98 protein-coding genes, 2 tRNA genes and 1 riboswitch are annotated in these 114,332 nt (G+C 68.1%); of the genes, 44 read left to right on the top strand and 56 right to left on the bottom strand.

Features of this window, described 5'->3' with window-relative positions:
* Positions 1-127: 127 nt before the first annotated feature.
* Positions 128-202 (bottom strand) — tRNA-Gly (locus G495_RS0108315).
* 52 nt (positions 203-254) lie between these two features.
* The gene (locus tag G495_RS20345) at positions 255-1,055 is read right to left on the bottom strand and encodes a Rossmann-like domain-containing protein (protein ID WP_051445198.1); all 801 of its coding nucleotides are present in this window, start codon (positions 1,053-1,055) and stop codon (positions 255-257) included.
* A gap of 169 nt (positions 1,056-1,224) precedes the next feature.
* Here G495_RS20345 and dksA point away from each other — a divergent pair, with 169 nt between their 5' ends.
* The 9 genes from dksA to G495_RS20340 all read left to right on the top strand — a co-directional run bounded on the left by dksA (position 1,225) and on the right by G495_RS20340 (position 12,099).
* A complete protein-coding gene (gene dksA, locus G495_RS0108305) occupies positions 1,225-1,587 on the top strand; it encodes an RNA polymerase-binding protein DksA (protein ID WP_028587435.1) in 363 nt (120 codons plus the stop codon).
* Positions 1,588-1,596: 9 nt separating this feature from the next.
* The gene (locus G495_RS22810; protein ID WP_028587434.1) at positions 1,597-3,162 is read left to right on the top strand and encodes an NFACT RNA binding domain-containing protein; all 1,566 of its coding nucleotides are present in this window, start codon (positions 1,597-1,599) and stop codon (positions 3,160-3,162) included.
* A 155-nt stretch (positions 3,163-3,317) separates the two neighbouring features.
* Positions 3,318-4,301, top strand: a complete 984-nt coding sequence (locus G495_RS0108295; RefSeq protein WP_028587433.1) for a PhoH family protein — start codon at positions 3,318-3,320, stop codon at positions 4,299-4,301.
* Complete coding sequence (locus tag G495_RS18300; protein WP_084458035.1) at positions 4,264-6,690, top strand: HD family phosphohydrolase; 2,427 nt, start codon at positions 4,264-4,266, stop codon at positions 6,688-6,690. Before G495_RS0108295 ends, G495_RS18300 begins: the two co-directional genes overlap by 38 nt.
* Positions 6,687-7,118 carry an rRNA maturation RNase YbeY gene (gene ybeY / locus G495_RS0108285; protein WP_051445197.1) on the top strand — a complete coding sequence of 144 codons (432 nt, stop codon included), beginning with the start codon at positions 6,687-6,689 and terminating at the stop codon, positions 7,116-7,118. Before G495_RS18300 ends, ybeY begins: the two co-directional genes overlap by 4 nt.
* 489 nt (positions 7,119-7,607) lie before the next feature.
* On the top strand, positions 7,608-8,513 hold the full coding sequence (gene argF / locus G495_RS0108280) for an ornithine carbamoyltransferase (RefSeq protein ID WP_028587431.1): 906 nt from the start codon (positions 7,608-7,610) through the stop codon (positions 8,511-8,513).
* A 19-nt stretch (positions 8,514-8,532) separates the two neighbouring features.
* Positions 8,533-9,732: an argininosuccinate synthase gene (locus G495_RS0108275; RefSeq protein ID WP_028587430.1), complete on the top strand. Its 1,200-nt coding sequence runs from the start codon at positions 8,533-8,535 to the stop codon at positions 9,730-9,732.
* A 2-nt stretch (positions 9,733-9,734) separates the two neighbouring features.
* Positions 9,735-11,129 (top strand): argininosuccinate lyase, encoded by a 1,395-nt coding sequence (argH, locus tag G495_RS0108270; RefSeq protein ID WP_028587429.1) that lies wholly within the window; start codon positions 9,735-9,737, stop codon positions 11,127-11,129.
* A 274-nt stretch (positions 11,130-11,403) separates the two neighbouring features.
* Positions 11,404-12,099 carry an outer membrane protein gene (locus tag G495_RS20340; protein ID WP_051445196.1) on the top strand — a complete coding sequence of 232 codons (696 nt, stop codon included), beginning with the start codon at positions 11,404-11,406 and terminating at the stop codon, positions 12,097-12,099.
* Between the two features lie 79 nt (positions 12,100-12,178).
* Here G495_RS20340 and infA read toward each other — a convergent pair whose 3' ends face one another.
* Both infA and G495_RS0108255 read right to left on the bottom strand, forming a co-directional pair.
* The gene (gene infA, locus G495_RS0108260; RefSeq protein WP_028587428.1) at positions 12,179-12,397 is read right to left on the bottom strand and encodes a translation initiation factor IF-1; all 219 of its coding nucleotides are present in this window, start codon (positions 12,395-12,397) and stop codon (positions 12,179-12,181) included.
* A gap of 226 nt (positions 12,398-12,623) precedes the next feature.
* A complete protein-coding gene (locus G495_RS0108255) occupies positions 12,624-14,264 on the bottom strand; it encodes an FmdE family protein (protein WP_028587427.1) in 1,641 nt (546 codons plus the stop codon).
* A gap of 246 nt (positions 14,265-14,510) precedes the next feature.
* On the opposite strand from G495_RS0108255, the gene G495_RS0108250 reads away from it, so the two are divergent.
* The 3 genes from G495_RS0108250 (at position 14,511) to G495_RS0108240 (ending at position 19,078) form a co-directional block, all read left to right on the top strand.
* A complete protein-coding gene (locus G495_RS0108250) occupies positions 14,511-16,982 on the top strand; it encodes a glycogen/starch/alpha-glucan phosphorylase (protein WP_051445195.1) in 2,472 nt (823 codons plus the stop codon).
* A 241-nt stretch (positions 16,983-17,223) separates the two neighbouring features.
* On the top strand, positions 17,224-17,745 hold the full coding sequence (locus tag G495_RS0108245; protein WP_028587425.1) for a TRAP transporter small permease subunit: 522 nt from the start codon (positions 17,224-17,226) through the stop codon (positions 17,743-17,745).
* A 1-nt stretch (position 17,746) separates the two neighbouring features.
* Positions 17,747-19,078, top strand: a complete 1,332-nt coding sequence (locus G495_RS0108240; RefSeq protein ID WP_028587424.1) for a TRAP transporter large permease — start codon at positions 17,747-17,749, stop codon at positions 19,076-19,078.
* Positions 19,079-19,170: 92 nt separating this feature from the next.
* Here G495_RS0108240 and G495_RS0108235 read toward each other — a convergent pair whose 3' ends face one another.
* The 10 genes from G495_RS0108235 to ftsH all read right to left on the bottom strand — a co-directional run bounded on the left by G495_RS0108235 (position 19,171) and on the right by ftsH (position 32,433).
* Positions 19,171-20,253, bottom strand: coding sequence for a TRAP transporter substrate-binding protein (locus G495_RS0108235; protein WP_028587423.1), 1,083 nt, complete (start codon positions 20,251-20,253; stop codon positions 19,171-19,173).
* A 532-nt stretch (positions 20,254-20,785) separates the two neighbouring features.
* A complete protein-coding gene (locus tag G495_RS0108230; protein WP_028587422.1) occupies positions 20,786-22,030 on the bottom strand; it encodes an EAL and HDOD domain-containing protein in 1,245 nt (414 codons plus the stop codon).
* A gap of 80 nt (positions 22,031-22,110) precedes the next feature.
* Positions 22,111-22,608: a DUF2867 domain-containing protein gene (locus G495_RS0108225; protein ID WP_028587421.1), complete on the bottom strand. Its 498-nt coding sequence runs from the start codon at positions 22,606-22,608 to the stop codon at positions 22,111-22,113.
* 108 nt (positions 22,609-22,716) lie between these two features.
* Positions 22,717-25,128 carry a replication restart helicase PriA gene (gene priA, locus G495_RS0108220; RefSeq protein WP_051445194.1) on the bottom strand — a complete coding sequence of 804 codons (2,412 nt, stop codon included), beginning with the start codon at positions 25,126-25,128 and terminating at the stop codon, positions 22,717-22,719.
* 198 nt (positions 25,129-25,326) lie between these two features.
* Positions 25,327-26,196 (bottom strand): UTP--glucose-1-phosphate uridylyltransferase GalU, encoded by an 870-nt coding sequence (gene galU / locus G495_RS0108215; RefSeq protein ID WP_028587419.1) that lies wholly within the window; start codon positions 26,194-26,196, stop codon positions 25,327-25,329.
* A 61-nt stretch (positions 26,197-26,257) separates the two neighbouring features.
* Positions 26,258-27,610, bottom strand: a complete 1,353-nt coding sequence (gene glmM, locus G495_RS0108210; RefSeq protein ID WP_028587418.1) for a phosphoglucosamine mutase — start codon at positions 27,608-27,610, stop codon at positions 26,258-26,260.
* 66 nt (positions 27,611-27,676) lie between these two features.
* Positions 27,677-28,579: a CdaR family protein gene (locus G495_RS0108205; RefSeq protein ID WP_028587417.1), complete on the bottom strand. Its 903-nt coding sequence runs from the start codon at positions 28,577-28,579 to the stop codon at positions 27,677-27,679.
* 3 nt (positions 28,580-28,582) lie between these two features.
* Positions 28,583-29,335 (bottom strand): diadenylate cyclase CdaA, encoded by a 753-nt coding sequence (gene cdaA / locus G495_RS0108200; protein ID WP_028587416.1) that lies wholly within the window; start codon positions 29,333-29,335, stop codon positions 28,583-28,585.
* Positions 29,332-30,243, bottom strand: a complete 912-nt coding sequence (gene folP / locus G495_RS18290; protein WP_051445193.1) for a dihydropteroate synthase — start codon at positions 30,241-30,243, stop codon at positions 29,332-29,334. Before folP ends, cdaA begins: the two co-directional genes overlap by 4 nt.
* Positions 30,244-30,246: 3 nt before the next feature.
* Positions 30,247-32,433 carry an ATP-dependent zinc metalloprotease FtsH gene (ftsH, locus tag G495_RS0108190; protein ID WP_028587415.1) on the bottom strand — a complete coding sequence of 729 codons (2,187 nt, stop codon included), beginning with the start codon at positions 32,431-32,433 and terminating at the stop codon, positions 30,247-30,249.
* A 380-nt stretch (positions 32,434-32,813) separates the two neighbouring features.
* On the opposite strand from ftsH, the gene G495_RS0108185 reads away from it, so the two are divergent.
* The 3 genes from G495_RS0108185 (at position 32,814) to G495_RS0108175 (ending at position 36,090) form a co-directional block, all read left to right on the top strand.
* A tRNA-Sec gene (locus tag G495_RS0108185) sits at positions 32,814-32,907 on the top strand.
* 280 nt (positions 32,908-33,187) lie between these two features.
* The gene (locus G495_RS0108180; protein WP_028587414.1) at positions 33,188-34,663 is read left to right on the top strand and encodes an ATP-binding protein; all 1,476 of its coding nucleotides are present in this window, start codon (positions 33,188-33,190) and stop codon (positions 34,661-34,663) included.
* A complete protein-coding gene (locus G495_RS0108175; RefSeq protein WP_028587413.1) occupies positions 34,648-36,090 on the top strand; it encodes a sigma-54-dependent transcriptional regulator in 1,443 nt (480 codons plus the stop codon). The genes G495_RS0108180 and G495_RS0108175 overlap by 16 nt, the downstream gene beginning before the upstream one ends.
* Positions 36,091-36,251: 161 nt before the next feature.
* On the opposite strand, the gene G495_RS21030 is transcribed toward G495_RS0108175, so the two are convergent.
* Complete coding sequence (locus tag G495_RS21030; protein ID WP_051445192.1) at positions 36,252-37,277, bottom strand: Smr/MutS family protein; 1,026 nt, start codon at positions 37,275-37,277, stop codon at positions 36,252-36,254.
* Positions 37,278-37,583: 306 nt separating this feature from the next.
* Between G495_RS21030 and G495_RS0108165 the strand changes: the two genes are divergently transcribed.
* From G495_RS0108165 to G495_RS18270, 7 genes are all read left to right on the top strand, one after another.
* A complete protein-coding gene (locus G495_RS0108165; protein ID WP_028587412.1) occupies positions 37,584-38,732 on the top strand; it encodes a transporter substrate-binding domain-containing protein in 1,149 nt (382 codons plus the stop codon).
* A gap of 126 nt (positions 38,733-38,858) precedes the next feature.
* Complete coding sequence (locus tag G495_RS0108160) at positions 38,859-39,809, top strand: glucokinase (protein WP_028587411.1); 951 nt, start codon at positions 38,859-38,861, stop codon at positions 39,807-39,809.
* A gap of 198 nt (positions 39,810-40,007) precedes the next feature.
* Positions 40,008-41,303 carry a TolC family protein gene (locus G495_RS0108155; RefSeq protein ID WP_028587410.1) on the top strand — a complete coding sequence of 432 codons (1,296 nt, stop codon included), beginning with the start codon at positions 40,008-40,010 and terminating at the stop codon, positions 41,301-41,303.
* Positions 41,304-41,328: 25 nt separating this feature from the next.
* The gene (locus G495_RS18280) at positions 41,329-43,074 is read left to right on the top strand and encodes an ATP-binding cassette domain-containing protein (RefSeq protein ID WP_051445191.1); all 1,746 of its coding nucleotides are present in this window, start codon (positions 41,329-41,331) and stop codon (positions 43,072-43,074) included.
* A complete protein-coding gene (locus G495_RS0108145) occupies positions 43,071-44,783 on the top strand; it encodes an ATP-binding cassette domain-containing protein (protein WP_028587409.1) in 1,713 nt (570 codons plus the stop codon). The genes G495_RS18280 and G495_RS0108145 overlap by 4 nt, the downstream gene beginning before the upstream one ends.
* Complete coding sequence (locus G495_RS18275) at positions 44,776-46,125, top strand: HlyD family type I secretion periplasmic adaptor subunit (protein WP_156939641.1); 1,350 nt, start codon at positions 44,776-44,778, stop codon at positions 46,123-46,125. Before G495_RS0108145 ends, G495_RS18275 begins: the two co-directional genes overlap by 8 nt.
* Positions 46,126-47,370 (top strand): glycosyltransferase, encoded by a 1,245-nt coding sequence (locus G495_RS18270; RefSeq protein ID WP_035251404.1) that lies wholly within the window; start codon positions 46,126-46,128, stop codon positions 47,368-47,370.
* A 115-nt stretch (positions 47,371-47,485) separates the two neighbouring features.
* Here the strand turns inward: G495_RS18270 and G495_RS0108130 are convergent, their stop codons facing one another.
* From G495_RS0108130 to gpt, 8 genes are all read right to left on the bottom strand, one after another.
* On the bottom strand, positions 47,486-48,229 hold the full coding sequence (locus G495_RS0108130; protein WP_028587408.1) for an amino acid ABC transporter ATP-binding protein: 744 nt from the start codon (positions 48,227-48,229) through the stop codon (positions 47,486-47,488).
* A complete protein-coding gene (locus tag G495_RS0108125) occupies positions 48,213-49,103 on the bottom strand; it encodes an amino acid ABC transporter permease (protein WP_028587407.1) in 891 nt (296 codons plus the stop codon). The genes G495_RS0108130 and G495_RS0108125 overlap by 17 nt, the downstream gene beginning before the upstream one ends.
* Positions 49,104-49,169: 66 nt before the next feature.
* Positions 49,170-49,910, bottom strand: coding sequence for a basic amino acid ABC transporter substrate-binding protein (locus G495_RS0108120; RefSeq protein ID WP_028587406.1), 741 nt, complete (start codon positions 49,908-49,910; stop codon positions 49,170-49,172).
* A gap of 213 nt (positions 49,911-50,123) precedes the next feature.
* Positions 50,124-51,662 carry an ABC transporter ATP-binding protein gene (locus G495_RS18265; protein WP_051445190.1) on the bottom strand — a complete coding sequence of 513 codons (1,539 nt, stop codon included), beginning with the start codon at positions 51,660-51,662 and terminating at the stop codon, positions 50,124-50,126.
* A 4-nt stretch (positions 51,663-51,666) separates the two neighbouring features.
* The gene (locus G495_RS0108110) at positions 51,667-52,596 is read right to left on the bottom strand and encodes an ABC transporter permease (protein ID WP_028587405.1); all 930 of its coding nucleotides are present in this window, start codon (positions 52,594-52,596) and stop codon (positions 51,667-51,669) included.
* A 1-nt stretch (position 52,597) separates the two neighbouring features.
* The gene (locus G495_RS0108105; protein WP_028587404.1) at positions 52,598-53,677 is read right to left on the bottom strand and encodes an ABC transporter permease; all 1,080 of its coding nucleotides are present in this window, start codon (positions 53,675-53,677) and stop codon (positions 52,598-52,600) included.
* Positions 53,678-53,683: 6 nt separating this feature from the next.
* Positions 53,684-54,841 carry a BMP family ABC transporter substrate-binding protein gene (locus tag G495_RS0108100; RefSeq protein ID WP_028587403.1) on the bottom strand — a complete coding sequence of 386 codons (1,158 nt, stop codon included), beginning with the start codon at positions 54,839-54,841 and terminating at the stop codon, positions 53,684-53,686.
* Between the two features lie 101 nt (positions 54,842-54,942).
* Positions 54,943-55,446, bottom strand: coding sequence for a xanthine phosphoribosyltransferase (gene gpt, locus G495_RS0108095; RefSeq protein WP_028587402.1), 504 nt, complete (start codon positions 55,444-55,446; stop codon positions 54,943-54,945).
* Between the two features lie 333 nt (positions 55,447-55,779).
* On the opposite strand from gpt, the gene G495_RS0108090 reads away from it, so the two are divergent.
* From G495_RS0108090 to G495_RS18260, 5 genes are all read left to right on the top strand, one after another.
* Entirely contained in the window at positions 55,780-56,988 is a 1,209-nt protein-coding gene (locus tag G495_RS0108090) for an ammonium transporter (RefSeq protein ID WP_028587401.1), read from the top strand.
* Between the two features lie 76 nt (positions 56,989-57,064).
* On the top strand, positions 57,065-57,403 hold the full coding sequence (locus G495_RS0108085) for a P-II family nitrogen regulator (RefSeq protein WP_028587400.1): 339 nt from the start codon (positions 57,065-57,067) through the stop codon (positions 57,401-57,403).
* Between the two features lie 112 nt (positions 57,404-57,515).
* Positions 57,516-60,158, top strand: a complete 2,643-nt coding sequence (gene glnD, locus G495_RS0108080) for a [protein-PII] uridylyltransferase (protein WP_028587399.1) — start codon at positions 57,516-57,518, stop codon at positions 60,156-60,158.
* Between the two features lie 147 nt (positions 60,159-60,305).
* On the top strand, positions 60,306-62,153 hold the full coding sequence (locus G495_RS0108075) for a methyl-accepting chemotaxis protein (protein ID WP_051445189.1): 1,848 nt from the start codon (positions 60,306-60,308) through the stop codon (positions 62,151-62,153).
* Between the two features lie 150 nt (positions 62,154-62,303).
* Positions 62,304-62,636 carry a TraR/DksA family transcriptional regulator gene (locus G495_RS18260; protein WP_035251402.1) on the top strand — a complete coding sequence of 111 codons (333 nt, stop codon included), beginning with the start codon at positions 62,304-62,306 and terminating at the stop codon, positions 62,634-62,636.
* A 273-nt stretch (positions 62,637-62,909) separates the two neighbouring features.
* On the opposite strand, the gene G495_RS0108065 is transcribed toward G495_RS18260, so the two are convergent.
* Complete coding sequence (locus tag G495_RS0108065) at positions 62,910-63,317, bottom strand: ATP-binding protein (RefSeq protein ID WP_028587397.1); 408 nt, start codon at positions 63,315-63,317, stop codon at positions 62,910-62,912.
* 6 nt (positions 63,318-63,323) lie between these two features.
* Positions 63,324-63,653, bottom strand: coding sequence for an STAS domain-containing protein (locus G495_RS0108060; protein WP_028587396.1), 330 nt, complete (start codon positions 63,651-63,653; stop codon positions 63,324-63,326).
* A 347-nt stretch (positions 63,654-64,000) separates the two neighbouring features.
* Between G495_RS0108060 and G495_RS0108055 the strand changes: the two genes are divergently transcribed.
* On the top strand, positions 64,001-64,981 hold the full coding sequence (locus G495_RS0108055) for a TAXI family TRAP transporter solute-binding subunit (protein WP_051445188.1): 981 nt from the start codon (positions 64,001-64,003) through the stop codon (positions 64,979-64,981).
* A 162-nt stretch (positions 64,982-65,143) separates the two neighbouring features.
* On the opposite strand, the gene lhgO is transcribed toward G495_RS0108055, so the two are convergent.
* On the bottom strand, positions 65,144-66,337 hold the full coding sequence (gene lhgO, locus G495_RS0108050; protein ID WP_028587394.1) for an L-2-hydroxyglutarate oxidase: 1,194 nt from the start codon (positions 66,335-66,337) through the stop codon (positions 65,144-65,146).
* A gap of 182 nt (positions 66,338-66,519) precedes the next feature.
* Between lhgO and G495_RS0108045 the strand changes: the two genes are divergently transcribed.
* The 6 genes from G495_RS0108045 (at position 66,520) to G495_RS21705 (ending at position 75,081) form a co-directional block, all read left to right on the top strand.
* Entirely contained in the window at positions 66,520-67,074 is a 555-nt protein-coding gene (locus tag G495_RS0108045) for an OmpH family outer membrane protein (RefSeq protein ID WP_028587393.1), read from the top strand.
* 186 nt (positions 67,075-67,260) lie between these two features.
* On the top strand, positions 67,261-68,484 hold the full coding sequence (locus G495_RS0108040) for a DNA polymerase IV (protein ID WP_483782836.1): 1,224 nt from the start codon (positions 67,261-67,263) through the stop codon (positions 68,482-68,484).
* Positions 68,485-68,683: 199 nt separating this feature from the next.
* Positions 68,684-70,918, top strand: a complete 2,235-nt coding sequence (locus tag G495_RS0108035; protein ID WP_028587391.1) for a sensor domain-containing diguanylate cyclase — start codon at positions 68,684-68,686, stop codon at positions 70,916-70,918.
* 58 nt (positions 70,919-70,976) lie between these two features.
* Positions 70,977-72,386: a class II fumarate hydratase gene (locus tag G495_RS0108030; RefSeq protein ID WP_028587390.1), complete on the top strand. Its 1,410-nt coding sequence runs from the start codon at positions 70,977-70,979 to the stop codon at positions 72,384-72,386.
* A gap of 102 nt (positions 72,387-72,488) precedes the next feature.
* Entirely contained in the window at positions 72,489-74,300 is a 1,812-nt protein-coding gene (locus G495_RS0108025; RefSeq protein WP_035251399.1) for a DAK2 domain-containing protein, read from the top strand.
* 193 nt (positions 74,301-74,493) lie between these two features.
* Positions 74,494-75,081 carry a hypothetical protein gene (locus G495_RS21705; protein ID WP_156939639.1) on the top strand — a complete coding sequence of 196 codons (588 nt, stop codon included), beginning with the start codon at positions 74,494-74,496 and terminating at the stop codon, positions 75,079-75,081.
* Between the two features lie 137 nt (positions 75,082-75,218).
* Here the strand turns inward: G495_RS21705 and G495_RS0108020 are convergent, their stop codons facing one another.
* The 7 genes from G495_RS0108020 to G495_RS0107990 all read right to left on the bottom strand — a co-directional run bounded on the left by G495_RS0108020 (position 75,219) and on the right by G495_RS0107990 (position 83,136).
* Complete coding sequence (locus G495_RS0108020; RefSeq protein ID WP_028587388.1) at positions 75,219-76,076, bottom strand: glycine betaine ABC transporter substrate-binding protein; 858 nt, start codon at positions 76,074-76,076, stop codon at positions 75,219-75,221.
* Positions 76,077-76,132: 56 nt separating this feature from the next.
* Positions 76,133-76,975 (bottom strand): ABC transporter permease, encoded by an 843-nt coding sequence (locus G495_RS0108015; RefSeq protein WP_035251451.1) that lies wholly within the window; start codon positions 76,973-76,975, stop codon positions 76,133-76,135.
* Positions 76,975-78,171, bottom strand: coding sequence for a quaternary amine ABC transporter ATP-binding protein (locus tag G495_RS0108010; RefSeq protein WP_028587386.1), 1,197 nt, complete (start codon positions 78,169-78,171; stop codon positions 76,975-76,977). The genes G495_RS0108015 and G495_RS0108010 overlap by 1 nt, the downstream gene beginning before the upstream one ends.
* Before the next feature lie 684 nt (positions 78,172-78,855).
* Positions 78,856-80,268 (bottom strand): NAD(P)(+) transhydrogenase (Re/Si-specific) subunit beta, encoded by a 1,413-nt coding sequence (locus tag G495_RS0108005; protein WP_028587385.1) that lies wholly within the window; start codon positions 80,266-80,268, stop codon positions 78,856-78,858.
* 4 nt (positions 80,269-80,272) lie between these two features.
* Positions 80,273-80,554 carry an NAD(P) transhydrogenase subunit alpha part 2 gene (locus tag G495_RS0108000; RefSeq protein WP_028587384.1) on the bottom strand — a complete coding sequence of 94 codons (282 nt, stop codon included), beginning with the start codon at positions 80,552-80,554 and terminating at the stop codon, positions 80,273-80,275.
* A 23-nt stretch (positions 80,555-80,577) separates the two neighbouring features.
* Positions 80,578-81,738 carry a Re/Si-specific NAD(P)(+) transhydrogenase subunit alpha gene (locus tag G495_RS0107995; protein WP_028587383.1) on the bottom strand — a complete coding sequence of 387 codons (1,161 nt, stop codon included), beginning with the start codon at positions 81,736-81,738 and terminating at the stop codon, positions 80,578-80,580.
* Positions 81,739-81,840: 102 nt separating this feature from the next.
* A complete protein-coding gene (locus G495_RS0107990) occupies positions 81,841-83,136 on the bottom strand; it encodes an EAL and HDOD domain-containing protein (RefSeq protein ID WP_084458019.1) in 1,296 nt (431 codons plus the stop codon).
* A gap of 126 nt (positions 83,137-83,262) precedes the next feature.
* Between G495_RS0107990 and G495_RS22955 the strand changes: the two genes are divergently transcribed.
* On the top strand, positions 83,263-86,625 hold the full coding sequence (locus tag G495_RS22955; protein WP_342667796.1) for an L-serine ammonia-lyase, iron-sulfur-dependent, subunit alpha: 3,363 nt from the start codon (positions 83,263-83,265) through the stop codon (positions 86,623-86,625).
* A gap of 119 nt (positions 86,626-86,744) precedes the next feature.
* Here the strand turns inward: G495_RS22955 and G495_RS0107980 are convergent, their stop codons facing one another.
* The 8 genes from G495_RS0107980 to G495_RS18250 all read right to left on the bottom strand — a co-directional run bounded on the left by G495_RS0107980 (position 86,745) and on the right by G495_RS18250 (position 93,273).
* Positions 86,745-87,461, bottom strand: coding sequence for an MBL fold metallo-hydrolase (locus G495_RS0107980; protein WP_051445187.1), 717 nt, complete (start codon positions 87,459-87,461; stop codon positions 86,745-86,747).
* A 109-nt stretch (positions 87,462-87,570) separates the two neighbouring features.
* Positions 87,571-88,344 carry a substrate-binding periplasmic protein gene (locus G495_RS0107975; RefSeq protein WP_028587379.1) on the bottom strand — a complete coding sequence of 258 codons (774 nt, stop codon included), beginning with the start codon at positions 88,342-88,344 and terminating at the stop codon, positions 87,571-87,573.
* A gap of 22 nt (positions 88,345-88,366) precedes the next feature.
* The gene (locus G495_RS0107970; protein WP_028587378.1) at positions 88,367-88,963 is read right to left on the bottom strand and encodes an HD domain-containing protein; all 597 of its coding nucleotides are present in this window, start codon (positions 88,961-88,963) and stop codon (positions 88,367-88,369) included.
* 151 nt (positions 88,964-89,114) lie between these two features.
* A complete protein-coding gene (locus G495_RS0107965; protein ID WP_028587377.1) occupies positions 89,115-90,068 on the bottom strand; it encodes an L-lactate dehydrogenase in 954 nt (317 codons plus the stop codon).
* A 101-nt stretch (positions 90,069-90,169) separates the two neighbouring features.
* On the bottom strand, positions 90,170-90,907 hold the full coding sequence (locus G495_RS0107960) for an ABC transporter permease (RefSeq protein ID WP_028587376.1): 738 nt from the start codon (positions 90,905-90,907) through the stop codon (positions 90,170-90,172).
* Entirely contained in the window at positions 90,904-91,893 is a 990-nt protein-coding gene (locus G495_RS18255) for an ABC transporter ATP-binding protein (RefSeq protein WP_035251395.1), read from the bottom strand. The genes G495_RS0107960 and G495_RS18255 overlap by 4 nt, the downstream gene beginning before the upstream one ends.
* Positions 91,894-91,930: 37 nt before the next feature.
* The gene (locus G495_RS0107950; RefSeq protein WP_028587375.1) at positions 91,931-92,683 is read right to left on the bottom strand and encodes a sulfite exporter TauE/SafE family protein; all 753 of its coding nucleotides are present in this window, start codon (positions 92,681-92,683) and stop codon (positions 91,931-91,933) included.
* 260 nt (positions 92,684-92,943) lie between these two features.
* A complete protein-coding gene (locus tag G495_RS18250; RefSeq protein WP_084458040.1) occupies positions 92,944-93,273 on the bottom strand; it encodes an ArsR/SmtB family transcription factor in 330 nt (109 codons plus the stop codon).
* 477 nt (positions 93,274-93,750) lie between these two features.
* On the opposite strand from G495_RS18250, the gene G495_RS18245 reads away from it, so the two are divergent.
* Both G495_RS18245 and G495_RS0107935 read left to right on the top strand, forming a co-directional pair.
* Positions 93,751-94,128: a PadR family transcriptional regulator gene (locus G495_RS18245; RefSeq protein ID WP_051445186.1), complete on the top strand. Its 378-nt coding sequence runs from the start codon at positions 93,751-93,753 to the stop codon at positions 94,126-94,128.
* A 2-nt stretch (positions 94,129-94,130) separates the two neighbouring features.
* Positions 94,131-94,922 carry a TSUP family transporter gene (locus tag G495_RS0107935; protein ID WP_028587374.1) on the top strand — a complete coding sequence of 264 codons (792 nt, stop codon included), beginning with the start codon at positions 94,131-94,133 and terminating at the stop codon, positions 94,920-94,922.
* Positions 94,923-95,107: 185 nt separating this feature from the next.
* Here G495_RS0107935 and G495_RS22465 read toward each other — a convergent pair whose 3' ends face one another.
* The 6 genes from G495_RS22465 to G495_RS0107920 all read right to left on the bottom strand — a co-directional run bounded on the left by G495_RS22465 (position 95,108) and on the right by G495_RS0107920 (position 98,949).
* Positions 95,108-95,263 (bottom strand): cation transporting ATPase C-terminal domain-containing protein, encoded by a 156-nt coding sequence (locus G495_RS22465; protein ID WP_245588394.1) that lies wholly within the window; start codon positions 95,261-95,263, stop codon positions 95,108-95,110.
* Positions 95,196-95,594 (bottom strand): cation-transporting P-type ATPase, encoded by a 399-nt coding sequence (locus G495_RS21020; protein WP_211234136.1) that lies wholly within the window; start codon positions 95,592-95,594, stop codon positions 95,196-95,198. The genes G495_RS22465 and G495_RS21020 overlap by 68 nt, the downstream gene beginning before the upstream one ends.
* Positions 95,587-96,420, bottom strand: coding sequence for a M48 family metallopeptidase (locus G495_RS18240; RefSeq protein WP_051445185.1), 834 nt, complete (start codon positions 96,418-96,420; stop codon positions 95,587-95,589). The genes G495_RS21020 and G495_RS18240 overlap by 8 nt, the downstream gene beginning before the upstream one ends.
* Positions 96,421-96,431: 11 nt before the next feature.
* On the bottom strand, positions 96,432-96,827 hold the full coding sequence (locus G495_RS21015; protein WP_245588393.1) for a TFIIB-type zinc ribbon-containing protein: 396 nt from the start codon (positions 96,825-96,827) through the stop codon (positions 96,432-96,434).
* Between the two features lie 267 nt (positions 96,828-97,094).
* Positions 97,095-98,216: a metallophosphoesterase gene (locus G495_RS21005; RefSeq protein WP_084458014.1), complete on the bottom strand. Its 1,122-nt coding sequence runs from the start codon at positions 98,214-98,216 to the stop codon at positions 97,095-97,097.
* Between the two features lie 88 nt (positions 98,217-98,304).
* On the bottom strand, positions 98,305-98,949 hold the full coding sequence (locus tag G495_RS0107920) for a TetR/AcrR family transcriptional regulator (protein ID WP_169734368.1): 645 nt from the start codon (positions 98,947-98,949) through the stop codon (positions 98,305-98,307).
* A 219-nt stretch (positions 98,950-99,168) separates the two neighbouring features.
* Here G495_RS0107920 and G495_RS0107915 point away from each other — a divergent pair, with 219 nt between their 5' ends.
* The 6 genes from G495_RS0107915 to G495_RS21695 all read left to right on the top strand — a co-directional run bounded on the left by G495_RS0107915 (position 99,169) and on the right by G495_RS21695 (position 104,715).
* Positions 99,169-101,781, top strand: a complete 2,613-nt coding sequence (locus G495_RS0107915) for a cation-translocating P-type ATPase (RefSeq protein ID WP_245588392.1) — start codon at positions 99,169-99,171, stop codon at positions 101,779-101,781.
* Positions 101,782-101,842: 61 nt separating this feature from the next.
* The gene (locus G495_RS21700) at positions 101,843-102,241 is read left to right on the top strand and encodes a hypothetical protein (protein WP_156939638.1); all 399 of its coding nucleotides are present in this window, start codon (positions 101,843-101,845) and stop codon (positions 102,239-102,241) included.
* 39 nt (positions 102,242-102,280) lie between these two features.
* On the top strand, positions 102,281-102,865 hold the full coding sequence (locus G495_RS21000) for a hypothetical protein (protein WP_084458012.1): 585 nt from the start codon (positions 102,281-102,283) through the stop codon (positions 102,863-102,865).
* 69 nt (positions 102,866-102,934) lie between these two features.
* Positions 102,935-103,501: a diheme cytochrome c gene (locus G495_RS20995; RefSeq protein WP_084458010.1), complete on the top strand. Its 567-nt coding sequence runs from the start codon at positions 102,935-102,937 to the stop codon at positions 103,499-103,501.
* A gap of 67 nt (positions 103,502-103,568) precedes the next feature.
* A complete protein-coding gene (locus G495_RS20990; RefSeq protein ID WP_084458009.1) occupies positions 103,569-103,925 on the top strand; it encodes an NfeD family protein in 357 nt (118 codons plus the stop codon).
* Positions 103,903-104,715, top strand: coding sequence for a hypothetical protein (locus G495_RS21695; protein ID WP_156939637.1), 813 nt, complete (start codon positions 103,903-103,905; stop codon positions 104,713-104,715). The genes G495_RS20990 and G495_RS21695 overlap by 23 nt, the downstream gene beginning before the upstream one ends.
* 108 nt (positions 104,716-104,823) lie before the next feature.
* Here G495_RS21695 and G495_RS22950 read toward each other — a convergent pair whose 3' ends face one another.
* The 9 genes from G495_RS22950 to G495_RS20975 form a co-directional block, all read right to left on the bottom strand.
* Entirely contained in the window at positions 104,824-104,931 is a 108-nt protein-coding gene (locus G495_RS22950) for an ATP-binding cassette domain-containing protein (RefSeq protein ID WP_084458038.1), read from the bottom strand.
* A 242-nt stretch (positions 104,932-105,173) separates the two neighbouring features.
* Positions 105,174-106,313, bottom strand: coding sequence for a sirohydrochlorin cobaltochelatase (locus G495_RS20980; protein ID WP_156939636.1), 1,140 nt, complete (start codon positions 106,311-106,313; stop codon positions 105,174-105,176).
* A riboswitch (cobalamin riboswitch) is annotated at positions 106,297-106,479 on the bottom strand. (Overlaps the previous gene by 17 nt.)
* Positions 106,480-106,533: 54 nt before the next feature.
* A complete protein-coding gene (locus tag G495_RS0107895) occupies positions 106,534-107,304 on the bottom strand; it encodes an energy-coupling factor ABC transporter ATP-binding protein (RefSeq protein WP_028587369.1) in 771 nt (256 codons plus the stop codon).
* Positions 107,301-108,116, bottom strand: coding sequence for a cobalt ECF transporter T component CbiQ (gene cbiQ / locus G495_RS0107890; RefSeq protein WP_028587368.1), 816 nt, complete (start codon positions 108,114-108,116; stop codon positions 107,301-107,303). The genes G495_RS0107895 and cbiQ overlap by 4 nt, the downstream gene beginning before the upstream one ends.
* Positions 108,117-108,322: 206 nt before the next feature.
* A complete protein-coding gene (locus tag G495_RS0107885; RefSeq protein ID WP_028587367.1) occupies positions 108,323-109,360 on the bottom strand; it encodes an energy-coupling factor ABC transporter permease in 1,038 nt (345 codons plus the stop codon).
* 871 nt (positions 109,361-110,231) lie between these two features.
* Entirely contained in the window at positions 110,232-110,963 is a 732-nt protein-coding gene (locus G495_RS20330; RefSeq protein WP_028587366.1) for an HNH endonuclease signature motif containing protein, read from the bottom strand.
* A 6-nt stretch (positions 110,964-110,969) separates the two neighbouring features.
* Positions 110,970-112,124 (bottom strand): restriction endonuclease subunit S domain-containing protein, encoded by a 1,155-nt coding sequence (locus G495_RS21690; protein WP_035251390.1) that lies wholly within the window; start codon positions 112,122-112,124, stop codon positions 110,970-110,972.
* Complete coding sequence (locus G495_RS0107870) at positions 112,121-113,683, bottom strand: class I SAM-dependent DNA methyltransferase (protein ID WP_028587364.1); 1,563 nt, start codon at positions 113,681-113,683, stop codon at positions 112,121-112,123. Before G495_RS0107870 ends, G495_RS21690 begins: the two co-directional genes overlap by 4 nt.
* Before the next feature lie 9 nt (positions 113,684-113,692).
* Positions 113,693-114,031, bottom strand: a complete 339-nt coding sequence (locus tag G495_RS20975; protein ID WP_211234135.1) for a type I restriction-modification enzyme R subunit C-terminal domain-containing protein — start codon at positions 114,029-114,031, stop codon at positions 113,693-113,695.
* Between the two features lie 35 nt (positions 114,032-114,066).
* On the opposite strand from G495_RS20975, the gene G495_RS22990 reads away from it, so the two are divergent.
* Positions 114,067-114,332 (top strand): helix-turn-helix domain-containing protein (locus G495_RS22990; RefSeq protein WP_156939634.1); only part of this gene is annotated, 266 nt, incomplete at its 3' end.

Genomic DNA, 114,332 nt, shown 5'->3' with positions numbered 1-114,332 from the left:
TGGGGGAGGGCCGCAGGCACCCGCCCGGGCTGGCCTTGCTGCCCTCATGCTTTTGCCAACGGTCCGCCCGGGTTGGGCGCACCAAAAAAAGACGCCGCCCGGAGGGGGCGGCGCAGTGGGTGCCTTGTGGAGCGGGAGACGAGATTTGAACTCGCGACTTCAACCTTGGCAAGGTTGCACTCTACCACTGAGTTACTCCCGCTCAGGGGTGCGTCGTGAAGCGAGAGACCTTCTATCCGCGTCGGCTGCCCCTGTCAACTCGAAAGGCCAAAAAAATTCTCCCGGGCCAGGACCACGGCGTCCATGCCCTCCAGGCGGCGCATGGGCAGGCTGCGGGCCACGCCGTCCAGCACGGCGCGCGGGTCGCGGGCCACGGCCCCGGCCAGGGCGTCGATGCCCAGGCCCAGCAGGGCCGGGGCCAGGGGGGCGCTTGGGCCCAGCAGCACCACCCGCGCCCCGGGGCGGCACAGGGCGAGCAGCCCGCCCAGGGTGCCGTTGTGCAGGGTGGTGCCGGTGATGGCCACCACGTCCGCCCCGGGCAGCACCTCGGCGGCGCGCGCCGCAGGCAGGTCGCCCGGGCGCGGGGCCAGCTCCAGCACGGCAAGGGCCGCGAAGGCCCCGCCCAGGCGCTCCACGAAGGGGAAATGGCCGACCACCACCACGCGGGCCCCCCGGCCCAGGGCCAGGAGCAGGTCCTGGCCCTTGCCCGGCGTGGCGCCAGGGGGCACGGGCAGCAGGGCGTTCACGGCGGCCAGCCCGAGGGACGCGGCCCCCGGCGTCAGCGGTGGGGGCGTCGCCAGCCAGGCCGCCAGGGCGTGGGCCGACTCCGGAACCCGGGGCGCCCCGGCGCCGGGGTCGGCGTCGATGCGCGAGGCCACGCCCGCCCGGGGCGCGCCGGGGCCGCCCAGCTCCACGCCAGCCATGGCCGCGCCCAGGGCCGCGCGCAGCACGGGCCGGTCGGGCTCGGCCAGGGCCGCGTCCAGCACGGCGCGCAGCAGCGCGGCCTGGGTCGCGGCGCCCTGGTCCCGCCGCCGGATTGCCGTATCCTCGTCCATGCGCCCTCCCGTGGCCTTCGCCGGAATGGCCCGGCTCCCGGGCCGTAACCGCCGAGCCTGCCACGCTAATACGCAGGGGTTTACTTTTCAAGAGAAGATGAAGTAAGAAGACCCCTTCCCCGACAGCATGCACGCCGCCTCTGGCAGGCACCCACCCGGAGGATCCGCCATGGACGCAAAGGATATCGAATTCTTCCGCAAGTACCTGAATCAGATGCTCGATGAGATCCTGCGCAAGGGCGAGGAAACCATCGAGGATATGGTCGAGTCGCCCGAGGTCTACGCCGATCCCGCCGACCGCGCCACCGCCGAGTCCGACCGCTCCTTCACGCTGCGCCTGCGCGACCGCGAGCGCAAGCTGATCAAGAAGATCCAGCAGACCCTGCACCGCATCGACGACGGTTCCTTCGGCATCTGCGAGGAGTGCGGCGAGGACATCTCGGTGGAACGCCTCAAGGCCCGCCCGGTGACCACGCTGTGCATCAACTGCAAGAGCCGTCAGGAGGAGGAGGAGCAGGTGCGCGGCGAGTAGGCCGCCCGTATGGAAGCCAACCTGTTCCGCTGTCTCGCCGCCGCCCTGGGCCCCACGCTCGTGGGCCGGCGCCTCGAGAAGCTCCACAGCCCCGCCCCCGGCGTCTGGACCCTGACCCTCCAGGCCGCCGGGGGCGCGCCGTATGTGCTGCTGCGCACGGGCGGCGCCGCAGGGCTGCTGCTGGCCTGCACCCACAAGCCCGAGAACCCCGCCGAGCCCTCGGCGCGCTGCATGTGGCTGCGCAAGCGCCTCACGGGCCGCCGCCTGACGGCCTGGACCATGGACTGGCCCGCGCGGCTGCTGGCCCTGGAGCTGTCGCCCGGGCCGGGGCGCTGGCTGGTCCTCGGGCCGGGGGGCGAGCCGGACCTGGCCGACGTGCTGCCCCCGGGCTTCGGCGTCGAACCCTCCTGGCCGGACGCCGCCCAGGTGCGCGACGACCGCGAGGTCTGGCGTGCCCACCCGCAGATCACCCGCGACCTGCGCCGCCTGCTGGCGGCCTCGCCCCCGGGGCGCGACCAGGCCGTGCTGGACGCCGTGCGCCGGGGCGGCTGCGCGCGGTTTTTTGCCTACCTGCCCCAGGCGGACGACGCGGCGGGCGGGGGCGGCGCGGCTGGTGCGGCGCGGCCCCGGCTGCTGGCCTGGCGCCTGCCCCCACAGCTGCGCGCGGGGCTGGCGGAGCACGGGTTCGACGACGTGCTCGACGCCGCCGGGTTCTTCGGGCAGGCGACGCTGTTCCCGCACCTCACGGCCCTGGCCGAGGCCGCCGCGCACAAGCGCCAGGACGCGGCCCTGGCCCGCGCGCGCCGCGCCCTGGGCGCCCTGGAGGCCGACCGCGCGCGCCTGGAGGGTCTGGTGGCCCGCGGCGCCGAGGCCGAGGCCCTGCGCGCGGTGCTCTACCAATTTGACAAGCACGACAAACGCCCTTATCTGGACGCCCCCCAGGCCGACGGCGGCACCCGGCGCATCGCCCTGGACCGGCGGCTGACCCTGCTGGAGAACATGGAGCGCCTGTTCCGGCTGGCGGCCAAGGGGCGGCGGGGGCTGGAATTTCTGACCGGGCGCGAGGGGCAATTGCGCGCGGAGCTGGCCGCAGCAGAGCGCGGGGAGCTGCCCCCGGAGCGCAGGGGCGGCGACGACGCCCCCCGCAAGGCCGAGCGCCACGCCGTGCGCCGCCCCGCCGGGGCCGTGCCGGGGGTGGCGCGTTTTCGCACCAGCGACGGCTTCGTGGTCCTGCGCGGCAAGAGCGCGCGGGCCAACCACGACCTGCGCAAGCTGGCCAGCCCCTTCGACCTGTGGTTCCACGCGGCCCACGGGCCCGGGGCGCACGTCATCCTGCGCCGCGAGTTTCCCGACCAGCCCGTGCCCGAGACGAGCCTGGCCGAGGCCGCCGGGCTGGCGGCCCTGCGCAGCCATGCCGCCGGAGCCCGGGCCGAGGTGCTCTGCGCCCAGGTGCGCCATGTGCGCGCCGTTTCCGGCGGCGGGCCGGGCAAGGTCACGGTGGACCGCCTGGAGCGGACCCTGGCCGTGGACCCCGACCCGGACCTGGAGGCGCGGCTGGCCGAGGACGGGCCGTGAGCCCGCCCCTGGCCCGCAAGGGCGGCTCCAGGCAAGGCCCGGCCCGCAAGGGCAAAACGACAATCCATACGCCCGGCGCGGGTTGCGGCCCCATGGACGCCGCCCGGCACAAGGCGTATGCACAAGGGGCCCGCAAGGGCCAAACCGGGGGTTGCATGGCCAAGGCATCCTGCCACGAACGGTCCCTGGAATTCGAGGACTGCGATCTGGCGCGCGAGCTGTTCGGCGCCCAGGAGGCGAACCTGGCCGCCGTGGCCAGGGGCTGCGGCGTGGGCGTGTCCTCGCGGGGCAACCGCGTGCATCTGCACGGCACCGAAGACGGCGTGAACCGCGCCGCCAACCTGCTGGTGCAGCTCTACGCCCAGGTCAAGGCCGGGCGGCCCGTGTTTCCGCGCGATGTGGACCTGGCCCTGGGCGTGCTCGAGCGCGAGCCCTCGGCGCAGCTCGGCGAGGTCTTCAGCTCCGAGGTCTTCGCGGCCTCGCCCAAGCGCCGCGTGAGCCCCAAGACCCTGGGCCAGCGCGACTACATGCAGGCCATTCGCGAGAACGACCTGACCTTCGGCATCGGCCCGGCAGGCACGGGCAAGACCTACCTCGCCGTGGCCCTGGCCGTGTCGTGCCTGCTGGGGCGCGAGGTCAAGCGCATCGTGCTCACCCGCCCGGCGGTGGAGGCCGGGGAGAAGCTCGGCTTTCTGCCCGGCGACATGGTGGAGAAGGTCAACCCCTACCTGCGCCCGCTCTACGACGCCCTGCACGACATGCTGGACTTCGCCAAGGTCCAGGAGATGCTGGAGACCGGGGTCATCGAGATCGCGCCCCTGGCCTTCATGCGCGGGCGCACGCTTAACGACGCCTTCATCATCCTCGACGAGGCCCAGAACACCACCCCCGAGCAGATGAAAATGTTCCTCACGCGCCTGGGCTTCGGCTCGCGCGCCGTGGTCACCGGCGACGTGACCCAGATCGACCTGCCCGGCAAGTCCGCGTCGGGTCTGGTCCAGGCCGCCAAGGCCCTGGCCGGGGTTGAGGGCATCGCCTTCATCACCTTCGGCGAGAAAGATGTCATTCGCCATCCCCTGGTGGGAAGGATAGTCCAGGCCTATGAACGTTTCGAAGAAGCCGACCCGAAAAAAGCCTAGCGCCCAGCGCACCGCCCGGGACGAACGCGCCCGGGCCAGGGACACGCGGACCCTGGGGGTGGCGCTGTTCCTGCTCGTCCTGCTGGGGTTGTCGGCCCTGGCCGGAGTGCGCATGGAGTCGGGCCCCCCGGCCTACACCGCCGGGGACATCGCCGACACCGACGTGATCGCCCGGCGCGATTTCCTCATCGAGGACATGGCGGCCACCCTGGCCAAGCGCCGCCGTGCCGCCGAGGCCCAGCCCCCGGTGTTCGACCTGTCCCGCGACGCCCTGCGCTCCATTGACGCCGCCGTACACGACGTGTTCGGCACCCTGGACGCGGCGACCCCCGAGGCCATGGAGGACGTGCGCTGGCAGATCGCCGAGGACCTCAACGCCGAGATCGGCAAGGCCACCCTGGCCCTGTGGCAGCGCGAGGACTTCCAGAACCTGGTGCTGGCCCGGGTGCTGCCGTGGGTCGGCGAGGCCCTGGCCCGGGGCGTGGTGGAGGACGCCAGCGAGCTGTCACGCCACGAGCACGGGATCATCCTGCGCGACATGGCCGCCGGGGAGGAGACCATGGTCGCGGACCCCGAGGCGACCATGGACATCACCCGGCTGCGCGCGGCCCTGGCGGCCTTCCTCAAGGACGAGCTGAAGAAGCCGCTGACCGTGCGCAAGGCCGTGTGGACGCTGCTGGCCCCGCTGCTGGAGCCGAGCCTGACCCTGGACCGCGAGGAGACCCGCGCCCGGGCCGACCGGGCCATGGCCGCCGTGCAGCCCGTGTATTTTCACGTCCGCCAGGGCGAGATCCTGGTGCGCCACGGCGAGGCCGTGACCCTGGAGCAGCAGATCAAGCTCCAGGCCATGGCCGCCGAGTCGCCGCGCGGCGTCACCGTGCTGCCCGCCGCGGGCATCTTCGCCCTGGCGGCGCTCATGGGCCTGGGGCTGCTTTTGTGCCGCCGGGCGGGGCTGTGCCCGGCCCTGCAGGGGCGCGACTACGTGCTGTTGTCCGTGCTGGCGGTGGTCTTCTGCGCGGGGGCGAAGTTCCTGGCGCTCATCGGCGGGCCGCTGACCCTGGGCTCGCCGGTGCTGACCAAGGAGATCATCCCCTACAGCCTGCCCCTGGCCGGGGCCTCGGGCGTGGCGGCCATGTTCTTCCCGCTGGTGACCTGCTTCTTCGTGACCCTGCTGCTGGCGTTCTTCTGCGCGCAGATCCTGGGCGGCGGGCTGACGCTGTTCTCCTTCTTCTTCGCCACCGGACTGCTCTACGCCTTCGTCATCAAGCAGGCCGAAAGCCGCAAGGAGCTGCTGGCCTCGGTGCTGCCGCTGCTGGCGGGCCTGTCCCTGGCCTGGGTGGGCGCCAATTTTCTGGACTACCAGGGCCTGGCGCACGCCCTGGCGGGCGGGGCCTACGTGCTGGCCGGGGGCTTCGTGTCCCTGGTGCTGCTGCTGGCCCTGTCGCCCATGGCCGAATACCTGCTGGGCTACGTCTCGCGCTTCCGGCTCATGGAGCTCATGAGCCTGGAGCAGCCGCTGCTCCAGGAGCTGATGGTCAGCGCGCCGGGCTCGTATCACCACTCGCTGGTGCTGTCGAACATGGTCGAGGCCGGGGCGCGGGCCATCGGGGCCAACCCGCTGCTGGCGCGGGTGGCGGCGCTGTACCACGACGTGGGCAAGGTCACCAAGCCCCAGTATTTCGTGGAGAACCAGATGGGCGGCGAGAACCGCCACGACAAGCTGGCCCCGTCCATGAGCGCGCTGATTCTCACCAGCCACGTCAAGCAGGGCGTGGAGCTGGCGCGCACGCACAAGCTCGGCGCGGAGATCGAGGATCTCATCCGCCAGCACCACGGCACCATGCTCATCTCCTTCTTCTACCACAAGGCCTGCGAGCAGGCCGAGGCGCGCGGCGAGGCCCCGCCCCGGGAGGACGAGTTCCGCTACCCGGGCCCCAAGCCGCAAACCAAGGAGGCCGGGCTGCTGCTTCTGGCCGATGCCATCGAGGCCTCCAGCCGGACCCTGGTGGAGCCCACGCCCAGCCGCATCAAGGGCCACATCGAGAAGCTCATCAAGAAGATCTTCTCCGACGGCCAGCTCGACGAATCGGCCCTGACGCTCAAGGATCTGCACGAGCTTTCGGAAGTCTTCTTGCGCATCCTCACGGGCATCTTCCACCAGCGCATCGAGTACCCGGGCGGGGACAACCCGCAGTTGCGCGAGGACGCCCGGGCGCGCACGGAATACCGGCCCGAGTCCGCCTTCGTGGACGCGCCGCCGCCCGAGGCCTGCCCCGAGCCGCGCAGCGGCCACAAGCCCGAGCAGGACCCCACGGGCCAGAGCTGCCCCGCCGATGCCCGCGACGCAGGCACCGTGCTCAAGTTCACCAAGCGCCGGGGGGCCAAATGAGCGTGACGGTGCTCGCCGGCCCGGGGCTGGCCCCCGGGGCTGTGCCGCGCCGCGAGGCCGCCGCCCTGGCCGCGCGCGTGCTGGCGGCCCTGGGTCTGCCCGGGGCCGATGTGGAACTGCTGCTGGTGGACGACCGGCGCATGGCCGGGCTGCACCGCGAGTTCATGGGCCGCCCGGGGCCGACCAACGTCCTGTCCTTCCCCGAGGCCGGGGCCGCTCCCGGCGCCTGCCCCCGCGGCTCCCTGGGCCAGGTGGCCCTGTCGGTGGACACGCTGCTGCGCGAAGCCGACCTCTACGGCCAGCCCGTGGACGCCCACCTGGTGCGCCTGCTGGCCCACGCCTTCCTGCACCTCGCGGGCCACGACCACGGCCCGGAAATGGACGCCCTGACCCAGCAGGCCGTGCAGGCCTTGGCCCCGGCGCGCTGAGGGCGCGCAAGCCGCCGGAGGCGGGGCGCGTTGCTGGCGGGGGCAGGGGGCAGGGCCTTTTCTTGAGAAGAAAAGGCCCTGCCCCTTTCCGTCGCATCTTTATCCTCGTTTTTCCGAGGATTTTTCCTTCGGGGCGGGAACTGACGCGGGACAGGGGCCCCGGGGTGCGCCTGCCAAGGGGTTCCGGGCAGGGTGGTTTGGGTCGCGCCTGCCAGGGAGCTTCTTTTCTGGCGCTCCGTGCCGCGACAGGCCGGATGGCGACGGGCCGCCCGGCCCGCCACGGCGCGCGAGGAGCGGATGCGCGCGGACTGTCGTGCGAGTGCCGGGATGGCCGGGCGCTGGTTCCGGCGGAAGGAGCCTGGTGAACCCGCCGGCTCCGGCGCCCCGGCCCCGGCCCCGGCGCAGGGGTTTACAAACGGTTGGGGCTGGGGTTAACTGATCGTTTCCTTCGCTGCCGCAGAGGCAAGCACCGAAGAGAGAGGACGACCCATGCCCAAGCATTTTTTGAGCATCCTGGACCTGGACGCAACCACGGCCTGGGCGCTGGTGCGCCGGGCCGACGAGATGAAGCGCACGCGCCACCGGGGCGACATCCTGCGCGGCGAGACGGTGATCCTGATTTTCGAGAAGGCCTCCACGCGCACGCGGGTCAGCTTCGAGGTCGGGGTGCGCCAGCTGGGCGGCGATTCGCTGCTGATGACGCCCGCCGAATCGCAACTCGGGCGCAGCGAACCCCTGGCGGACACCGCGCGGGTGCTCTCGCGCTACGCCCGGGGGCTGGTGGTGCGCACCTTCGGCCAGAACAAGCTGGAGGAGCTGGCGCGCCACGCGAGCATCCCGGTCATCAACGCCCTGTCGGACCTCTACCACCCCTGTCAGGTGATGAGCGACATGCTGACCATGTACGAGCGCACGCCGGACCTGGCGTCGCTGTGCGTGGCCTGGGTCGGCGACGGCAACAACATGGCCCATTCGTTCCTCAACGCGGCGGCCCTGTTCGGCTTCGAGCTGCGCCTGGCCTGCCCCGAGGGCTACGACCCCGACCCGGCGGTGCTGGCGGCGGCGCGGGCGCGCGGGGCGCGGGCGACGCTGCTGCGCGACCCGCGCGAGGCCTGCGAGGGCGCGCACTACATCAACACCGACGTGTGGGCCTCCATGGGTCAGGAGCAGGAGCAGAAGCGCCGCGAGCGGGCCTTTGCGGGCTATCAGGTGGACGCCGGGCTGCTCTCGGTGGCCGACCCGCAGGCCTGGGTCATGCACTGCCTGCCCGCCCACCGGGGCGAAGAGGTCAGCGCCGAGGTCCTCGACGGCCCGCGCTCCATCATTTTCGATCAGGCCGAGAACCGTCTGCACATGCAGAAGGCGATCATGGAATGGATTTTCACCGCCGAATAGGGCGAGACGAGGGTTGACCATGAGGGATATCAAGAAGGTCGTGCTGGCCTATTCCGGCGGGCTGGACACGTCGGTGATCCTGGCCTGGCTGAAGAACACCTACCACTGCGAGGTGGTCACGCTCACGGCGGACCTGGGCCAGGGCGAGGAGCTGGACGGCATCGAGGCCAAGGCCCTGCGCACGGGCGCCACCAAGGCCTACGTGGAGGACCTCCAGGAGGAGTTCGCCCGCGACTTCATCTTCCCGATGATGCGCGCGGCGGCGGTGTACGAGGGGCGCTACCTGCTGGGCACCTCCATCGCGCGCCCGCTCATCGCCAAGCGGCTGGTGGACATCGCCCACGCCGAGAACTGCCAAGCCATCGCCCACGGCGCCACGGGCAAGGGCAACGACCAGGTGCGCTTCGAGCTGGCCGCCGCCGCCCTGGACCCCAAGCTGGTGACCATCGCCCCGTGGCGCGAGTGGGACCTGACCTCGCGCTCGGACTGCCTGGCCTACGCGGCGGCCAACGGCATCGACATGCCCATGTCCCACGCCAAGCCCTACAGCTGTGACCGCAACCTGATGCATTGCAGCTTCGAGGGCGGCGAGCTGGAAGACCCGTGGAACGCCCCGGGCGAGTTGTCCTACACCATGAGCGTGCCCGTGGAGCAGGCCCCGGACAAGGCCGAGGAGCTGACCATCGACTTCGAGCAGGGCAACCCCGTGGCCGTGAACGGCCAGGCCCTGAGCCCGGCGGCGCTGATGCACCGCCTGAACGAGCTGGGCGGGCGCCACGGCGTGGGCCGGGTGGACATGGTGGAGAACCGCTTCGTGGGCATGAAGGCGCGCGGGGTGTACGAGACCCCGGGCGGGACCATCCTGTTCACCGCGCGGCGCGACCTGGAAGGCATCACCATGGACCGCGAGGCCATGCACCTGCGCGATTCGCTGGCCGTGCGCTACTCCGAGATGGTCTACAACGGCTTCTGGTTCGCCCCCGAGCGCGAGGCGCTCCAGGCCCTGGTGGACCAGACCCAGCAGCGCGTCACGGGCACGGTGCGCGTGAAGCTCTACAAGGGCAACGTGCTGCCCACGGGCCGCAAGTCGCCGTATTCGCTCTACAGCCACGACCTGGCGACCTTCGAGACCGACCAGGTCTACAACCAGGCCGACGCCGCCGGGTTCATCACCCTGCAGGGCCTGCGCCTGCGCGGCTTCGCCACCAGGAGCAAATAGCCATGGCCGACGGCAAGCTGTGGGGCGGGCGGTTCGCCGAGGGCACCGCCGCCAGCGTGGAAGCCTACACCGAGTCGCAGAGCTTCGACCGTGCGCTGGCCGAGGTGGACGTGCGCGGCTCGCAGGCCCACGCGCGGATGCTGGCCCGCCAGGGCGTGCTCACCGCCGACGAGGCCGAGGCCATCGTGGCCGGGCTGGAGCAGGTGCTGGGCGAGATCGCGCGCGGGGAATTCGTCTGGCGCCGCGAGCGCGAAGACGTGCACATGAACGTCGAGGCGCGGCTGACGGAGCTCATCGGCCCGCTGGGCGGCAAGCTGCACACCGGGCGCAGCCGCAACGACCAGGTGGCCCTGGACTTCCGCCTGCACGTCCGCGCGCGCCTGGCACACTGGCGCGCTCTGGCGGCGCGGCTGGTGGCCGTGCTGGCCGAGCGGGCCCAGGAGCACCGCGAGACGCTTCTGCCCGGCTGCACGCACTTCCAGCCCGCGCAGCCCGTGTCCCTGGCGCAGCATCTGCTGGCCTACGCCCAGATGTTCATGCGCGACCACGCCCGCGCCGGGGACTGCCTGGGCCGGGCCGACGTGTGCCCCCTGGGCGCGGCGGCCCTGGCGGGCACGACCTACCCCCTGGACCCCCGGGCCGTGGCCGACGAGCTGGGCATGGCCGGGGTGTTCGCCAACAGCATGGACGCCGTGAGCGACCGCGATTTCGTCATCGAGGCGGTGTTCACGGCCTCGCTGTGCATGGCGCACCTGTCGCGGCTGTGCGAGGAGCTGATCATCTGGGCCAACCCGCGCTTCGGGTTCGTGACCCTGCCCGACGCCTACAGCACGGGCTCGTCCATCATGCCCCAGAAGAAAAACCCCGACGTGTGCGAGCTCATGCGCGGCAAGACCGGGCGGGTCTACGGCGCGCTGACGGCGCTGCTGACCCTGGTCAAGGGCCTGCCCCTGACCTACAACCGCGACATGCAGGAGGACAAGGAGCCGTTCTTCGACGCCGACCGCACGGTGAGCGCCTCTCTGGCCATCATGGCCGACATGCTGGCGGCCATGCGCTTCAACCCCGGGCCCATGCGCGAGGCGCTGTCCCAGGGCTTCCTGAACGCCACGGAGCTGGCGGACTACCTCGTGGGCAAGGGCCTGCCCTTCCGCGAGGCGCACCACGTCACGGGCGCCTGCGTGGGCTACGCCGAGGCCAAGGGTCTCCGCCTGGAGGACATGAGCCTCGCGGAGTTGCAGGGCTTCTCGCCGCTCATCGGCCAGGACGCCTTCGAGGCCCTGCGCTACGAGACGGCGGTGGCCCGGCGCCAGGCCAGCGGCGGCATCGGCCCCGGGCCCGTGGCCCGGCAGATCGACGACGTGCGCGCCTGGCTTGCGCAGGCGGGGGCGGAGTAAGGCGGGGCTTTTTCCCCCACGATGGACCAGGACGGCCCGGAGCGCTTGCCCCGGGCCGTTTTTTGGGCTACGGTCCGGCCATCCCCTGCACAGAAGCGCCCCGGTGGCGCGCCCGGCCCTGGCCGGAGCGCGGGCTCGGTCGCATCCCGAAAGCGGCGGATGCCGGCTCTTTCCCCGGCGCCCGGCTGGACTGCGCGTCCAGGCGCGCCGCGCCCCGCTGGTTGCGAAAGCGTTTCGCAATCCTCAACGCCTTGCGAAAAACCAGGAGGCCATCGTGAAGAAAGCCCTGCTCATCCTCTGCGCCCTTGCCCTGGGGCTGCCCCTGGCGGGCCCGGCCCGGGCCGACATGTCGGCGGTCTACGGCGCGCTCCGCCTGGGGCCGTCCCTGAGCGCCCTGAGTTCCATCACCGCCCATTCCCAGATCGGCGGCGACGTGAGCAACCAGTACGACAGCCGCAAGACCGACACGGTCTTCGCCGGGGCCGTGGCCCTGGGCTACCGGCTGGACATGCCCGTGCGCGCGGAGATCGAATACACCCATCGCTCCCGGATGGACTTCGACAAGAAGCCGACGAACAACAACCTCCACGACGTGGACCTCAAGGCCCGGGCCAGCACGCTGCTGCTCAACGGCTACTTCGACTTCTACAACGACAGCCAGTTCACGCCCTATGTGCTGGGCGGGATGGGCATGGCCTTCCACCGCACCACCAACGATGTGCGCAGCAGGGGCATCGCCCAGGACTACGAGGGTGATACCAAGGACTATTCGCGCTTCGCCTGGGCCCTGGGCGCGGGCTGCGGGTTCCACGCCTCCCAACGCCTGACCCTCGACGTGCTGTACCGCTACGTGGACCTGGGCAAGGCCAAATGGTCCAACACCCGCGTGGACGGGCTGGACCGGGGCAGCCTCAAGGGCGACCTCGCCAGCCACGAGATATTCTTCGGGCTGCGCTACGACCTGTTCTAGGGCGCGCAGGCGCGCGCCACGCCAAAAAGGGCGGCTCCCCGCATGGGGGGCCGCCCTTTCGCGCCGCGGAAATATATGGCTAGCGGGGGCGGTAGGTGATGCGCCCGCGGGTCAGGTCGTAGGGCGAGAGCTCCACGGTGACCTTGTCACCGGGCAGCACGCGGATGCGGAACTTGCGCATCTTGCCCGAGATGTGGGCCAGAACCTCGTGGCCGTTTTCCAGCATCACGCGGAACGTGGCGTTGGGCAGGGCTTCCTCGACGGTGCCCTGTACTTCAATGGCGTCTTCCTTCGGCATGGGGCCTCCAATTGCGGTGTGCGAAACACCCGCTCCGGACGGTGAGGGCCGGACGCGGGTGCATGTCTTTATAACTTGAACGCATGGTCCGTCAAGTCCGGAAGGGATTTGGCGCGCGCCGCAGCGTCCCGGGCCTGGCTGCGCTATGCGCCTGCGGCCCGGGGCGCTACTGCGTGTTGTATCGGCGCTGCATGAGGGCGGCGGGCGCTCCGCCGCCCCCGCCCGGCTACTTGCCGAAGGGGCACTTGGGGAAGGTGCAGTTCCTGCATTGCAGGCAGAAGCCGCCCTCGCCCAGGCGGGCCAGATCGCCGCGCGTCAGGCGCTTGCCCGCCAAAAGGCGCGGCAGCAGCAGGTCGAAGCCCGTGGTCTTGAAGAACAGCGCGCAGGCCGGGACGCCCAGCACCTGCGCCTGGCCGATGTGCCCCACCAGGGTCATGGTGCCGGGCAGCACCGGCATGCCGTAGAGGGCGTCCTCCAGCCCGCAGTCCTCCAGGGCCGGGCGGGTCACATCGTCGGGGTCCACGCTCATGCCCGCCGTGGTCACGATGAGGTCCGCGCCCAGGGCCAGCAGTTCGCGCACGTGCCCGGCGATGGCCTCGCGGTCGTCGGGGGCGATGCGGCTGGCGATGACCTCGCTGCCCAGGGCCTCGATCTTGTTGGTCACGATGGGCACGAACTTGTCCTCGATGAGCCCCTTGAAGACCTCGGTGCCCGTGACCAGCACGCCCGCGCGCGCCTTGCGCAGCGGCAAGACGGACAAAAGCGGCCCCGGGCCCAGGGCGGCCAGGGCGCGGCTGTAGCTCTCGCGCGAGATGTACAGCGGGATGGCCCGGGTGCCCGCCAGCTCCTTGCCCTCTTCCACGAGCATCCCGGCTTTGCGCGTGGCGCACATCACGTCCGGGGCCATGTTGAAGCGGGTCAGGGTGTCCAGGTCGATGTCCAGCAGGCCGGTGAACTCGGCGCGGAAGTTGACCTTGCCCTCCTTGGCGGGCAGCGAATAGGCCACGCCCGGCCCGGCCATGCGCTTGGCGAAGGCCTCCACGGCCTCGTTTTCGTGGACCCATTCGTCCCCGGGGTGCTCGCCTTCGACGTAGACGCGAAAGCGCCCCATCTGTTGCAGGCGGCACACGTCGCCCGCCGAAAGCTCCTGCCCGGCGTGGAAGGCGGCGTCCTTGGTCTGGCCGGGGATGATCTGGGTCATGTCGTGCAGGGCGCGGCCCCCCACGGCCTGCTCCACGGGCACGGCGGCCAGCGCGGGCCCGGCGGCGCGCGCCGGGGCGGGCGCGTCCTCGGGGCGGCCCTGGGCCGCGTAGGGCGACTCGCCCTGGCAGGCGCGGCAGATGGCGCCGTCCGCCCCCGGGAAGGCCTCGCGGCACACGGGGCAGACCAGGATGGCGCTCATGTGCCCGTGGCCCAGGTACTTGGGCGCCACGGTCACCGGGGCCACGGAGCAGATGTCCGGCCCGGCGGCCTCGATTTCGGCGAAGAGGCGCTCGGTGTCCTGCTCGCGCTTGGGCTTGAGCTTCATGAACCAGTTCCTGATTTCCGGCCAGGCGTCGAGTTTGGCCGGGTCCACCGCCACGCGCCAGCCCTGGCCGGTGTGCTTGTCGTAGAGCGACACGGCGTAGCGGCCCAGGTTCTCGACCTTCATCCAGTTGTTGCCGGTGGAGCACAGGGTCAGCAGCTGTACGGCGTCGGGCAGGCATTTGCCGCTTTCCACCAGCGCCTCGAACAGCGTGCCCTCGGGCAGGCGGCGCTTGGCCTCCTCGACCATGTAGCCGCCGATGAGCAGGCCCGGGGCCGGGTAGCCGTGGAACTTGCGGGCGATTTCCTTGAATTCCTCGAAAGTATATTGGCCGACGTTCATGGGCCCTCCGTGCGGGTGTTGGCGGTGTGGTGAGCCGGAAAATTGACGGATGATGCCCCAAAATGGAGCAGGAGGGAAGGGCAATATGGACTGCGTGCAGTTTGGCACAATGGCGTGGGGCCAGGGCGCAGGAGCGCTGTGGGCCGCCGGGCGAATCGGGCTTGACGAAACCCCCCCGACCTGTGACTTTCGCTGGAGTAGTCCCCCGCAAACCGCTGCGTCGCGCCGTGCGCACGAGGTATCGCCATGCCCGAGAAAAAGAATTCCCGCCCCCGCCTCGAACGCTTCCAGAACGTGGACACCCTGGCCCGGGACATCGAGCGGCACATCGTCTCCAGCCTGGGCAACGACCCCGTGGCCAAGAACAAATACCGCTATTTCCAGGGCCTGGCCTACAGCGTGCGCGACCGGCTCATCGCCCTGTGGATCGAGACCCAGCGCTCCTACTACGACGCCATGGTCAAGCGCGTGTACTACCTGTCCATGGAATTTCTGCCCGGGCGGTTCTTGATGAACTACCTGGTCAACATGCAGATGGACGAGGCCACGCGCCCGGTGGTGGAGGGGCTGGGCTTCTCGCTGGAGGAGCTGGAGGAGGAGGAGTGGGATGCGGGCCTGGGCAACGGCGGCCTGGGGCGGCTGGCCTCGTGCTACATGGACTCCATGGCCACCCTGCGCATCCCGGCCTACGGCTACGGCATCATGTACGACTACGGCATCTTCCACCAGACCATCGTCGGCGGCTGGCAGGAGGAGCACTGCGACAACTGGCGCCGCCACGGCAGCCCGTGGGAGATCGTGCGCCGCGAGAACCTGTTCGACGTGCATTTCTATGGCCGCACCGAAACCTACGAGGACGCGCGCGGCCTGGCGCGCCGCCGCTGGGTGGACACCCAGAAGGTCCGGGCCATGCCCTGCGATATCCTCATCCCCGGCTACGGCGGCGAACACGTGAGCAACATGCGCCTGTGGTCCGCCCAGTCCAGCGAGGACTTCGACCTCACGGACTTCAACCGCGGCGACTACATGGGCGCCATGGAGAGCAAGGTCGTCAGCGAGAACATCACCAAGGTTCTCTACCCCAACGACAAGGTGGAGCAGGGCCGCGAGCTGCGCCTCAAGCAGCAGTATTTCATGGTCGCCGCCACTTTCCAGGACATCATGCGCCGCCACATGAAGCTGCATGGCTCCATGGCCAGCTTCCCGGACTACGTGGCCGTACAGCTCAACGACACCCACCCGGCCATCGCCATCCCCGAGCTGATGCGCCTGCTGCTCGACGAGCACGCCCTGGGCTGGGAGGAGGCCTGGGACATCTGCACCCGCACTTTTGCCTACACCAACCATACCGTGCTGCCCGAGGCCCTGGAAACCTGGCCGGTGGAGCTGCTGGGCCGCCTGCTGCCCCGGCACATGGAGATCATCTTCGAGATCAACCGCCGCTTCCTGGACGAGGTGGCCGCACACTACCCCGGCGACGGCGAACGCCTGGCGCGCATGTCGCTCATCGGCGAGGGCCACACGCGCACCGTGCGCATGGCCAACCTGGCCATCGTCGGCAGCCACACGGTCAACGGCGTGGCCGCGCTGCACTCGGAAATCCTCAAGAGCGGCCTGTTCAACGACTTCCACAGCCACTGGCCGGACAAGCTGACCAACGTGACCAACGGCGTCACGCCCCGGCGCTGGATACTCCAGGCCAACCCGCCTCTGTCGGCGCTGATCACCGACGCCATCGGCCCGGGCTGGGTCACGGACCTGGAGCGGCTGCGCGAGCTGGTGCCCCTGGCCGAGGACGCCGCGTTCCGCGAGCGCTGGGCGCGGGCCAAGCTGGACAACAAGAAGCGCTTCGCGCGCTACGTGCTGCGCAAGGTCAACATGGGCGTGAACCCCAAGACCATGTTCGACGTGCAGGTCAAGCGGATGCACGAGTACAAGCGTCAGCTGCTCAACGTCATGCACGTCGTGGCGCAGTACAACCGCATCCGCGAGGACCCCGGGGCGCATTACACCCCGCGCACGGTGTTCTTCGGCGGCAAGGCCGCCCCCGGCTACCAGCAGGCCAAGCTCATCATCCGGCTCATCAACGCCGTGGCCGACACCGTGAACTCCGACCCGGCCATGCAGGGGCTGTTGCGCGTGGCGTTCTTGCCCAACTACTGCATTTCCCAGGCCGAGAAGATCATCCCCGCCGCCGACCTCTCGGAGCAGATCTCCACGGCGGGCATGGAGGCCTCGGGCACGGGCAACATGAAGTTCGCCATGAACGGCGCCCTGACCATCGGCACCCTGGACGGCGCCAACGTGGAGATCATGGAGGAGGTCGGCGCGCAGAACATCTTCATCTTCGGGCTGTCGGCCCACGAGGTGGAGACCATGCGCCGGGGCGGCTACAACCCCCGCGAATACTACGACCGCGACCCCGAGCTGCGCCGCGTGCTGGACATGATCGGCACCGGGGCCTTTCTGCCCGGCAACCCGCACCTGTTCCGCCCGCTGGTGGACTCGCTTTTGGAGCACGGCGACTGGTACATGCTGCTGGCGGATTTCCGCGACTATGTGGACACCCAGCGCCGGGTGGACCGGCTCTTCGACGACCCCGAGGCCTGGACGCGCAAGTCCATCCTCAACGCGGCCAACATGGGCAAGTTCTCCAGCGACCGCTCGGTGCGCGAGTACGCCGAGCGCATCTGGAACTCGCCGCCCCTGGGCCGCTAGGTGTAAAGTTGCAAGACGCTGTCCACCTTCCGCCCCAACCGGGAGATGGGGGCCTGTCCTGTAACGCAGCGTGATTCCTGTCGCCCGGGGCTCCGCGCCCTGGGCCCGCCCGCGCCCGCTGCCGCCGGACTCCCGGGGCCCGGGCGGGCGCTTTTTCCGTTGCGGTCCCGGGGCGGGGCTGGTAATCGATTGGGCTTTCCCGCGCCGCGTGCGCGCCCATTGCCCGACAAGGATCCTGCCCATGCTCGACGCCCTTCTCCGGGCCATCGACAAGACCACCCAGGCCGCAGGCGGCGCGGCGAAGCTGCTCTCGCTGCTGCTGGTGCTGGTGGTCGCCGCCGACGTGGCCCTGCGCTACTTCTTCAGCTACAGCAACACCGCCCTGCGCGAGCTGGAATGGCACGCCTTTGCCGCCCTGTTCCTGCTGGGCGGGGCCTACACCCTGCTGCACGACGACCACGTGCGCGTGGACGTGTTCTACCAGCGTTTTTCCCGGCGCACCCGGGCGCTGATCAACGTGCTGGGCTGCCTGGTCTTCCTGTTCCCGGGCTGCTGGCTGGTCATCGAGACCTCCATACCCTTCGTGAAGTTCAGCCTGGCCATGCACGAGATCTCGCCGGACCCCGGCGGCCTGCCCGCGCGCTGGGTGCTCAAGGCGCTGATCCCCCTGGGCTTCGGGCTGCTGGCCTTGCAGGGCGTGGCGTTCTTGATGCGCAACCTGTTCGTGCTCACGGGGCGCACCGCGCCCCGGAAGGGGCGCTAGCATGGACCACGCGCTGGCCGGATGGCTCTTCGTCACCGCCACGGGGCTCTTGCTGCTGGGCTTTCCCGTGGCCTTCACGCTGCTGGGCACGTCCCTGATCTTCGGGGTGGCCGGGTTCGGGCTGGATTTCTTCAACCTGCTGCCCCTGCGCATCTGGGGCGTGATGAGCAACTTCACGCTCACTGCCGTGCCGCTGTTCATCTTCATGGGCATGGCCATGGAGCGCTCGGGCATCGCCACGCGGCTCATCGAGTCCATGGGCCTGCTCTTCGGGCGCGTGCGCGGGGGCATGGCCGTGTCGGTGGTCCTGGTGGGCGCGCTGCTTGGGGCCTCCACGGGCATCGTCGGCGCCACGGTGGTGACCATGGGCCTTCTGGCCCTGCCCGCCATGCTGCGCTGCGGCTACGCCCACCCCCTGGCCACAGGCACCATCGCCGCCTCGGGCACCCTGGGGCAGATCATCCCGCCGTCCATCGTGCTCATTTTGCTGGGCGACATCATCGGCGTGCCCGTGGGCGACCTGTTCGTCGGCGCGCTGGTGCCGGGGTTCATGATGGTCGGGCTGTACATCGTCTACATCCTGGCCTACGCGCGGCTGCACCCCGAGCGCGCGCCGTTGGTTTCGGGGCTCTCCGGCGGGGCGGACGCCTGCGCCGCGCCCCAGGCCGGGCCCGGGGCCGCGCAGCTCCTGGCGGCCTTCGGCCCGCCGCTGCTGCTCATCGTGGCCGTGCTGGGCACCATCTTCGCCGGGGTGGCCTCGCCCACCGAGGCCGCCGGGGTGGGCGCCGTGGGCGCCCTGGGGCTGGCGGCGGCCCACGGCCGCCTGACCCGCCGGATGCTGGCCGAGGTCATGGAGTCCACCACGCGGCTGACGAGCATGATCTTCATCATCCTGGTGGGCGCCACGGCCTTCGGGCTGGTGTTCCGCGGCCTGGGCGGCGACCACCTGGTGCGCGACTTCATCGCCGCGCTGCCCTTCGACAAGTGGGGCGTGCTGGCGGTGATCATGGCGCTCATCTTTGTCATGGGCTTTTTCCTGGATTTCATCGAGATCACCTTCATCCAGGTGCCGGTGGTGGCGCCGCTGCTCGTGGAGGCGGGGTTCGACCCCGTGTGGCTGGCGCTCATTTTCGCCGTGAACCTGCAAACCTCGTTTCTGACCCCGCCCTTCGGGTTCTCACTGTTCTACCTCAAGGGCGTGTGCCCGCCGGGGGTGTCCACGGGGGCCATCTACAAGGGCATCATCCCCTTCGTGCTCATCCAGCTCCTGGTGCTTGTGCTGTGCGTGGCCTTTCCGCAGCTGCTGCTGTGGCTGCCCGCCGCCATGCGCTGACCCCGGCCCGGCGCCGGGGCACCCGCGCCCAACGCGAAAGGCCGCCGCTCCCCGGGGAGCGGCGGCCCTTCGGTTTTCGGCCCGGCGCGGGGCTAGACCATCCGCGCGAAGTATTCCTTGTCCGTGACCGCCGTCCAGCTCAGCCACTCGGCCATGAAGGCCTTGTAGTCGTCGTGGATCTTGCGGGCCATGGGGTCCTTTTCGGCCTCCTCTTCGAGCACCTCGGCGGACAGGGTGCGGAAGGTGGCCAGCACCTCGTCGGGGAAGGAGACGATCTCCACCTTGCCCTCGGCGCGGATTTCGGCCAGGGCGCGGGCGCTCTGGATGTCGAACTCGGCGAGCATGACGCTGGTCATCTTGGCGGCGGCGGCGTCGAGCACGGCCTTGAGGTCCGCAGGCAGGGCCTCGTAGGCGGCCTTGTTGAAGACCACCTCGGTGAAGCCCGTGGGCTCCTGCCAGGCGGGGGTGTAGTAGTACTTGGCCACGCGGTTCAGGCCCATGCGCAGGTCGAGCACGGGGCCGACCCAGTCGGTGGCGTCGATGACGCCGCGCTCCAGCGAGGTGTAGACCTCGCCGCCGGGCAGAAGGACCACCGAGGCCCCGGCCTTGGAGTAGACCTTGCCCGCCAGCCCCGGGAAGCGCAGCTTCAGGCCCTTGAGGGCCTCCAGGGAATCGACCTTCTTGTTGAACCAGCCGCCCATCTGGAAGGACGTGGAGCCCAGGGGCCGGGGCACGAGGTTGAAGCGCGCGTACAGCTCCTCCCACAGGGCCAGGCCGTTGCCCGCGTGGAACCAGGCGTTGTACCCGGCGGTGTTCATGCCGAAGGGCACCGAGGTGAACCACTGGGTGCCGGGGTGGTTGCCCGCCCAGTAGTAGGACGCGCTGTGGTAGCACTGGACCATGCCCTGGGACACGGCGTCGAAGGCGCCCATGGGCGGCACCAGCTCGCCCCCCGCGTAGACCTCGATGGTCAGCTCGCCGTCGGACAGCTCGTCCACCAGCTTGGCGAAGCGCTCGGCGCCGGTTTGCAGGATGGGCATCCCGGCGGGCCAGGAGGTGACCATCTTCCAGGAAAAGGACGGCTTGGCCAGGACGGCGGGGGCCGCCACGGCCCCGGCGGCCACGCCAGCGGCCAGGCCGATGCCGGATTTCTTCAGGAACTCGCGACGTTTCATGGGAAATCTACCTCGGATGCAAGGGGTTGGAATAATCTATCGGCAGGGCATAGCGCATTTCGCGGCCCAGGGAAAGGGCGCATGCGGGGCCCGGGGCGCAGGGTGGCGGGTGCGGGGCGGGGTGTGGGCGCGGGGTGGCAGGGGGCGAGGGTTCGGGCTTGGGCCCGGGTGCGGCGGGGGACGGCGCGCAGCGGGCAGGGCCGCGTGGCGGGAAGCCGGGGCGCGAACGCGGCGCTGCGCGCGGCTCAGGAGCGCCGGGCGCGGCGGTCCGGGCCTGCGCAAGGCCCCGGCTGCGGCGCATCCGCATCAGGCCCCATGCGCCGCGCACCAGCGGCAAGGCCGGACGCTTCAGCCAGGCCGGGTTTCGCCAACGGGCCTGCGCCGCCTCGCCTCCCTGCGCGGACGCAAGAGCCAGCGAGTTGCCCCGCTGGCTCCACGAATGCGTTTGTTTCGGGAATCACGCTGCGTCACAAGGCGCGCCACCACTCTCCCGACCGGGGCGGGGCGTGCGCGACGCCTTGCAGCGCCCCGGCTAGTTGCGCGCGGCCAGGAACATGTCCGCCCACTGCACCGCCGAGGCGTAGGCGGCCTTGACCGTTTCCAGGTCGAAGCCCAGGCGGGCGCATTGGGCGCGCAGGCCGTCCCAGTCGCCGTCCTCCAGGGCCTCCATGAGCAGGAACAGGCCTTCGTGGTCGTTGCCCGGGGTGCGGCGCAGTGAGCCCTGGAGCTTGGCGTCCAGGGGCAGCAGCCCGGCCACCTCGGCCATGGGCATGCCCAGGATGGCGTCCAGCAGGGAGAATAGCCCGAGCAGGAACATGGTCCCGGGGTTGAAGTCCCAGTAGTCGTACTCGGTGGTGATGATCTCCAGGAAGCGCCCGCGCTGCATGGACAGGGTGGCCAGCTCCTGGGGCGCCTCGCCCTGCCCGGCCATATCGGCCAGCAGCACGGCTCGCAGCCAGCCCTTGAGCTTGTCCCAGCCCAGCAGGCGCACGGCGTGGTCCACGGACTCCACCTTGTGCAGCAGGCCGAAGGCCGGGCTGTTGAGCAGGGTCAGCAGCCGGAAGCTCACGGCCACATCGCCCTTGACGGCGGCGGCCATGGCGTCCAGGTCGGGGTCGTCGGCTTCCATGAGCCGCAGCATCTTGAGCCGCGAGACCTCGCTGGAGGTCAGCTTGCGCCCGGGCAGCAGCTCGGCTTCCTTGATGAACGGGCCCTGGAACAGGGTGTGGCCGTGGTCGCGGGCGGCCTGGAACTGCTCGATGTTGCGCACGCCCCGGGCCAGGGTCTGGGCCTTCTTGGCGGCCAGCCGCGCCATGGCCGGGGGCAGGGCGCCGGGGCCCTGCTCCATGATGAGCACGTCGGCCAGCCGCGCGGCCCCCAGGGCCGGGGAGCCGGGGGCCACGTCCAGGGCCACGAGGTAGCCCTCGGCGCGCAGGGCCTCCAGGGCCGCCAGCAGCTCGGGCGAGGGCTTGCCCTCCAGGTGCAGGCGCAGGCAGCCGCCCTGGGGCGGCAGGGCCCGGGGCAGCCCGGCCAGCACCCCTGCGGCGTCGAAGGCGACCATGACCTTCTTGCCGCGGTCCAGGGCCTCGCGCAGGCCGAAATAGGTGCTCGACCCCAGGCTGGTGGCGGCCTCCTGCCCGGGGAAGAGGTGGAAGATGCCCTGGCGCACCTCCCCGCCCAGCAGCTCGTAGCCCCAGACCCGGCGCTTGGCGTCGAGCACGGGCTGGCGGGCGAAGAACACGGGGTTGGCCCCTGCGGAACCGATGGCGTCGTGCATGGATTCTCCTGTCATTGTCGGGACGATAGCCCGAATGGCGAGAATCCGTCAATGCTCAAGGGCGATGCTGTGCTGCCTTGCTATCCTTTGGCCCCGGCGCGCATCATGGCCGCGACCACGAGGTGGTGGAACGGGCGGATCAGGGTGAAGTACACGGGGCCGGTCCAATGCAGGTGGCGGACCGAGGTGAAGACATGGAACCGGTTGCGCCCGGGGCCCAGGGCTTCGGCAACCACGCCGACCCAGGCCTCCAGGTGTCTGTCCCTGGGGGCCTGGGCCACCCAGTAGGCGTCCTCCCGCGCGGCGCGGACAACGAAGAACGACACATGCCCTCCGGGCGTGAAAGGCAGTTCCCGGGGCGCCAACGCCGGGCCCGCTCCGCCGTGGCGCTCCAGGCCGAGGGCCGTAGCCAGCAGCCGCCGGACCCGGTAGAGGACCCTCAGCCAGGGCGGGGCATAGCCGAGCATTCCGGCCAGGAATTCCCGCAGGCTCCTGTCGCTGTCCACATGCTTCGTGTCGGTGTGGTCCATGCCCTGGAAGTAGATGTCCAGTTCCCTGTGGCTGTGGATGCCGTCCATGGGGTTCGCTCCTGGCTTGCGGTGGCGCCGTACCTGCCGGGCGTCCGCGATGGTGTGGGAAGGCCCCCCCCTGCGCGGGGGCGGGCCTGGCCTGTCCCGTGCATTGTCCTACAGCATGCTCACCGGGTCCAGGTCCAGGCTGGTGCGGATCTTGGGGTGGGTGGCGAGGTGGCGGCGGGTTTCGGCGTACAAGGTGCGCACGGCGGGCCAGTCCTGGGCCTTGAGCAGGCACTGGTAGCGCTTGCGGCCCCGCAACAGGCCCAGGGGCGAGGGCGCGGGGCCGAGCACGCGCACGCCGCTGCGCAGGCCCAGGCCCGGCAGGGTCCGCGCCAGCTCCATCACCGCCGCATGGCCGGGGGCGTAGTCCGCCGGGAAGTTCATGCGCAAGAGCGCCAGCTTGGTGAAGGGCGGGTAGCCGTACTTGCGGCGCAGCTCCAGCTCCTGGGCGAAGAAGCCCTCGTAGTCGCTGGCGCGCACATGGCTCCAGCAGTAGTGCTCGGGGCTGCGGGTCTGGATGAGCACGCGGCCCGGCTTGTCGCCGCGCCCGGCGCGCCCGGCCACCTGGACCATGAGCTGGAACATGCGCTCGGCGGCGCGGTAGTCGGGCACGTTGAGCCCCAGGTCGCCTTCCACCACGGCCACCAGCGTGACCCCCGGGAAGTGGTGGCCCTTGGAGAGCATCTGCGTGCCCACCAGCACCTGGGCCCGGCCCGCCGCGAAGTCGGCCAGGATTTCCTCCATGCGCCCGGGGCGGCGGGTGCTGTCGCGGTCCAGCCGCAGCACGCCCGCGCCGGGCACCAGATGTTCCAGGGCCTCGGCCAGGTTCTCGGTGCCCTCGCCCATGGGCAGCCAGTTGGAGCTGCCGCAGGCGCAGACCTTGGGGAAGGGCTCGGCGCCGCCGCAGTAGTGGCAGACCAGCCGTTCGCGGGCCTTGTGGTAGGTCAGGCCCACGTCGCACTGGGCGCAGCGCGCGGTCTTGCCGCAGTCCAGGCAGTACATCACCGGCGCGTAGCCCCGGCGGTTGAGCAGGATCACGGCCTGGTCGCCGTCGGCCACGGCGTCGCGCAGGGCCCGGGCCGTCACCGCCGCGAAGGGCCCCTCGGCGGGCGGGCGGGTCCGCAGGTCCACCAGGTCCACGGGCGGCAGGGCGCGCCCGCCCACGCGCGTTCCCAGCACCACCTTGCCCACGGCGCCCTGGGCCGCGGCGTGGAAGGTCTTCACGTCGGGCGTGGCCGAGCCGAGCACCAGCAGCCCCCCGGCGCGCGAGGCCAGGAAGTGCGCCACCTCCTTGGCCTGATAGGGCAGGCGCTCCTCCTGCTTGAAGGACGCGTCGTGCTCCTCGTCGAGCACCACCAGCCCGGGGTCGCGCAGGGGCAGGAACAGGGCCGAGCGCGTGCCCACCACCACCAGCGGCCCGCGCGCCGCCGCCACCTCGGTGAAGGTCCGCTCGCGGCGCGCCGGGCTCTGGTAGCCGTGGTGCAGCAGCACCGTGCGCCCCGGGAAATGCGCCGTGGCCGCGCGGTGCAGGGCGCAGGCCAGGGCCACCTCCGGGGCCAGCAGCAGCACCGCCCGCCCGGCCTCCAGCGCGCGCTCGGCCAGGCGCAGGTAGAGCAGGGTCTTGCCGCTGCCCGTGACGCCGTAGACCAGCCGGGTCTGCCCGCCGGGCTGGCCCAGGGCCAGGGTCAGCTCGTCCAGGGCGCTGTGCTGCTCGGGGGTCAGCTCGGGCGCGCCGCCGCCCGGGGCCTCGTCCGGCTCCAGGGCGCAGGCCTCGGGCTCGTGGAATTCCGGGGCCGGGCCGATGCGCACCAGGCCCATGGCCACCAGGCGGTTCAGGGCCTGGGCCGCGCCTGGGCCCAGGGCCTCGCCCAGCCGGGGCCGGGGCACGGGCCCGGCCTCCCAGAGGTATTCGAGGATGTCCATCTGCCGCTTGGCCGCCGGGCGCACGGGCCAGGGCGGGTCCTGGGCCACGGTGCAGTATTCCTGCTCCTTTTCATGGCGCCGCTCGGCGCATACGCGCATCCGGCCCTGGGCCCACAGTGCGGCCAGGGCCGCCAGGGCTTCGGGCTCGCGGGCGGCCAGGGCCGCCAGGGCCCCGGCCCCCAGGCGCGCGGGAAAGCGCGGGTCGAAGACCCGGAAGCTCACGCGCAGGGCGCGCAGCCCGTGGGGCAGCAGGTTGTCCAGCACGCGGCCCACGGGCTCCATCTGCCGCGCGGCGAGGTTGGCGGCCAGGGCCATGTAGTCCGGCCCCAGCAGCGGTTCGGCCTCCACGGGCCAGAGCAGGTCGCGCAGGCGCACGCCCTCGGGCACGTCGGCGGGCGGGGTGTCCTGGCGGCGCACCAGGGCGCCCAGGCGCGTGGACGCGCCCACGGGCACCAGCACGCGCAGCCCCGCCGCCCAGGTGTCCGGCGGCAGGTGCGGCGGCTCCGCGTAGGTGTAGACGGCAAAGGGCGCGCCCAGCAGGGCCACCTGCCAGTAGCCGCGCGCGGGCTCGCCGGGGGTCGGGGTCGTCGGTCGGGTCATGGTTTCCGGGGCGTGTCGCCTGGGCCGTGTTGCTGGGGAGACGCCTGGGGCATCCTCGCCCCGGGGCCGGGGCGCGTCAAGGCCCGGGGCGGGGCGCGCCATGCGCCGGGCGGGCCCGGCACGGCAAGGCCCCCGGGGGCGGGGCGTCCGCGCCGGGGGCCTGGATGCGCCGGGCCCGGGGGGCCGGGCCGGGGCCGCCTACTTGCAGGACAGCAGTTCCTGGAGGTTGCGCACCAGATCGTCGCGCAATTCCTCGTCCTGCAAGGCGAAATAGATGTTGGCCGTCAGGTATTCGGCCCAGTCGCCCGCGTCGAAGCGCCGCCCGCGCATGCGCACGGCCAGCAGGCGCCCTTCCTTGGCCATGATCTCCAGGGCGTCGGTGAGCTGGATTTCGCCGCCCACCCCGGGCTTCAGGCCGCGCAGGTGGTCGAAGACCTCGGGCATGAGCACGTAGCGGCCGACCACGGCCATGCGCGAGGGCGCGTCGGCCACGGCGGGCTTCTCGACCATCTGGCGCACGCGGAAGATGCCCGGGGCGTACTCCTCGCCCTGGATGATGCCGTAGCGGTCCACCTTGTTGAGCGGCACCTCGACCACGCCGACCACCGAAAGACCCTCGGCCTTGGCCACGTCCACCAGCTGCTTGATGCCCGGCTCCATGCCGAACATCAGGTCATCGCCGACCATGACCGCGAAGGGGTCGTCGTTGATGACGCCCTGGGCGCAGAGCACGGCGTGGCCCAGGCCGAGCTGCTTCTTCTGGCGCACGGAGATGATGCTGGCCATCTCGGCCACGGCGCGGATCTCCTCCAGCAGCTCGGTCTTGCCCTTGCGCTCCAGCAGCTCTTCGAGCACCCAGTTGTGGTCGAAGTGGTCCTCGATGATGGTCTTGGTCTGGTTGTTGATGAAGACCACCTCGGTCAGGCCGGTGTTGATGGCCTCTTCGACCACGTACTGCACCACGGGCTTCTTGTAGATGGGCAGCAGCTCCTTGGGGACGTTCTTGGTGGCCGGCAGGGAGCGCGTGCCCCAGCCCGCGACGGGAATCACGACTTTGCGGATGTTCATGGTCGGTCTCCTTGGTTCTGCGTGCGTGGTGCCTTGGGGGCCAGGATACCGCAAGTGCCCGTTAATTCAAGACCCGGCGGACCACTTCGGCCAGGGCGTCGGCCAGGGCGCGCACCTGGACGGTGTCCTGGCCCTCGACCATGACCCGGGCCTTGGCCTCGGTGCCGGAGTAGCGCAGCAGCACGCGCCCGCGCCCGGCCAGCTCGGCCTCGGCCTGGGCTACGGCGTCCATGAGCTCGGGCAGCTCCTCGAAGGCGCGCTTGCCCGCCACGGGCACGTTGACCAGCACCTGGGGGTAGGGCGTGAGCAGGCCCGCCAGTTCCGACAGGGGCCGCTGGCGCGCGATCATGATGCGCAGCAGTTGCAGCGCGGCCAGGATGCCGTCGCCGGTGGTGGAGTAGTTGGAGAAGATCAGGTGCCCGGACTGCTCGCCGCCCAGCACCGCGCCCTCGCGGCGCATGGCCTCGGCCACGTAGCGGTCGCCCACGGGCGTGCGCAGCAGCCTGCCGCCGTGCTCGCGCATGAAGACCTCCAGGGCCATGTTGCTCATCACCGTGGCCACGAGCAGGTTGCCGCACAGGGCCCCGCGCTCCATCTTGTCCAGGGCGCACAGGGCCATGATCTGGTCGCCGTCGAGCACGGTGCCCTTCTCGTCCACCACGATGAGCCGGTCGCCGTCGCCGTCCAGGGCCAGGCCGATGTCCGCGCCCTCGGCCACCACGCGCGCGGCGACCTTGTCGGGGTGCAGCGAGCCGCAGCCCTCGTTGATGTTGGTGCCGTCGGGCGAGACGCCCATGGCCACCACCTCGGCCCCCAGCTCGCCCAGGACCATGGGCGCCACGCGGTAGGTGGCGCCGTGGGCGCAGTCGAGCACGATCTTCACGCCGTCCAGGGTCCGGTCCGCCGGGAAGGTGTGCTTGAGGGTCACCACGTAGCGGCCCATGCTGTCCACCACGCGGGCGGTCTTGCCCACGCGGTCCTGGGGCGGGTAGTCCCAGTCGGCGCAGGGGTCCAGCACCAGGTCGGCGATCTCGTCCTCCACGGCGTCGGGCAGCTTGTAGCCCTGGCTGTCGAAGAACTTGATGCCGTTGTCGTAGTAGGGGTTGTGCGAGGCGGAGATGACCACGCCCAGGTCGCAGCGCATGCTGCGCGTGAGAAACGAGATGGCCGGGGTGGGCATGGGGCCCACGAGCATCACGTCCATGCCCGCGGCGCACAGCCCCGAGGTCAGGGCCGTCTCGAAGATGTAGCCGGAGATGCGCGTGTCCTTGCCGATGAGCACCTTGTGGCGTTTCTTGCCGTTGCGGAAATACTGCCCGGCGGCCAGGCCCAGGCGCAGGACCGTCTCGGGCAGCATGGGGAACTCGTTGACCCTGCCGCGCAACCCGTCGGTGCCGAAGAAGCGTTTGACCATTGTTCCTCTCGATACGCAAATATGCCGCGCCATTGGCGGGAAGATCGTGAAAAGCGAGGCGCGATGCTACTTCTTTTTGACCCTGACTTCCAGTGTTTCGGGGGCCACCTTTTCCAGGGTGCAGCCGTCGGGCAGCTTGATGCGCACGGGCATCTGGTGCGTGCCTGGCTCCAGGCCCGAGGGCGGCAAAACGTAGGCCATGCACTGCTCGGCGAGGTCCTGCGCGCGCGCCAGCGGCAGCGGCACCAGGGCGCGCACCTGCACGGTGGACGGTGACGCGTCCACGCCTTCCAGGGTTTCGGGCAGCACCCGCACGGGCAGCTTGAGCCAGATGCTCTTGCGCTTGACGGCGAATTCCACCGCCACGCGCACCGCCGAGGGCTCGGCGGACAGGCCCCGGGGCAGGTCCAGCTCGGCGCGCACCACGTGCTCGCCCTGGCCGGTGGCGTTCACGGCCACCTCGCGGGTGGCCAGCTCCTCGAGCTTGGACACCGCGGCCATGGGCCCGCGCACGCGCACCTCCGCGGGCAGCGCGGTGGCCGCCACCAGCTCGTAGTCCTTGCCGGGGGCGCCGGTCCAGACCGGACGCACGGGCAGCTCGCGTTCCATGAGCCGGTCCGCCGTCAGGGTCACGCCCGGGGGGTCGATGGCCACCACTTCCAGGGCCATGGACAGCGGGACGTTCTCGGCCTCGAAGGGAATCGTCGTCTCGCCGGGCTCCAGGCCGGACAGGTCCAGGGAATAGGCCGGGCGCCGTTCTTCGAGGCGGCGCACCAGGGCCCGGGGCCCGCGCACGCGCACGGCGATCTTGTCGGCCATGCCGCCCAGCACGAGCATGTCGGGCCGGGCGCCCACGACCTCCACGGGCATCTCCACCACGGTCTGGACCTTCTCGCGGCCCGTGACGATGTACCAGCAGGCCAGGGCCAGGGCCAGGGCCATCAGCCGGTATTGCCAGTTGCGCAGCATGGCCTACTTCTCCCAGGCCCGTTTGAGGACGCGGCGCAGGCGCACCTCGTCCAGGGCGGCGGTGAGCCGCCCGCCGATGGCTATGGACACCTCGCCGCGCTCCTCGGAGACGACCACGGCCACGGCGTCGGTTTCCTCGGTGATGCCAATGGCCGCGCGGTGGCGCGTGCCGAAGGTCGATTTCTGGCGCACGCCCGAGGCCAGGGGCAGGATGCAGCCCGCCGCCAGCACCCGCCCGGCGCGCAGCAGCACGGCCCCGTCGTGCAGGGGCGTGTCGGTCTGGAAGATGGTCAGCAGCAGGTCGCGCGACAGGCGGGCGTCCAGGGTCACCCCGCGCTCGGTGAGGTCGCCCAGGGGTACGTTCTTCTCGATGACCACCAGGGCGCCGATGTGCCGCCGGGCCATGTCGAGCATGGCGGTGACGAGCTGGTCGAAGACCTCGTCGGCCACGCTGGGCCGCTTGCGCCACAGCCGCCCCGCCCCCACCTGCGACAGGGCGTTGCGGATGTCGCCCTGGAACAGGATGATGACCACCAGGAAGATGGAGCCCAGGAAGTTGGCCAAAAGCCAGTTGAGGGTCAGCAGGCCGAAGACCTCGGAGAGGTAGTAGACCACGGCCACCAGCAACAGCCCCCAGAGCACCGACAGCGCCCGGGTGCCCCGGATGAGCAGGATCAGCCGGTAGAAGATGAAGGCCACCAGCGCGATGTCCACGATCTCGCGCCAGGAGATGCGCAGCCAGCCGAGGTCGATCACGGGAGGAGCCCTCCGGGCCGGGGCGCTGGCCCCTGGCGGTTTCGCAGCGCCTCGGCCACGGTGAGGGTCTGCACCGTGCGGGCCACGTCGTGGACGCGGTGGATGCGCACCCCGCGCGAGGCCAGCACGGCCACGGCGGCCTGGGTGGGCCAGGCGCGCTCCCCCAGGGGCAGGCCGAGCAGGTGCTGGAACATGGACTTGTTGGACAGCCCCACGTACAGCGGCAGGCCCAGCACGCCGAAGGCCTCGATATTGCGCAGGATCTCCAGGTTGTGCTCCAGGGTCTTGCCGAAGCCGATGCCGGGGTCGATGACGATGTTGTCTTCGGGCAGGCCTGCGGCGGTCAGGGCGCGCAGGCGTTCCTCGAAGAAGGCGATGATGTCGTGGACCACGTTGGCGTAGCGCGGGTCCTGCTGCATGGCGTCCGGGCGGCCCAGGCTGTGCATGAGCACGTAGCCGGGCTTGTACTGCCCGAGCACGTCCAGCAGGGCGGGGTCGAAGCGGCAGGCCGAGATGTCGTTGACCACGGCGGCCCCGGCCTCCAGGCAGGCGGCGGCCACCTCGGCCTTGAAGGTGTCCACCGAGACCACGGCGGCGGGCCCGGCGGCGAGGTCCTGGGTCCGGGCGATGTGTGCGGCCAGCTCGCGCACCACGGGCAGCACCCGGGCCAGCTCCTGGCTGGCGGGCACGGCCTGGGCCCCCGGGCGGGTGGATTCGCCGCCCACGTCGAGCACTGCGGCGCCCTCGTCCAGCAGGCGCCTGCCGTGGGCAGCCGCCGAGGTCGGGTCGTCATGGGCCCCGCCGTCGAAGAACGAATCCGGCGTGACGTTGACGATGCCGACCACGAAAAAGGGGGCCGGGCCAAGGACCCGTCCCCCGATCACGTTCCAGAAGATGCGCTCCTGCATGGCCTAGTTTCCGCTCTTGTCCTTCTCCCCGGCGCGGGGCGCGGGGGCGTCGTCGGGCTCCAGGCGGAACTCGCCTCCGTCCTGCTGGGCGGCGGCCACGTCCAGCTCGCCGTCCATGACCTTGCGGAACAGGCTCTTGGGCCTGTCCTGGGGCGGCGGGGGCGTGGCGCCCGCCATGGGCGAGGCGTATTCGCCGGCCATGCGCTCCTGGCCCGCGTCCGCGTCCGGAGCCGAGGCCGAAGCCCCGCCCCCCGGTGCGGCGGGGGCCGCCGGGGCCGCCGGGGCCGCGCCGCCGGGCGCCGCCGGGGCCGCGCCCGATCCGCCCGATCCGCCGCCCGACCCGTCGGGGCCGGGCTGGCCCAGGGCCGGGCCGTCCTGGGCGCCGGGGCCAGCGAGCTTGGGCAGGGCTTGGCCCTGCATGATCAGGTCGATGTCGGCGCCCGAGATGGTCTCGCGCTCCAGCAGGGCCTTGGCGATGGCGTGCAGCGAGTCCAGGTTGTCGCGGATCAGGGTCAGGGCCCGCTCGTTGGCCTCGTCCACCAGGCGGCGGATCTCGGAGTCGATGAGCCGGGCCGTGTCCTCGCTGTGGACCTTGTGGCGGATCATTTCGCGGCCCAGGAACACCGAGTCGTCCTTCTCGGCCAGGGCCAGGGGCCCGATGGCGTCGCTCATGCCCCACTGGGTGACCATCTTGCGGGCGATGCCCGTGGCGCGCTCGATGTCGTTGCTGGCGCCGGTGGTGCGCTGGCCGAAGATCAGCTCCTCGGCGGCGCGCCCGGCCAGAAGGCCCGAGAGCTGGCCTTCGAGGTATTCGCGGCTGTAGTTGTGGCGGTCGTCCACGGGCAGGTGCATGGTCACGCCCAGGGCCATGCCGCGCGGGATGATGGAGACCTTGTGTACCGGGTCGGCGTGGGGCAGCAGCTTGCCGATGAGGGCGTGGCCCGCCTCGTGGTAGGCCGTGGTGCGCTTCTCCTCCTCGGAGAGGATCACGCTGCGCCGCTCCTTGCCCATGAGCACCTTGTCCTTGGCGGTCTCGAAGTCGGCCATGAGCACCTGGTCGCGCCCGAGCTTGGCGGCTTGCAGCGCGGCCTCGTTGACGAGGTTTTCCAGGTCCGCCCCGGAGAAGCCGGGGGTGCCGCGGGCGATGACGTCGGTGTCCACGTCGGCGCCCAGGGGCGTGCGCTTGGTGTGCACGTCCAGGATGCGCTTGCGCCCGCGCACGTCGGGGGTGGGCACCACCACCTGGCGGTCGAAGCGGCCCGGGCGCAACAGCGCCGGGTCGAGCACGTCGGGGCGGTTGGTGGCGGCGATGAGGATGACGCCCTCGTTGGACTCGAAGCCGTCCATTTCCACCAGCAGCTGGTTCAGGGTCTGTTCGCGCTCGTCGTGGCCGCCGCCCAGGCCTGCGCCGCGCTGGCGGCCCACGGCGTCGATTTCGTCGATGAAGATCAGGCAGGGCGCGTTCTTCTTGCCCTGGATGAACAGGTCACGCACGCGCGAGGCGCCCACGCCCACGAACATTTCCACGAAGTCCGAGCCGGAGATGGAGAAGAAGGGCACCCCGGCCTCGCCCGCCACGGCGCGCGCCAGCAGGGTCTTGCCCGTGCCGGGAGGGCCGACGAGCAGCACGCCCTTGGGGATGCGCCCGCCCAGGCGGGTGAACTTGCGCGGGTTGGACAAGAAGTCCACCACCTCGGTCAGCTCCTCCTTGGCCTCGTCCACCCCGGCCACGTCGTCGAAGGTGACCTTGGACTGGTCCTGGGTGATCATCTTGGCCCGCGAGCGCCCGAAGCTCATGGCCTTGCCCCCGCCGGACTGCATCTGGCGCATGAAGAAGATCCACACGCCGATGAGCAGCAACATGGGGAACCAGGAGACGAACACCGTGAGCCAGGGCGAATCCTCTACGGGCTTGGCCTTGACCTGGATGCCCTTGTCCACGAGCTTGCCCACCAGGGCGGGATCGTCGGGGGCGTAGGTGCTGAAGCGCTCGCCCGAGACGGTCTGGCCCAGGATGTCGCGGCCCTGGATGGTGACCTCGGTGATCTGGCTGTTCTCCACGTTCTGCAGGAACTCGGTGTAGCTCATGGTGAGCTGGGCACGCGGCGGCTGGTTGAACATGTTGAACAGGAAGACCATCACCAGCGAGATGGCCAACCAGAGGAAAAGATTCCGGGTGACGTTATTCAAGGCGTCTGCTCCTCGTTGTGCGCTCGTCGGGAGGGGGCGCGGGGCCCCGGTCGGGTGACTATAAGTCCCCGGGCGGGGGCAGGCAATGGCGGGCTGCGCATTTTGCGGCGGCTTCGCGCCAGCCGTGGCGGCCCAGAATTTCAACTACCACAGCGGCCTTGCCCTGTCCACGCAAAGGGTGGGGGCGGGTGCGGCGCGGGCGGGCGGCGGATGGGCGCGGGGTGGTTGGGGCTGGCGCGGCGCGGGGAAGGCAGGGTGAGGCTGGCGCGCGCGGGGAGGGCCGCCGCGCGCTGCATCGCCGCGCCCGGTGCCGGACCGTGCGCAGGCCGCCGCCCCTTGCCCAAGCCCGCCGCACCTGCTAGACAGGCGTTTCCCGGCGTGGAAGCGTTTCGTCACCGGTGTGGCGCCTGGTCTTCAAAACCAGTGTGCGGGCTTACCCCCGCAGGTAGGTTCGACTCCTATACGCTTCCGCCACCTTCTGAAATCATTGTGCACTTCCTGAATGAAACGGCCCTTCCCGCGCAGGCATGGCGGGGAGGGCTTCGTGTTTCCTGCGCCTCGGGGGCCGCTGGTGGCCCGCCCATGCCCCGCCGCCGGTTTGGCCCCCGGGCCCGCCAGGGTCCGGGCGCCCCGGCCCCGCCTTGCTGCGCCGCCCGGCCCCGGCGCGGCGAGATTCCCCTTGCAATGGCCGCCTGTTGCGGGTTTGATGGCCCAGCCCCGGGCCCGACGCCTGGGGCCGGAGGTGCCGCGTCCCATGGCCCGCTTGTCCCTGCGTGTGCATATCTTTTCGCTGCTGGCGGCCATCATGGCCGTGGCCCTGGCCGGTGGGGCCATGGTCCTGTGGTACGCCCACAAGGCCGACTCGCTGCTGTCGGACGTGCTGGACCGCGACTTCGTGGCCTACGAGACCGCCGGGCTGCTGGCCGAGGCCCTGCTGGAGCAGCGCGGCCTGGTCACCTACTATTTCCTGGACGCCGACCCCGAGTGGCTCGCCCAGCTGGAACGCAGCCGCGCCGGGTTCGAGGCCCTGCTGGCCCGGGCCCGGACCCTGGCCCCCGACGCCGAGGCCCAGACGCTGGTGGGCGAGATCGAGTCGCGCTACCTGCACTACGTCCAGGCCCGCGACCAGGTGCTGGACCTCTACCGTGCCGGGCGGCGCGAGGAGGGCACCGCGCTGCACCGCGAGGTGCGCGGCCAGTACGCCCAGGTCCACCTGCTGTGCCGGGAGCACCGCGCGCTGCACGAGGGCCGGATGCGCGAGGCGGCCCACGCCAGCCGCCAGCGCATGGCCGTGGTCCGGGGTGCGGCCCTGGGCTTCATGCCCGTGGCCCTGACCCTGGCGGGCGTGCTGGCCTACGTGCTGGTGTGCCACGTGCTGCGGCCCATCCACAACCTGGCCGAGGCCATGGACCTCACGGCGCGCGGCCAGGGCAACGAGATCACCGCCCTGGGCCGGCGCGTGCGGGCCCTGATCCAGGACGTGGGCACCACGCGGCACAAGCTGGAGGAAAGCCGCGAACACCTGGTGCAGAGCGAGCGGTGGGCGCTGACCGGCAAGCTGGCCGCCAGCGTGGCCCACAGCATCCGCAACCCGCTGACCTCGGTGAAGATCCGCCTGTTCTCCCTGGGCCGCAGCCTGCGCCTGAGCGAGGAGCAGCGCGAGGACTTCGAGGTCATCACCGAGGAGATCGGGCATATCGACGCCATCGCCAGGAATTTCCTGGACTTCTCCCGCCCGGCCAAGCTGCGCAAGCAGCAGGTCAGCCCCGTGGAGATCGTGCACAGCGCCCTGACCCTCATGCGCCACCGCCTGGAGTCCTACGGCGTGGAGGTGGATCTCAAGGCCCCGGCGGACCTGCGCCCGGTCATCGCCGACCCCGAGCAGATCAAGGAGGTGCTGGTGAACCTGCTGGTCAACGCCTGCGAGGCCATGCCCGGGGGCGGGCGCATCGCCATCTCCGTGGAGCCGGGCTACGTGGACCCCATGGGCAGCGTGGTGGTGGTGCGCGTGGCCGACACGGGCCCGGGCATCCCCGCCGCCCTGCGCGACAAGGTCTTCCAGCCCTTTTTCAGCTCCAAGGAGGAGGGTACCGGCCTGGGCCTGGCCATCGCCCGGCGCATCGTCGAGGAGCACGGCGGATGGATCACGGTCAAACCCGGCGAGGGCGGCGGGGCGCAGTTCTCCATCACCCTGCCCGGCAGGGAGGACGCCAAATGGCACAGATCCTGATCGTGGACGACGACGCCCAGCTGCGCGAGAGCTTCCGCCGCCTGCTGGCCCAGGAGGGCCACGACGTGCGCACGGCCAACTCCGCCGAGGCCGGGGTGCGCGCCGTGGGCGAGGCCGTGCCCGATCTGGTCATCATGGACGTGCGCCTGCCGGGCATGAACGGGCTGGAGGGCTTCCGGGCCATGCGCGCCCTGGAGCCCCGGCTCACGGCCATCATCATGACCGCCTACGGCACCACGGACACGGCCATCGAGGCCACCCGCCTGGGCGCCTTCGACTACGTGCTCAAGCCCTTCGACATCCCCGACATCCTGCACCTCATCGCCCAGGCCCTGGAGGCCGGACGCTTCCAGCGCCGGGCCGTGGCCGTGGACGCCGGGCCCGGCGACGAGGGCGGCGACGCCCTGGTGGGCCGCAGCGCGGCCATGCAGGGCCTGTACAAGGCCATCGGCCGCGTGGCGGGCACCGAGGCCACGGTACTGGTGCGCGGCGAGTCGGGCACCGGCAAGGAGCTGGTGGCCCGGCTGGTCTATCAGCACAGCCCGCGCAAGGACGGCCCCTTCGTGGTCATCAACTGCGTGGCCATCCCCGAAACGCTGCTGGAGAGCGAGCTGTTCGGCTACGAGAAGGGCGCCTTCACGGGCGCCACGGCCCGGCGCGTGGGCAAGATCGAGCAGGCCGACGGCGGCACGGTGTTCCTGGACGAGATCGGCGACATGCCCCTGCCCATCCAGGGCAAGCTGTTGCGCCTGCTGGAGGAGCGCAGCGTGGAGCGCCTGGGCGGCTCCGGGCCGCGCCCGGTGGACGTGCGCATCATCGCCGCCACCAACCGCGACCTGGAGGCCGCCGTGGCCGAGGGGCGCTTCCGCGAGGACCTCTACTACCGGCTGCGGGTGGTCACCCTGTGGCTGCCGCCGCTGCGCGAGCGCGAGGGCGACGTGGACCTGCTGGCCGACCATTTCCTGGCCCGCCAGGCCCGCGAGATGGAAGTACCCGCGCCGGGGTTCACCGACGCCGCCCGCCGGGCCCTGGCCGGGCACTCCTGGCCGGGCAACGTGCGCGAGCTGGCCAACGCCGTGCACAAGGCGCTGATCTTCTCGCGCGGGGCGCCCCTGGGGGCCGACGAGGTCCTGGGCGCCATCCACGGCGACCGGCCCGGGGACGCCCCGCCGGGGGACGATTTCGACGAGGCCGTGGGCCGCTTCGTGCGCGCCCGGCTCACGCGCGGCGGCGAGCACGTGCTCGACGAGGTGGTGGACCATTTCGCCGCGCGGACCATCGAGGAGGCCCTGCGCCTGACGGGCGGCAACCGCACCCAGGCCGCGCGGCTGCTGGGCGTCTCGCGGCCCACGCTGCTGGCGCGCATGGACCGTTACGCCATCCGCGTCCAGGCCCTGGTGTCCGGACGAGGCGAGGGCCGGGGCTGAGGCCCGCCGCCTGTCTCGCCGGCTGTCGAAAACGTTCCTTCCGGGGCCGTGCAGGACGGCAGGCTGGTGCTCCGGAACAATGCAAGCCCTCGCGTGTCGGGACACACGCGAGGGCTTGGGTTTTTTGAGCAATGTGGCCGCGTGCCCGTCGGGGCGGTCTGCTAGGCGTCCCAGTCGGCAGGCAGGCGGTCCCATTGGACCTTGCCCAGTGATTTCTTGTGCTTGCGCAAGAGGACGTAGAGCGCGCCCGGGCCGCCGTCGCGCGGCTGGGCCGTGACGAAGGCCAGCACCACGCGGCGCAGGGGCTCGCGGGTCAGCCAGAGCTGGACCTCGTCGCGCAGGATGCCGCGTCCGTCGGGCGAGTTGCGCCCCCGCCCCGTGACCAGCACGAGCGTGCGCCGCCCCAGCAGATAGCTGCGGCGGATGAAGTCCACCGTGGAGTAGAGGGCCTGCTCGGTGTTCAGGCCGTGCAGGTCGTGGTGGGCTTCCACCGAGAAGGCCCCGGCGCGCAGCTTGTTGAATATCTTGGGGTCCAGCCCTGTGACGTGGCCGTGCTGGTACTCCTCGGTGAACTCCAGCTGGAAGTCGATTTCCCCGCGCACCAGGCGGCGCAGCTGCTCGCGGGCCAGGGCCTCGGGGTGGGCGGGCGCCGGGGGGGCGGGCGGCTCGACGGCCTTGGGCACATCGCGCCCGCCGGTGCCGTCCAGCCGGGCCACGTCGCCCATGGCGCCCAGGAACAGGGCCGCGTCCTCGGGGTCGGGGGGCTCGGGGAGCGCGGCAGGGGCGGCGGGGGGCTGCGTCTCGCGGCGGCGCAGGGGCTGCGTCGCGGGCCCGGGGTCCGCCGGGGCGGCGTCCCTGGCGTCGCGCGCGGCCTTGTGGCGCTCGTGCTCCTTGAGCAGGTCGCCGAAGGGGCGCTCGTCCAGGTCCCGCTGGTGCGGCTGGGGCTGCGGCGCGCGGGCCTTGCGGCCCATGGCGCCCATGGCGCGCAGGAAGATGTCGTCCTCGGCCTGCAAGGCGTCCGCAGGCCCGGGCGCGGCGGGAGCGCCGGACGCCTTGGGCGCCGGGGCGGCCTTGGCCGGGCGCGCCTTGGCCCCGGGGGCGTCCTTGCCCTTGGCGTCGGCGTCCTTGAGCTTCAGCCCGGCGCCGCGCAGGGCCTTGAAGGGATTGTTGGCAAAGTCGTCGGTCACGGCGGTCCTCCGGCCAGAACAGTGGCCACCCGCGCGGCGGCTGTCAAGGCGCCAGGGTGCTTCCGCCGCGCCCGGGCCCGTGGTATCCTGGCGCCGCGCGCCCTGGGCGCCGCGAATCTTTTTTCAGGCCGGGCGGGGATGGCGGGCCGCCGGTGCCCTGGCCCCGCCCGGGGGGCGCCGCGCTCACGGCGCCGCAGCATGGTGCCGTTTCGCGGCGCCCCGCTAAAGATTGTGGCCATTGCGCCGACAAGACGAGGAGAACGGGCGCGGGCTGCCTCCGCCGCCCCGCCGCCGCAGGAGCCGATCATGAAACGCATCCCGTCCGTCCTTGTGGCCCTGGCCCTGGTGGCCGCGCTGCTGCCGCTGCCCGGCGCGCGCGGCGCCGAGAAGAAGATCTGCGCCTTCGACCGGGCCTTCATCCCCTTTTCCTTCGTGCGCAACCAGCAGCCCACGGGCTTCGAGGTCGAGGTCCTGGAGGCGGCCCTGGCGGGCACGGGGCTGGGCATCGAGTTCAAGCCCATGCGCAGCTGGGAGCAGGGCCAGGCCGAGCTGGCCAGCGGCGTGGTGCACATCGCCCCGGGCGTCACGCGCTCGGAACTGCGCGACAAGCTCTTCATCTACCCCTCCGTGCCCACGGTGGAGCTGGGGCTCAAGTTCTTCGTCAACCGCGCCTCGCTGATCCGCAGTGTGGACCAGTTGCGCGGGCAGACCATCGCCACTCGCCGCGACTCGGTGACGCAGCTGCTGCTCCAGGAGTTCGGCGGGGTCAAGGTGCGCCTGTACGAGGACGACGAGAAGGCCCTGGCCGCAGTGCAGACCGGCGACGCCCAGGCCTACCTGGGCGCCGACAAGCTCGCCTGGGACATCATCGCCCGCCGGGACATGAAGAATATCGTTGTCGTGGGCCGGACGCTGCACAAGGAGCCGTTGTACTTCGCCCTCTACAAGGGCGAAACGGCCCTGCGCGACATGGTGGACCGGGGCCTGAAGCAGATCATGGCCAACGGCGAGTACGACCGCATCTACCGCAAATGGTTCGTGCCCGAACTGAGCACGCAGGACATGCAGGCCCTGGTGACCAAGGCCGTGGCCGAACTGCCCGTGGCCCACGCCCCGCGCACGGGCGCCCCCCGGGCGGCGGCGGTCTCCACGCGCTCGGGCGCGGTCTACACGGGCGCCTCGGTGGAGGGCCAGCGCGAGGGCATCGGGGTCTCGGCCCTGGAGGCGGCGGTGGCCAAGGCCGTGGGCGCGGGCGACCTGGAGCTGCGCGCCGCCGTGGTGGTGGACGCCAAGGGCCGCGCCGTGCCGCCCACGGCCCCGGAGCGCGACCTGCTCACGGGCTTCGACCGCGGGGTGCTGGTGGTGCTCGAGCCCAACCCCGGCGAGCACGAGGCCTGGATGGCCCCGGCCCTGCTGCCCTTCGCCCCGGGCATGCCCGGGCGCTCCGCCGAATAGTCCGCGCGCCCGGAGAACCTCTCCGCCCCGGGTGCGTCGCACGGCGCGAGGGGCGCGCCAGTCCGCCCGGAGAACCTGCCTCCCGGGGGGCTCCCCGGGCCGTGTTTTTTGTGTTATTCCCCCGCCATGACGACCATCCTTGCCGCCGATATCGGCGCCACCAACGCGCGTTTCGCCGCCTTCGAGCATGGCCCGGGCGGGCTGGCCATGGGCCCTGCCGTCTGGCTGGACTCCGCCGGGGCCGGGTCCTTCGCGGGGTTGCTGGAGGCCCTGCGCGGGGCCGGGGCGCCCGTGGACCCCGGGCGGGCCGACGTGGTGGCCCTGGCCGTGCCCGGCCCGGTGCGCGGCGGCGTGGCCTGCGATCCGCCCAACCTGTCCTGGGGCATCGACGTGTCCGACCCCGGGGCCCTGGGCCTGGGGCGCGTGGTGCTGCTCAACGATTTCGAGGCCCAGGCCTGGGCCTGCCTGACGGGCGTCATGGCCGACGCCCTGCCCGTGCTGGACGGCGCCCTGGGCGCGCAGGGGCCCCTGGCCGTGCTCGGCCCGGGCACGGGCATGGGCCAGGCAGCCCTGTTGCCCGACGGCAGGGGCGGGCATGTGGTCCTGGCCTCCGAGGGCGGGCACGCGCTGTTCCCCTTCCAGGGCCAGGAGGAGTTCGCCTTCCAGCGCTTCCTGCTGGCGCGCACGGGGCGGACCCAGGTCGTCGGCGACATGGTCGTTTCCGGGTCGGGGCTGGCCGCCGTGCATGCCTTTTTGAGCGGCGAGGACCTCGCCCCGGCCCGGGTGGGGGCCGGGCTGGCCGGGCACCCGCGTACCTTGCGCTGGGCGGCGCGCTTCCTGGGCCGGGCCTGCCGCAACCATGTGCTCCAGACGGCGGCCCGGGGCGGGCTGGTGGTCTGCGGCGGGGTGGCGGCGCACAACCCCGCCCTGGCGACCGATCCGGCCTTCGCCGCCGAGTTCCTGGCCAGCGACACCCACGCGGAGTTGCTGGCCGCCGTGCCCGTGCGCCTGAACGCCAGGCAGGACAGCGGGCTGTGGGGCGCGGCCCTGTTCGGGGCCCGAGCTCTCGGCCTGTGAAAATATTCCCGCTGCATGGCCCGGCAAAAGCCCTTCGCGCGCAAGGCGTTTCGGGGGCAAGCCCGCGCCGTTGCATTGGCGCGGGCGGCCTTTTCATGAGAAGGAGTTGACTTTTTCCTGCGGGAACAATAACAATTCTTTAAGTTAATAAGGCGGAGCCGCGTCCGCTGCAACGCTGCTATCATGCCGGGGGTAGCCTTGAAACACATTATCTTGTACGCCGCATGCGCGGCGCTGGTGCTTTCGGTGTTTTCGGCCCGCGCGCAGGCCACCGGCCTGCCGGATCTTTTGCCTGAAATGCTGACCACCCACGAGCGGGCCCAGGCCGCCGTGGAGGCGCAGGACGCCGCCGCCTTCCGCCACCGTCAGGCCGAGTCGGGCTGGTATCCCAAGCTCGACCTCACCGGCGACTTCAGCAAGGAAAACTTCGACACCAACAAGCAGGCCGCCCAGAACAACTACCGCAACATCCAGAAGCTGCGCGGCACCCAGCTGCTCTACGACTTCGGCAGGACCGACAGCATCATCGGCCAGATGGGCGCCACCGCCGAGCAGGCCGAGCAGCAGAAGGTGCTCACCCGCCAGGCCCTGATCCTCGAAGGCGTCACCGCCTACGTGAACCTGCTCAAGTACACCCGCACCCTGGCCTTCGCCATGCAGTCGGTGGAGAGCTTCAAGAAGCAGTCGGGTATCGAGGAAGTGCTGGTGGAGAAGGGCGCGGGCCTGTCCTCCGACGTGCTCCAGGCCAAGTACAAGCTCTCCGGCGCCCTGGGCACCCAGGTGGCCGTGGAAGGGCAGTTGGCCAACGCCAAGAGTCGCTTCCTGGCTGTCTACGGCTTCGAGGTCTCCGACGCCGACGTGCTGGGCTTCGACGCCCCGCTGGTGCCCTACGACAAGATTCCGGCCTCCCTGGACGACGCCGTGGCCGCGGCCCTGCAGGGCAACCCGGAGCTGCTCATCGTCCAGAAGTCCGTGCAGGTGGCCGAGGCCGCCCTGGAGGCCGCCAACGCCCAGTTCTACCCCTCCTTCAACGCCTTCTGGGAATACTGGCGCAAGGAGAACGACGCGGGCAACCGCGACACGGTGCAGCTCGAACAGCGCGTGGGCGTGGAATACACCTACAACCTGCTCAACGGCGGGGGAGACATGGAGGCCGTCAAGGCCGCCTTCCACGACCGCGAGGCCGGGCGGAACTCCCTCAAGGACATGGAGCGCACCATCGAGGAGCGCATCCGCACCGCCTGGCAGAACCTGCTCACCGCCCGGGCCCGGGCCGAGTGGTTCCGCAGCCAGGCGTCCATCCTCGAGGGCTTCCTGGAGCTGGCCCGCAAGGAGCGCACCCTGGGCAACCGCTCGCTGCTCGATGTGCTGGCCGCGGAAACCGATTTCTACACCGCCCAGATCCAGCTCGTGGGCGCCGAGTACGACCAGATGATCGAGGCCTTCAACCTGCTCTACGTCATGGGCCGGCTGGAACTGGAGCTGTTCCTCTAGCGGTCCGCCGGAGGCGTTCCCTCGCGTGAAGCCTTTCTCCATCTCGACCGGCAGGCCCCTGGCGGGCCTGCCGGTCTTCTTCCTCCGGGGGCGGCCCGCCGCGCATGAGCTGACGCGGCGCCTGCGCGCGCACCCCGGCCCGGTCGCGGAACTCTGCGTGGCCACGGCCTGTCTGAACCTGCTGGCCCTGGCCGACACGATCTACACCATGATCCTGCTGCGGCGCTACATCGCCCACGGCTTCGACGGCACCCTCGCGCTGCTGACCCTCGGGGTGCTGGTGGCCGTGGGCTTGCAGTGGCTGCTGGCCTCGGTGCGCCGGGTGCTGGCCCAGGGGCTGGGCCAGGAGCGCGACCAGGCCCTGGCGACGGGGGTGCTGGCGGCCCTGGCCGGGGCCGAGATGAGCGCCCTGCACGGCGTGCCCCGCGAGGAGGCCGCCCTGGCGGCCACGGACCTGGGCGAGGTCCAGGCCTCGTGCGACGCCCAGGCCGTGTGCGCCCTGCTGGATACGCCCTTCGCGCTGCTGTTCGCGGGCTGCATGGTCTTTTTGAGCCCGCTGCTGGCGGGCATCGTGCTGCTGGGCATCGCCGCCACGGCGCTGGCGGGCCGGGCCGGGCTGCGCGGCCTGGCCGGGCAGGGCCGGGCCCTGGGCGCCGCCCGGGGCGAGTCCCGCGCGACGCTGGCCCAGGCCTTCGCCTGCGCGGACACCGTGCGCGCCTTCCGGGGGCTGGAGCTGTGCCGCGCGGCCTTCACGGCGGCCCAGGAGCGGCTTGCCGGGCTGGTGCGCGCCGGGCAGCAGGCGCGCGGCGTCTCCCAGGCCGCAGGCATGGGCGTGGGGGTGCTGGTGCGCGTGGCGCTGTACGCCGTGGGCGCCAAGCTGGTGGTGGATGGCAGCCTGAGCGTGGCCGGACTCATCGGCGCGGCGATCATGGGCTCCTACGCCCTGTCCCGGGCGGCGGGCGGGGTGCATGTGGCCCAGCTCGTGGCCCAGGCCGCCCAGGCCATGGAGCGCCTGGAGGCTTTGGGCGCGCTGCCGCGCGAGGCGGGCGACGGACAGCGCCCCGAGGCCTTCGCGGGCGGCCTGGAGCTGCGCGGGGTGGCGTTCTCCTTTGGCGGGCCCGCCCTGTTTTCGGGGCTGGACCTGGCCCTGCCCCCGGGCGGGGTGCTGGTGGTGCGCGGGCCCAACGGCGCGGGCAAGACCACGCTCCTGCGCCTGCTGGCCGGGCTGCTGCGCCCCACGACGGGCGAGGTGCTGGCCGACGGGCGGCCCCTGGCCGGGCTCGACCCCGGCTGGTGGCGGGCCCAGATCGCCTGGCTGCCCCAGGAGCCGTTCTTCCTGCCCGGCACGGTGCGCCAGAACATCGAGCTGGCCTGCCCGGGCCTGGACCCCGCCGCCCTGCGCGAGGTGGTGCGCCGGGCGCGCCTGGAGCATTTCCTGGACACCAGCGAGCGGGGCGTGGAAACCCCGGTCGTCGCCGCCGGGCGCACGCTGCCCGTGGGCATCCGCAAGCGCCTGGCCCTGGCCAGGGCCCTGGCGGCGCCCGGCAGGCTGGTCCTGCTGGATGAGCCCACGGCGGGCATGGACGCCCGGGGCGCCCAGGCCGTGTACGAGGCCATGAACGCCATGGTCCGCCAGGGCCGGACCCTGGTCGTGGTCAGCGCCGACCCGGACATCGTCAAGGGCGCCACCCTGGTGCTGGACCTGGGCGCCTCCGGCGCCGTGGCCCGGGCCGCGCGGCCCGCCGCGCCCGGCGGGGAGGGCACGCCATGAGGGAGCTGCTGCGCAGGCTGCGGGCCGACCCCTTCGCCACGGCGCGGCTGGTGGCGGCCACGGTCCTGGTCAACCTGCTGGCCTTCGCCTCGCCGCTGTTCGTCATGCTCATCCTCGGGCAGTACGTGGAGTCGGGCTTCGACGGCACGCTGTACACCCTGTCGCTGGGCATGGGCATCGCCCTGCTGCTCCACGTGGGCTTCCAGCAACTGCGCACGCCCCTGGCCGCGCAGCTCTGCGCGGAGCCGGACCGCGCCCTGGGCCGGGCGGTGTTCGAGACCCTGGGCCGGGCCCGGGGCATGGCCCTGGCCCGGGTGCCCGAGGCCCGGCGCCGCGAGCTGGCGGGCATGGTCCACACCGTGCAGGACGCCTTCGCCCCGGCCACGGTCTGCGCCGTGCTCGACGCGCCCTTTGCGCTGCTGTTCATTTTTGTGGTCTTCGCCTTCAGTCTGCCGCTGGGGCTGCTGGGGCTGGGGCTGACCGCTGCGGCCCTGGCCGCCGGTCTGCTCGGCCAGGGCGCGGTGCGGGCCCTGGCGCGCGAGGCCGACGGCTCCGAGGCGCGCTGCCGGGCCCTGGCGGCCCAGGCCGTGGACGGGGCGGAGACCGTGCGCATGCTGCGCGGCGCAGCCTACCTGGGCGAACTGTGGAGCGCGGCCAGCGCCACGCTGCTCGGCCAGCGCCGGGCCCTGGCGGCCCTGCGCGCCCGGGGCGCCACGGCCCAGGCCATCCTGGGCACCCTGGCCCGGGTGCTGGTCTTCGCCGTGGGCGCCTACGAGTGCGTCCACGGGCGCCTGGGGTTCGCCCAGCTCATCGTGGCCAACCTTCTGGTGTCGCACGCCCTGCGCCAGACGGCCCAGCTGCTGGCGGCGGGCGACAGGCTGGGCCACGCCACCCAGGCCATGGCCGAGATCAGGGACTTCCTGCGCCTGCCCCTGGAGCCGGACCGGGGCACGGCCCTCAAGCGTTTTTCGGGCCGCCTGGAACTGCGCGACCTGGCCTTTGCCCACCCCGGCAGCACCGGGCCGCTGTTCGAGTCGCTGTCCCTGCGGCTGGGCCCGGGCAGCCTGACGGTGGTCCACGGCGACAACGGCACGGGCAAGACCACCCTGGCCCGGCTGCTGGCCGGGCTGCTGGAGCCCCTGCGCGGCGAGATCCTGGCCGACGGCATCACCCTGCGCCAGTTGGTGCCGCGCTGGTGGCGCGGGCAGCTGGCCTACCTGCCCCAGGAGCCCGACTTCCTGCGTGGCACGGTGCGCGAGAACGTGCTGTCCGGCGCCGGGGGCGACGAGGCCGCCGACGGCGAGGCCCGGCCTGCGCCGGATTTCGACGCCCTGGCCCGCCGGGCGGACCTGGAGCGCTGCCTGCGCGGCCTGCCCGGCGGGGCCGACGCGCCCCTGGACGAGGCCGGGCGCACGCTGCCCTTGGGCGTGCGCAGGCGCATCGCCCTGGCCCGGGCCCTGGCCACCGGCGGGCGGCTGGCGATCTTCGACGAACCCCTGGAGGGGCTGGACGAGAGCGGCGCCGCGGCGGTACTCTCGGCTCTGGAGGCCATGCGGACCGAGGGCGCCACCGTGGTCGTGCTGACCCACGACCCCGCCCCCTTTGCCCAGGCCAGCGTCTTCGTGGACCTGAACACCAAGCCCGTGCCCGCGATCCGGGCCGGCGCCCCGGCGCCGGCGGCTCCGGGCGGGGAGGACTATCATGGCTGAGCGCGCGGGCATGCCCCGGCCTCCCCTGGACGCCCCCGATCCTGTCGCCCCGCCTGCCCCCGCTGCCCCTGCGGGCCCCGAGGCCACGCGCACCGCGCGGGCGCTGCTGTGGCTTACCGTGGCCTTCATGGCCCTGTTCCTGCTGTGGGCCGCCGTGGGCAGGCTGGACATCGTGAGCACCGCCGCAGGCGAGGTCATCCCCAGCACCAAGGTCAAGAGCGTCCAGCACCTGGAGGGCGGCATCATCCGGGCCATCAACGTGCGCGAGGGCGATCAGGTCGCCGCCGGGCAGGCCCTGGTGGAGCTGGAGGAGACCTTCTCCGGCTCCAGCGTGGAGGAGCTTGGCGTGCGCATCACCGCCCTGGTGGCCGAGGTGGCCCGGCTGGACGCCCTGGCGCGCGGGCTGGACGCCCCGGAGTTCCCTGCGGAGCTGGCCCGCGACCACCCCGATCTGGTGGCCCGCAACCTCGAGCTGTTCAACACCAGCGCGTCGCGCCTGCAAAGCGAGCTGGCCGGGCTCAAGGAGAACGTCATCCAGCGCCGCCAGGACATCATCGAGGTCGAGGCCCGGCTGCGCAACAACCAGGAAGGCCTGCGCCTGGTGCGCGAGCAGATCAAGCTGAGCGACGAGCTGCTCAAGGAGCAGCTGACCACCCTGTACAAGCACCTGGCCTTCAAGCGCGAGGAGTCGCAGCTCGTGTCGGCCCTCGAGCAGGACCGCGCCGTGCTGCCGCGCGTGCAGTCGGCCCTGGCCGAGGCCCAGGCGAAGCTCAAGAACGTCGAGACGGGCTTCCGCGAGACGGCCCGCGAGGAACTGCTCAAAAAGCGCCAGGAGCTGGACGAATTCACCCAGCGCATGCGCAAGTTCGAGGACAGCCTCCAGCGCACGGTGGTCCGCTCGCCCGTGGACGGCGTGGTCAAGAAGCTCTATTTCGTCACCGTGGGCGGCGTGGTCCAGGCCGGGGAGACGCTGGTGGACGTGGTGCCCTCGTCGGACCGTCTGGTGGTGGAGGCCCACCTGCCCATCTCGGACATCGGCTACGTGCAGCCCGGGCAGCGGGCCATGGTCCGCCTGGCCTCCCACGACGCCTCGCGCTTCGGGCGCCTGGAAGGCACGGTGGTCCACGTCAGCCCCGACACCTTCGTGACCCCCGACGGCGGCACCTACTACTCCGTGCGCATCGAGACCCAGGGCGATTCCTTCCGCCATGGGGATTTCGAATACCGGCTCATCCCGGGCATGCTCGTGGTGGCGGCCATCCACACCGGGCGGCGCACGGTGCTCGAATACCTGCTCGACCCCTTCCTCGGCTCCCTGGGCGAGGCCCTGCAGGAGCGCTAGATGAAGGTACTGCTGACCCACCCCAATTTCCCCGGGCAGCTGCGCCATGTGGCCGCCGCCCTGGGCTCGCGCCCGGACAACGTGGTCGTCTTCGCCGCCAGCACCCCGCGCAACGACTGGCGCATCCCCGGGGTCAGCAAGCTGCGCTACGTGCCGCAGGCCGCCGACGGGCTGACGCCCCACCGGCTGGTCGGCCCGGTGCAGGAGGCCGTGCTCCAGGGCGAGGCCCTGCACCGCGCGGCCCACGGCCTCAAGTCGCGCGGCTTCAGGCCCGACGTGATCTACGGCAACTCCGGCTGGGGCAGCACGCTCTACCTGAAGGACGTGTGGCCCGACGTGCCACTGATGTGCTACTTCGAATGGTTCTACGACCCCCTGGGGGCCGACGCGCGCTTCGAAGAGCGCCCCGGGGCGGACGCCCGCTACGAGCCGCCCAAGCTCATGCGCACGCGCAACGCCGTGATCTTCAACGACCTGTGGGCCTGCGACCAGGGCCTGTCGCCCACGCGCTGGCAGTGGTCGCAGTTCCCCCAGGCCTTCCGGCCCAAGATCGAGGTGCTGCACGACGGGGTGGACACGGAGTTCTTCAGCCCCGCCCCCGGGGCCCCGCCCGGGCTGGACCTGCCCGGGGCGGACCTGACGGGCGTGGACGAGATCGTGACCTTCGCGGGCCGGGGCATGGAGCCCTACCGGGGCTTCCCGCAGTTCATGGAGGCGGCGGCCCTGGTGCTGGCCCGGCGGCCCCGGGCCCATGTGGTGGTGGCGGGGTCCGAGCGCGTGTGCTACGGCGCGCCCCGCGAGGACGGCAAGACCTGGAAGGAGCACATGCTGGAGGTGCTGGACCTGGACCGCGAGCGCCTGCACTTCGTGGGCTCGCTGCCCTACGGCCGCTACCGCGACCTGCTGCGGGCCTCCAGCGTGCATGTCTACCTCACGCGGCCCTTCGTGCTGTCGTGGTCGTTCATCGAGGCCATGGCCTGCGGCTGCGCCCTGGCGGCCTCGGACACCGAGCCCGTGCGCGAGGTCGTGGCCCACGGGCAGAGCGCGCTGCTGTGCGACTTCTTCCGGCCCGCGCAGTTCGCCGAGGCCATCTGCACCCTGCTGGACGACCGGGCCCTGGCCGCGCGCCTTGGCGCCGCCGCGCGCCAGACGGCCCTGGAGCGCTACGACCTGAAAACCCTGCTGCCCCGGCATCTGGAACTTTTGCGCCGCACGGCGCGCCTGCCCCGGAACCGCAGGGGCTGAGACCGGCCCGCCCGCCCGCAGCCCGGCCCGCGGCTGCGGCCCTGCAACGCCGCGAGGGCCCGGGGGCTTATGCCCCCGGGCCCTCGTGCGTTCCCGGCCCTGTGCCCCGCGCGGGCTAGAGGATCTGCTGCATGAACAGCCGGGTGCGCTCGTGGCGCGGGTTGGTGAAGAAGTGCTCGGGGGTGCCGGTTTCCACGATGCGCCCGTAGTCCATGAACACCACGCGGTCGGCCACCTCGCGGGCGAAGCCCATCTCGTGGGTCACCACCACCATGGTCATGCCCTCGCGGGCCAGGGTGACCATCACGTCGAGCACCTCGCCGATCATTTCGGGGTCCAGGGCGCTGGTGGGCTCGTCGAAGAGCATGATCTTGGGGCTCATGGCCAGGGCGCGGGCGATGGCCACGCGCTGCTGCTGGCCGCCGGAGAGCAGCTTGGGGTAGGTGCCCGCCTTGTCGGGGATGCCGACCTTGGTCAGCAGGGCCATGGCCGTCTTCTCGGCCTCGGCGCGCGGGATCTTCTTCAGGCGGATGGGGCCCATGGTCAGGTTCTGGAGCACGGTCTTGTGCGGAAAGAGGTTGAAGCTCTGGAAGACCATGCCCAGTTCCTGGCGGACCTTGTTGATGTCGGTCTGCGGCGCGCCCACGTCCACCCCGTCCACCACGATGCTCCCGGAGTTGATCTCCTCCAGGCGGTTGATGGAGCGCAAGAGCGTGGACTTGCCCGAGCCCGAGGGCCCGAGGATGACGACCTTCTCGCCGCGCGCGATGTCCAGGCTCACGTCGGCCAGGGCGTGGAACTGGCCGAAGTATTTGTGGACGTTCTTGATCCGGATGATGGGCTCAGTTGCGGTGGTCATAGTAGTTCAGCCTGTTTTCCATGGCGCTCACGCCCTTGGAGAGCAGCAGGGTGATGACGAGGTACACCAGGGCGACCATGGTGTAGGCCTCGAAATAGTTGAAGCTCACGCTGGCGTATTCCCGGCCCCGGCGCAGGATGTCGGCCACGGCGAGGATGGAGACCAGCGAGCTGTCCTTGAGCAGGGCGATGAATTCGTTGCCCACGGGGGGCAGGATGGTCCGCCAGGCCTGGGGCAGCACCACCAGGAACATGGTCTGGCGGCGGTCGAAGCCCAGGGACCGGGCGGCCTCGGTCTGGCCCTTGTCGATGGACTCGATGCCCGCGCGGAACACCTCGCCCATGTAGGCCCCGTAGCAGAAGCCCATGGCCGCCACGGCGGCCACCAGCGGCGGCATGTTCTTCAGGAAGTCGCAGGTGTGGGCCATGGCGTAGGCCGCGAAATACGGCCAGTGCTGGAACATCTCCATGGCCTCGTCCAGGCGCGGCAGGTCGCGGAACACGTGGCCCAGGGCGAAATAGATGTAGAAGAGCTGCACCAGCAGCGGGATGCCGCGGATGACCTCCACATAGGTCGAGGCCACGAGGTTGAAGGCCCGGTTGTGGGAGATGCGCCCCAGCCCGGTGATGAGCCCGAGCACCAGCGCCAGCATGATGGAGAACACCGTGACCTTGAAGGTCACGATGATGCCGTCGGGGAACAGGAATTTCAGGGAAGCGAAATAGGCCGGGTTGTCGGACAGCGACAGCAGGGCGATGGTGGCCACGGCGCCGATGATGGACACCCACCATGCGGAGAGCAGGCCCTTGTCCTTGGCGGACGGGATGGCCGCGCCGTCGGTGACATCAATCTTGGCCTGGGGTTTGTCAGCCATGTGCGTCTCGCAGGGTGCCGCGCCCCCGGCCCGGCAGGGCCGGGGGCGCGCATGTTGGGCGGGCGGCTAGTTGCTGCCGAACCACTTCTTGAAGATGGTGTCGTACTCGCCGCTGTCCTTCACGGCCTTGAGGGCCGCGTTGATGGTCGCCACGGTCTCGGCGTCGCCCTTCTGCACGGCGAAGCCCAGGTACTCGGGCGACTCGGGCACGATCATGAAGCCCAGGGCCAGGGACTTGGCGTACTCGGGGTTGGTCAGGGCGTAGTCGGCGGCGACGGCGTCGTCGCAGATCACGGCCTCGAGGCGCCCGGCGGCCAGGTCGGCGATGGCCAGGCCCACTTCGTCATAGGACTTGGCGCTGTCGCCCACGATGCGCTGGGCGGCGAAGAAGCCGGTGGTGCCGATCTGGGCGCCCACGGCCTTGCCCTTGAGGTCGTCCTCGGTCTTGATGGCCGAGCCGTCCTTGACCACCACGCCCTGCTTGACCTCGAAGTACGGGTCGGAGAAGTCCATGGCCTGCTTGCGCTCTTCGGTGATGGACACCGAGGAGGAGATGGCGTCGTACTTGCCGGCGGCCAGGCCCGCGAAGATGCCGTCCCAGGCGGTGTTCTGGATTTCGGCGGTGAAGCCGCCGGCCTTGGCCATGGCCTGGACCAGGTCGGGGGCGAAGCCCACGCACTGCTTGGCCTCGCTCATGAACTCCATGGGCGGCCAGGTGCAGTCGGCAGCGAAGGTGATGGTCTTGGCCTGGGCGCCGGTGGCCAGCACGGCCACGGCCATGAGGGCCAGGAAAATCCGTTTCAGCATGGTTGACTCCTCCAAGGTTGTGGGGCCGCGCAGGGTTGCGCGCCCGGTTGCGCAGGGCTGCCCGGCCCGCCGCGGCCAGCGCGGCGCCGGGGCCTTATTCCCGAATGAATTCAACTACTCCACCCGGGCCGTGATTGACAAGCCCCGGCGGAGGTTCTTCCGCCCGTGGCCCTGGTCGGGCCGGGGATGGATTATCTTTTCCTTCCCGGGCGGTTACGCCCGGGTGTCGGCTCCGTCGGCCACCCCGGCCATGAGCAGGCCTATTTTTTCCATGTCCCGGGCCTGGGCCACGTCCAGCACGGCCATGAACCGCCCGCGGAACATCACCGCCACGCGGTCGGCCAGTTGCAGGGCCTCGTTCAGGTCGCCGGTGACCAGCAGCACCCCGGCCTGCATGCGCGCGTTGAGCAGCCGGTGCCAGACCTCCTCGGTGGCGGCCACGTCCAGCCCCTGGCTGGGCTGCTCGGCCACGATGAGCCGGGGCTTGCGGAAGAACTCGCGCCCCAGCACCAGCTTTTGCAGGTTGCCGCCCGAGAGCTGGCGCGCGCGGACCTCGGGCCCGTGGGCCGCGACGTGGAAGCGGCGGATGATGGCCCGCGTGGCGCCCAGGGCGCTCTTCTTGTCCAGGAACAGCCCGGGCGCGAAGCCCTTGCGCGTGGTCAAAAGCACGTTGTCCACCAGGTCCAGCTCCGGGCAGGTGCCCATGCCGAGCCGGTCTTCGGGGATGTGCGCCACGGCGCCGTTCCACGGCGGATCGCGGAAGAAATCGGCCCACGGGCGGCCCTGTACGCGCACCTCGCCCGCAGCCGGGGCCGCCAGCCCGGTGACGGTGTCCACCAGGGCCTTCTGTCCGTTGCCCGCCACGCCGACCACGGCCACGATCTCGCCCCGGCGCAAGGTCAGGTCCAGCCCGTCCAGCCCGTTGCCCGCCAGGCCTTCCAGCTCCAGCACCGCCTCGCCCAGGGGCGCCTCGGAGCGCTCGATCTCCAGCAGCACCTCGCGCCCGACCATGCGCCGGGCCAGATCGTGCTTGGAGGTCACGGCGGCGCGGGCCACGGTGTCCACGATGCGCCCCTTGCGCAGGATGGCCACCGTGTCGGCCACTTCGAGCACTTCTTCGAGCTTGTGGCTGATGAAGACGATGGCCTTGCCCTGGCGGGTCATCTCGCGCAGGGCGGCGAAGAGCTGGGCCGTTTCCGTGGGCGTCAGCACGGCGGTGGGCTCGTCGAAGATGAGCACGCGGCTGTCGCGGTAGAGCAGCTTGAGAATTTCCACGCGCTGGCGCTCGCCCATGGACAGGTCGGCCACCCGCGCGCGCGGGTCGATGCCCAGCCCGTAGCGCGCGGCCAGCTCGCCCACGCGGCGCTCCATGTCGCGCGGGCGCACCAGCAGGCCCTTGTGCCGCCCGAGCAGCACGTTCTGGGCCACGGTCATGCGGCCCACGAGCATGAAATGCTGGTAGACCATGCCGATGCCTGCGGCGATGGCCTCGCGCGGGGAGCGCAGGCGCACCGGGGCGCCGTCGAGCAGGATGCGCCCGGCATCGGGTGCAAACACACCCGAGAGCATGCTCATGAGCGTGGACTTGCCCGCGCCGTTTTCGCCCAGCAGGGCCAGCACGCGGCCCGCGTGGATGTCCAGGGTGATGTCCTGGTTGGCCTGCACGGGCCCGAAGGATTTGCCGATGCCCTCCAGGCGGACCAGGGGCTGGGGCGCGGCGGGGGCGGAGGTGGATGCGGCGGGCTGGGTCATGGCGTCATCCCTCGGGCTCGATGTTCACGCCCAGGGCCGCCGGGGCCGCGCTGGAGCTGGCGCCGCGCCCGCGCAGGGCCGACAGGACCAGGGCCAGCACCGTCAGCGCGTAGGGCAGCATGAGCAGGAAGGAGGAGGGCACGTTGGTGCCCGAGGCCTGGAGCCGCAGCTGGAAGGCCATGACCCCGCCGAAGAGGTAGGCTCCGAACATGGCCCGCCCCGGGCGCCAGAAGGCGAAGATGACCAGGGCCACGGCGACCCAGCCGCGCCCGGCGGTCATGCCGTTGGTCCACAGGTGGGTGTAGGCCAGGGACAGGTAGGCCCCGCCCAGGCCGACCAGAAAGCCGCCCGTCAGCACGCCCGCCCAGCGCAGAGCCACGGGGTTCAGCCCCGCCGCGGCTGCGGCCCGGGGGTATTCCCCGGCGGCGGTCAGCCTCAGGCCCGGGCGGGTGCGGTGCCAGAAGAGCCAGAAGAGCGGGGGCAGGGCGAAGGACAGGTAGACCAGGGCGTCGTGGCGGAAGAACACGTCGCCCAGGACGGGGATGGCCGAGAGCACCGGCACGGCGAAGGGCTCGAAGCCCGGGGCGCTCTGGCCGATGAAGGGCGTGCCCAGGTAGTTGGCCAGGCCCACGCCGAAGATGGTCAGCGCCAGGCCCGAGACCGTCTGGTTGCCCAGAAAGTGCAGGCAGACCACCCCGTGCAGCCCGCCCACCAGGGCCGCCGCGCAGCCCGCCGCCAGCAGCCCCAGCCAGGGCGAGCCCGTGGCCTGGGCCGTGAGGAAGGCCGCCAGGGCGCCGACGATCATCATGCCTTCCACGCCGAGGTTGAGCACCCCGGCGCGCTCGGTGAACATCTCGCCCAGGGTGGCGAAGAGGATGGGCGTGCCGGACTGGATGGCCGCCGCCAGCAGGGGGATGATCAGCGCCAGTTCCATGTCAGCTTTCCTTGGCCGCCCGGGCCCGGGCGGGGCGCAGGCGGTAGCTGTTGAAGAACTGCCCGGCCAGCACGGTGAGCAGGATGAGTCCTTCCATGATGTCGCTGAAGGCCGCCGGAACGCCCAGCTCCAGCTGCACGTTCTTGCCGCCCACGCGCAGCGCGGCCAGGAAGAACGAGAACAGCGCGATGCGCGCCGGGGACAAACGCGCCAGCCAGGCGACCACGATGGCCGTGAAGCCGTAGCCGACCATCAGGCTGGGTTGCAGCCGCCCGGTGACCGCCGAGGCTTCCAGCAGCCCGGCCCATCCGGCCAGGGCGCCGCACAGGGCCATGACCAGCAGCACCAGGGTGTTGTAGGGCATGCGCGCGTAGCGCGCGGCGCGCAGACTCTCGCCGCTGGCCTTGAGCTCGAAGCCCAGGCGCGTGCGCGTGAGCAGCACCCACAGGCCCACGGCGCAGACCACGCACAGGGCCAGGCCCCAGTGCAGACGCGTGCCGGGGAAATGGCCGACCACGGCGGCGGGCACGAACTGGCTGGTCATGGGGAAGCCGAAGCTGGCCGGGTCCTTCCACGGGCCGTAGACCAGGTATTCCAGGACCAGGATGCCGATGTAGTTGAACATCAAGGTGGTGATGATTTCGTTGATGCCCAGGCGCAGCTTGAGCCACGCGGGCACGGCGGCCCAGGCCCCGCCCGCCGCGGCGGCGCACAGGAACATCAGCGGCAGCAGCAGGACCCCGGGCAGCCCCGGAAAGGTCAGCGCCGCCCAGGTGGCGCCCACGGCGCCCAGGGCGAACTGGCCTTCGGCCCCGATGTTCCAGACCTGCATGCGGAAGGTCACGGCCACGCCCAGGGAGCACAGGAAGATGGGCACGGTCTTGAGCAGGGTGCTTTCCACCGCGTGCCACGCGCCGAAGGCGCCGGACCAGAGCATGGCCAGCCCCTGGAGCGGGGCCTTGCCCTGGGCCGCGAGCAGCAGGCAGCTCACGCCCAGCGACACGGCCAGGGCGGCGGGAAAAATGAAAATGGAGCCCCAGCGCGGGGGCTCCATTCTCCTTGTGACGGCGAGCCCGAACATCGGCGCCTATTCGGTGGTGCCCACGACACCCTTGACGAACCAGGTCATGCCGAGCAGCGCCTCGTCGGCGGCCACCTGGCCGTCGGGCACCATCTCCTTGCCCGCCTGGTCGAACACCGGGCCGCTGAAGACCTTGTACTTGCCGTCGATGATCTCCTGCTTCTTGGCCAGGACCATGTCACGCACGTCCTGGGGCACCATCTCGCCGAAGGGCGCGAGGTCCACGGTGCCATCGGCCAGCCCGGGCCAGTAGGAGCCGTGCTTCCAGGTGCCGGCGAGGATCTGCTCCACGGCGTCCTTGTAGAAGGGGGCCCAGTTCCAGATAGGCGCGGTGAGGTGCGCCTTGGGGGCGAAGGCGGTCATGTCGGTGTGGTAGCCCACGGAGTAGACGCCGCGCTCCTGGGCGGCCTCCTGCGGGCCGGGGGAGTCCTGGTGCTGGGCGATGACGTCGCAGCCCACGTCGAGCAGGCTCTTGGCGGCTTCCTTCTCCTTGGCGGGGTCGTACCAGGTCTTGGTCCAGACCACGCGCACTTCGGCGGCGGGGTTCACGGCCTGGGCGCCCAGGGCGAAGGCGTTGATGCCGCGGATGACCTCGGGGATGGGGAAGGCGGCGGCGTAGCCCAGCTTGCCGGACTTGCTCATGGCCCCGGCGACCATGCCGGAGAGGTAGCGCGCCTCGTACATGCGGCCGAAATAGGCGCTCATGTTCGGGCCGGTCTTGTAGCCCGAGCAGTGCATGAAGGCGACGTTCGGGAAGTCCTTGGCGACCTTTTCCATGGAATCCATGTAGCCGTAGCTGGTGGCGAAGATGGCCTTGAAGCCCTTCTGGGCCATGTCGCGGATGATGGCTTCGGCGTCGGGGCCCTCGGGCACGGACTCCACGAAGGAGGTGGACACGCCGGGCATGTCCGCGATGACCTTGCGGGCCACGTCGTGGGAGTAGGACCAGCCCGCGTCGCCCGTGGGCGAAACGTAGATGAAGCCGATGCGGGCGTCCTCCCCCTGGGCGGGGGCGGCGGGAGCGGCCTGGGGCTCCGCAGCGGGGGCCGCCTCGGCGGGAGCCTGGGCGGCGGGTTTGGTTTCGGCCTTGTCCTCGCCGCAGGCGGCGAGCAGCGGCAGGGCGGCCAGACACAGCATCAGGGCGATGAGCCGGAATCCGCGCATTGTTTCCTCCAAAAGAATGATGACGTTTCCCCCCTCCCGTATCCTACCTGCCGCCTGTGGGGCAAGGCCGGAATGCCGGGACGGGGGCCATGACCCGGGGACTACGCGTCCCCGTTTTCCCGCAGTTTGACGATGGGCGGCACGAACCGGGATTCGGCGTCCCAGGGGAAGAGAATCCAGGTGTCCTGGCTGACCTCGGTGATGAACGTGTCCACCAGGGGCTTGCCCTGGGGCTTGGCGTAGACGGTGGCGAAATGCCCCCGGGGCAGCATCTCACGCAGGACGCGCAAGGTTCTGCCGGTATCCACCAGGTCGTCGATGACCAGCCAGCCCGCGCCGTCGCCGGTGGCCGTGCAGGGCTTGAGGACCTCGGGCTGCCCCTGGTCCTTCCAGGCGTAGCTGGACACGGACACCGTGTCGATGCGCCGCAGCTCCAGCTCGCGCGCGATGACCGAGGCCGGAACCAGCCCGCCCCGGGTGATGGCCACGACGCCCTCCCAGGGGCCGAGCTCCGCCAGGCGCCAGGCCAGGGCCTTGGCGTCGCGGTGCAACTGCTCCCAGGAAACGGGGTAGGTCTTCACATAGCGGTGTTGGGTGCTGCTCATGGCCGGGCCGGGGGTCGCTTGGTTTTCGGAAGAGGGGACTTTGATGGAATTTTGCGGGCAAGGCAAGCGTTTTCGGCCCGGCCCGCGCGGGGGCGTGCCGCCTTGGGCCGTGTTGGCCCCGCTTTTGCTGGAATTGTGCATCCGGCAGAGGGGGGCGGCCCGGAGCAGGGCTGACGAAGCAAGGAAATTCAAAGGGATGGGAGGGGAATGCGGGGAGCGGAATAAATCGTATTTTTTGACAAAAACGAGAATTACTTCTGATGCAATGGTTACAAAAACGTAAAAAATGACAAATCAACCTTTCACGTCAACACTCATGTCGAGGAGACGCGCATGAACGCTGCGGATACCGCCTTCATCCTGATCTGTGCCGCTCTGGTCATGTTCATGACCCCGGGGCTGGCCCTCTTCTACGCGGGCATGGCCCGGGCCAAGAACGTGCTGGGCACGGCCATGCACAGCTTCGCCATGCTCGGCGTCGCCACCATCGTCTGGGTGGTGGTCGGCTACACCCTGGCCTTCGGCACCGATGTCGGCGGGCTCATCGGCGGGCTGGACTACCTCTTCCTCGCTGGCGTGGGCATGGAGCCCGGCGGCCCGACCTCGAACCTGCCCCACCTGCTGTTCATGATCTTCCAGTGCATGTTCGCGGTCATCACCCCCGCGCTGATCACCGGCGCGTTTGCCGAGCGCATCAAATTCGGCCCCTTCGTGGTCTTCTCCATCCTGTGGCTCATCTTCGTCTACAGCCCCATGTGTCACTGGGTCTGGGGCGGCGGCTGGATGGGCGCCATGGGCGCCCTGGACTTCGCGGGCGGCGCCGTGGTGCACATGAGCTCCGGCGCGGCGGCCCTGGCTGCGGCCCTGGTCATCGGCAAGCGCAAGGGCTACGGCACCGAGCCCATCATCCCGCACAACCTGCCCATGACCCTGACCGGCGCGGCCATCCTGTGGTTCGGCTGGTTCGGCTTCAACGCGGGCAGCGCCCTGGCCGCCAACGGCGCCGCCGCCAACGCCTTCGTGACCACCCACGTGGCCACCGCCGCCGCGCTCATCGGCTGGCTGCTGGTGGAAAAGATGCACCACGGCAAGGCCACCACCCTGGGCGCCGCTTCGGGCGCCGTGGCTGGCCTGGTGGCCATCACCCCCGCTGCGGGCTTCGTGACACCCATGGGCGCGCTGGCCATCGGCTTCGTGGGCGGCGCCCTGTGCTACGGCGGCGTGATGCTCAAGAGCAAGCTGGGCTACGACGACTCCCTGGACGTGGTCGGCATCCACGGCGTGGGCGGCACCTGGGGCGCCCTGGCCACGGGCATCTTCGCCGTGGAATCCGTGGGCGGCGCCAGCGGCCTGCTCTCCGGCAACCCCGGCCAGCTCTGGATCCAATTCCTTTCCGTGGTCGCCACCTGGGCCTACTGCTTCACCGTGTCCTACGTGCTCTTCAAGGTCGTGGACGCCCTCATGGGCCTGCGCGTGAGCCACGAGGACGAAATGAACGGCCTGGACGTGAGCCAGCACAGCGAGGCGGGCTACCAGATCTAGCCCCGGCCCGGCCCGGGCGGCCCTTGCCCGGGCACATCGTCATGGACTATACCGGACATCCAAGGAGTTCACGGATATGAAGAAGATCGAGATCATCACCAGGCCGTTCAAGCTCGACGAGGTCAAGGCCGCGTTGACGGAACTGGGCATCCAGGGCATGACCGTCAGCGACGTGCGCGGCTTTGGCCGCCAGCGCGGGCACAAGGAGGTCTACCGCGGCGCCGAGTACCAGGTGGACTTCGTACCCAAGGTCAAGATCGAGGTGGTCGTGGCCGACGACATGCTGGCCCCGGCCCTGGCGGCCGTGCAGAAGGCCGCGCGCACCAACCAGATCGGCGACGGCAAGATATTCATCTCCACCGTCGATGACGTGGTGCGCATCCGCACCGGCGAAACCGGGAACGAGGCCGTCTAGGCCCCGGCCCGCCGTCAGCGGGTCGTCATCAGGACTTGTGGCCCCCGCGTCCGCCCGGGCGCGGGGGCCTTTCACGACACACGCGGCGGGGTACGCCCCGCACGGGAGGGCCATGCCCAAGGCCACGGATTCCCGGGCCGCTTCGGCCCTGCGCGCGGGGCGCGAGGCCCTGGCGGCGCAGATTCCCTCCGGCGGCGCGGGCCGCCGCTTCACCCTTGAGCTTTCGGCGCTCATGGACGCCTATTTCCAGGCCCGGGTGGCCGAGGTCTGGCCCCGGGGCGCGGCGCCGGGCCCGGGCCGCGGGCTGGCCCTGGTGGCCGTGGGCGGCTACGGGCGCTCCGAGCTGTGCCTGCACTCGGACATCGACATCCTCGTGCTGTGCCGGGGGCGCATCCCGGCCCAGGCCCTGGACATGGCCCAGGCCCTGTTCTACCCGCTGTGGGACCTGGGGCTGGACCTGGGCCACGGCTTTCGCAGCGTCAAGGAGTGCGTGGCCCTGGCGCGCACGGATTTCGAGGTCATGGCCTCGCTGCTCGACGCCCGCCTTGTGGCCGGAGACGCGGACCTGCTGGCCGGGCTGCGCGCCACCCTGGCCGCCAAGGCCCATGGCCCGCGCGCCCGGGCCTTCACCGGCTGGCTGGCGGCGCAAAACGCCGGACGCCTCGCGCGCCATGGCGACTCCAGCACCCTGCTGGAGCCCGACCTCAAGCAGGGCGCGGGCGGCCTGCGCGACATCCACCAGGTGCTCTGGCTGGGCCGCGTGCACCACGGCGCGGGCACCCTGGACGCACTGCTGCGCGCCGGGCGGCTCACCGAGGCCCAGGCCCACTTCCTGGCCGACGCCCAGCGCCTGCTTTTGCGCGTGCGCAACCTGCTGCACCACGCCAGCGGGCGGCGCAACGACCGCCTGCACCTGGCCCTGCAACCGCGCGTGGCCGCCGCCCTGGGCTACGAGGACGGGCCCGATTCCCTGGCCGTGGAACGCTTCCTGGGGCGGCTGCACCGCGACATGGCGGGCATCAAGGCCCTGCACGCCGCCTTCTGGGCCGGGCTGCCCGGGGCCGGGGGCGGGCGGGGCGCCCGGCCCGTGCGGACCCTGGGCCCGGGCGTGGTCGAGCGCGAGGGGCAGCTGCACTTCGACGTGCCCGGCGGCTACCCGCGCGAGCCCCAGGTCTTGTCTGACATTTTTGTCTACAGCGCGCGTTCGGAGCTGCCCCTGTCCTGGGAGGCACGCGGCTTCGTCTCCGGGCACCTGCATCTGGTGCGCGAGCGCCTGCGCGACGCCCCCGGCGCGGTGCAGGGCCTGCTGGACGTGCTCGCCTCGGGCGGCGCGGCCCCGGCCCTGGGCCAGATGCTGGAAACGGGCTACCTGGGCGCGCTGCTGCCCGAGTTCGGGCGCGTGCAGGACCTGGTGCAGTTCGACACCTACCATATCTACCCCGTGGGCCAGCACACCCTGCGGGCCATCGAGCTGCTGGAGGGGCCCCTGGACGGCCCGGGCCGCGCCTTCGCCGCCCTGCGCGACGAGCTGCCCGCGCCCCGGCGCCTGGCGCTCATGCTCGGCGCGCTGCTGCATGACATCGGCAAGGGCCTGGGCGGTGGGCACTCCCGCAAGGGCCGGGCCATCGCCACGGCCCTGCTGGAGCGCTGGGGCCTGGAGCCGGAGCTGGTGGCCGATGTGGCCGTGCTGGTGGGCGAACACCTGACCCTCTACGAAACGGCCACCCGCCGCGACCTGGGCGACGAGGCCGTGGTCGCGGCCTGCGCCGGGGTGGTCGGCGGCGAACAGCGCCTGCGCATGCTCATGCTGCTCTCCTTCGCCGACGCCACGGCCACGGGCCCGGGGGTCTGGAAGCCGTGGGCGGCCAGTCTGCTGTGGGAACTGTACGCCAAGATCCTGCACATCCTGCGCGGGGGGCGGCTGGCCAGCGCCGACGCCGTGCGCGCCCTGGGCGACATGCGCGAGGCCGTGCGCGCCCGGGCGGCGGGGGCCTTCGCGCCCCAGGCCGTGGAGGAGCTGCTCGAACTCATGCCCCAGCGCTACCTGCTCACGGCCACGCCCGAGGCCGTGGTGCGGCATATGGGGCTGGTGCGCCGCCTGCGGGGCATGGTGGCCGAGGCCGAGCGCGTGCGCCCCGGCGGGCGCGGCGGCACGGGGGTGGTGGCCGTGGAGGCCAGCGAGCTGGCCGACAGCGGCTGCTGGGAGGTGGCCATCGCGGGCATGGACACCCCGGGGCTGTTCGCCACCCTGGCCGGGGTGCTGGCCCTGCACGGGGTGAACATCGTCTCGGCCCAGTGTTTCGCCTGGCGCGACGCCACGGTGGTGGACGTGTTCACCGTGTCCGACCCGCCGGAATTCCTGAACCCGGATGACCTGTGGTCGCGGGTGGGGGCCTCGGTGCGCGGGGCCATGAGCGGGCGCCTGGACCTGGACTGGCGCATCCGCGAAAAGCGCAACGCCCCTACGGCGCCGAAGTCCCTGGAAATCGAACCCGAGGTGGCCATCCACAACGCGGCCTCGGATTTCCACACCGTCATCGAGATCACCGCCGCCGACCGCCTGGGCCTGCTCTACGATGTGGGCACCGCCCTGCATGGCCTGGGGCTGTCGGTGTCCATGGCCAAGATCGCCACCTACGGCGACCGCGTGGCCGACGTGTTCTACGTGCGCGAGGCCGCAGGCGGCAAGGCCGACGGCCACGAGCGCCTGCGCGCCATCGAGGCCGCCCTGCTGGCCTGTCTGGCCGGTGGCTGACCGACCCGGAAAATTTTCTTCCGCCGCCTGCGGGCCCTGGATGTTTGGGGCGCGCGGTGCTAGCCTGTGCAGGCTGAGGGTCTGCGCGCCCGTCTCGTTGCCGCGCGGGAACACCACGACATCCGCTCTGTAGAAGGAAGGCACTGCATGCATCTGTCTCGAAGCGTTCTTCTCGTCTGTCTCGCCGCTGGCGTCCTTGTTGCCGGGGCCGGTGCCCTGGCCGCCCTCGGGCTGGACCAGGGCGCGGGGGCCCTGGCCGCGTTGTCCCTGGCCGCTGGCGCGGCGGTGGCCCTGGCCGCGCTGCCCCTGGGGCTGGTGGTGCGCCGGGCCGTGGGCGAGCCCGCCCGGGCCCTGGGCGAGGCCGCCCGGGCCGTGGCCCAGGGCCGGGCCCAGACCCTGGACGCCCCCCGGCCCGCCGGGGCGCCCCTGGACGCGCTGCACGACGCCGTGGCGGCCATGGCCCAGGCCCTGGCCGGGCGCGCCCAGGCCGCCGAGGCCGAGGCCGCGGGCCTGCGGGCCCGTCTGGAGGCCATGCAGGCCGATCTGGGGCAGTGCCGCGAGCGCGAAGCGGGCTCCCAGGCCACCCTGGACAAGCTGCGCGTCACGGCCAACCGCGCCTTCAGCATTTCCGCGCAGGTGGCCTACTCCGCCGAGGGGCTGGCCTCCCAGGTCATGGAGGCCGGGCACGGCACGCGCCTGCAACAGGAGCGCGTGGCCGAGACGGCCACGGCCATGGAGGAGATGAACGCCACGGTGCTCGAAGTGGCGCGCAACGCCTCGGCGGCTGCCGACGGCGCGGCCTCGGCCCGCACCCGGGCCCTGGCCGGGGCCGACGTGGTCCAGCGCGCCGTGGCGGCCATCGGCAAGGTCAGCGCCCTGTCCGAGGAGCTGCGCGGCAACATGGGCCGCCTGGGCACCCAGGCCGAAGCCATCGGCCAGGTGATGACCGTCATCAGCGACATCGCCGACCAGACGAACCTGCTCGCGCTCAACGCGGCCATCGAGGCCGCGCGGGCGGGCGACGCCGGGCGCGGGTTCGCCGTGGTGGCCGACGAGGTGCGCAAGCTGGCCGAGAAGACCATGCACGCCACCCAGGAGGTGGGCACGTCCATCCGGGCCATCCAGCAGGCCGCCCGGGACAACCAGAAGAGCATGGAGGAGGCCGCCCACGCCGTGGAGGAGGCCACCGGGCTGGCCGGGGAATCCGGCGCGGCCCTGGGCGAGATCGTCTCCCTGGTGGACGACAGCTCCGGGCAGGCCCAGAGCATCGCCGCCGCCTCCGAGGAGCAGTCCGCCGCCTCCGAGGAGATCAACCGGGCCATCGACGAGGTCAACGCCGTGGCCAGCGACACCGCCGAGGGCATGGCCGCGGCCTCCAAGGCCGTCAAGGACTTGGCCGGGCTGGCCGCCGAGCTGCAACAGCTCTTCGAGGAACTGCTTGGCTCGGGCGGCGCCCGGCTGGCCCAGTCCGCCACCGAGATGCGCGGCATCCTGCCCAAGATGATGCAGGACTTCGTGCGCAAGCAGTACGGCGAGGCCGTCTACGAGCATATGGTCGAGGAGATGGGCCGCCCGACCTTCCTGGCCAACCGCAGCTATCCCGACAAGGTCATGGAGCAGATGGCCGGGATCGTGGCCGCGCGCAAGGGTCTGGAGCCGGGCAAGGTGCTCTACGAGTTCGGCTACTACACGCCCACGGAGTTCAAGAAGCTCTACCGCCGCTATTTCAAGACCACGGATCTCAAGGACTTCTACCTGAACATGAACCGCACCCACGCCGAACTGACCCGCGAGGAGCCGGGCATCACCCCGCCGCGCTTCTCCTACGAGGACAAGGGCGACGTGCTGATCATGAACTACCACTCCAAGCGCGCCCTGTTCACCTACTTCGAGGGCATCCTGAACGGCATCGCCAAGCTCTTCGAGCGCAAGGTGCGCATTGCCGTGACCCCCAAGGGCGCGGACACCGCCCGGGCGGAGATCCGCTTCCTGTAGCCCGGCGCGGGGCCGGGCGCGAACGGGGAGGGGGCGGCCCGCACGGGCCGCCCCCTTTCCTTGCGCCGTCGCGTGGAAGTCGGCGCGCCATCATCAGTTCGTAACCCGCGGCGGCTACCCATGGCAGGACTCAACCCCAGGAGGATTGCCATGACCGCCGACGACAAACTGGAAATCCGTACCTATCTGGAAGAGAAGCTCTCGTTCCTCGGGGGGCGCGAGCTGTCCATCGCCGTGCGCAGCTGCCCTGACGAAAACGACTGCGCCACCATGCTGGCCGAGGTGCACTGCAACGTGATCCTGCGCGAGCGCGAGACCCGCGAGTTGCGGGAGATCCTGCGCGCCCTGGACAAGCTCAAGGCTCCCGGCTTCGGCTACTGCGAGGACTGCGGCGAGTACATCGGCCTGGCCCGGCTCAAGGCCCGGCCCCAGGCCCGGTTCTGCATCGACTGCCAGACGGCCCGCGAACTGGTGGCCGCCTGACGCCCGCCGCTGGCGGGTGGACGCACCGGCGGCATGGCCGCCATGGACGGCGCGCTGCGGCGCGCGGGGTGGCCTTTGCCGCCGCGCGGCAGGGAGGGGGCCCGGCCCGGGCCGCCCGCGCCCCACGGCCAGCCCTGTGGGCGCTGGCGCAGGGCAGCTTTGAGCCCGCGCCGCCCGCGTTTGCGCAGCCCCGGTCCGGCTGCCCGCGCCCGGCCAATGGACGCGACAAGGCCCCGGGAGCGCGCGCTCCCGGGGCCTTGGTGCGTTCTGCCCTCAGCGGGGCAAGTCGAAGTGGATGGTCAGCTCGTTGGCCCCGTCTTCGCGGCGGTAGGCCAGCCCGTCGGCCATCTGGCGGACGAAGAAGATGCCCAGCCCGCCGATGGGCCGTTCGTCCACCCCGGCGTCCAGGTCCGGCGTGCAGGCCGCCAGGGGGTCGAAGGGCGGGCCCCAGTCGCGGATGACCAGGACGAAGCGGCCCGGGTCGGCGCCGCAGCAGAGCTCCACCTCGCCCTGGCCGTCCGGGTAGGCGTACCGGGCGACGTTGACCAGCAGCTCTTCGAGAATCAGCTCCAGCTTGCCCTCGCGGTCTGCGGGCAGGGCCGCCTCGCGGGCGCAGCCGAGCACGAACTCCCGGTACTGGTCGAGCCGGTCCAGGGCGGCGGGCAGGCGCAGGGTCGCCACGGTGCCCTAGGCTCCCGTCGCTTCCTCGACGGTCTTGTACACCGAGAACATGGCCGTGAAGCCCGAGATGGCGAACACCTCCTGGACCATGCCCGAGAGGTTGGCGAAGGCGATGCGCCCCTGGCAGGCCTTGAGCTTCTTGGCCGTGGCCAGGATGCCGCGCAGCCCGGCGGAGGAAATGTATTCCAGGCCGCCCAGGTCCACCACCAGGGCGGTCTCGCCCGTGTCGATGGCCTCGGCGCAGATTTTCTCGAAATCGGGGGCGGTGACGGCGTCCATGCGCCCATTGACCCGGACGACGAGGAAAGCGCCCTTCTTCTCGGTGATGCAGTCCATGCTTGGCTCCTTGTCTGTGATGAGGGGGACGCCAACGGCCCTGGCCTGACGGCGGGAGGGGCGGTCGTGTGTCCTGCGTCATGCCCTATCATTGTCGCGGTGCAAAAACAACAGGCCAGCGGCGGGCGCGGGCACACGGGGCAGCCCCGGAGGGCGGGCGGACGGGGAGGCATGCGGCGCAGGGGGCGGGGCGCGCCGCTTGACTCCGGCCCCTGGCCCGGGCCCGCCCCTGCGCCCCGGAAAGTCCGATTTCCCTTTGCGCGGCTCCCCGGCTTTGGGTATCCTGCCTGGACCGGGCCAGCCCTTGCGGGCCGGGCCGGAGTACCGGGGAAAGCAAGGAGGTGGACGTGCCGGCGAGACTGTTGCTCCTGGTCCTTTGTTGCGGCCTGTGCCTGGGGCCTGTCCGGGCGTGGGCCGACGACCGCGATCTGATCATTGCCACGGCGACCATGGACGGCACCTTCCACCCCGTGGGCGTGGGCCTTGGCGCGCTGATCAGCGTGAAGCTCGCCGGGGGGCTGGGCGTCTCGGCCCGGGCCATGAGCTCCGCCGGGTCCGCCGAGAACCTGCGCCTGCTGCGCGAGGGCCGGGCCGACCTGGCCCTGCTCCAGGGGCTGTACGGCCAGCAGGCCTACAACGGCGAGGGCCCCTACCAGGGCGCGCCGTTCCAGGACTTCCGCGCCGTGACCATGCTCTGGGAGAACGTGGAGCACTTCGTGCTGCTGTCGCGCTTCGCGGCCACGGGCACCATCGCCGACCTGGGCGGCCTGCGCGGCCATTTTGCCATCGGCAAGCGCGAGTCGGGCTCCGAGGGCTCGGGCCGGGCCATCCTGGAGGCCCTGGGCCTGGACACGAGCGGCCTGACCATGGAGCACCTGGGCTATGTGCCCGCCGTGCAGGCCATGCTGGACAACCGCCTCGCGGGGGCCAACACCCCCGCCGGGCCGCCCATCCCGGCCATCGGGATGCTCCTTGGCCAGCTCGGGCCCGAGGGCGTGCGCATCCTCGAATTCACCGACGCCCAGCTTGCGACCCTGCGCACCCGCTACCCCATCTGGAACCGCTACGTGATTCCCGCCGGAACCTACCCCGGCCAGGACGCCGACGTGCGGACCGTGGCCCAGCCCAACTTCCTGGCCTGCCGGGCCTCCCTGCCCGAGGACGTGGTCTACGCCGTGACCCGGGCCATCTTCGAGAACCTGCACATGCTGCACGAGATCCACGCCGCCACCCGGGCCATGGCGCCGGAGCGGGCCGCCGTGGGTCTGCCCGTGCCCCTGCACCCCGGAGCCGAGCGCTACCTGCGCGAGATCGGGGCCATCCCCTAGCCGGGACGCCCCAGGGCGGCGGCCTGCTGCGTCAGCGAAAAACCAGGCCGCTTCCGCAGGCGTGGGGACGCCGCGCGTCCTGGATTTTCCCGCCACCCTGCCTTTCGCGGTGCCCGGGGGGCCTGCGAATCTTGATTCCCGCAACAGTCGGCCCGCCGGGGCCTACGCCGTGAAATGCCCGTCGCACAGCATCCGGGCAAAAGCCATGGAGCTGGTGAAGGCCGGGGATATGGCGTTGAGCACATGGACGGTGGGCCCGTCGCTTTCCACCAGGAAATCCATGACCATGGCCTGGGTCGCCGTGTCCACCAGCTGGGGGCGGATGCCCACCTTGGGGCTGGGCTCCAGGTCCTGCGGGGTCAGCCCGCGCACCAGCCGTGCGCAGTCGGCGAAAAAATGGCGCGGCAGGTACTTGCGCAGCTCCTCGCGGGCCAGGGCGCGGAACTGCGCGTTGCCCAGCAGCATGCGCGCGCCGCGCAACAGGATGCGCGGGGCCTCGGCGTCCAGCCCGCGCAGCAGCCCGTAGTTCTCGCGGCCCAGGGCCGGGGTGGCCGTGGGGCCGATGTACACGTCGCCCGCCACGCCGCGCGTGAAATGCACGCCCAGGAACGGGGTGCGCGGGTCGGGCACGGGGTAGATGCTGCCGCGCACCAGCCCGGCCCGCCCGGGGCGCAGCCTGCGGTAGCAGCCCTTGAAGGGCACCATGGCGAAGCGTCGCCCCAGGCCGAAGGCGTGGGCCAGGGTGTCGGCGTGGGCCCCGGCGCAGTTGAGCAGCCGCGCGTAGCCCACGCGTCCCTGCGAGGTGGCCAGGGCGCCCGGCCCCGCCGGCCCCGCCACCCGGCAGCCGGTGAGGATGCGCACCTTGCCGCTGGCGGTCAGCTCGCGGGCGATCTGCGCCAGCACCGCGCGCGGATCGACCACCGCTGTGAGCGGCGAATGCAGGGCCCGGCCCGCCGTCCGGGCGTGGGGCTCCAGCTCGGCCAGCTCCTGCTCGTCGAGGAGCGCCACGGGGCTGCCGTTGGCCAGGGCCCGGCGGTGCAGTTCCTCCAGGGCCGGGAGCTGGGCGGGGTCCGGGGCCACGATGACCTTGCCGCTCCCGGCCAGGGGCAGGCCGCGCTCGGCGCAATAGGCGCGCATCAGCCGGTTGCCTTCCAGGCAGGTCCGGGCGCGGGCCGAGCCCGGGGCGTAGTAGATGCCTGCGTGCAGCACCCCGGAGTTGCGGCCCGACGCGTGGGCCCCCAGGCGCTCTTCCTTCTCCAGGATCAGGATCTCGTCGGCCCCCCGGGCCACGAGTTCCCTGGCGACGGTCAGGCCCAGCACGCCCGCCCCGCAGATGACGATTCCGGCACTCGGCATGGTCGGCTCCGTGAAACAGGATGGACCCCGCCCATAGCACGGGCGGGGGCGGCGGGCAATTTCCCCCGCCCGCCCCGGGGCCTTGCATTGTCGGGCCAGGGGGGGTAATCATGGCCCCCTCACGCCCGCGCCCGGCCCCCGGGGCCCGGGGCGGAGCAACCCCCAACCTTCCGGAGCATTTGATGAAAAATGTCATCGTGACCCTGGCCGCCGCGCTGGTGCTTGCGGCCTCCCTGGCGGGCTGCCAGCAGAAGGGCGCCGCCGGTGTGGCCGTGCTCGACCCCAACAAGGTCTTCACCACCTGCGAAGCCTGCGTCCAGGGCGGCGACTACCTGCGCACCCTGGGCCAGGGCCTGCAGCAGGAGCTGACCGAGATGCAGGGCACCCTGCAGGGCGAAAAGAGCGAGCCCGACGCCGAGGCCGTGGCCAAGTTCCAGGCGCGCTACCAGGAGATCCAGCAGAAGATGGTCGGCGAGCAGACGCGCATCGCCACCAAGCTGGACGAGGCCTTCCAGAAGGTGATGGAGGACTACCGCGCCAAGAACGGCGTGGCCGTGATCCTCAACAAGGAGAACGTGCTGTCCTTCGACGGCGCCACCGACGCCACCGACGCCATCATCGCGGCCTTGAACGCCGCCGCCGTGGACCTGGAGCTTCCCGCCGCCGCGCCCGAGGCCGCCCCGGCCCCCGAGGCTGCCCCTGCGGCGCAGCCCGAGGGCGAGAAGAAGGCCGAGTAGCCTCGTCGCCACAAGGTTCCGGACGGCCCGCGCGGCACTGCCGCGCGGGCCGTCGTGCGTTTTCCGGCCGGGGCCGCCCGGCGGCGTTTCGGGGCTCGCGGCGGCCAGGGCCGGGCCTCCCCGGGCGGCCCAGGGCGAGCTGTCAAGCGCACTTGACCCCGCCGCGCGCTTGTAGGACCACAGGCCATGGCCGCCAGACCCCCCGCCTCCCCGCCCGGGCCGCCCCCGGGGCCCGTCCACCCCCGGGTGATCATGCACCTGGACATGGACGCCTTTTTCGCCTCGGTGGAGCAGCGCGACAACCCCGCCCTGCGCGGGCTGCCCGTGGCCGTGGGCGGCGGCGAGCACCGCGGCGTGGTCAGCGCCGCGTCGTACGAGGCCCGGCGCTTCGGGGTGCGCTCGGCCATGCCCATGGCCCAGGCCCGGCGCCTGTGCCCGCAGCTGGTGGTGGTGCGCGGGCGCATGGGGCGCTACAGCGAGGTGTCGCGGCAGGTCATGGCCCTGCTGCGCGAGGTCTCGCCCCTGGTGGAGCAGGTGTCGGTGGACGAGGCCTATGTGGACCTCACGGGCACGCAGCGCCTGTTCGGCCCGCCGCCGGTGGTGGGCGAGCTGTTGCGGGCGCGGGTGCGCGAGGCCACGGGCCTGACCTGTTCGGTGGGCATCGCGCCCAACAAGTTCCTGGCCAAGATCGCCTCGGACGCGAACAAGCCCGACGGCATGTTCATCCTGGAGCCGCAGGACGTGGCGGCGTTCCTGCACGACCTGCCCGTGGGGCGCATCCCCGGCGTGGGGCCGCGCACGGGCCAGGAGCTGGCCCGCCTGGGCGTGCGCACGGTGGGCGACGTGCTGGCCCGGGGCGCGGAGTTCTGGACCCGGCGCCTGGGCGAGCGCGGCGAGAGCCTCCACGCCCGCGCCCGGGGGGAGGACCATTCCCCGGTCGTGCCCCACCACGAGCCCAAGTCGTCCAGCGCGGAAACCACTCTGGACCGCGACACCACGGACAAGGCCCTGCTGGCGCGCTGGCTGCTGGCCCACGCCGAGCGCGTGGGGCGCGACCTGCGCCGCAGCGGCCTGGCGGGGCGCACCGTGACCCTCAAGCTCAAGTACAGCGACTTCGCCCTGCACACCAGGAGCCGCACCCTGGCCGAGCCCACCGACGTGACCGCCCTGATCTTCGAGACCGGGCGGGCCCTGTTGCGCGAAACGCGCCTGGAACGCCCCGTGCGGCTCATCGGGCTGGGGGTGTCCAATTTCGGCCACGGCCAGCGCCAGCTTTCCCTGCTGCCCGACCCGGACCAGGCCCGCGCCGAGGAACTGGCCCGGCTGGACCGCGCCATGGACATCATCCGCGACAAGTTCGGCAAGGACGCCGTGGACCGCGGCCTGCTCTTCCGGCCCAAGGGGAAGTAGCGGGCCCGCCTGCGCCCCTGCTGCGCGCCGTGGGCTCCGGCCCCGCCCGGCGCGCCCGGGCGGTCTCCACGGCTTCTTTTTTTCGATACTCTTCCGGATAGGGCTTTGTTTTTTTTCCGGTCTGGCGTATGACGCCCAGGGGGGAGAACCCTCGTTTTGCCCCGGAAATCTTGATCAAACTCTGGTACTGTTCGTGGACATGCCCCTCATGCCTCCCGATACAGCCCTGCTTCTGGGCGCGGTCTCCCAGTTCCTGCTGGCCTCGGTCTGCCTGTGCGCCGTGCGCAATTCCCTGCGCCGCCTGCCGCTGCACTGGCTGGCTGGCTTCGGCCTGCTGGGGGGGCTGGCCTGCTGCATGGAGCTGTGGGCCTATTCGGCGGCGGAGCCCGCCATGGCCGTGGCCCTGCGCTCGCTGCTGTACATCGGGGCCATGGTCTGCCTGGTGGAGTTCTGGGCGGCCATGCACGCACGCACCGGGGGCCAGCGCGGCCAGGCCGTGTGGTTCTTCCTGCTGCTGCTCGTGGTCTATGCGGGGGCACTGGCCCTGGGCGACGAGAACCCCCTGCGCACGGCGGGCAGCTTCTTCGGCGCGCTTTCGGGCGGGGCGGCGGCCTGGGCGCTGTTGCGCGCGGCGCTGCTGGAGAACCGTGGGCGCTGGCTGCTGCTGGTGGGGGCCCTGGCCCTCTTGGCCGCAGCCCTGGGCGGCATCGTCACGGCCCATTGCATGGCCATGCAGACCGTGGGCGAGGCGTTGCGCGCCCAGGCAGGCATGGAGGAATTCGTCGTCTGGAAGCTCGTGCGCACCGTGGGGGTCACGGTGCTGGCCGTGGCCCTGTGGCTGTACGGGGTGGCCCTTTCCGAGCAGCTTTTGCGTCGGCGGCTGCGTCTGGCCCTGGGCTTCGTGCCCCTGCTGGCCCTGGTGCTGCTGGCCGGGGCCGTGGCGGCGGACCATGCGGGCCGCGGCCACGACGCGCACATGCGCCAGGAACTCCTGGCCCGGGCGCGCATCGTCGGCGGGTCGCTGGACGCGCGGCTGGTGCTGGCCCTGGCCCAGGGCGTGGGGCAGCCGGGCGGGGCGGAGACCCGGTCCCTGGCCCTGGCGCTGGAGCGCGTGGTCGGGGTGGATTCCGGGCTGTCCGCCGCCAGTCTCTACGTGCCGCGCGGCGATGGGCTCGTGGCCCTTGCGGCGGTCCCGCTGGCGGCGCCCGGCGCCGCCGAGGGCCGCGCGCTGTGGCCCGCCACGGAGCAGGCGGCCATGCGCCGCTTCCTGGCCACGGGCGAGGGGGCGGTGAGCGGCCCGGTGCGCGACGACTGGGGTACCTTCGCCGTGGCGCACCACGCCGTGGCCCAGGTGCCGGGGGGCGGGCGCGTGCTGGCGGCCCTGGCCCTGGAGTTCGATGCCCACGGCTGGGGCCGCGAGGTCGCCGGGCAGCGGCTGGTGGCCCTGCGCCAGGCCCTGCTGGGCGCAGGGCTGCTGCTGGTCTTTTTCATCGCCATGCAGATGGTCCAGGCCCAGACCCGGCGCACTGAGGATTCCGAACGCAAGTACCGCTCGCTGTTCCACAGCATGCAGGAGGGCGTGGCCTACTGCCGCATCGTTTCCGACGCCGAGGGCAAGGCCACGGACTTCGTGTTCCTGGACGTGAACCCTGCGGCGGAGACCCTCACGGGCATCCCGCGCGAAAGCTACCTGGGCCGCTCGGCCCTGGAGCTGTTCCCCGAGCAGCGCGAGAAGCTCTACCGCTGGATCGACTTCCTGGGCACCGTGGCCCGCACCCAGCACACGCGCTCGGGCGAGATGTTCTTCGCGCCCACGCAGATGTGGTTCTCCGTGCGCGCCTTCAGCTGGGAGCCGGGCTACTTCGCCATGACCGTCAACGACATCACCCGGCGCAGGCTGGTGGAGGAGGAGCAGCGCCGCCAGGCCATGCACGACCCCCTGACCGACCTGCCTAACCGCCGCCTTTTCCAGGACCGCCTGGAGCAGACCATGGCCCAGGTGGACCGCAGCGGGGGCTGCTGCGCCGTGTTCTACATGGACCTCAACGACTTCAAGCAGGTCAACGACACCCACGGCCACGAGTTCGGCGACGCGGTGCTGCGCGAGGTGGCCACGCGCCTCAAGGCCTGCATCCGCAAGTCCGACACCCTGGCGCGCATCGGCGGCGACGAGTTCACGGCGGTGATCTTCTGCGGCGAGGGCCAGGGCACGGTGGAAGCCGTGGCGGCCAAGATGCAGGCGGCGGTGCGCGAGCCCATCCGCATCGGGGCCGTGGAGGTGCGCCTGGGGGTGAGCATCGGCGTGAGCCTGTATCCCCGCCACGGCACGGACGCCACCACGGTGCTCACCCGGGCCGACGCGGCCATGTATCGAGGCAAGGGTGACAGGAGCGTTCATTTCGTGCTCTATGGGGACGAGCCGACCGTCGGCTGACCCCGCGCGCCGCGTGCCGCCTGGCCCGGCGCGCCGCACCCTGAGCCTTGAGGACGCCATGCCCGGCACGCCCCCCCGCCCCGAGCGCATCGAGCACGACAGCCTGGGCCCCGTGCGGGTGCCCGCCGACCGGCTGTGGGGCGCGCAGACCCAGCGCGCCCTGGAACACTTTGCCTACGGTACCGAGGCCATGCCGCCCGCCGTGGTCCGCGCCCTGGCGCAGGTGAAGATCGCCGCCGCGCGGGCCAACGCGGAGCTGGGCCTGCTGCCCGCCGCCCTGGCCGGGCTCATCGAACGCGCCGCCGCCGAGGTGGCCGCAGGCAGCCTGGACGACCATTTCCCCCTGAAGATCTGGCAGTCGGGCAGCGGCACGCAGACGAACATGAACGTCAACGAGGTGGTGGCCAACCGCGCGGCGCAGCTGGCCGGGGCCGAGCCGGGCCGCAAGGACCCCGTGCACCCCAACGACCACGTCAACCTCGGCCAGTCCACCAACGACGCCTTCCCCACGGCCATGCACATGGCCGCCGTACAGGCCCTGGAGGGCCGCCTGCTGCCTGCGCTGGACGCCCTGGCCCAGGCCCTGGGCGCCAAGGCCGAGGCCTTCGCGGATATCGTCAAGACCGGGCGGACGCATTTGCAGGACGCCGTGCCGCTGACCCTGGGCCAGGAGTTCTCGGGCTACGCCGCCCAGGTGGCCGACGCGGCCCTGGGCATCCACGCGGCCCTGGAGGCGCTCTACGCGGTGCCCCTGGGCGGCACCGCCGTGGGCACGGGCCTGGGGGCGCACCCGCAGTTCGCCGGGCTGGCCGTGGACCAGCTGTGCGTGCTCACGGGGCGGCCCTTCGTGCCCGCGCCCAATTGCTTCGCGCTCATGGCGGCCCACGACGGGCTGGTGGCGGCCTCGGGGGCGGTGCGCACGGCGGCGGTGGCGCTGATGAAGATCGCCAACGACGTGCGCTGGCTGGGCTCGGGCCCGCGCTGCGGCCTGGGCGAGCTGCGCCTGCCCGCCAACGAGCCGGGGTCGAGCATCATGCCCGGCAAGGTCAACCCCACCCAGTGCGAAGCCCTGACCATGGCCTGCGCCTACGCCCTGGGCCTGGACGCCGGGCTGGCCGTGGCGGGCAGCCAGGGCAACTTCGAGCTCAACGTCTACAAGCCGCTGCTCATCCACAACCTGCTGGCCATGGCCGAAGCCCTGGCCGGGGCCGTGGACGGCTTCACCCGGCTGTGCGTGGCGGGGCTTGAGGCCGACCGCGAGCGCATCGCGGCGGCGGTGGACAAATCGCTGATGCTGGTCACGGCGCTGGTTCCGGCCATCGGCTACGACATGGCCGCGCGGGTGGCCCTGCTGGCCCACGCCCGGGGCAGCACCCTGCGCGAGGCCTGCCTGGAGCTGGGCTGCCTGGACGCGGCGCGCTTCGACGCGCTCATGGACCCGGCGGCCATGGCCGGGCCGGGGCGCTAGGAGCGCCCGCCGGGGCGGGGTTTGCGCCCGTGTTTGAAATAGGGTAGAAGCGGCGGGCGCGCGCCCGGACCGGCCCGCGACGATCACGTACGGAGGGTGCAGATGGCCCCGGTTCCCAACAGAATCCAGTACATCGACGGCATCCGCTTCAAGCGCATTCTCATGGCCGCCGCCCAGCGGCTCATCGACCATTCCGACCACCTCGACGCCATCAACGTCTTCCCCGTGCCCGACGGCGACACCGGCAGCAACATGGCCGGGACCATGCGCTCCATCGTGGACGGTTCGGCCGACGCCCTGGACTCGTCCATCGAGGCCATGAGCCAGGTCATCGCCGAGGCCGCCCTGCTGGGCGCGCGGGGCAATTCGGGGGTCATCCTGGCCCAGTTCTTCTGCGGCTTTTCCGAGGGCGTGAAGGACCTGGTGCGCGTGTCCCCGCGCGAGTTCGCCATGGCCGTGACCCGCGCGGCGGACCGCGCCCGCGAGGCCATGGCCTCGCCCAAGGAGGGCACCATCCTCACGGTGATCACCGACTGGGCCGACCACCTGCGCGGCAACTGCGAGAAATACCGCGACTTCCCCGAGCTGCTGCTCGACTCGCTGGAGCGCGCCAAGCAGTCGCTGCGCGAAACCACGGAAAAGCTGGCCAGCCTCAAGGCTGCCGGGGTGGTGGACGCCGGGGCCCAGGGCTTCGTCTACCTGCTGGACGGCATCCAGGACTTCGTGGAGCGCGGCCGGGTGGACCGCCACGCCGAGAAGACCATGCTCGCCGCCGAGCGCCCGGGCGTGGGCGAGGCCCAGGAGCGTGTGGCCGTGGAGTCCCTGGACTTCCGCTACTGCACCGAGTGCCTGGTGCGCGGCAAGGCCATCGACCGCGACGCCCTGCGCGCGCGCCTGGAGCCCCTGGGCGACAGCCTCATCGTGGCCGGAACGCCCACGGTGGTGCGCGTGCATGTGCATACCAACGAGCCGGACACGGTGTTCGAGGTTGCCCAGGCCGCGGGCGACGTCACCCGGCGCAAGGTGGACGACATGCTGCGCCAGCACCGCGAGCTGGTGGCCCGCGCCCGCCAGCGGGTGGGCATCGTCACCGACTCGTGCTGCGACCTGCCCGCCGAGTTCATGGCCGCCCACGGCATTCGCTTTGCGCCGCTGACCCTGACCCTGGACGGCCAGGAGTTCACCGACAAGATCGACATCTCCCCCGAGGAATTCAACGACCGCCTGCGTGGCGCGCGCGTGGCCAAGACCTCCCAGCCCGCGCCCCAGCGCATCAAGGACGTCTACGAGGCCATGGTCGAGGAGTACGGGCAGGTGGTGGCCGTGCACCTGACGGGCGGGGCCAGCGGCACCTACCAGGCCGGGCTGAACATGGCCCGCCAGGTGGACGCCGAACGCATCGCCGTGCTGGACAGCCACACCCTGACCGTGGCCCTGGGCCTTGCCGTGCGCGAGGCCGCCCTGGCCGCCGGACTGGGCATGGACGCCGACGCCGTGCGCGCCGTGGCCCAGGAGGCCATCGACAAGGTGCGCATCTTCGTGACCCTGGACACCCTGGACTTCGCCGTGCGCGGCGGGCGGGTGAGCAAGGGCCAGGGGTTGCTGGCCAAGGTGTTGCGCATCAAGCCGGTCTTGACCTTCGACCGCCAGGGCAAGGCCCAGGTCATCGCCAAGGGCCTGGGCGCGCTGCACGCCCAGCGCAAGCTCTTCGCCCACGTGCGCGCCTACGCCGAGGGCCGCAAGAACCTGCGCTTCGCCATCGCCCACGTCGCCGCCCCGCACACCGCCGAACGCTACCGCCGGATGCTCTGGGACACCTACGGCGTGGAACCCCTCTACACCAGCGAAGCCTCCCCGGTGCTCGGCTGCTACTCCGGCCTCGGCGCCGCCGCCATCGCCGTGCTGGGGGATTGAAGCCGTCGCGCAGCGGTTTGCCCTGCCCAGACGCCATAGCAAAACCCCCGCCGCCGGAGCTTCCGGCGGCGGGGGTTTTATTTGTAATAGCGTGTTGAGTTGTCTCCTTGCTTTTTTTTGAGGCTGGAGTAGCTTTGTTGTAGTCTCTCCGGAATGAATAAGTGCTTGAACTGAAAAAGAAATTGGAGGCTTTATGGTGTGGAGTTTGTTGGCTACAAGTGCTACTGCTGTTATTTGCGTGTTGTTGGGGGCATGGCTAACTCGAAAACAAGGCGAAAATATTTTTGTGATGCAAAAGAGATCAGATGTTTTTTATGATTTTATGATGAAAATGAATGAAGCTTTTAGAAAAGTTAGTACTGATTGCGATGCATTCCGCGAAGAAGGTTGTCATGATGGTTGGAAATACAGGATGGAAGCAATGATAATTCATATACTCTGGCCAGTAGGTGATCATGCAGAGGCAGTGAGCATGTATATTACAAACGCAAATAGAGATAAATTCATGACATGCTTTAGGACAGTTCGCAATGCAGTTGAAAAAATTGAGATAGAGCACGCTTGTAGCGCCTTCCGCTGTGATGCTATAGCGGATGGAATAAATTACAAAAGGATTAAGAGGGAAGAGTTAAAGAATCTAAAAGATCTATTGATACACGAGATTTGGATAAGTAATTGGCCTGAGAAGTCTTTTGGGGACGAATTGCAGTGTGTAAGCTGGATGAAAACGAAACTCCGGCAGATTGCTCAGAGGATTGCTCAGAGAGGCGCGCAGAAGTGATGCGACACAAAGGGAGTCCTACTGTCAGGTGATAACCATCTCAGCGCATATAAAATCCCCCCGCCGCCGGATATCCGGCGGCGGGGGGTTGTTTTCAGTATTGCCCGGGGCCTTCACCCCGGGCAGGCCCTTGTGGCCTACTTGCCCATCCAGGCGTTCACCTGGGCCTCGTTTTCCTTGATGAAGCGCTTGGCGTTCTCGTAGCGGTCGGCGCCGGGCTCCTGGTTCCAGGCCATGACCATCTGGAGCTGGTTCGCGTCCTTCCAGGCGAAGTTGTCCAGCAGGGCGTAGACCTCGGGCATGTCGGCCTTCAGGCCCTTGCGCACGATGGTGTCGATGTGCTCCTCGTCGCCCAGGACGCCCTTGGGGTCGGCCAGGTACTTGAGGTCCCACTTGCCGAACATCCAGTGCGGCGACCAGGCCGTGACCACGACCCACTGCTTGTTCTTGATGGCGTCGGCCAGGGCGGCGGTCATGGTCGCGCCGGAGCCTTCCATCAGCTCAAGCTCCAGGCCGTAGTCCTTCACGGCCTGCTCGGACAGGCGCATCAGGCCCGCGCCGGGGTCGATGCCGATGATCTTGCCGTCGAACTCGGCCTTGTGGGCGTTCAGGTCGGCGATGGAGTCCACGCTGACGTAGGAGGGCACGGCCCAGCCGAGCTTGGCCCCGCCGGTGATGGGCCCGAGGTTCTCCACCGTGTCCTTGACCTTGTCCAGGTAGTCGGCGTGGGTCACGGGCAGCCAGGCGGTGACCATGCCGTCCACGTCGCCGGTGCCCACGGCCTGCCACATGGCCGCGGCGGCCACGGGCAGGATTTCCACCTCGTAGCCCATTTTTTCCTGCAGCACGGCCTGCACCACGCTGGTGCTGGCGGCGGCGCAGTCCCATTCCACATAGGCCAGGCGGACCTTGCCCTTGCTTGCCGCCTGGGCGGGGGCGGTCATCAGGGCGGCCAGGGCCGCCAGGGCCAGGGTCAGCATGAGTTTCTTGAACATGGGGTCCTCCTTGGGTTTTCCGTTCGTTTTCAAAAATCGGCGCGCAGCGGCGCGGGTCAGCGCTTGTCCGCCCGGCCCCCGGCCTTTTGCAGCACGCGGTCGAGGATGATGGCCACGATGACGATGCCGATGCCGGCCTCGAAGCCCGCGCCCATCTGCAAGCGCTGGATGGCCTTCCAGACCTCGCCGCCCAGGCCCTTGGCGCCGATCATGGCCGCGATGACGACCATGGACAGGGCCAGCATCACCGTCTGGTTCACCCCGGCCAGGATGGTCGGCGTGGCCAGGGGCAGCTCCAGCTTCACCAGCCGTTGCCAGCGGTTGGAGCCGAAGGCCTCGGCGCATTCCACCAGCTCGCGAGGGACCTGGCGGATGCCCAGGCAGGTCAGGCGGATGGCCGGGGGCATGGCGAAGACCACCGTGGAGAAGATGGCCGCCACCTTGCCCAGCCCGAAGAAGGGGATGGCCGGAATGAGGTAGACGAAGGCGGGCATGGTCTGCATCACGTCCAGCACGGGCATCACCGTGCGGTCCACCGGGCGGTACATGGCCGCCAGGATGCCCAGGGGCACGCCCGCGAGGATGGCCGTCAGCGTGGCGATGAGCACCAGCGCGATGGTGCTGACCGTGGCGCTCCACAGCCCGAGGTTCCAGATCAGCGCAAGGCCCAGGAAGGTGAAGACCGTCACCCCGCGGCTCTTGCGCGTCAGCCAGAAGGCCAGGGCGGTGAAGACGGCGATGAGCGCCAGCGGGGGCAGGGCCAGCAGCCCGCTTTCCAGCACGCCGAGCACGCCGTCCATGACCACCGAGAAGGCCTTGGTGGCGAAGGAGAAATGTTCCACGAGGAAGTCGATGGCCGCTTCGAGGCCCTGGCCGAGGGGCAGCTTGGGGATGGTCATCATTGGGTGCTCCCTCCGCGTTCGGCGATGGCGCCAAGCAGCGACCCGCGCACCACCACGCCCTTGAGGCGCCCCCGGGCGTCCATCACCGGCAGCGGGTGGGGCAGGTCGTGGATGATCTGGATCAGCTCCGTGGCCGGGGTGTCGGGGCGCACGGAGGCGACGGGCCGGGTCATGGCCTCGGAGAGGTCCGTGCCGCCGCGCTCGCGCAGGGCCACGCAGGCCTCGGCGGTGACGATGCCCGCCACGGCGTGGGTCTCGTCGAGCACGAACAGCGAGCCGATGGCGGCCTTCTTCATCTTGCGCAGGGCTGCGCGCGGGCCGTCGGTGCCCAGGTGGGCCACGGCCTCGGACTTCTTCATGACCATCTCGGCGGTGAGCACCTTGGTGATGTCCACGTCCTCCACGAAGCGCGCCACATAGTCGTTGGCCGGGTTGGTCAGGATCTCCTCGGGCGCGCCCACCTGCACGATGGCCCCGTCCTTCATCAGCACGATGCGCCGCCCGAGCTTCAGGGCCTCGTCCAGGTCGTGGCTGATGAACAGGATGGTCTTGTGCATCTCGTCCTGGAGGTTCAGCAGCTCGTCCTGCATGTCGCGGCGAATGAGCGGGTCCAGGGCGCTGAAGGCCTCGTCCATGAGCAGGATGTCGGGGTCCAGCGCCAGGGCGCGGGCCAGGCCCACGCGCTGTTGCATGCCGCCGGAAAGCTGGCGCGGCGCGGCCTCCTCCCAGCCGGAAAGGCCTACCAGGGCCAGGGCCTGCATGGCCTTGTCGCGGCGCTCGTCGGGCGCCATACCCTTGATTTCCAGGCCGTATTCGGTGTTCTGCACCACGCTGCGGTGCGGGAAGAGCGCGAAATTCTGGAAAACCATGCCCAGCTTTTCCAGGCGCAGGCGGCGCAGGCCCTGGGCGTCCAGGGTGCGGATGTCCGTGCCGTCGATGAGCACGCGCCCGGCGCTGGGCTCCAGCAGCCGGTTGACGCAGCGCACCAGGGTGGACTTGCCGCTGCCCGACAGGCCCATGACCACCACGATCTCACCCTGGGCGACCTCGAAGCTGGCGTTGTTCACGCCGACGCCCAGGCCGGTTTTCTTGAGGATTTCCTCCTTGCCCAGGCCGCGTTCCAGCAGCTTGAGGGCGCGCTCCGGGTGCGGCCCGAAGATCTTGAAGAGGTTTTCGACGACTATTTTGCTCATTGGGTCTCCTGGGTCGGGGTGAAGCGTGCGCGAAAACGTCGCGGACGCCGGGAGAGCCCCGCCGGGGCTGGGGGGCGGCGGCGGCGGGGGCGGCTTGCGAACCCTGCCGCGCGGGCGGCACGGGGACGCGGGGGTCAGGCCAGGGGGTAGCGGCCCCGCAGGCCGCGCGGCAGCGCGGACGCATTGGGCCGGAGGGGGACCGGCGTGGCGCACGCGGCGTGGCCGGTCTGGTATGTTCGTGTTGTATCCATATAGTGTGCTGGAGCGGGAGGCCTGCTGGCCTCGGCGCCGTGTCGAGCTGATGCGTCGCTTGGGCTCTTGTGTTTTGCTTGTGTCTTCGTCGCGTTGCATTACGTTGCATTACGCGACGTTTCATGGTTGCGCTGCCGTCTGGAGACGCATATCGATGCGCTGCTGCTCTGGCAGGCAACACTGTATTGTATACTGAATCAGGACGCTTTTGTCAAATGCAGGAGAAACGCTTGCTGAGTAGAGATGAGTTTTGATTATTCTGGATTATCCTGGCTGAACCTGGAGAAGGGCGGCCATGCTCGGCCATCCTCCCCCATACGGCCGATACCGCCCGGATGCGCCGCATTGCTGACCCCGGGCCCCGAACGCGGCGCGCCGGCGCCGGAAAAAACCGGCGCCGGCGCGACATTTCATTGCAGTGCTGCGGAATGCCTAGAGTTCCTTGACCGCCGCCACCATCTGCTGCACGGCCTTCTTGCCGTCCTCGAAGTACATCAGCGCGTTGTCGGCGGCGAACAGCGGGTTGGGGATACCCGCGAAGCCCGCCGAGAGGCTGCGCTTGACCACCACCACCGTGCGGCAGGCGCGCACGTCGATGATGGGCATGCCCGCGATGGGGCTGCTCGGGTCGGTCTTGGCCAGGGGGTTGACCACGTCGTTGGCGCCAAGGACGATGGCCACGTCCACCTGGGCCAGCTCGGGGTTGATGTCGTCCATTTCGCGCAGCTTGTCGTAGGGCACCTCGGCCTCGGCCAGCAGCACGTTCATGTGCCCGGGCATGCGCCCGGCCACGGGGTGGATGGCGAATTCCACCGTGGCCCCCCGGGCTTCGAGCAGCAGCATCAGCTCGCGCACGGTGTGCTGGGCCTGGGCCACGGCCATGCCGTAGCCGGGCACGACAACCACCCGCCGCGCGCCGTCGAGCAGCATGGCCACCTCCTCGCCCGAGGTCGCCTTGACGCGGCCCGCGTAGAGGTCGTCCTTGCCGCCCTTGGCCTGGCCCGCCGCCGGGGCCAGGGCCCCGCCGAAGAGCACGTTGGCCAGGGAGCGGTTCATGGCCTTGCACATGATGCGCGTGAGGATGATGCCCGAGGCGCCCACCAGCGAGCCGGAGATGATCAGCACGTTGTTTTGCAGCACAAAGCCCGTGGCCGAGGCCGCCAGCCCGGAGTACGAGTTGAGCAGGGCGATGACCACGGGCATGTCCGCCCCGCCGATGGCCACCGTGAGCAGCACGCCGAGCACGGCGGCGGCCAGGGCCATGGCCCAGTAGAGCCCCGTGGACTCGGGCGCCAGGACCATGGCCGCGCCAAGGCCCAGGGTCGCCGCCGCCGTGGCCAGCCCCGCCAGCCGTTGCAGGGGGAAGCTCACCGCGCCCTCCCAGAACAGGCGCTGGAGCTTGACGAAGGCCACCAGGCTGCCGAAGAAGGTCACGCTGCCGATGAGCCCCGAGGCCGCCGTGGCCGTGAGGGTCGCCACGTCGCCCGCCAGGGCCTGGGCCGCCACGGGCGAGCCCATGGCCTCCTCGAAGGCCGCCCCGGCCACCAGCACCGAGGCCACGCCGCCAAATCCGTTGAACAGCGCCACGAGCTGCGGCATGGCCGTCATCTCGATGCGCACGGCGGCCACGGCCCCCAGCAGCGCGCCCACCAGCACCCCGGCCAGGATGTACTCGAAGCTCAGGATGTTCTTGTCCAGCAGGGTCACGGCCACGGCCAGCAGCATGGCCAGGGCCGAGAGCATGTTGCCGCGCACGGCGGTGCGCGGGTGGGTCAGGCCCTTGATGCCCAGGATGAACAGCACCGCAGCCAGCAGATAGACGAGATTGATGATGCCCGTGTTCATGGCGCTAGTCCTTCTTGCGGAACATGGCCAGCATGCGGTGGGTGACCAGGAAGCCGCCGACCACGTTGACCGTGGCCAGGGCCACCGCAGCCGTGCCCAGGGCCGTGGTCAGCAGCGTGTGGCCGCTGCCCGCCGAGAGCAGCGCGCCGATGATGGTGATGCCCGAAATGGCGTTGGTGCCGGACATCAGCGGGGTGTGCAGGGTCGGCGGCACCTTGGTGATGACCTCGAACCCGACGAACACCGCCAGCACGAAAATGGTCAGGCCGATGACGAGCGTTTCCATGGCAGGCTCCTGTTTGCGCGGCGTCAGGCGCCGTTTTGGGCGAGGCGTTCCAGCACCAGGGGATGCACCACCTGGCCGTCGCGCGTCACGCAGGTTCCGGTGACGACCTCGTCGTCCTTGTGCAGGTCCACGGCGCCGTCCTGGCTCATGTTGAGCAGCAGGGCGGTGATGTTCCTGGCGTACATGCGGCTGCCGTCCACGGCCAGCTCCGAGGGCAGGTTGGTGGGCCCGAGGATGGTCACCCCGTGGTCGGTCACGGTCTGGTCGGGGCGGGTCAGCTCGCAGTTGCCGCCCGTGGCCGCCGCGAGGTCCACGATCACCGAGCCGGGCTGCATGGCGCGGACCATGTCCGCCGTGACCAGCACCGGCGCCTTGCGCCCGGGCACGGCGGCGGTGGTGATGACCACGTCGCTGGCCGCCACCACGCGGGCCATCAGCTCGCGCTGGCGGCGGTAGAAGTCCTCGCCCATGGCCTTGGCGTAGCCGCCCTTGTCCTCGGATTCCCCGGCGTCCAGCTCCATTTCCACGAACCGGGCGCCCAGGCTCTGGACCTGCTCGCGCACCGCCGGGCGCACGTCGTAGGCCTCGACCACGGCGCCCAGCCTGCGGGCCTGGGCAATGGCCATCAGCCCGGCCACGCCCACGCCGACGATGAAGACCTTGGCCGGGGCCACGGTGCCCGCCGCCGTCATGAGCATGGGGAACATCTTGGGCAGGTGCGTGGCGGCCAGCAGCACGGCCTTGTAGCCCGCCAGGGTGGCCATGGACGACAGGGCGTCCATGCCCTGGGCGCGGCTGATGCGCGGGATGAGCTCCATGGCGAAGAGCGCGGCGCCTGTGGCGGCGACGGCCTGGGCCACGGCGGGGTCCGTGGTCGGGTCGGCCAGGCCGATGAGCACCTGGCCGGGGCGCAGCAGGGCGATATCGGCCTGCCCGGGGCCGGGGTTGGCCCCCGGGGTGCGCACCATGAGCAGCACATCGGCTGCGGCGAACAGCGCGGCGCGGTCGGGCTCCAGGCGGGCGCCCTTGTCGGCGTAGGCGGCGTCGGCAAAGCCCGCGGCCTCGCCCGCGCCCGCCTGCACCAGCACCTCGAAGCCCGCCTTGAGCAGCCGGGGCAGCTCGGAGGGCACCACCGCCACCCGCCGCTCGCCGGGGAAGGTTTCCTTGGGGACAGCCAGGATCATCGCGTTCGTCCTCCTGTTGCGCAATGGGCGCAAGGCTCCCGCCCCTGTACACCAGATCGGCGGCAAAGGCCACACGCCCGCAAGGAAGCCCGGCCCGCCCGCTCAGGGCCCCGAGAAGACGGCCTCGGCCCAGGCCATGGCCTTGTAGTGGGCCACGCCCAGCACCAGCGGCGCCACCTCCAGCCGCCCGGCCAGCGCTTCCACCCCGGCCCAGTCGGCGCCCTCGTAGGCCGCGGCCAGGCGCAGCCACAGGGCGTGGCGGTTGTCGGCCCGCCCGGCCAGGGCGTCCAGCAGCCCCGGGGCCAGGGGCAGGTGGGGCGCCACCTCGGCCATGGGCATGCCCAGCAGGGGCTCCAGCAGCGAGAACAGCCCGAGCAGGAACACCTCGTCGGGGTCATCGCGGGCCGGGGCCTGGCCGCTGGCGGCCAGCTCGAAGAACTTGCCGCGCTGGGCCGAGAGCAAGAGGATCTGGCGGGCCTTGCGGTCCGGGGCGAGGTCCGTGAGCACGGCCACGCGCAGCCAGTTCTTGAGCAGCTTCCAGCCCAGCATGAGCATGGCCTGTTGCAGGGAGCTGATGCGCCCGGTGAAGCCGAAGGCCGGGGAGTTCAGGTACGACAGCAGGCGGAAGCTCAGGGCCGCGTCGTTTTGCAGGGTCCGGGCCAGGGCCTCGAAGTCGGGCTCGGGTTGCTCGATGGCTGCCAGCAGCCGGAAGCGCGAGGCCTCGTGGGAGGTGGGCCGCCGGGCCCGGACCGCCTCGGCGCTGCGGAATAAGCTGCCCTGGAACAGGTCCGCCCCCAGGATGCGGGCCAGGGCCAGGCGCGCGGCGTCGTCCAGCCCCCGGGCCAGGAGCAGGGCGCCCGCGCGGGGCAGGGCCTCCACCAGGGCCCGGGCCTGCCCGGGGTCGGTGCCGTCCAGGTCCAGCAGCACGATGTCCGCCGTGGCGCGGATGGCGGCCTGGGCGCGCGCGGCCTCGTCCAGGGCCAGGGCCACGCTGAAGCCGTCGGCGCGCAGGCCCTGCAGGGCCATGGCCGCCGAGGCGGGCAGGGCGTCGCACCCGGGCACCTCGATCACCGTGCGCTCGGCGGGCAGGGCGTAGGGCGCCTCGTCCAGGATGGAGCGCTCGCCGAAGTTGACGAGCACCTTGCAGCCCTGGCCGAAGAGCGCGTCGGCCAGGGCGATCACCCCGGCGGCGATGTCGGGCATGGGGTCGGGCAGGGAGTCCAGGGTGCAGTCCACACCCGCGTCGGGCCCGGGGGCCAGGTCCGGCCCGAAGGTCACGGCGTAGCCCCAGGTGCGCAGGCGCGCGTCGAACACCGGCTGGCGACTGAAGAGCCGGGTGCACAGGGCGGCCCCGGGGCCGGGCGCGGGGCGGTCATCGGCAGGAGGAGATACCATCATGGAACCTATACCCGCTGCGGCCCGGCGTGGCAAGCCGCACCGGGCTTTGCGGCGGGTTTTGACAAGCGCCCCGGATGCCCGTACACCCACGGCGGCGGCCCCGGGCGCCGCTCCAGGAGGGGAATCATGGCCTACACGATCAAGGAATTGTTGCGCATGCAGGTTGCGCCCGCCCTGGGCTGCACCGAGCCCGTGGCCATCGCCCTGGCGGCCGCCGCCGCCGCGTCGCTGCTGCCCCCCGGCCCTGTGGACTCCGTGGCGCTGTGGATCGACCCCAACATCTACAAGAACGGCCTGGCGGTGACCATCCCCGGCACCGGCGGGCTGTGCGGGCTGGACACCGCCGCCGCCCTGGGCTGCGAGGGCGGCGACCCGGCCCTGGGCCTGGAAGTGCTCGAACCCGTGGACGCCGCCGCCGTGGCCCGCGCCCGGGCCCTGCTCGGCGCCGGGCGCGTGGCCGTGCATCTGCTGGAGGAGCACCGGGGGCTGTACGTGCGGGTGCGCGTGGCCCGGGCCGGGGCCTGGGCCGAGGCCGTCATCGAGGGCGTGCACGACAACATCACCGCCCTTGTGCGCGGCGGCGTCCCCGTGGCGGACAGCCCGCTGCTCGGGCGCGGCGGCGCGCGCGACGGCAGGCCCCTGGAAGACCTGGAGGCCTGGCTGCGCGAGCAGTCCCTGGACACCCTGCTGGGCCTTGTGCCCGGGCTGGACGACGCGGATCTGGAATTCCTGGAGCAGGGTGTGCAGCACAACCTGCGCCTGGCGGCCCACGGGCTGGACAACAGCGTGGGCCTGGGCGTGGGCGCGACCCTGGAGCGCCTGGTGCGCCAGGGGTTGCTGGGCCGGGACATGATGTCCGCCGCGCGCATCCTGACCTCGGCGGCCGCCGACGCGCGCATGGGCGGGGTCAAGCTCCCGGCCATGAGCTCCGCCGGGTCCGGCAACCACGGGCTGACGGCCATCCTGCCCATCCAGGCCGTGTTCGGCTTCACCCAGGCCACGGACCGCGCGCGCCTGGAGGCCGTGGCCCTGTCCCACGCCGTCACGGCCTACGTGAAGGCCTACACGGGGCGGCTGTCCGCGGTGTGCGGCTGCTCGGTGGCCGCCGGGGCGGGCGCCACGGCGGGCGTGGCCTACCTGCTGGGCGGCGGCCCGGCGCACATCGCCGGGGCCATCAAGAATCTCATCGAGGACCTGGCCGGGGTCATCTGCGACGGCGCCAAGGCGGGCTGCGCCCTGAAGCTGGCCACGGCGGCGGGCACCGCCGTGCAGGCCGCGCTGTTCGCCCTGCAGGGGGTCAACGTCAGCCATACCGACGGCATTGTCGGCGCCTCGCCCGAGCAGACCATGCGCAACGTGGGCACCCTGTCCACCCAGGGCATGATCGAGACCGACCGCACCATCTTGCGCATCATGCTGGAGAAGCATTTCCCGGGCATCTGGGGCCCCCGGCCCGGGGGTTTGGGGGGGCGGCCCGCGGCGCATTGCGCTGCGGGCCGCCCCGCGTCTTTCTTATGGATTTGCGGGGAAAGATTGGTATATAAACTATTGCGGAATGCAAAGACGCCGATAGGGCGTTGGATGGGGGTATGTGTGGCTGGCCGTGCGGGCCGGCTGCCTGGGCGGGGTCGGGCCCGCGCGGGGCAACGCGAGAGCAAGGAGGCAGTGATGCTGCGGCAATTTTCCATCGGCAAACGGATTTTCCTGGTCCTGCTGGTCATGGTGTTGTTCATCGTCGGGGTCGTGAGCGCGTTTTTGTCCAACGCGGGCACCATCCGCGACCTGAGCGTCGGGGAGATCAGCGACCAGATGGTCGAGGGCCAGAAGCAGAAACTCCAGGTGGCGACCATGACCATCGCCGAGACCCTGGGCGTGCTGCTGCGCGCCGTGCCCGACCCCGAGGGCCGCGTGGAGCTGATTCGCGCCGTGGTGGATCCCATCCGCTTCGAGGACGACAAGTCCGGCTACTATTTCGTCTACCAGGGCACGGTGAACGTGGCCCTGCCCCCGGCCCACGACAAGCAGGGCACCGACCTGGGCGGGCTCAAGGACCCCAACGGCGTCTACCTCGTGCGCGAGCTGGCCGCCCTGTCCGCCCAGGGCGGCGGGTTCGTGCAGTACATCTGGCCCAAGCCCGGCGCGGGCGACCAGCCCAAGCTCTCCTACGCGACCATGATTCCCGGCACGGACTACTGGATCGGCACCGGCGTGTACATCGACAACGTGGACGCCGCCAAGGCCGAGATCGCCCGGACCATCTCCGACGTGGTGGCCGCCAGCACGGCCTGGATCGTGGGCGTGCTGGCGGCGGTGTTCCTGCTGCTGGTGCTGCCCCTGGCGCTGCTCATCGTGCGCAGCATCACCCGGCCCATCGCCCAGGCCACCCGGGCGGCGGGCGACATCGCGGGCGGCAACTACGCCGTGGAGCTGGAGGCCCAGGGCCGCGACGAGGCCGCGCACCTGGAACAGGCCCTGAACAGCATGGCCGCCACCCTGCGCCACAACATCGAGGAAATCACCGCCAAGACCGCCGATGCCCAGGAAAAGGCCGCCGCAGCCCAGGCCGCCCAGGGCGAGGCCGAGCAGGCCAAGGCCCAGGCCGAGCGCGCCCGGGCCGAGGGCCTGCTGCACGCGGCCCAGCGCCTGGAGCAGGTCGTGTTGCGCGTCTCCACCGCCACCGAGCAGATATCGGCCCAGGCCGACGAGATCAGAAGCGGCACGGACGTGCAGCGCGACCGGCTGCAGGCCACGGCCACGGCCATGGAGGAGATGAACGCCACGGTGCTCGAAGTGGCGCGCAACGCGGGCACCGCCGCCGAGCGCGGCGTGGACGTGCAGACCAAGGCCCGCGACGGCGCCGACGTGGTCGAGCGCTCGGTGCAGGCCATGCAGACCACCCGCCAGCAGGCCCATACCCTGCAGGAGAGCATGAACGCCCTGGGCCATCAGGCCGAGGCCATCGGCCAGATCATGACCGTGATCACCGACATTGCCGACCAGACGAACCTGCTGGCGCTCAACGCGGCCATCGAGGCCGCGCGGGCGGGCGACGCCGGGCGCGGCTTCGCCGTTGTCGCCGACGAGGTGCGCAAGCTGGCCGAGAAGACCATGACCGCCACCAAGGAGGTCGGCGACTCCATCAAGGCCATCCAGGGCGTGGCCGCGCAGAACATCTCGGGCATGCAGGCCGCCGTGCGCGACCTGGAAGAGGCCTCGGAGCTGGCCAACCGCTCGGGCGAGGTGCTGGGCGAGATCGTGCATGGCACCGAGGAGAGCGCCGAGCAGATCCGCTCCATCGCCACCGCCGCCGAGGAGCAGTCCGCCGCGTCGGAGGAGATCAACCAGGCCATCGAGGAGATCAACTCCATTGCCGGAGACACGGCGCGCGGCGTGGCCGAGACCACCCAGGCCCTGGGCGACCTGGCCGAGCAGGCCGGGGCCCTGTCCGCCCTGGTGGCCGAGCTCAAGCGCGAGGGCGGGGCGGCGTAGCCCCCGGCGCCCGGGCCGCGCAACAGCAGGTCCGGCGCGCTGCGCCGGGCCAGACAACAGGGCCCCGCCCGGCGCACGCCGGGCGGGGCCCTTGCCTGTCGGGCCGGGGGGGGCCCGGTCTACTTTGTGGGCTCCAGGATGCGCGTTTCGATCTGTCCGGCCAGCAGCTGGGCGAACTTTTCGGCGTCGGTCTTGCTGCCTTCGCCCGTGCCGTAGTGCATGGGAATGGCGATTTCGGCCTTCACGTCGCTGGCGCTCTGCGCCGCGTCGGCCACGGAGTTCATGGTGTAGGTCTGACCCAGGGGCATGAGCGCCACGTCGCAGTCGATGGCCTGCATCTCGGGGATGCGCTCGGTGTCGCCCGCGTGGTAGAGGGTCATGCCCGCGCCGCTCACGACGTAGCCCACCCATTTGTTGCTTTTGGGGTGGAACTTGGTCTTGCTGATGTTGTAGGCGGGCACGGCCTCAATGCGCACCCCGGCCACATCGGCACCCTCGCCGGGCAGCAGGTTGATGACCTCGGCCTTGTCCACGAATTTGAGCTTGGAGTTGCAGTCCCTGGGGGCGATGATGACGGTCTTGTCCGTGGCGATCTTTTTCAGGGCGTCGGTGGACAGGTGGTCGTTGTGGCTGTGGGTGATGCAGATGATGTCGGCCTTGGGCGCCGTGTCGGGCAGGGCGATGGGGTCGATGTACAGGCTCGGGCCGAAGGCGGCGGTGTGGAAGGTGGACTGGCCGTACCAGGACAGGCTGTCGGCCAGCCGCGCGGCGTCGCCTGCCAGGGCGGATGCGGCCAAAAGCAGCACGGCGGCCAGGGCGCAAAGAACTCGGCGCATGAAAGAGCACTCCTTGTGTTGAAGGGATGGCGGTGCGGGCCGGGGCCCGGGGCTCCTTCTGCATACTGCAACGCCGCAGCGAAGGGAAGGGGGCGCGGGCGGCGGCGGGTCAGTCGGCGGCGGGCTTCCAGTCCTTCAGGCCGTAGCGGGCCAGCAGCTCCGCCAGCTGGCCCGAGGCCCGCAGGGCGCGCCAGCCCTCGGTGAAGACGCGCGCGTATTCCCCGGCCCGGGGCTGGAGCGGGGAGAAGGCGATGTACACCGGGTCGGCCTCGCCCTGGGCTCCGGCGTAGCGGATGGTGCTTGCTTGCTCGAAGTGCTTGAGGAAGTGGAGACCGACGGCCACATCGCTGACCACCACGTCAATCCGCGACGAGGCGAGCATCCTGAAGTTGCGCTCCCGGGCGTCGTTGCCCTGGGTGACGACCACGCCCGGCGAGCCGGGCATCTGGGACACCACGGCGGCGAACTCCTCGCCGTAGTCGTAATCGGCGATGAGCGCCACGCGCAGCCCGCGCAGGGATTCCAGGCCCTGGTACGTCCAGGGCGAGTCGGCGCGCACGAAGAAGCCGTTGTCGGAGTGGCCGATCTCCTCGTCGGGGAACACGAGCTCCGGCGCCTCGGGGCGCGAGGCGCCCACCACGGCGTCCAGGCGCCCGCCCCGGACCTCGGCCAGGGCCCGCGTCCAGGGCAGCAGACGGTAGTCCACATCCAGGCCCACCTGGGCGAAGATCAGCCGCGCGGCCTCGATGGCGAAGCCTTCGCGCTCCGAGCCTGGCTCGCAGTTGTAGGGGCACCAGGGGTCGGCGGCGATGGTCACCGTGTATCCGGCGGCCGGGTGCGCCAGGGTGCAGAGCAGGGCCAGGGTCAGCAGCAATATCTTCATCGGCGGTGTTGTCCTTGCCCGCTCAGGGCTTGAGGATGCCGTTGGCGCAGGCGTCGTCGAGGATGTCCTCGACCACGGGCCACAGCTCGGGCATCCCCTGGCGGATGGGGGCCATGCGCCGCTCCACCTGGGTCCGGGCGATGTCGTACAGCCGCCAGGTGCCGCCCTGGGTGTTGCGGTTCTGGAACAGCACCTGGAAGCGGTCCAGGGAGTTGGCGAAACGCGCCTCGGGCGTCTGCCCGGCCTCGAATTCGTCCCACAGGGCGCGCAGGGCGGCCCCGGTCTCCGGCGGCAGCAGGCCGAAGATGCGGTCCGCCGCAGCGCGTTCGCGCTCGGCCTTGTCGCGGGCTGCGGCCTCGTCGTAGCAGAAGGTGTCCCCGGCGTCGATTTCGATGACGTCGTGCAGCAGGAGCATGGTCACCACGCGGGGCACGTCCACGGGGCCGGAGGCGTACTCGGCCAGCACCACGGCCATGAGCGCCGTATGCCACGAGTGCTCGGCGCTGTTTTCGCGGCGCGACCCGTCCATGACGAGGTTGCGCCGCCGGACCTGCTTGAGGGCGTCCAGGGTTTCGATGAAGGCGATCTGGCCTTCGATGCGTGTGGGATCGATGGGCATCTCTTGGTTGTGGGTCCCGGAGCCAGGACCCTACGCCCCGGGCCGGGGGTTTGGCAAGGCCGGGGAGGCGCACTTCGTTGCCCGCGCGCCACTGCCCTGCGCCCCGGCAGGGGGCCGGGGCGCAGGGGCGCAGGCGCGGGGTGCGGGGGGGTCAGCCCTGGGCGGTGAGGCTGGCCTCGGTCTTGAGCAGCACTTGTGCGCTGTGGTGCAGGGCCTGGTGCTCGTCCTGCGCCAGGGGGGACTCGGCCACCAGCTCGATGCCGTCTTCGCCGATGACGCACGGCAGCGACAGGCTCACGTCGGGCAGCCCGTAGCGCCCCTTGGCGGCGGTGGACACCGTGAGCACGCTCTTTTCGTCGCGCACGATGGCCTCGACGATGCGGCACAGGGCCACGCCCACGGCGTAGGCCGTGGAGCCCTTGCGGGCGATGATTTCGTAGGCCGCGCGGCGCACGCCGTCCTGGACGCGCTCGCGGAAGGCGGCGTCGAAGGCCACGCCGCGCCCGGCGCAGAAGTCCGCCAGGGGGATGCCCGAGACGTTGGCCCGGCTCCAGACGGCCAGCTCCGAGTCGCCGTGCTCGCCGATGATATGGGCGTGCACGCCGCGCACGTCCACGCGCAACTCCTCGGCCAGCATCTGGCGCAGGCGCGAGCTGTCGAGCACCGTGCCCGAACCCATGACCCGCGAGGCCGGGAAGCCCGTCTGGGCCAGCAGGCGGTGGGTCAGCACGTCCACGGGGTTGGTGGCCACGATGAGGATGGGCGCCCCGCCCAGGGCCATGAGCTCCGAGGCGATGGAGCGCACCACGGCGGCGTTGTTGTCCAGCAGTTCCAGGCGCGTCTGCCCGGGCTTCTGCCCGGCCCCGGCGGTGATGACCACGATGTCCGCCCCGCGGCAGGCCTCGAAGCCGCCGGAGCGAATGTCCATGGGCCCGATGAGGGGCAGGCCGTGGCGCAGGTCCATGGCCTCGCCCTCGGCCCGCTCTGCGTCCACGTCCACCACCACGATTTCGTTGACCAGCCGCTTGAGGGACAGGGCGTAGGCGAATGTGGCACCCACGCGGCCCATGCCGATGATGGCGACCTTGGCGCGTTTGCTTTTCATGTGCTTCTCCCGGGTTGGAATGCCGATGGGGGCAATATGCTCAATCTAGCAGCATAGGCCACGGGCGGGCAAGGCCTGCGGCAAGCCCCGTCCGCCGCGCCTCAGGCGATCCAGCGGCGGCGGATGTTGCGCAGGCTCAGGGCGAACAGCGCCGCGCAGAAGGCCGCCAGGGCGCCCAGGTCCAGGGCCAGGGGCAGCGCGCCCGCGCCCTGCACCGTCTCGCGGAGGGCGTCGGCCCCGTAGGTCAGCGGCAGGGCGTAGGACAGGGGCCGCAGCAGCGCGGGCAGGCGCTCGATGGGGAAGAACAGCCCGCACAGGAAGAGCATGGGGAAGCGGAAGAAATTGGAGAAGGTCTGGGCCTCGAAGACCTCGCTCACGGCCACGGCGATGAACAGCCCCAGGAAGGTGGAGGCCACGGCCACCAGCACCACCGCCGCCGTGAACGGCGCCCAGGCCAGCGCCGAAAGGTCCATGAACAGCGCGGCCATGGCAACGGGCACGAAGGCGTTGGCCACGCCGAAGAGGATGGCCCCGCCGGTCTTGGCCAGCATGAGCAGCTCCAGGGGGATGGGCGCCAGCAGCAGGCGCTCGAAGGAGCGGTGCTTCTTCTCGAAGGTCACGGTCACGGCCAGCATGGAGGTGGTGCCGAAGAGCACGGAGACCGCCACCAGCCCCGGCAGCAGCCCGGCCACGTCGTCCAGCCCGCCGCCCGAGCGCACCAGGAACATGCCCGTCCAGGCCAGGGGGAAGAGCAGCCCCCAGCTCACGTTGGGCGGCTTGAGGTAGTAGGTGCGCATGTCCTTGACCAGAATGTTCCAGAAGGCGATCCAGGTCTTCATGCCTTGCCTCCGCCGTTGGCGTTTTTCCCGTTGCCCTTGCCCGCGTCCAGGGCCCCGGCGTCCAGCCCGGTGACGCGCACGAACACGTCCTCCAGGGTCGGGCGCGCCCGGCGGGCCTCCAGCACGCGGACGCCCCGCTCGTCCAGGTGGCGCACCAGCGGCGCCACGGGGATGGGCGCGCGGGCCTCCACGCGCACCCGGTCCGGCTCCAGCACCGGGAACTCCAGGTCCGGGAAGGCTTCGGGCAGCCCGGCGCCCGTGGCTGCGTCCAGCCCCGCGCAGGCGATGAGCAGGGCGTGGCGGTCGCGCACGGGCTCCAGCAGGGCGTCCAGGGTGTCCTCGCGCACCACGCGTCCGGCGACGATGAAGGCCACCCGGTCGCACAGCCGCTCGGCCTCCTCGATGTGGTGCGTGGTCAGGAAGACGGTGGTGCCGCCGCCGCGCAGGGTGGCGATCAGCTGGCGCAGCTGGCGCGCGCTGGCCACGTCGATGCCCGAGGTCGGCTCGTCCAGGAACAGGATGGGCGGGCGGTGGATGATGCCTGCGGCCACGGTCAGCCTGCGTTTCATGCCCTTGGAGTAGCCTGCGAATTTGCGCTCCCCGGCCTGGGTCAGGCCGAAGGTCTCCAGCAGCTCCCGGGCCCGGGCCCGGCGCTCGGCGCGGCCCATGCCGTAGAGCGCGGCGCAGAAGCACAGGTTCTCGAAGCCGGTCAGCTCGGGGTAGAGGTTGCTCTCGTCGGGCACCACGCCGATGAGGTGCTGGGCGGCCCGGGGCCGGGCCGTGCAGTCCAGCCCCGCGATGCGGATGGTGCCCGCGTCGGGCCGGGCCAGGCCCGTGAGCATGGTGATGGTCGTGGTCTTGCCCGCGCCGTTGGGGCCCAGGAACCCGAACAGCGAGCCCCGGGGCACGGCCAGGGAGATCCCGGCCACGGCCTGCACGTCGCCGAAGCGTTTGGCGAGGCGGTCCACCTCGATGGCATGGGTCATGGCTGTGCGCTCCTGGCCCCGCGCGGGGCCGTTGCGGTCAGAGCAGTTGGGCGAAGAGTCTGAGGCTCAGGGCGAAGAGCACCAGGCTGAACAGGACACGGATGGTCCGGCCCTGGAGCTTGTGGCTCATGAGCCGGGCCCCGGCCAGCCCCCCGAGGACGCAGGCCCCGGCGGCGGGTAGCACGAAGGCCCAGTCCACGGCGGCCATGGAGGCGTAGCCCGCGAAGCCCGTAAGGGACGAGAAGCAGACGATGAAGGTCGAGGACGCGGCGGCCACGCGGGTGGGCACGCCCAGGGCGTAGATGAGCAGCGGCACCACGAACACCCCGCCGCCGATGCCCAGCAGCCCGCCCAGCAGCCCGATGCAGCCGCCGATGATCAGCCCGCCGATGATGCGCGCGCGGCGCGAGGCGCTGGCCCTGGCCTCGGCGGGCGGCGGGAAGAGCATGCGCACCCCGGCTGCGGCCAGGACCACGGCCATGACCAGCAGAAACGGCCCCGGGGGCAGGCGCAGGTTCAGCCCGGCGCCCAGGGGCGCGGCCAGGCTGGAGGAGACGATGAGCGGCAGGCACAGGCTGTAGTCCACCATGCCCTTGCGGGCGTAGGTGTACGCGGCGGCCCCGGCGCCCACGAGGTTCAGCAGCAGCGAGGCCGACGCAGCCCCGGCCTTGGGCATGCCCAGGACCACGAACAGCGGCGAGAAGAGCAGCCCGCCGCCCAGGCCGACCATGGTCAGGACCATGGAAATGAAGAAGATGGCCACGACGAGGGACAGGGTCAGGTGCAGCATGGCGACCGCCTGGGCTGTTGGAGGGTGCGTTCGCGGGTCGGGGCCGGTCTGGCCGGGGAGCGCGGGGCGGCCGGGGGCGCCGGTTCCGGGGCGCGCGTGGGGGGCGGGGCCGACGGGCCGCCCGCAAGGGGCGCCCTGCGGCCTGGCCGCCAACGGTCCGGCCCCGGGCGCATGTCTCCATGCGCGGCGGTCCTGGTCGTTTTCTGCGTCGTTCCTCGTGCCATCGTCAGCGGCCTGCGGAAGGATTGTGGAACGGCCCGCTAGGGCGCGTCGGGCGTTCCCGGCCCCGGGGCCGCGCCGTCCGGGGGCGCCGGGGTGGGGGCGAGCAGGGCGGCGGCCATGCCCGCCCAGGCGGCCAGGGTGCGCTCGTTCAGGCGGTAATGCACGAAGTAGCCGCGTTTCTCGGCGGCCACGAGGTCCGCGTCGCGCAGCACGCGCAGGTGCTGCGAGGCGGCGGCGGGGGTGATGCCCAGGTGGCGGGACAGGGCGTTGACGCACAGGGTGCGGCCCCGCAGCAGTTCGACGAGCCGCAGGCGCGTCTCCACCGAGAGCACCTTGAAGATCCGGGCGGCCTTGGGGGCGTGGAGCATGATCGGGCGCATTGTTTAAGTCCTCGCGCAGATACCATAATGAAGCGTCGTCAGGGCGTCAAGGCGGAGGGGTTTCTTTTTTTGAATCAAAGTGTTGTGGTATGTTTTCTGGAGGAGGCGGGGCAACGGTCGGGCTGGTGCGCCGGGGTTGCAGGAGCGGGCAGGGCGATTGGCGCGCCGGAGCGCTGTGGCTGCGAGCGTGGGGCGGAGGAGCGAAGCGCCGCATGCGCGGGATGTCGGGCTGGTCGTGGTTGCACGCGTGGGGCGGGCCCGCGACGATGCGCTTGATCTTCTCCATCGCGGGCTGGTCGCGGCTGCGCACGTGGGCGAAGGAGCCTGGCCCGGGCGGAGCGGACCAGGGGCAACGCCGTGGCTGGCACGCGGGGCGGGGAGTTGTTTCCCGGAAAGTCCGTGTTGCGGTCTTGACGCTATTACGAAAAGCGATTACGGTTTCCGTAATAGAAACCCGGAGGGCCCATGGACACGGCGGACAGCAAGGCGTTGCAGCGCGAAATTCTGCTCGGTTTCTGGAAGATCCACATCCTGCACCATGCCGCCCAGGGGCCGGTGGTGGGGCAGTGGATGCTCCAGGAGCTGCGCCACCACGGCTACGAGGTCAGCCCCGGCACGCTGTATCCGCTGCTGCACCGCATGGAGCGCCTGGGCTGGCTGTGCTGCACGGGGGCCGAAGGGGCGGGGCCCAAGGCCCGGCGGCCCCTGCGGGCCACGGCTCGCGGCCGCGAGGTGCTGGCCGCCGCCCTGCGCCAGCTCCAGGAGCTGCAATCCGAAACCACGCAACCCGACGCGCGCCCGCAGGCGCCGTCCCCTGGCCCCGCCGGGGCCGAGGAGTCCTGACCATGACCGCGCTGCTTGTCGTCTGCCTCGCGTCCCTGGGGGCTGCGGGGTTGACCCTGTATTCCGGCTTCGGGCTGGGCACGCTGCTGCTGCCCGTGTTCGCCCTGTTCTTCCCGGTGGAGGTGGCCGTGGCGGCCACGGCCCTGGTCCACGGCGCCAACAACGCCTTCAAGATCGCCCTGGTGGGCCGCCATGCCGACCGCGACCTGGTACTGCGCTTCGGCGTGCCCGCCATTGCGGCGGCCTTCGTGGGGGCGGCGGCCCTGGGCTGGGTGGCGCATTTCGGCGAGCTGGCGCGCTACAGCCTGGGGGGCCGCGAGGCGGTGATCACGCCGCTCAAGCTGGCCATGGCCGGGCTCATGGCCGCCTTCGCGGTGCTGGAGCTTTCGCCGCGCCTGCGCGGGCTGCGCTTCTCGCGGCGCTGGCTGGTGCTGGGCGGGCTGCTGTCGGGGTTCTTCGGCGGGTTCTCGGGGCACCAGGGCGCGCTGCGCTCGGCCTTCCTGGTCAAGGTGGGCATTTCCACCCAGGCCTTCGTGGGCACCAACGCGGTCATCGGCTTCCTGGTCGATCTGGCGCGCATCGCCACCTACGGCGCGCTGCTGGCCGGGCCCGGCGGCGCGCTGCTGGCCGGGGCCGGGCAGTGGCCCCTGGTGCTGGCCGGAACGCTCTCGGCCTTCGCCGGGGTGCTGCTGGCCAAACGCTACCTGCACAAGGTGACCATGGCCGCCGTGCAGACCCTCACGGGCGTCCTGCTGCTGGCCATCGCCCTGGCCCTGGGCTCGGGGCTGGTGTAGGGCCGGGGAGGGCGCAACCCCGCCGCGCCGCGCGCCCGGTGGCGGCAACCGGCAGCCATGCCGGGAGAAGTGCAAGAAAAAGGGCTGATGTGGCGTTTTGCCGCATCAGCCCTTGTCTTTCGTGGCTCCCCGTGTGCAACCCTCTTCATAACCGTTCTCTTTCTCCCGCAGTTAACCAAAAACTTTCAGTTTCCAATGTTTACAAAGACCAGGGCTCCAACGGCGCAGATACCCAGTTCTGCCGTCCGCAGCGGCTTGGTGCGAAACACTGGGTTAAAAAACGGGATATAAATGAGGATCAACTGCAGGGTCAGTGTGACGCCAATGGCCAACAACAGCACCGGGTTGCTGAGCCAGGATTACGTAAGCAGCGATTGCGTTTTTTTGCGCACACACGGCGCGTAGGCCATCTGGCAGAACGTCAGCATGGTGAACACCATGGTCTGCCAGGCGCCAGAACCAGTACCCGGTCCCAACCGAGATCAGGCCCATGACGAGAATCTTCCAGGCCTTTTTCTTTCCCTTTCCGATTAGTTCGTTGGGGCCGTAGTGCTCATAGCGGTGACGGGCTTCTTTGGAAGCAAGGCCCCTCTCGGACGATTGCAGGTTCTCTGCGGCCTCGGATAGATGAAGCTGTTGCCAGTTGACCGGTTTTCCTCCTGTTTTACGCATGGTTTTTCCTGCCCCATTCTATGAATGGCCAATGGCTCTTCAGCCAGTCCACAATCCGGCTCAGAAACGAGGGATCTTCGATCTGTTCCGCTGTCAAGGTATCGTTTTGCAATCGTTTTGCGCGTTTCGCGGGTGCCGGATGACTCGACAAAAAGGAGTGACTGCCGCCCAGGGCCGCCAGTTTCATCAAAGCGGAAATCGCCGGTTGGATGTTTTGCTCTTTCTGTTTCATAAACATAACGCCGAAGTTATCGGCCTCGCGCTCTTCCTGCTGCGAGAACTGGGCATTCAGAAGGTTTTCGGTCAATGCACCGACAGCGGAGCGTGCAATGTTGCCGACTTCGTTTTGCTGGCTGGCGATAGCTTTGCGGACGGCGCTGCCGGCATATGCCAGCCTGAGCTTTTCCTTGACGTGATTCTCCACCACATGGCCGATTTCATGGCCAATGACAAAGACAAGTTCACCGTCGGTCATCATGTCCATCAAGCCGCTGTAAATCCTGATAGTACCATCGGCCATGGCGAAGGCATTGACGGTCGGGGAAAGATAAACCTTAAAGTCGAATTCATGTCCTTCGATCTTGCGGTGACTGCCGGCAAGCCTTTCCAGCCGCTTTGCGTGCGGGTTGTCGGGTGGGGCCACTTTGTGCTTCCGGTCGGACTGCTGCGCAACCTCGACAGCCAGGCGCTGAACGTCCTCGTCGTCCAGGGTCACCGCCCGGACGGCATCCGCCCCGGCCTGAAGTGCCATTCCGACATCCGTATCCTCACAGCCGACAGAAAAAAGACTCAGGATAACGATGAGGGCAAAATATGCTCTGGCCATAGAATTCACCGTTAGAAATCGAACAGCTCCCCCAGAAGTGATTTATGCTTTTTCTTCTTGTAGTGATAATCGCCCTTGTCATGACCCCTCGAACGGTCATGATACGCTTCACGCTCCCGGGGCGGAGACGGCTGCCCTGCCGAGCGCTCGATGATCTTGTCCAGCTCCCCGCGATCCAGCCAGACGCCCCGGCATTCGGGACAATAGTCGATCTCGATTCCTTGACGATCGGCCATCACTATGTTTACCTCTTTACAGATTGGACACTTCATGGAAAACCTCCTTACGGTCAAAAGTTGTTGATGTTTTCTGTTGACAAGATGCAATCCTCCCTTTGCCAAACTCCCATGGCAAGCCGGGTCGTGAGTTTGTCGCAAGGCCGTCGCGAGTTCCACAATCTCAATCATCCGACCCCCGATGGGCAGTAGCGTCTTCGTCAACCCAATCCTCCTCAGTGTAGGACATACCCTTTCGACCCGGAACTTTCCGAGTGGGCCCGGGCCGGTAAAAGGGTCAGATTTGGGGGCCGTAACAGAAGGTTTCGAACCGGTACTGTTTCTTTGACGGGTTCCACTGGTCGATGATCATTTCCACCGGCATCCGGCAGTTCCAGATGCAGGTCGTGCATTTGGAATCATAAGTCCGGGAACAGAGGTTCGTCTAAAAGCTGTGGCTCACTGATGCTTGACTGAAATCTTTTGAAGCGCCCGAAGTGTAATTTTGATTATCTCACTCCTGTGCCACAACCGCATGCGCGGCCCCCAAGTCCCTGTTCCCCTGCTGACCAGCAGCGTCATTCCATTTATATTGTATCGGCCTGCAATAAAAGGATAAATTCTTTGAACGAGATAGGCAAAGGGCCAAATCTGTCCACCATGAGTGTGACCCGACAGCATTAGTTCGACCCCGGCCTGAGCGGCGCGGTCGGTTTGCCAGGGCGTATGTGACAACAGAATCGTTGCCCCCTCCGGACGATTGGCAAGCGCAGATGCCAGCGGATCGCCATCGATACTTCGACGCCGGTGATTGGTCAGGTCGTTCACGCCGGACAAGATAAGGCCCGGAGCTGGCTCAGCCCATTGATTTTCAAGACGGTGAAAACCTGCCTGTTCCAATACTTTGAGGCCGGCTTCACTACTTTGATGAGATTCGTGATTGCCGTCGACGAACCATTTCCCAAGAGGAATGCTCAGGTGGTTCAAGGCCGGGATGGCATTTGGCATGGCGCCATGCCCCTCGAAAATATCCCCTATAAAAACTAATAGATCAGGTTGCAGAGCCTGAATTTGCGCTATCCGATCATCCATCCATCGGCTGCCAAGAATAGAACCAAGGTGTGTGTCGGAGACGGCCACCACCACCTTGCGGTCCAACTCGGCCGGCAGGCTGGGAAGGGCCACTTCGTAGGAGACCACCGCAGGTGCGCGAAGACCTTGAACCAAGGCGAAGGCAGCCATTATGACTCCTGCCACCAGCGCCCAGCTAAAAAGGGTCGGTCTCCATCTTTTAAAAAAGAGTCCAAACAGGGTGCAAAGTTCAACAACGAAAAGCACTGTTGAGATAAGAAACACTGATCCCAGTAAAACCATCCCCATAAACTCGATTGCACCGCCCACAGCGCCCGTTTTTTGGTGCCCAAGGGTCCGAGCAAAGAAAAAAACAGCCCAGAGGATTGCACCGATCCCAATGACGCCGTTGCGAGGAAAACGTTGTTTTAGTGCGGGTATCGATCTTGCGCGCCATAAAACATATACGAGCATCACCGTGTACGCCGTTGTCAGAACGATGCCGAACATGTCGTACCCTCCAAAACCAAGGGAACCAACCCAAGGGAACTCAAATGTATTTGTAGGTTATATTGGCTTTCATCGCCCTTACAGCGGATCATTTTGGGTGCGCCTCGCAAGTTAGATAGGCAACAAGCATGGTGACCACTTCATCAACGAAAGTGGTTCGGGGGATGAATTGATCGTCGGGATGAGCTGCGAACCGATGGGTCAGACTCTCGACGCTCTGTACGACCAAGAAGCAGGTATGCTCCAGGCCGGTTTGCCGAACCTCAGGATATAGACGCAGAAGCCCGGCCACAGTTTTGGCGGCATGTCGTTCGGCTTCCAGTAAGACGTGGTGGACTCGTTCGGGCAGTGGGGTCTCCTCGAGTAGGATATGCTGCAGGCGCGGCTGCCGGGAGTGCATCTCCAGCATCCCCGTTACATATTCATGCAGGGCCTCGCTTAGGCTATGCTGCTCAACTACCATATGTCCAACCCATTCGTGCAGGCGATGGTCGGTATCGGCGATATGCCGCTCGAGTAGCGCCACGGCGATCGCCTCCTTACCTGGAAAATACTGATACAGCGTTCCAATGGACACTCCCGCCCGTTCAGCGATGCGGTTGGTTGTACCTGATGCGTAGCCGTGGGCCTCAAAAACCTGAGCAGCAGCTACGAGAACCATATCCACCGTGGCCTTGGAACGATTTTGAACTGGCTGTTTTCGGGGATTAAGGCGCTGTTTGCGAGCTGTCATATCCATTTCCAGAATGCGAGTTGACTTAAAGTGAGTTTTAACTCATATTATAATAAACTGTCAACACGATTTAATATAAGGTTTCATCATTACTATGGCATTGATGAATTAAATGATAACCGAATAATAAATATAAAATTAATATCATTTATTCGCAATTGGTGGTTCTGCTCAGAGAGCTGACACCAAATTGTCTCTATGGTACGCATAGGAGTCTTTATGACCGATCCGCGTGAAGGCATGAAAAAGGAGTCACTAAAAGGGACCCCGTCCGGCGCTGCGGTTCTGGACCTTGGGGGGATGTCCGGACTCAGCGAAGAAAATGCTCGCGTCCGGTTTGAGGATGAAGGTCCGAACGAGCTTCCGACACAGAAAAAGCGCAGTCTGCTGACCATCGGCCTGGAGGTTGCCCGTGAGCCCATGTTTCTCATGCTCGTTGCCGCCGGAAGCTTGTACCTTCTCATGGGCGAGCCGGCCGACGCGCTGATGCTGCTCGGCTTCGTGTTTGTCGTCATGGCTATTACCATCATCCAGGAACGGCGCACTGAACGCTCGCTTGAAGCGCTGCGCGATCTGTCGAGTCCCCGCGCCCTGGTTATTCGCGATGGCGTGCATCGGCGTATCGCTGGCCGCGAGGTGGTCAGGGGCGACCTGGTCGTCCTTTGCGAAGGCGACCGGGTGCCAGCAGATGGACTGTTGCGACGCGGCATCAACCTTTCGACGGATGAGTCGCTGTTGACCGGCGAATCCGTCCCAGTCAGGAAAGTCGCATCGGAAAAAGTGCAAGGTTTGGACAAACCGGGTGGCGATGACCTGCCCTCGGTATTCTCCGGAACCTTGGTCACCGCCGGCCAGGGCATTGCCGAGATTGTTGCCACCGGAGTCGATTCGCAGCTCGGAAAGATCGGCAAGGCGCTGGAGCGTGTCGAGCCGGAACCGACCCTTTTGCAGAAAGAAACAAGGCGACTTGTTCGCACCTTCGCCATTGTGGGGCTCATGGCCTGCGCACTTGTGGTCGTGGTCTTTGCGGTCACGCGCGGAGGGGGCGCCGATGTCTGGAAGCAAGGCTTGCTCGCCGGCATTGCCATGGCCATGGCCACCCTGCCCGAAGAGTTCCCGGTGGTGTTAACGGTCTTTTTGGCCCTGGGCGCCTGGCGCATCTCGCGCAGCCAGGTACTGACCCGGCGGATGCCGGCAGTGGAAACGCTTGGGGCGGCCACGGTCCTGTGCGTCGATAAGACCGGAACGCTAACCCAAAACCGGATGACCCTGCGCAAGCTTGCTGTATCCGCAAGCACCGTCGATTTGGCGAATCACCAGGATGGGCTGCCCGAGGAGCTGCATAGCCTGCTCGAAAACTCCATCCTGGCCAGCAAGCGTGACCCCTTCGACCCCATGGAGCGGGCGCTGCACGAGGCCGGCGACCGGCTGATCAAAGACACGGAACACCTGCATCCGGGGTGGTCCCTGGCACACGAGTACCTGCTAACCCCAAGCTTGCTTGCCGTGAGTCATGCGTGGCTCACAGGAAATGGCGACGAAGTTGTAGTGGCATCCAAAGGGGCTCCCGAGGCCATCGCGGATCTCTGCCATCTGAGTGCGGAAGATCACCAGGTGCTTACTCGACAAGTGGATTCCCTTTCGTCTCAGGGCCTTCGCGTTCTCGGGGTCGCACAGGGATTCGCGAGCAGGGGGAATTTACCCGAGGCACATCACGACCTTTCACTGGAGCTGGTCGGCCTGCTCGGGTTCGAGGATCCTTTGCGTCCGACAGTACCTGCTGCTGTCGCTGAATGCCGGGCTGCCGGTGTTCGCGTGGTGATGATCACCGGCGACTATCCCACCACCGCCCAGAGCATCGCCCGGCAGGCCGGGCTTTCGAATTGCGATATGGTGATCTCCGGCGCTGAGCTCGACCGGATGTCGGACGAGAATTTGGCTGAGCGAATAAAGCAAGTGCAGGTTTTCGCCCGTGTCGTTCCTGAACAGAAGCTGCGCATCGTCAACGCGCTCAAGGCCAACCGGGAGGTGGTTGCCATGACCGGCGACGGGGTCAATGACGCCCCGGCGCTAAAAGCGGCCCATATCGGCATTGCCATGGGCGGTCGCGGCACGGACGTGGCCCGCGAATCCGCATCTCTGGTGCTGCTGGACGATGATTTTTCATCCATCGTCGCCGCTGTGCGCCTCGGGCGGCGCATTTTCGACAACATTAAGAAAGCAATCGCCTTTATTCTGGCGGTGCACGTACCCATCGCGGGGTTGTCGATGATTCCGGTTTTCTTTGCCGACTGGCCGCTGCTTTTGCTACCGGTCCACATTGTGTTCCTGGAGTTGATCATCGACCCGGCCTGTTCTCTGATCTTCGAGGCCGAGCATGCCGAGGCCAATGTGATGCGGCGGCCTCCGCGGAACCCGGATGAGAGACTTTTTTCAATGCGGACCATCGGCGTCGCCGTGATGCAAGGTCTCAGTGTTCTGGCAGTCTGCCTGGGTGTGTTCCTGCTGGCCCGATCCAGCCACTCGGCAGAAGTCGCACGGGCGCTGACCTTTGCCACCCTGGTCGTGGCCTTCATTGTCATCATTCTCGTCAACCGCTCGTGGACCAGGTCCGCCTTTGCCATGCTGCGCGTTCCCAATACGGCCTTGAAATGGGTGGTATTCGGTGCATGCCTCTTCCTGGCGGTTGTCCTTGCAGTACCGTTTGCACAGCGCCTTTTTTACTTCGCGCCGCTTCACCCGGTGGATTTGGTTTTCAGCTTGGGGGCCGGATTGGTCTGCGTTCTGTGGTTCGAATTACTGAAACTCACCAGACGATACCAGGGGGCCTGAACTTGAATGGAGTGGTATCAACCTGCATCATCCCCAAGATGGGGAAATAAAGGAGTCGACAATGGACTTGGAGGACCTTTTCAATCGTGACCACCGCAGCCGCAAACGCGGATACCGCGATCATGAAAATAAACACGGGCACTATGGGGACAGGCATGATGAAAACCGGCATGCTCTGTTTGACCGAGACCATCACGATGATAATGACCAGCGGCGTAAGCACGGTGATCAGCAATACAACCATCATAACGATGACTTATTCAATCTCTCGCACCTCTTGCCTCGTCTGCTTGCCAACAAGAAGATTCTGATCACGGCCGGTATTTTGGTCTTGGCAGTCATTGTGATTGTCGTCATCGTCGTGCTGCCGCTGTTCGGTCAGGCCCTCGACTTCATCAACAAAAGCGGGCTTCAGGGTGTGATCGACCGACTGCTGCAAGGCATTGGCGGTGCGAAGTAAGCATTTTCCGCCTGCCTATTCATTGATTTGGGGGAAAGAATGAACAAGTATAAAATTATAATGTTATCATTAATAGTTATCTGTATTGCAGGACTCGGGTTCTTGTTTGCAGCAACCGGAATGGCGGATGATGATCATGGATTTAAAAGGCATTTTGAGCGAGAGGACCAGCACAGCATCCCATTTTTGGAGTCCGATAATGAAGGCAATGAAACCGCCGGGCAGATGGCCGCATGGCTCCTACTTGTGGCGAACCTGCCTGTAGCCTTGAGTCTTCTGATTAAGGGGACGAATCGATTTGCGCCTCTGCGAATCGAATTAAAGAAAGCACTGGCGAATCTTAACCGGATGCAAAAAAAGGCCCTTATGTGGCTGCATTACTATCTCAATCCGGCGATCCTTGGCATTGCCCTATGGCACTGGTTGTCTTCGCGCTGCAAATCGTCGGCCCTGCCTGAACTTGGGCTGATAATGATGGTGACCGTGATCGCATTGGGCTTTCTCATAAAATTCAAGTTGTGTCCCAAAGCTTTTCGCAAGTATGCTTATCAGATCCATACACAACCGGTGATTTTTGTTGCCATGTTTCTGGTGTTGACGGTTGGGCACCTGATCGTCGATTAACTTTGACCCGCATTAAGGGAAGGCGGGCCTCTGCTTGTATCACCGGCACGGAACGGAAAGGAACAGACCATGAACATTTCGCGTAATAGAATCATGTGGTGGGTATCGCTGTTAATGCTTTTGGTTGTCTTTGCACCGACCATAAGTGCAGACGATGACGATAAAAGGCATCAACGCAGTGAGCGCAAATACAAAGAAAATAATCATAGGGGTGACAAGAACCTGAAACCGGTCAGCAGCGCCGCCTATGCCGACTCATGCGGTGCCTGCCATTTTGCCTATCAACCGGAATTATTGCCAGCCGGTTCGTGGAAACAAATTCTTGACGGCACCGATGATCATTTCGGAGAGGCGGTAGACCTCGATGAGGGCGCAAGGCTTGAAATTAGTGGTTATCTGGCATCAAATGCCGCAGATAAATCATCTGCCAAATTGGCTGGAGAAATAATGCGCTGCCTGGGGGGAACGACGCCGCTGCGAATCACCGACATTCCTTGTATTCGCAAGGAGCATCATGAAATCACACCGCAGACGGTCCAAAGAAAGGCTGTCGGTTCATTGTCGAATTGTATCGCCTGCCATCGAACTGCGGAAAACGGCGTATACGACGATGATGACGTATCCATTCCTGAATAATCGCGGTGGTATCTTTCAGGACTAAAATCAGAATAGCTATTTAAACGGCTCATAGGCCGAGGCCCCTATGAAATATGGCCTGATTACAGTACTCATCTGCATCGTCATTTATGAGATCTTCGAGCATATCATCTTACCGTTGTTCTGGAGGATTCGATATCGCAAGCGGAATTCAGCTTGCGGTCCTGAGGGCATGATTGGAAAAAAATGTACGGTCCAGCAGTGGAACGGAACCAGCGGCAAGGTAAGGGTTGGCGCTGAACTGTGGAATGCGAGCAGCCCTACACCGCTGATTCCGGGAGACGAGCCGGTGGTCAAGAGCATCGAAGGGCTGACGTTGCGGGTTTCATCTCAATTGGAAAGGTTGCCCGATTTACCGATAAAGAGGTTCGACAAGGATCATGCACATGATTCCTCAAAATAGGTACCGATTAAACGAGTATCAGATATCCAAGATGTCGGATGGACGCCTTTGGTGGACTTCCCATACCGGTTTTGCAGTTCAGATTAGTGGACCGTGCTATATTTATGGAAATGTATTGTTGATGGGAGACCGACGCGATGAAGAAAATGGGTTTATGAAATCGGAGTTTCTGGATTATCTGAAAAATCTCCCATTGTGGAATGGAACCCGGTACTATTGTTTTTCTTCCGCTATATTGGATACGGCTACCGGAGGTCACCCCGGCGAAGAAAGATTACAGCGATTGACTCACATGCATACTGCACCCGTTTTCGACGCGATCGTCGATGGAAAGGCTGAAACCTTCAAGTTGGGGAAATATCAGATATCCATCTCCATCGAAGGTGATATCAAATGGAAGTCTTATTCCGGAATAAGCCAAATTATCGAAGGTCCTGTTTTGATCGAATCCGATATCCTATTTTTAGGTCCGAAACTATGTGACGCTCCTGAAAAAAGCAAAAGGGAATTCATGCGCACCTTAATATCTCTTCCAAAATGGAATCGAACGACTTTTTGGTGTCGTAGCTTAGCATTACAGCCCGTTTTAAAGGATAATAAAAGGTCGGTACATGTCGTCGTCGAAAGTGCAAAAATTCCTCAACCAGCGGAAAGGGATTTTAGAAACCATCATCGAAAATTCGGCCAAGAGATGTGGCTCTACGCAACTGGTGTTAGTGCCAAATGGGCCTCAAGAATAACGAATAAATGGATTCAAAAGAGAAAAGCATTTCGGAGCAAAATTGATTAAGATCTAAGGCTGGTTATCGCTATCAACCCAAGATATGTAAAAAATATCCAACACCAATAATCCTCGGAAACCTTCCGGTGCTGATCTACTAGACCATAAGCAATAATCTCAACAAATAGTGATTCCATTTGTAAAAGTTAGCAGCTTGATGAGCGTCGTTTTCCCGGAGCCGTTCTGGCCGACCAGGGCGACCCTGTTCCCTGGGGCAATGTTCAGGTCGCTATCCGGTAAGGCCTGGACATTATCTGGATAGCGGTAACAAAACCCTCGTGCGCTTTACAGAACCCTATCCCGCAGCCCTGTGAAACAGGCGCTTGGATCATCTCATGCATCTTGGCTACACCTATGCACCCAGTCGGTCATAAGAAGCAGGGATGTTACCGGCAATTTTAAGAAATTGGCCGGTAACATCTCTACCAATAGCTTTCGAGAATTTTGCCGCGGAATTACGGATCTGGTCAATCAAGTGTTATCCCGGCATCCGCGGCAGCATCTATTGCATGGTCAACAAAAATCCTGGCGAAATCATCGTTTTCACCAAGCCCCACGTTTACGCAGATAACTTCAAATCCATTTTTCTTTAATATGGATTTCCAGGAATCCTCTTCATCGCTTGACATATCATTAAGCGTGTGATCACCGGCGACAACCATGAAGGGTTTGAGAACGACCTTTTTTATTCCATACAACTTCATAGTTTCAATAGCGTCTTCAATACCGGGGTAGCCTTCGACACAACCCGTTGCTGTAACCACCTCTGGATACATCTTGCGCATGACCGATGCCAATTCGAGATAAACACCGCCGTTGCCGGGGAAAAACTCATTTCCGTGGCCCATATAGAGAATGCCGGCTTTTTCCTTCTTCGCCAATTCAATATCCGGGGCCAAGACCATAGCAATCGCGGCAATATCTTCCGCATATGGGGCTTTGGTACCATAGGTGCCCAGTGCCGGCCTGCCAAGCGCGATTTTATGGAATGGTTTGTAGTGGGCTTTTTTCATCGTTCCCATACTCATCAAGGCGTCAACGTATGTGTGCAAATCGAGAAACTCTTCACCCATGGAGATATGCGTGGGTTGCAGGACAATGGTGTCAAACCCCTCGTTTTGCAAATCCGCGATTGTCGCGAGGGGCGTTTTTACATGGAGAACATCGGTGGGAATTTCAGGATGCGCTTTGATATATGCAGGGTCTTCTGCTCGGTGCTGCCATTTTTTACGAATGATGTTTGAAGTAAAAGCGATCCTCACCGGTGTATGGGGGTATTTTTCCATAAGCTGGCTACGGATATTCAAGAGTCCATCGAGGGCGGACTCTACCGTGGTACCGAACATGGCAAGCACAATGGCATTTTTGTGTTCAGCCTTGTAAGCGCCGCTTGCATGGCTTTTTGTCACATTCCCGGAAAATAGAAGTGTAACCGCGAAAAAGAATGATACGCATCTCAACATAAATCTCATGCCAACCTCCATCTTTTCCGGCCTGAAAAGGAAAAATCCCCAGGCCAATTGATAAATTGATCTGAGGACCCCTGATTTTTCCACAGATGTTTCGACGCGCTCCTGTCCACGGAGCAAGGTCGGATCAGTAATCAAGGCAGGTCTTCTGACTCCCGGATCGTCCTACTTATCGCGCCTTCCCAACGCCAATGCGTCAGTGGCGATAGCGACGTTCGTCCCCGGTCACAGCGGCGGGCCCGTTCCCGATTTTCACGGGATTCCCTATCAAGTCCGTGCGGACACCTGATCAATGGCTATTTATCATAAAATCACTTTCAATTACCAATAAAAATTGTCCTGGAAATTCAATGTAACTTTAGGTTTTTTGGCTTTTACTATTCTTACCGCACACGGGGCAATGCTGCATGCTCAACGGCTTTTCCAGACCGCTGCCGGCCAGCAAGGTTTCGTTTTGGAAAATTTCGACAGTCGGCCCGTCTGCCGTAATCCGGCCCCGGTGAAGTACGATGGTGCGCTGGCACAAGTCCATGGCCATATCCAAGTCATGGGTGGCAATAATTTTGGTGTGTTGAAAGGTTTTTAGCAATCCGATCAGCCGTCGGCGCGAGCGTGGGTCCAGGCTGGAGCTGGGTTCGTCCATTACCAGAATGTCCGGCGACATGGAGAGCACAGCCGCGATGGCTGCGGAACGTTTTTCTCCGCCGGACAGCTTGTAGGGCGGTCGTTTTATAAGGTGAGGCACGCCGACGGTTTCCAGTGCCTGCATCACTTTTTGTTCCACTTCCACCGCTGGCAAACCCAGGTTAAGGGGACCGAAAGCCACATCGTCAAACACCGTGGGCATGAACAATTGGTCGTCCGGGTCTTGGAATAGCATGCCCACCGTGCGGCGAACCGTTTTGAGATTCTTGGCGGTCACGGGATAATCGCCGATGCGCATGACGCCCTGAGTAGCGGTCAGGCAACCGTTGAGATGCATCAATAGTGTCGACTTGCCGGCGCCGTTGGCCCCCACCAGCGCCACTGATTCGCCGTGACCAATGTGAAACGAGACTCCGTTCAACCCCATGGTGCCGTCCGGGTAGACGTAGTGCAGATCAATTGCGTCAATGGTGTGGTGGCTCATGTGAATAATCCCGTAATCAATAAGCCCAGTTTCATGGGCAGGTTGGAAAACCGCAGCAGCGCAAACAGCAGCAGCCAAAAGGTCACATGACGTACTTCCTTGATGCCGAAGTGCATCGACCTAAGGATAGGAATATGTCCCTCGAAACCCCGACAGCGCATGGCCAGATGAACGCGCTGGGCTCGGTCCAGCGTACGCAGCAACAGGTGACCGACCATGGAGACGAAGGGCTTGAAGCCCATGCCTTTGGATTCTCCGAAGACGCGTAGCGAGCGGGCGCGCACAAGGCGAGCGGCCTCGTCCGTAAGGACAAAAATATAGCGGTAGAGAAAGAGCAGCTGAACCACAAAAGGCCGGGGAGTGCCTAACTTTTCCAGGGCCAGGCAGACGGTGTTGAAGCCGGTCAAGGCGATAAGCGTCAAAGCGGCTGTAACAGTGAGGACAAAACGCATTAAAATAGAAAGGTATGAGACCCATCCACCGGAAATATGGATGCTTCCCAGCTGGAAAAGGATCTCGCGATCCAACAAAGGATTGAAGATACCGATGAAGATAGCGAATGGGGCGACGATCATCACCTTGCGAAGCAAAAAGGTCAAGGGCAGATCCCCGGCGGTGATCAGGGTCACTGGGAAAATGAAAAAAGGGATCAGAGCCGACAGCTCGTATTTGCCAAAGGAGACCACGGTCACGATGAAAACCAGCGTGGTAATCAGCTTAGCCCTTGGGTCCAGACGATGCAGAGAACTATCGCCCGTTGCCAGGGTGTCCATCCGGCCGATATCGAATAAGTTTTGATCGATTTTTAACATGTTCAAGGCACCAATGGGCAGAGGCGGTATTGCCCCTGCCCATTGGATCTTTTAGGTGATGTTGCCGCGTTGGACAATTCTGACGCGTTCGTAAAAATTCGAAAAATATTTTTGCTTCCACACTATGTGGTATGAGCATAAAGGAAAATCACACCACCGATTGTATATGAAAATTTGCCAGCCGACTTTTTACGGTTTCATCAATTCTATTTCACATTATTTCTACGTCGTTTCAGTCCTAAACCGATCATTCCGGCCATGAGAAGGGTCAAAATCCCTCCCACCAGGCCAGCCACGGATGTTCCCGCGTCCACTGCTGGCCAGGGTGTGTGTGCTTCGGCCGAGGCCTCGGGTTCGCCACCTTCGGTTTTAAATCCATAATCGGGTAAAAAGGCGGTTTTTTCCTGGAGATGAGCCAACGATCCATGCAACCCGTGCTCTGGGTTCTCCAGCTCTTCGCTACCCGAGGTTTTGAACATAGCCCACTCCAGGCCATCCGGATTGGCTGAGGCGAACCAACTGAGGGCAACGCCGGTCAGAATAGCAATGGCTGAGAGTCCGACCAGAACCGTGCGCATGGATGACCGCCCCTCGGATGGGCTGCTTACGGCGGTGACGATTTCGGGACGGGCTTTCCAGACAAAACCGACCACGGCGGCTGTGACCAGCCCTTCCACAATGCCGATTGCCAGGTGGATAGGCTGCATCAACAGCACGAAGGTTCCGAAGGGCAGTTCCGAAATGCCTGAAAAAAGGGTCTGCAGAACCACGCCGAAGGCGCCCAATTGAAGGCCTATCACAGCGGATACCATAGCGCCGGTAAGAATACGGCCCTGACTGGCCTGGCCGCCAACGATGCGTTTAAAAATGAAGGGATAGGCCACGAAGCAGGGGAAAAAGCCCAGATTAAAAATGTTGCACCCTAGCGCCAGCAAGCCGCCGTCGGCGAAAAAGAGCGCCTGGACGGTCAAAACCGAGGCCATTACGAGAAAGGCGGCATAAGGACCGAGCAAGATCGCCAGGATCATCCCTCCTCCCAAGTGGCCGCTGGAACCTGTGGCCGGAATGGTGAAGTTGATCATCTGGGCCGCGAAAATAAACGCACCCAACACCCCCATGAGCGGGACCTTGTGGTCATCCAACTCTTCTTTGACCTTCTTGGAGCTGTAAGCGATCAATCCGGCGGTGGCCGCCCACATGGTACCTCCGACAGCCGGTGAAATTAAAGCATCTGCCATGTGCATAACCCAGTCTCCTTTAACTGATAAGTGAGTGAAATACACCCCAAAGATCGGGCACAACAAGCGTCCATTTCCAAGGGGATCATTTTATTCGAACACATGCCTTGTCTGGCCAACTTAATGGCATTGAATGAAACGGCTTGTAACCATAAGAGTACAATTGGATTTTGATTGAATAAACCTATCCTTCCCAGTGCTTTCCATTTCCGCACCAAATAAAAAAGGCCGCGAAGGTGCATCTCCTCTGAGGTGCATGGGCCTTCGTGGCCTGATCCAACCAACGAAAATAAATTTACAAAACTTACAGCATCTTCATGATGCTCTAATTAAGAGCGGCATAAAATCATACATCGGTCTAAATGTCAAGATTAATTTTTTAACGTTTAAATTTCAAAAGGTTAACAAAATTATGGCCACCATGCGAAATGAATGCACAGCCCAAACGCTTAGACGGTATTGCATCCTTAGGCCTGATATGTCACTCCGAATACCGAATCCGAAAGCCAGTTCTTGAAACTGGGATTGTTACAGAACTGCTTGAACATCTTGGTGTGGTCTGAAAGCCGGTCCATTTCAGCCGACAGTGGGGTCTTAATGGGCTTATTATCAGTCTCGAAAAACAGCAGCGCCATTATTCCCGTTTTTCCACATACAACTATAATTTACAAAAGTGGTGTGCTCGTTGCTGTTCCGGAAATGCTGACGCGTGCGGAACCATCCCTCGACCTGGGGATCACGCAGGTCCGGGTTGCCCTAAATGTGGGACCGCATGTTGTTGCCGCGTCATGGAAACTCATTGTTTGCCTTCGCTTATAACGATTTCCGCCTCGCCGTGCGTTCAGTCTTGGCGGACAGGTGACTCTGTATGTGACTTTCACTGGCCATGCCGCAGTTGCTCCGCCTCGTATTTCTCAAATGAGTCATAGTTCGGAATGCCGCGCGAGCGGTTGTTTCTGCCTTGAATGGTCTGGTCCACCCGGCTTTTGATGTACCCGTAGAGTTCCTCAAAGCGCGAAACATGGATGAAGAACGTCTTCGCCTTGAACTTGCGCTGAATGGTGGTGTGAATTTCGGCATGGTTGAAGGGACGGAAGCTGCCATAGCCGGCGTCGGCCTGACGATAATCGAAGTAGCGCTTGATCAGATAGTCGATGTATCCCTTCTTGATGGTGTCTGCGCCGATGGAATCCACCGGGTATTGCATCCGGGGCGACCGTTTGCGGCCGAAGGTTACGGTGTTGGCGATAATGCTGTCGCTGACACTCGCGGCATTCACGTTCACCGACTGCATGGGACTCTTTTCGGTCTGCCGGGGTGACGCCCTGTGCGTCCAGAACAGTTCCATCTTCTTTGCGTGGACATCCGCCGGTGAAATCTCCCCGCGCGTGATCTTGGAGTGACAGTTCCCGCACACGACGATCAGGTTTTCGATCTTGTTGCTCGAGGGGTCTCCGTCGATATGATGGATCTCCAGCACCGCCACGTCCTCAACGCCGCAGAATGGGCAACGGTTGTCGGCTTCCTGATAGAGCTTCTTGCTCGTCAGGGCTGAAACCGTTTTGCGCTGCTTCGGGCGCTTGGGCGTTTGGTTCTCTGTTTTGGACATACCTGGTTAAAGCTCCCCTTTGAATGCCTTGTCCAGGATCGAGGGAAGCAGGGCGTCGAGTTCGGATTCGGCGTCTTTTTGTGCAGCGAGCATTGCAGCGACTTTGGCTTGCAGGCGGTTGAACCAGACCTGCTTACCATACTCCGGCACGGGAACCTCAATCTCGGTCAACTTGGTGAGACCCAATGTGCGGTTTCTTCCTGCTCCACCTGGCGAAGCTTCGCCAATCTTCCGGAGCCCTTCCTCGGTCAGGAAGTAGAAGCACAGGAACTCGGGCGTGGAGACGCCCGCCTTGGGAACACATGTTATGAACCGGTGAGACCCGTATCGGTCGCTATCCTCTGGTTGGGCAACTGCAATCGCTCCTTCCCACGCAAACACGTTGCTAAAAATGAGGTCTCCAGGCTCTATGCCGTAAAGTCGCTTTGTGCCCACACTCAGGTAATCGAGGGCGGGTTTGTGGAATGTCCCTTTGCCGAATGACCGGATACCGAGTTCCGGATATTCCTCACCCATTTTGGGTTCGACGGGACGACGTACAAGCGGAGCCACATCGTTCATCGTCCGCGAGGGCACACCATCAATTACTTGTGCAAAGGCGCTACGGAGCATTGCCTCCGCTTTCCGTTCGATCTCTGCCTTATAGCTCAGTGCCTCATTTATTTTCGCAACGATGGCATCGATCTTTATCACGATCCGGTCTTGTTCATCCCTGTCGGGGAGCGGTATCGACATTCGAAGGAATCTGTCCTCCTTGAGCCTTACGCGGTTGGTCGTTCCTTCGCTAGCAGATCGGCACAGTTCTATGAATCTTTGGGTACAACTCAGCCACTTTAAAAAACCAGGAGCAAGGCGTTGGTCGATTATCTTGAAGGATGGGAAATCGTTAGTAGCAATGGCTCCATCCAATTCATCGGATACGATACCAAATGCGCCATGCCTCGCATCAATTCGAGACAGAATGAAATCGCCTGCACGAACGCGAAATCTGCGTCCCGTAGCCAATTCCAAACCTGTCGTTTCCCCTCGTGGAACAACTCCCTTACCCCACAGTCGCACGGTGACCTGCTGGTAGCGGGCGGCCACATCGATCTCGATTGAGTCCTCGTTCTTTTCGAGAACCTCCCCGAGAGGAACTGTAGCCCAGCCGTTGCCCGTCATGGTTTCCCTCCTCGGGAGCCAACTGGCTCAGCCAATGTAGCTTTGATCTCTTCTATGATCTTCCCGATTCGAAGGTTCTTTTCAGCGATACTCTCCGCAATCTGTTCGGGGGGAAGATGCTCAAGTGCTTCAGCGCCACGTGGATTCTTTAAATCAAGGTTGCAGCCGTTAGATAATACGCCCTTTGCCTTGACCTTCCAGGCGTGCGCGTTCTCCTGGCGCTTAGTCGATTTGAACCATTTGAACAGATCAGCGAGTTCATCGTATTGAAGCGGACTGGTCTTGGTGTATTTTTTCCGGCCATCAGGCAATGGTTGTTCGTAGTACCAAATCATTTCCGTCGGTCCGGAGCGGTCGAAGAAGAGAAGATTCGTCTGGATCGGTGTGTACGGTTCAAAAACGCCCTGTGGCAGCCGCACGATGGTGTGCAGGTTGAAGCTCGTAAGCAATTCCTCCTTGATACGCGCACAGAGACCATCGCCAAACAGCGCACCATTGGGAACAACAACCGCTGCGCGGCCGGGCTTTGGGCTGCGCTTGAGTTTCCGCATGATCAGTTGAAGGAATAGTAGCGCAGTTTCCGTGGTCTGCTTGTCCTCCGGAAAGTTGTTCAGAATTCCACGTTCCTCCTCACCCCCGAATGGTGGATTGGTGAGAATCACGTCGACCCGGTCGCGGTCACCGATCTCGTTGAGCGGAAAACGCAGGCTGTTTTCGGGATCGATCTGGGGCGCTTCGAGACCGTGCAAAAGCAGGTTCATCTGGCAGAGGAGGTAGGGAAGCGGCTTGGCCTCGCCGCCGAATATGGACTGTTCCTGAAGGACCCGCCTGTCTTCCACGGTCTTGACCTGTTTGCCCAGGTGATTGAAGGACTCCACCAAGAAGCCGCCGGTGCCGCAGGCCGGGTCAAGGATCGTCTCACCGAGCCGCGGATCGAGGGCCTCGACCATGAAGCGCACCACCGGACGCGGTGTGTAGAACTCCCCCGAGTCGCCGGCCGCGTCGCGCATCTCCCGCAGCATGGATTCATAGAGGTGGCCGAGGGTGAAAAGTTCATCCTGGGCCTCGAAATGGATCGCGTTGACCTGATTAACAACGTCTCGCAGGATGTAGCCGGACTGGATTCGGTTGGCCAGTCGGCTGAAAACGCTGGCGATGACTCGCTTGCGGCTGGTGGGGCCGTTGTGCAGGCCGCTCAGGTAGGCGAACAGCCCTTGACCTTTGGTCCCATCGGTCCGGACAGCCTCTTCCTGGTTGATGAAAGCGATCAGCTCCGGACCGGTAACACCATTTTCCTGAGCGGCCCAATCACGCCACCGGTAAGGCGGTTCGATGGTCGGGCGGTATTTCGTTCCCCTCATCTTGGCGCGCGACGCTTCGATCTGCTCCAAGTCATCGAGAAACTTGAGAAACATGACCCACGTCAGAAGCGGCAGCCGGTCCAGGTCGCCGGAGAGACCCTTGTCTTTGCGCATGATCTGCCGGCATGACTTGATGACGCTGCCGAGACGCTCGGCCGTGGTTTTGGGTGGGTTCGCTTTCTTGGTTCGTTTGGCCATTATCTTCCCTTAAGCCGCATAGAGCAGCGTTTGCAGTTCTCGAATCGCTTCGACCAGCCTATCTTCTCCGCCGAAATAACGGGCGATCTGAATCACATTCCCACGTTTGCTGATGGGCGGAACCTCCAACACATCAGGGATGACGAATTGGGCGGTGCCATGCTCAGTGTATTTATCGAGGAGTTCACCGAGAATTTCCCGCGCCTCGGGGCCATATTGATCGAAGAAATCCTTTTTCTCGGAGCGAAGGCGCTGGGCGCGCTCGCGCCGTGTCCGAAGCGGCGCGTTAAAGGCGATATGGCACAGGAGGTCGAGGGGGTTGGGGCGGTGTACGGTTTTCTTGGACACCGAATTGGGAGTAAGAGATCCCCAGGAGGTGTTCGATGACGAAGGATGGAATGAGGGGCAGAGGAGCCTCCTCCCCGGTGGAGGGAGGCCATAGGCCGACCGGAACCGGGGATGAGGCACGCAAGCCGCCCAAGAGGTTCTGGGCCAAGCACAAGACCGAGGCTGTGCTCAGGCTACTGCGTGGTGAGGACATCGAGATTTTGAGCCGTGAACTTGGCGTGACCGCCGCCGCCCTGACCCGCTGGCGGGATCAATTCCTTGCTGGCGGTGCCGAGGGGCTCAAGAAGCGCTCACCCAAGGA

Origin of the sequence: Desulfocurvus vexinensis DSM 17965 (genome assembly GCF_000519125.1) — a bacterium.
Classification (GTDB): Bacteria; Desulfobacterota; Desulfovibrionia; order Desulfovibrionales; family Desulfovibrionaceae; genus Desulfocurvus; species Desulfocurvus vexinensis.
The sequence above is the reverse complement of the archived record's forward strand: the minus strand, read 5'-3'. Positions and strand labels throughout refer to the sequence as shown.

Coding starts and splice junctions, on each gene's coding strand:
- G495_RS20345 (WP_051445198.1), bottom strand. CDS start 1,055: ATGGACGAGGATACGGCAATCCGGCGGCGGGACCAGGGCGCCGCGACC.
- dksA (WP_028587435.1), top strand. CDS start 1,225: ATGGACGCAAAGGATATCGAATTCTTCCGCAAGTACCTGAATCAGATG.
- G495_RS22810 (WP_028587434.1), top strand. CDS start 1,597: ATGGAAGCCAACCTGTTCCGCTGTCTCGCCGCCGCCCTGGGCCCCACG.
- G495_RS0108295 (WP_028587433.1), top strand. CDS start 3,318: ATGGCCAAGGCATCCTGCCACGAACGGTCCCTGGAATTCGAGGACTGC.
- G495_RS18300 (WP_084458035.1), top strand. CDS start 4,264: ATGAACGTTTCGAAGAAGCCGACCCGAAAAAAGCCTAGCGCCCAGCGC.
- ybeY (WP_051445197.1), top strand. CDS start 6,687: ATGAGCGTGACGGTGCTCGCCGGCCCGGGGCTGGCCCCCGGGGCTGTG.
- argF (WP_028587431.1), top strand. CDS start 7,608: ATGCCCAAGCATTTTTTGAGCATCCTGGACCTGGACGCAACCACGGCC.
- G495_RS0108275 (WP_028587430.1), top strand. CDS start 8,533: ATGAGGGATATCAAGAAGGTCGTGCTGGCCTATTCCGGCGGGCTGGAC.
- argH (WP_028587429.1), top strand. CDS start 9,735: ATGGCCGACGGCAAGCTGTGGGGCGGGCGGTTCGCCGAGGGCACCGCC.
- infA (WP_028587428.1), bottom strand. CDS start 12,397: ATGCCGAAGGAAGACGCCATTGAAGTACAGGGCACCGTCGAGGAAGCC.
- G495_RS0108255 (WP_028587427.1), bottom strand. CDS start 14,264: ATGAACGTCGGCCAATATACTTTCGAGGAATTCAAGGAAATCGCCCGC.
- G495_RS0108250 (WP_051445195.1), top strand. CDS start 14,511: ATGCCCGAGAAAAAGAATTCCCGCCCCCGCCTCGAACGCTTCCAGAAC.
- G495_RS0108245 (WP_028587425.1), top strand. CDS start 17,224: ATGCTCGACGCCCTTCTCCGGGCCATCGACAAGACCACCCAGGCCGCA.
- G495_RS0108240 (WP_028587424.1), top strand. CDS start 17,747: ATGGACCACGCGCTGGCCGGATGGCTCTTCGTCACCGCCACGGGGCTC.
- G495_RS0108235 (WP_028587423.1), bottom strand. CDS start 20,253: ATGAAACGTCGCGAGTTCCTGAAGAAATCCGGCATCGGCCTGGCCGCT.
- G495_RS0108230 (WP_028587422.1), bottom strand. CDS start 22,030: ATGCACGACGCCATCGGTTCCGCAGGGGCCAACCCCGTGTTCTTCGCC.
- G495_RS0108225 (WP_028587421.1), bottom strand. CDS start 22,608: ATGGACGGCATCCACAGCCACAGGGAACTGGACATCTACTTCCAGGGC.
- priA (WP_051445194.1), bottom strand. CDS start 25,128: ATGACCCGACCGACGACCCCGACCCCCGGCGAGCCCGCGCGCGGCTAC.
- galU (WP_028587419.1), bottom strand. CDS start 26,196: ATGAACATCCGCAAAGTCGTGATTCCCGTCGCGGGCTGGGGCACGCGC.
- glmM (WP_028587418.1), bottom strand. CDS start 27,610: ATGGTCAAACGCTTCTTCGGCACCGACGGGTTGCGCGGCAGGGTCAAC.
- G495_RS0108205 (WP_028587417.1), bottom strand. CDS start 28,579: ATGCTGCGCAACTGGCAATACCGGCTGATGGCCCTGGCCCTGGCCCTG.
- folP (WP_051445193.1), bottom strand. CDS start 30,243: ATGCAGGAGCGCATCTTCTGGAACGTGATCGGGGGACGGGTCCTTGGC.
- G495_RS0108180 (WP_028587414.1), top strand. CDS start 33,188: ATGGCCCGCTTGTCCCTGCGTGTGCATATCTTTTCGCTGCTGGCGGCC.
- G495_RS0108175 (WP_028587413.1), top strand. CDS start 34,648: ATGGCACAGATCCTGATCGTGGACGACGACGCCCAGCTGCGCGAGAGC.
- G495_RS0108165 (WP_028587412.1), top strand. CDS start 37,584: ATGAAACGCATCCCGTCCGTCCTTGTGGCCCTGGCCCTGGTGGCCGCG.
- G495_RS0108160 (WP_028587411.1), top strand. CDS start 38,859: ATGACGACCATCCTTGCCGCCGATATCGGCGCCACCAACGCGCGTTTC.
- G495_RS0108145 (WP_028587409.1), top strand. CDS start 43,071: ATGAGGGAGCTGCTGCGCAGGCTGCGGGCCGACCCCTTCGCCACGGCG.
- G495_RS18275 (WP_156939641.1), top strand. CDS start 44,776: ATGGCTGAGCGCGCGGGCATGCCCCGGCCTCCCCTGGACGCCCCCGAT.
- G495_RS18270 (WP_035251404.1), top strand. CDS start 46,126: ATGAAGGTACTGCTGACCCACCCCAATTTCCCCGGGCAGCTGCGCCAT.
- G495_RS0108130 (WP_028587408.1), bottom strand. CDS start 48,229: ATGACCACCGCAACTGAGCCCATCATCCGGATCAAGAACGTCCACAAA.
- G495_RS0108125 (WP_028587407.1), bottom strand. CDS start 49,103: ATGGCTGACAAACCCCAGGCCAAGATTGATGTCACCGACGGCGCGGCC.
- G495_RS0108120 (WP_028587406.1), bottom strand. CDS start 49,910: ATGCTGAAACGGATTTTCCTGGCCCTCATGGCCGTGGCCGTGCTGGCC.
- G495_RS18265 (WP_051445190.1), bottom strand. CDS start 51,662: ATGACCCAGCCCGCCGCATCCACCTCCGCCCCCGCCGCGCCCCAGCCC.
- G495_RS0108110 (WP_028587405.1), bottom strand. CDS start 52,596: ATGGAACTGGCGCTGATCATCCCCCTGCTGGCGGCGGCCATCCAGTCC.
- G495_RS0108105 (WP_028587404.1), bottom strand. CDS start 53,677: ATGTTCGGGCTCGCCGTCACAAGGAGAATGGAGCCCCCGCGCTGGGGC.
- G495_RS0108100 (WP_028587403.1), bottom strand. CDS start 54,841: ATGCGCGGATTCCGGCTCATCGCCCTGATGCTGTGTCTGGCCGCCCTG.
- gpt (WP_028587402.1), bottom strand. CDS start 55,446: ATGAGCAGCACCCAACACCGCTATGTGAAGACCTACCCCGTTTCCTGG.
- G495_RS0108090 (WP_028587401.1), top strand. CDS start 55,780: ATGAACGCTGCGGATACCGCCTTCATCCTGATCTGTGCCGCTCTGGTC.
- G495_RS0108085 (WP_028587400.1), top strand. CDS start 57,065: ATGAAGAAGATCGAGATCATCACCAGGCCGTTCAAGCTCGACGAGGTC.
- glnD (WP_028587399.1), top strand. CDS start 57,516: ATGCCCAAGGCCACGGATTCCCGGGCCGCTTCGGCCCTGCGCGCGGGG.
- G495_RS0108075 (WP_051445189.1), top strand. CDS start 60,306: ATGCATCTGTCTCGAAGCGTTCTTCTCGTCTGTCTCGCCGCTGGCGTC.
- G495_RS18260 (WP_035251402.1), top strand. CDS start 62,304: ATGACCGCCGACGACAAACTGGAAATCCGTACCTATCTGGAAGAGAAG.
- G495_RS0108060 (WP_028587396.1), bottom strand. CDS start 63,653: ATGGACTGCATCACCGAGAAGAAGGGCGCTTTCCTCGTCGTCCGGGTC.
- lhgO (WP_028587394.1), bottom strand. CDS start 66,337: ATGCCGAGTGCCGGAATCGTCATCTGCGGGGCGGGCGTGCTGGGCCTG.
- G495_RS0108045 (WP_028587393.1), top strand. CDS start 66,520: ATGAAAAATGTCATCGTGACCCTGGCCGCCGCGCTGGTGCTTGCGGCC.
- G495_RS0108040 (WP_483782836.1), top strand. CDS start 67,261: ATGGCCGCCAGACCCCCCGCCTCCCCGCCCGGGCCGCCCCCGGGGCCC.
- G495_RS0108035 (WP_028587391.1), top strand. CDS start 68,684: ATGCCCCTCATGCCTCCCGATACAGCCCTGCTTCTGGGCGCGGTCTCC.
- G495_RS0108030 (WP_028587390.1), top strand. CDS start 70,977: ATGCCCGGCACGCCCCCCCGCCCCGAGCGCATCGAGCACGACAGCCTG.
- G495_RS0108025 (WP_035251399.1), top strand. CDS start 72,489: ATGGCCCCGGTTCCCAACAGAATCCAGTACATCGACGGCATCCGCTTC.
- G495_RS21705 (WP_156939639.1), top strand. CDS start 74,494: ATGGTGTGGAGTTTGTTGGCTACAAGTGCTACTGCTGTTATTTGCGTG.
- G495_RS0108020 (WP_028587388.1), bottom strand. CDS start 76,076: ATGTTCAAGAAACTCATGCTGACCCTGGCCCTGGCGGCCCTGGCCGCC.
- G495_RS0108015 (WP_035251451.1), bottom strand. CDS start 76,975: ATGACCATCCCCAAGCTGCCCCTCGGCCAGGGCCTCGAAGCGGCCATC.
- G495_RS0108010 (WP_028587386.1), bottom strand. CDS start 78,171: ATGAGCAAAATAGTCGTCGAAAACCTCTTCAAGATCTTCGGGCCGCAC.
- G495_RS0108005 (WP_028587385.1), bottom strand. CDS start 80,268: ATGAACACGGGCATCATCAATCTCGTCTATCTGCTGGCTGCGGTGCTG.
- G495_RS0108000 (WP_028587384.1), bottom strand. CDS start 80,554: ATGGAAACGCTCGTCATCGGCCTGACCATTTTCGTGCTGGCGGTGTTC.
- G495_RS0107995 (WP_028587383.1), bottom strand. CDS start 81,738: ATGATCCTGGCTGTCCCCAAGGAAACCTTCCCCGGCGAGCGGCGGGTG.
- G495_RS0107990 (WP_084458019.1), bottom strand. CDS start 83,136: ATGATGGTATCTCCTCCTGCCGATGACCGCCCCGCGCCCGGCCCCGGG.
- G495_RS22955 (WP_342667796.1), top strand. CDS start 83,263: ATGGCCTACACGATCAAGGAATTGTTGCGCATGCAGGTTGCGCCCGCC.
- G495_RS0107980 (WP_051445187.1), bottom strand. CDS start 87,461: ATGCGCCGAGTTCTTTGCGCCCTGGCCGCCGTGCTGCTTTTGGCCGCA.
- G495_RS0107975 (WP_028587379.1), bottom strand. CDS start 88,344: ATGAAGATATTGCTGCTGACCCTGGCCCTGCTCTGCACCCTGGCGCAC.
- G495_RS0107970 (WP_028587378.1), bottom strand. CDS start 88,963: ATGCCCATCGATCCCACACGCATCGAAGGCCAGATCGCCTTCATCGAA.
- G495_RS0107965 (WP_028587377.1), bottom strand. CDS start 90,068: ATGAAAAGCAAACGCGCCAAGGTCGCCATCATCGGCATGGGCCGCGTG.
- G495_RS0107960 (WP_028587376.1), bottom strand. CDS start 90,907: ATGAAGACCTGGATCGCCTTCTGGAACATTCTGGTCAAGGACATGCGC.
- G495_RS18255 (WP_035251395.1), bottom strand. CDS start 91,893: ATGACCCATGCCATCGAGGTGGACCGCCTCGCCAAACGCTTCGGCGAC.
- G495_RS0107950 (WP_028587375.1), bottom strand. CDS start 92,683: ATGCTGCACCTGACCCTGTCCCTCGTCGTGGCCATCTTCTTCATTTCC.
- G495_RS18250 (WP_084458040.1), bottom strand. CDS start 93,273: ATGCTCCACGCCCCCAAGGCCGCCCGGATCTTCAAGGTGCTCTCGGTG.
- G495_RS18245 (WP_051445186.1), top strand. CDS start 93,751: ATGGACACGGCGGACAGCAAGGCGTTGCAGCGCGAAATTCTGCTCGGT.
- G495_RS0107935 (WP_028587374.1), top strand. CDS start 94,131: ATGACCGCGCTGCTTGTCGTCTGCCTCGCGTCCCTGGGGGCTGCGGGG.
- G495_RS21020 (WP_211234136.1), bottom strand. CDS start 95,594: ATGCGTAAAACAGGAGGAAAACCGGTCAACTGGCAACAGCTTCATCTA.
- G495_RS18240 (WP_051445185.1), bottom strand. CDS start 96,420: ATGGCCAGAGCATATTTTGCCCTCATCGTTATCCTGAGTCTTTTTTCT.
- G495_RS21015 (WP_245588393.1), bottom strand. CDS start 96,827: ATGATTGAGATTGTGGAACTCGCGACGGCCTTGCGACAAACTCACGAC.
- G495_RS21005 (WP_084458014.1), bottom strand. CDS start 98,216: ATGTTCGGCATCGTTCTGACAACGGCGTACACGGTGATGCTCGTATAT.
- G495_RS0107920 (WP_169734368.1), bottom strand. CDS start 98,949: ATGACAGCTCGCAAACAGCGCCTTAATCCCCGAAAACAGCCAGTTCAA.
- G495_RS0107915 (WP_245588392.1), top strand. CDS start 99,169: ATGACCGATCCGCGTGAAGGCATGAAAAAGGAGTCACTAAAAGGGACC.
- G495_RS21700 (WP_156939638.1), top strand. CDS start 101,843: ATGGACTTGGAGGACCTTTTCAATCGTGACCACCGCAGCCGCAAACGC.
- G495_RS21000 (WP_084458012.1), top strand. CDS start 102,281: ATGAACAAGTATAAAATTATAATGTTATCATTAATAGTTATCTGTATT.
- G495_RS20995 (WP_084458010.1), top strand. CDS start 102,935: ATGAACATTTCGCGTAATAGAATCATGTGGTGGGTATCGCTGTTAATG.
- G495_RS20990 (WP_084458009.1), top strand. CDS start 103,569: ATGAAATATGGCCTGATTACAGTACTCATCTGCATCGTCATTTATGAG.
- G495_RS21695 (WP_156939637.1), top strand. CDS start 103,903: ATGCACATGATTCCTCAAAATAGGTACCGATTAAACGAGTATCAGATA.
- G495_RS0107895 (WP_028587369.1), bottom strand. CDS start 107,304: ATGAGCCACCACACCATTGACGCAATTGATCTGCACTACGTCTACCCG.
- cbiQ (WP_028587368.1), bottom strand. CDS start 108,116: ATGTTAAAAATCGATCAAAACTTATTCGATATCGGCCGGATGGACACC.
- G495_RS0107885 (WP_028587367.1), bottom strand. CDS start 109,360: ATGCACATGGCAGATGCTTTAATTTCACCGGCTGTCGGAGGTACCATG.
- G495_RS20330 (WP_028587366.1), bottom strand. CDS start 110,963: ATGTCCAAAACAGAGAACCAAACGCCCAAGCGCCCGAAGCAGCGCAAA.
- G495_RS21690 (WP_035251390.1), bottom strand. CDS start 112,124: ATGACGGGCAACGGCTGGGCTACAGTTCCTCTCGGGGAGGTTCTCGAA.
- G495_RS0107870 (WP_028587364.1), bottom strand. CDS start 113,683: ATGGCCAAACGAACCAAGAAAGCGAACCCACCCAAAACCACGGCCGAG.